This window comes from Staphylococcus sp. EG-SA-14, from assembly GCF_017151935.1.
In the GTDB taxonomy this organism is placed as follows: Bacteria; Bacillota; Bacilli; order Staphylococcales; family Staphylococcaceae; genus Staphylococcus; species Staphylococcus aureus.
Window position 1 is genome coordinate 1 of record NZ_JACVZM010000003.1, and the last position, 115343, is coordinate 115343.

General features: G+C 32.6%; 114 protein-coding genes, 1 other RNA gene, 1 riboswitch and 4 other annotated features (1 of these 120 running past the window's edge). Of the genes, 109 read left to right on the forward strand and 6 right to left on the reverse strand.

The window, feature by feature from the left end:
* The 33 genes from IDG63_RS03450 to IDG63_RS03610 all read left to right on the forward strand — a co-directional run.
* Positions 1-1058: transposase (locus tag IDG63_RS03450; RefSeq protein ID WP_142354856.1), on the forward strand; the 1058-nt coding region annotated here is incomplete at its 5' end.
* A gap of 238 nt (positions 1059-1296) precedes the next feature.
* The gene (locus IDG63_RS03455) at positions 1297-2418 is read left to right on the forward strand and encodes a citrate synthase (protein ID WP_000829165.1); all 1122 of its coding nucleotides are present in this window, start codon (positions 1297-1299) and stop codon (positions 2416-2418) included.
* A gap of 48 nt (positions 2419-2466) precedes the next feature.
* Positions 2467-3735: an NADP-dependent isocitrate dehydrogenase gene (icd, locus tag IDG63_RS03460; protein WP_000123164.1), complete on the forward strand. Its 1269-nt coding sequence runs from the start codon at positions 2467-2469 to the stop codon at positions 3733-3735.
* Between the two features lie 389 nt (positions 3736-4124).
* A complete protein-coding gene (locus IDG63_RS03465; protein ID WP_000080029.1) occupies positions 4125-4829 on the forward strand; it encodes a response regulator transcription factor in 705 nt (234 codons plus the stop codon).
* Positions 4829-6490 (forward strand): two-component system histidine kinase PnpS, encoded by a 1662-nt coding sequence (gene pnpS, locus IDG63_RS03470; RefSeq protein WP_015445861.1) that lies wholly within the window; start codon positions 4829-4831, stop codon positions 6488-6490. The genes IDG63_RS03465 and pnpS overlap by 1 nt, the downstream gene beginning before the upstream one ends.
* Before the next feature lie 498 nt (positions 6491-6988).
* Complete coding sequence (locus IDG63_RS03475) at positions 6989-8476, forward strand: hypothetical protein (protein WP_000849439.1); 1488 nt, start codon at positions 6989-6991, stop codon at positions 8474-8476.
* A gap of 293 nt (positions 8477-8769) precedes the next feature.
* A complete protein-coding gene (gene polA, locus IDG63_RS03480; RefSeq protein ID WP_086095892.1) occupies positions 8770-11400 on the forward strand; it encodes a DNA polymerase I in 2631 nt (876 codons plus the stop codon).
* A 15-nt stretch (positions 11401-11415) separates the two neighbouring features.
* Entirely contained in the window at positions 11416-12288 is an 873-nt protein-coding gene (gene mutM / locus IDG63_RS03485) for a bifunctional DNA-formamidopyrimidine glycosylase/DNA-(apurinic or apyrimidinic site) lyase (protein ID WP_001114452.1), read from the forward strand.
* A gap of 15 nt (positions 12289-12303) precedes the next feature.
* Entirely contained in the window at positions 12304-12927 is a 624-nt protein-coding gene (coaE, locus tag IDG63_RS03490; RefSeq protein ID WP_001127167.1) for a dephospho-CoA kinase, read from the forward strand.
* Positions 12928-13096: 169 nt separating this feature from the next.
* The gene (gap, locus tag IDG63_RS03495; RefSeq protein WP_000106141.1) at positions 13097-14122 is read left to right on the forward strand and encodes a type I glyceraldehyde-3-phosphate dehydrogenase; all 1026 of its coding nucleotides are present in this window, start codon (positions 13097-13099) and stop codon (positions 14120-14122) included.
* Positions 14123-14332: 210 nt separating this feature from the next.
* Positions 14333-14803 carry a transcriptional regulator NrdR gene (gene nrdR, locus IDG63_RS03500; protein ID WP_000650082.1) on the forward strand — a complete coding sequence of 157 codons (471 nt, stop codon included), beginning with the start codon at positions 14333-14335 and terminating at the stop codon, positions 14801-14803.
* The gene (locus IDG63_RS03505) at positions 14804-16204 is read left to right on the forward strand and encodes a replicative helicase loading/DNA remodeling protein DnaB (RefSeq protein ID WP_000533493.1); all 1401 of its coding nucleotides are present in this window, start codon (positions 14804-14806) and stop codon (positions 16202-16204) included. It abuts the gene before it with no gap.
* Entirely contained in the window at positions 16204-17124 is a 921-nt protein-coding gene (gene dnaI / locus IDG63_RS03510; protein WP_000808621.1) for a primosomal protein DnaI, read from the forward strand. The genes IDG63_RS03505 and dnaI overlap by 1 nt, the downstream gene beginning before the upstream one ends.
* A gap of 92 nt (positions 17125-17216) precedes the next feature.
* Positions 17217-17339: a hypothetical protein gene (locus tag IDG63_RS03515; RefSeq protein ID WP_001790562.1), complete on the forward strand. Its 123-nt coding sequence runs from the start codon at positions 17217-17219 to the stop codon at positions 17337-17339.
* Between the two features lie 198 nt (positions 17340-17537).
* A complete protein-coding gene (gene thrS / locus IDG63_RS03520; protein ID WP_000435132.1) occupies positions 17538-19475 on the forward strand; it encodes a threonine--tRNA ligase in 1938 nt (645 codons plus the stop codon).
* 105 nt (positions 19476-19580) lie between these two features.
* A riboswitch (Lysine riboswitch) is annotated at positions 19581-19756 on the forward strand.
* Between the two features lie 144 nt (positions 19757-19900).
* Positions 19901-21394, forward strand: coding sequence for an amino acid permease (locus tag IDG63_RS03525; RefSeq protein WP_000049154.1), 1494 nt, complete (start codon positions 19901-19903; stop codon positions 21392-21394).
* 74 nt (positions 21395-21468) lie between these two features.
* Positions 21469-21594 (forward strand) — a sequence feature (ribosomal protein L20 leader region).
* Between the two features lie 28 nt (positions 21595-21622).
* The gene (gene infC, locus IDG63_RS03530; protein WP_001791162.1) at positions 21623-22150 is read left to right on the forward strand and encodes a translation initiation factor IF-3; all 528 of its coding nucleotides are present in this window, start codon (positions 21623-21625) and stop codon (positions 22148-22150) included.
* A gap of 28 nt (positions 22151-22178) precedes the next feature.
* Complete coding sequence (gene rpmI / locus IDG63_RS03535; protein WP_001125540.1) at positions 22179-22379, forward strand: 50S ribosomal protein L35; 201 nt, start codon at positions 22179-22181, stop codon at positions 22377-22379.
* A 46-nt stretch (positions 22380-22425) separates the two neighbouring features.
* Positions 22426-22782, forward strand: coding sequence for a 50S ribosomal protein L20 (rplT, locus tag IDG63_RS03540; protein ID WP_001138360.1), 357 nt, complete (start codon positions 22426-22428; stop codon positions 22780-22782).
* A 141-nt stretch (positions 22783-22923) separates the two neighbouring features.
* Complete coding sequence (locus IDG63_RS03545) at positions 22924-23532, forward strand: NUDIX domain-containing protein (protein ID WP_086095878.1); 609 nt, start codon at positions 22924-22926, stop codon at positions 23530-23532.
* Positions 23533-23550: 18 nt separating this feature from the next.
* Positions 23551-24480: a hypothetical protein gene (locus IDG63_RS03550; RefSeq protein WP_001280022.1), complete on the forward strand. Its 930-nt coding sequence runs from the start codon at positions 23551-23553 to the stop codon at positions 24478-24480.
* Positions 24481-24484: 4 nt separating this feature from the next.
* Entirely contained in the window at positions 24485-24595 is a 111-nt protein-coding gene (locus tag IDG63_RS03555; protein WP_001790560.1) for a hypothetical protein, read from the forward strand.
* A 47-nt stretch (positions 24596-24642) separates the two neighbouring features.
* Entirely contained in the window at positions 24643-25944 is a 1302-nt protein-coding gene (gene tig / locus IDG63_RS03560) for a trigger factor (protein ID WP_000127573.1), read from the forward strand.
* A gap of 150 nt (positions 25945-26094) precedes the next feature.
* Positions 26095-27357, forward strand: a complete 1263-nt coding sequence (gene clpX, locus IDG63_RS03565; protein ID WP_000472293.1) for an ATP-dependent Clp protease ATP-binding subunit ClpX — start codon at positions 26095-26097, stop codon at positions 27355-27357.
* A 153-nt stretch (positions 27358-27510) separates the two neighbouring features.
* A complete protein-coding gene (yihA, locus tag IDG63_RS03570) occupies positions 27511-28101 on the forward strand; it encodes a ribosome biogenesis GTP-binding protein YihA/YsxC (RefSeq protein ID WP_000867697.1) in 591 nt (196 codons plus the stop codon).
* A gap of 216 nt (positions 28102-28317) precedes the next feature.
* A complete protein-coding gene (gene hemA / locus IDG63_RS03575) occupies positions 28318-29664 on the forward strand; it encodes a glutamyl-tRNA reductase (protein ID WP_000545451.1) in 1347 nt (448 codons plus the stop codon).
* Positions 29665-29685: 21 nt separating this feature from the next.
* A complete protein-coding gene (ccsA, locus tag IDG63_RS03580; RefSeq protein ID WP_206176364.1) occupies positions 29686-30501 on the forward strand; it encodes a cytochrome c biogenesis protein in 816 nt (271 codons plus the stop codon).
* 41 nt (positions 30502-30542) lie between these two features.
* The gene (hemC, locus tag IDG63_RS03585) at positions 30543-31469 is read left to right on the forward strand and encodes a hydroxymethylbilane synthase (protein WP_001230226.1); all 927 of its coding nucleotides are present in this window, start codon (positions 30543-30545) and stop codon (positions 31467-31469) included.
* 21 nt (positions 31470-31490) lie between these two features.
* A complete protein-coding gene (locus IDG63_RS03590; RefSeq protein WP_000805950.1) occupies positions 31491-32159 on the forward strand; it encodes a uroporphyrinogen-III synthase in 669 nt (222 codons plus the stop codon).
* Positions 32160-32161: 2 nt separating this feature from the next.
* On the forward strand, positions 32162-33136 hold the full coding sequence (gene hemB, locus IDG63_RS03595; protein ID WP_000667126.1) for a porphobilinogen synthase: 975 nt from the start codon (positions 32162-32164) through the stop codon (positions 33134-33136).
* A 47-nt stretch (positions 33137-33183) separates the two neighbouring features.
* A complete protein-coding gene (hemL, locus tag IDG63_RS03600) occupies positions 33184-34470 on the forward strand; it encodes a glutamate-1-semialdehyde 2,1-aminomutase (RefSeq protein WP_001270865.1) in 1287 nt (428 codons plus the stop codon).
* Between the two features lie 60 nt (positions 34471-34530).
* Positions 34531-34632, forward strand: coding sequence for a hypothetical protein (locus IDG63_RS03605; protein WP_001788970.1), 102 nt, complete (start codon positions 34531-34533; stop codon positions 34630-34632).
* A gap of 33 nt (positions 34633-34665) precedes the next feature.
* Positions 34666-35739, forward strand: coding sequence for an AbrB family transcriptional regulator (locus IDG63_RS03610; RefSeq protein ID WP_000178002.1), 1074 nt, complete (start codon positions 34666-34668; stop codon positions 35737-35739).
* 222 nt (positions 35740-35961) lie between these two features.
* On the opposite strand, the gene IDG63_RS03615 is transcribed toward IDG63_RS03610, so the two are convergent.
* A complete protein-coding gene (locus tag IDG63_RS03615) occupies positions 35962-36522 on the reverse strand; it encodes a DNA-3-methyladenine glycosylase I (RefSeq protein ID WP_001001228.1) in 561 nt (186 codons plus the stop codon).
* 57 nt (positions 36523-36579) lie between these two features.
* Positions 36580-36881 (forward strand) — a binding site (T-box leader).
* 43 nt (positions 36882-36924) lie between these two features.
* Here IDG63_RS03615 and IDG63_RS03620 point away from each other — a divergent pair.
* The 5 genes from IDG63_RS03620 to IDG63_RS03640 all read left to right on the forward strand — a co-directional run bounded on the left by IDG63_RS03620 (position 36925) and on the right by IDG63_RS03640 (position 42851).
* On the forward strand, positions 36925-39555 hold the full coding sequence (locus tag IDG63_RS03620; protein ID WP_086095877.1) for a valine--tRNA ligase: 2631 nt from the start codon (positions 36925-36927) through the stop codon (positions 39553-39555).
* Positions 39556-39567: 12 nt separating this feature from the next.
* Entirely contained in the window at positions 39568-40839 is a 1272-nt protein-coding gene (locus tag IDG63_RS03625; protein ID WP_001108346.1) for a bifunctional folylpolyglutamate synthase/dihydrofolate synthase, read from the forward strand.
* A gap of 269 nt (positions 40840-41108) precedes the next feature.
* Positions 41109-41816 carry a prepilin peptidase gene (locus tag IDG63_RS03630; RefSeq protein WP_000261115.1) on the forward strand — a complete coding sequence of 236 codons (708 nt, stop codon included), beginning with the start codon at positions 41109-41111 and terminating at the stop codon, positions 41814-41816.
* Positions 41813-42499, forward strand: a complete 687-nt coding sequence (gene radC, locus IDG63_RS03635; RefSeq protein ID WP_000692870.1) for a RadC family protein — start codon at positions 41813-41815, stop codon at positions 42497-42499. The genes IDG63_RS03630 and radC overlap by 4 nt, the downstream gene beginning before the upstream one ends.
* Positions 42500-42566: 67 nt before the next feature.
* The gene (locus IDG63_RS03640; RefSeq protein ID WP_000171854.1) at positions 42567-42851 is read left to right on the forward strand and encodes a hypothetical protein; all 285 of its coding nucleotides are present in this window, start codon (positions 42567-42569) and stop codon (positions 42849-42851) included.
* A gap of 116 nt (positions 42852-42967) precedes the next feature.
* Here IDG63_RS03640 and IDG63_RS03645 read toward each other — a convergent pair whose 3' ends face one another.
* Entirely contained in the window at positions 42968-43165 is a 198-nt protein-coding gene (locus IDG63_RS03645) for a hypothetical protein (RefSeq protein WP_000025835.1), read from the reverse strand.
* A 159-nt stretch (positions 43166-43324) separates the two neighbouring features.
* On the opposite strand from IDG63_RS03645, the gene IDG63_RS03650 reads away from it, so the two are divergent.
* From IDG63_RS03650 to IDG63_RS03770, 25 genes are all read left to right on the forward strand, one after another.
* Positions 43325-43798 carry a DUF4930 family protein gene (locus tag IDG63_RS03650; RefSeq protein ID WP_001236734.1) on the forward strand — a complete coding sequence of 158 codons (474 nt, stop codon included), beginning with the start codon at positions 43325-43327 and terminating at the stop codon, positions 43796-43798.
* A 73-nt stretch (positions 43799-43871) separates the two neighbouring features.
* Entirely contained in the window at positions 43872-43991 is a 120-nt protein-coding gene (locus IDG63_RS03655; RefSeq protein ID WP_000840602.1) for a hypothetical protein, read from the forward strand.
* A gap of 199 nt (positions 43992-44190) precedes the next feature.
* Positions 44191-45033, forward strand: a complete 843-nt coding sequence (gene mreC / locus IDG63_RS03660) for a rod shape-determining protein MreC (RefSeq protein WP_000911030.1) — start codon at positions 44191-44193, stop codon at positions 45031-45033.
* The gene (gene mreD / locus IDG63_RS03665; protein ID WP_001259923.1) at positions 45033-45563 is read left to right on the forward strand and encodes a rod shape-determining protein MreD; all 531 of its coding nucleotides are present in this window, start codon (positions 45033-45035) and stop codon (positions 45561-45563) included. The genes mreC and mreD overlap by 1 nt, the downstream gene beginning before the upstream one ends.
* A gap of 26 nt (positions 45564-45589) precedes the next feature.
* Positions 45590-45786, forward strand: a sequence feature (ribosomal protein L21 leader region).
* Between the two features lie 12 nt (positions 45787-45798).
* Positions 45799-46107 (forward strand): 50S ribosomal protein L21, encoded by a 309-nt coding sequence (gene rplU, locus IDG63_RS03670; protein WP_000457384.1) that lies wholly within the window; start codon positions 45799-45801, stop codon positions 46105-46107.
* Positions 46108-46112: 5 nt separating this feature from the next.
* Complete coding sequence (locus IDG63_RS03675) at positions 46113-46433, forward strand: ribosomal-processing cysteine protease Prp (protein ID WP_000633692.1); 321 nt, start codon at positions 46113-46115, stop codon at positions 46431-46433.
* An 11-nt stretch (positions 46434-46444) separates the two neighbouring features.
* Positions 46445-46729: a 50S ribosomal protein L27 gene (gene rpmA / locus IDG63_RS03680; protein WP_000916187.1), complete on the forward strand. Its 285-nt coding sequence runs from the start codon at positions 46445-46447 to the stop codon at positions 46727-46729.
* Between the two features lie 880 nt (positions 46730-47609).
* A complete protein-coding gene (gene obgE, locus IDG63_RS03685; protein WP_000496100.1) occupies positions 47610-48902 on the forward strand; it encodes a GTPase ObgE in 1293 nt (430 codons plus the stop codon).
* A 12-nt stretch (positions 48903-48914) separates the two neighbouring features.
* The gene (locus IDG63_RS03690; RefSeq protein ID WP_000368902.1) at positions 48915-49370 is read left to right on the forward strand and encodes an ACT domain-containing protein; all 456 of its coding nucleotides are present in this window, start codon (positions 48915-48917) and stop codon (positions 49368-49370) included.
* 13 nt (positions 49371-49383) lie between these two features.
* On the forward strand, positions 49384-49986 hold the full coding sequence (gene ruvA, locus IDG63_RS03695) for a Holliday junction branch migration protein RuvA (protein WP_000271547.1): 603 nt from the start codon (positions 49384-49386) through the stop codon (positions 49984-49986).
* A 31-nt stretch (positions 49987-50017) separates the two neighbouring features.
* Positions 50018-51022, forward strand: a complete 1005-nt coding sequence (gene ruvB / locus IDG63_RS03700) for a Holliday junction branch migration DNA helicase RuvB (RefSeq protein ID WP_001005769.1) — start codon at positions 50018-50020, stop codon at positions 51020-51022.
* A 1-nt stretch (position 51023) separates the two neighbouring features.
* On the forward strand, positions 51024-52049 hold the full coding sequence (queA, locus tag IDG63_RS03705) for a tRNA preQ1(34) S-adenosylmethionine ribosyltransferase-isomerase QueA (protein ID WP_001019172.1): 1026 nt from the start codon (positions 51024-51026) through the stop codon (positions 52047-52049).
* Between the two features lie 22 nt (positions 52050-52071).
* On the forward strand, positions 52072-53211 hold the full coding sequence (gene tgt / locus IDG63_RS03710) for a tRNA guanosine(34) transglycosylase Tgt (RefSeq protein WP_001112045.1): 1140 nt from the start codon (positions 52072-52074) through the stop codon (positions 53209-53211).
* Positions 53212-53229: 18 nt separating this feature from the next.
* Positions 53230-53490 carry a preprotein translocase subunit YajC gene (gene yajC, locus IDG63_RS03715; RefSeq protein ID WP_001160682.1) on the forward strand — a complete coding sequence of 87 codons (261 nt, stop codon included), beginning with the start codon at positions 53230-53232 and terminating at the stop codon, positions 53488-53490.
* 274 nt (positions 53491-53764) lie between these two features.
* Positions 53765-56044 (forward strand): protein translocase subunit SecDF, encoded by a 2280-nt coding sequence (gene secDF / locus IDG63_RS03720; RefSeq protein ID WP_000749789.1) that lies wholly within the window; start codon positions 53765-53767, stop codon positions 56042-56044.
* A gap of 202 nt (positions 56045-56246) precedes the next feature.
* Complete coding sequence (gene recJ, locus IDG63_RS03725) at positions 56247-58520, forward strand: single-stranded-DNA-specific exonuclease RecJ (RefSeq protein WP_000594993.1); 2274 nt, start codon at positions 56247-56249, stop codon at positions 58518-58520.
* Between the two features lie 21 nt (positions 58521-58541).
* The gene (locus IDG63_RS03730) at positions 58542-59060 is read left to right on the forward strand and encodes an adenine phosphoribosyltransferase (RefSeq protein ID WP_000364542.1); all 519 of its coding nucleotides are present in this window, start codon (positions 58542-58544) and stop codon (positions 59058-59060) included.
* A gap of 427 nt (positions 59061-59487) precedes the next feature.
* Entirely contained in the window at positions 59488-61677 is a 2190-nt protein-coding gene (locus tag IDG63_RS03735; RefSeq protein WP_001058583.1) for a RelA/SpoT family protein, read from the forward strand.
* 11 nt (positions 61678-61688) lie between these two features.
* Positions 61689-62141, forward strand: coding sequence for a D-aminoacyl-tRNA deacylase (gene dtd / locus IDG63_RS03740; protein WP_000869983.1), 453 nt, complete (start codon positions 61689-61691; stop codon positions 62139-62141).
* Positions 62138-63013, forward strand: coding sequence for an N-acetylmuramoyl-L-alanine amidase family protein (locus IDG63_RS03745; RefSeq protein WP_000717800.1), 876 nt, complete (start codon positions 62138-62140; stop codon positions 63011-63013). The genes dtd and IDG63_RS03745 overlap by 4 nt, the downstream gene beginning before the upstream one ends.
* Positions 63014-63473: 460 nt before the next feature.
* Positions 63474-64736, forward strand: coding sequence for a histidine--tRNA ligase (gene hisS / locus IDG63_RS03750; protein ID WP_000590826.1), 1263 nt, complete (start codon positions 63474-63476; stop codon positions 64734-64736).
* A gap of 15 nt (positions 64737-64751) precedes the next feature.
* Positions 64752-66518 (forward strand): aspartate--tRNA ligase, encoded by a 1767-nt coding sequence (gene aspS, locus IDG63_RS03755; protein ID WP_000044799.1) that lies wholly within the window; start codon positions 64752-64754, stop codon positions 66516-66518.
* Positions 66519-66595: 77 nt separating this feature from the next.
* A non-coding RNA gene (ssrS, locus tag IDG63_RS03760) (6S RNA) lies at positions 66596-66786 on the forward strand.
* Between the two features lie 64 nt (positions 66787-66850).
* On the forward strand, positions 66851-66979 hold the full coding sequence (locus tag IDG63_RS03765) for a hypothetical protein (RefSeq protein ID WP_001808243.1): 129 nt from the start codon (positions 66851-66853) through the stop codon (positions 66977-66979).
* Positions 66979-67752 carry a tRNA threonylcarbamoyladenosine dehydratase gene (locus tag IDG63_RS03770; protein WP_000682646.1) on the forward strand — a complete coding sequence of 258 codons (774 nt, stop codon included), beginning with the start codon at positions 66979-66981 and terminating at the stop codon, positions 67750-67752. The genes IDG63_RS03765 and IDG63_RS03770 overlap by 1 nt, the downstream gene beginning before the upstream one ends.
* Positions 67753-67912: 160 nt before the next feature.
* Here the strand turns inward: IDG63_RS03770 and IDG63_RS03775 are convergent, their stop codons facing one another.
* On the reverse strand, positions 67913-69187 hold the full coding sequence (locus tag IDG63_RS03775; protein ID WP_000102740.1) for a replication-associated recombination protein A: 1275 nt from the start codon (positions 69185-69187) through the stop codon (positions 67913-67915).
* Between the two features lie 84 nt (positions 69188-69271).
* On the opposite strand from IDG63_RS03775, the gene cymR reads away from it, so the two are divergent.
* The 3 genes from cymR to IDG63_RS03790 all read left to right on the forward strand — a co-directional run bounded on the left by cymR (position 69272) and on the right by IDG63_RS03790 (position 70162).
* On the forward strand, positions 69272-69694 hold the full coding sequence (gene cymR / locus IDG63_RS03780; RefSeq protein WP_000704122.1) for a cysteine metabolism transcriptional regulator CymR: 423 nt from the start codon (positions 69272-69274) through the stop codon (positions 69692-69694).
* A gap of 99 nt (positions 69695-69793) precedes the next feature.
* On the forward strand, positions 69794-69976 hold the full coding sequence (locus IDG63_RS03785; RefSeq protein WP_000752909.1) for a CsbD family protein: 183 nt from the start codon (positions 69794-69796) through the stop codon (positions 69974-69976).
* Between the two features lie 39 nt (positions 69977-70015).
* Positions 70016-70162 (forward strand): SAS049 family protein, encoded by a 147-nt coding sequence (locus IDG63_RS03790; protein WP_000009238.1) that lies wholly within the window; start codon positions 70016-70018, stop codon positions 70160-70162.
* 236 nt (positions 70163-70398) lie between these two features.
* Here IDG63_RS03790 and IDG63_RS03795 read toward each other — a convergent pair whose 3' ends face one another.
* Positions 70399-71412, reverse strand: a complete 1014-nt coding sequence (locus IDG63_RS03795) for an LLM class flavin-dependent oxidoreductase (RefSeq protein ID WP_000985872.1) — start codon at positions 71410-71412, stop codon at positions 70399-70401.
* A 311-nt stretch (positions 71413-71723) separates the two neighbouring features.
* Between IDG63_RS03795 and IDG63_RS03800 the strand changes: the two genes are divergently transcribed.
* From IDG63_RS03800 to IDG63_RS03900, 21 genes are all read left to right on the forward strand, one after another.
* Positions 71724-72866: a cysteine desulfurase family protein gene (locus IDG63_RS03800; protein WP_000409174.1), complete on the forward strand. Its 1143-nt coding sequence runs from the start codon at positions 71724-71726 to the stop codon at positions 72864-72866.
* On the forward strand, positions 72867-73985 hold the full coding sequence (gene mnmA / locus IDG63_RS03805) for a tRNA 2-thiouridine(34) synthase MnmA (protein ID WP_000066097.1): 1119 nt from the start codon (positions 72867-72869) through the stop codon (positions 73983-73985). It begins immediately after the preceding gene.
* Between the two features lie 78 nt (positions 73986-74063).
* Positions 74064-74264 carry a hypothetical protein gene (locus IDG63_RS03810; protein ID WP_000972434.1) on the forward strand — a complete coding sequence of 67 codons (201 nt, stop codon included), beginning with the start codon at positions 74064-74066 and terminating at the stop codon, positions 74262-74264.
* A gap of 300 nt (positions 74265-74564) precedes the next feature.
* Positions 74565-75233: a tetratricopeptide repeat protein gene (locus IDG63_RS03815; RefSeq protein WP_000567029.1), complete on the forward strand. Its 669-nt coding sequence runs from the start codon at positions 74565-74567 to the stop codon at positions 75231-75233.
* A 1-nt stretch (position 75234) separates the two neighbouring features.
* The gene (gene recD2, locus IDG63_RS03820) at positions 75235-77712 is read left to right on the forward strand and encodes an SF1B family DNA helicase RecD2 (protein WP_100127010.1); all 2478 of its coding nucleotides are present in this window, start codon (positions 75235-75237) and stop codon (positions 77710-77712) included.
* A 33-nt stretch (positions 77713-77745) separates the two neighbouring features.
* Positions 77746-77923 (forward strand) — a binding site (T-box leader).
* 131 nt (positions 77924-78054) lie between these two features.
* Positions 78055-80685 carry an alanine--tRNA ligase gene (alaS, locus tag IDG63_RS03825; RefSeq protein ID WP_000734070.1) on the forward strand — a complete coding sequence of 877 codons (2631 nt, stop codon included), beginning with the start codon at positions 78055-78057 and terminating at the stop codon, positions 80683-80685.
* Positions 80686-80747: 62 nt separating this feature from the next.
* Positions 80748-81008, forward strand: a complete 261-nt coding sequence (locus IDG63_RS03830; protein WP_000426912.1) for an IreB family regulatory phosphoprotein — start codon at positions 80748-80750, stop codon at positions 81006-81008.
* 3 nt (positions 81009-81011) lie between these two features.
* Positions 81012-81440 carry a Holliday junction resolvase RuvX gene (gene ruvX / locus IDG63_RS03835; protein ID WP_000939059.1) on the forward strand — a complete coding sequence of 143 codons (429 nt, stop codon included), beginning with the start codon at positions 81012-81014 and terminating at the stop codon, positions 81438-81440.
* Between the two features lie 14 nt (positions 81441-81454).
* Complete coding sequence (locus IDG63_RS03840) at positions 81455-81763, forward strand: DUF1292 domain-containing protein (RefSeq protein ID WP_000134779.1); 309 nt, start codon at positions 81455-81457, stop codon at positions 81761-81763.
* A gap of 284 nt (positions 81764-82047) precedes the next feature.
* Positions 82048-82686 carry an O-methyltransferase gene (locus IDG63_RS03845; protein WP_000342266.1) on the forward strand — a complete coding sequence of 213 codons (639 nt, stop codon included), beginning with the start codon at positions 82048-82050 and terminating at the stop codon, positions 82684-82686.
* Positions 82687-82688: 2 nt separating this feature from the next.
* Entirely contained in the window at positions 82689-83612 is a 924-nt protein-coding gene (locus tag IDG63_RS03850; RefSeq protein ID WP_000137775.1) for a peptidase U32 family protein, read from the forward strand.
* 11 nt (positions 83613-83623) lie between these two features.
* Positions 83624-84892 carry a peptidase U32 family protein gene (locus tag IDG63_RS03855; protein ID WP_000848304.1) on the forward strand — a complete coding sequence of 423 codons (1269 nt, stop codon included), beginning with the start codon at positions 83624-83626 and terminating at the stop codon, positions 84890-84892.
* On the forward strand, positions 84892-85515 hold the full coding sequence (gene udk / locus IDG63_RS03860) for a uridine kinase (RefSeq protein WP_000648617.1): 624 nt from the start codon (positions 84892-84894) through the stop codon (positions 85513-85515). The genes IDG63_RS03855 and udk overlap by 1 nt, the downstream gene beginning before the upstream one ends.
* 27 nt (positions 85516-85542) lie before the next feature.
* Complete coding sequence (greA, locus tag IDG63_RS03865; RefSeq protein WP_000431312.1) at positions 85543-86019, forward strand: transcription elongation factor GreA; 477 nt, start codon at positions 85543-85545, stop codon at positions 86017-86019.
* Positions 86020-86344: 325 nt separating this feature from the next.
* Positions 86345-87079 (forward strand): 5-oxoprolinase subunit PxpB, encoded by a 735-nt coding sequence (gene pxpB, locus IDG63_RS03870; protein ID WP_000383179.1) that lies wholly within the window; start codon positions 86345-86347, stop codon positions 87077-87079.
* The gene (locus IDG63_RS03875; RefSeq protein ID WP_000023322.1) at positions 87069-88079 is read left to right on the forward strand and encodes a 5-oxoprolinase subunit C family protein; all 1011 of its coding nucleotides are present in this window, start codon (positions 87069-87071) and stop codon (positions 88077-88079) included. Before pxpB ends, IDG63_RS03875 begins: the two co-directional genes overlap by 11 nt.
* A 1-nt stretch (position 88080) precedes the next feature.
* Complete coding sequence (locus IDG63_RS03880; protein WP_001019346.1) at positions 88081-88530, forward strand: acetyl-CoA carboxylase biotin carboxyl carrier protein; 450 nt, start codon at positions 88081-88083, stop codon at positions 88528-88530.
* Between the two features lie 13 nt (positions 88531-88543).
* Entirely contained in the window at positions 88544-89905 is a 1362-nt protein-coding gene (locus tag IDG63_RS03885; RefSeq protein WP_000942744.1) for an acetyl-CoA carboxylase biotin carboxylase subunit, read from the forward strand.
* On the forward strand, positions 89905-90657 hold the full coding sequence (pxpA, locus tag IDG63_RS03890) for a 5-oxoprolinase subunit PxpA (RefSeq protein ID WP_001261796.1): 753 nt from the start codon (positions 89905-89907) through the stop codon (positions 90655-90657). Before IDG63_RS03885 ends, pxpA begins: the two co-directional genes overlap by 1 nt.
* A gap of 12 nt (positions 90658-90669) precedes the next feature.
* Positions 90670-91899, forward strand: a complete 1230-nt coding sequence (locus tag IDG63_RS03895; protein WP_000533245.1) for an NRAMP family divalent metal transporter — start codon at positions 90670-90672, stop codon at positions 91897-91899.
* Between the two features lie 565 nt (positions 91900-92464).
* A complete protein-coding gene (locus tag IDG63_RS03900) occupies positions 92465-93229 on the forward strand; it encodes an exotoxin (RefSeq protein WP_029642895.1) in 765 nt (254 codons plus the stop codon).
* Positions 93230-93430: 201 nt separating this feature from the next.
* Here the strand turns inward: IDG63_RS03900 and IDG63_RS03905 are convergent, their stop codons facing one another.
* Positions 93431-93700, reverse strand: coding sequence for a hypothetical protein (locus tag IDG63_RS03905; protein ID WP_000829750.1), 270 nt, complete (start codon positions 93698-93700; stop codon positions 93431-93433).
* A 313-nt stretch (positions 93701-94013) separates the two neighbouring features.
* Here IDG63_RS03905 and mtnN point away from each other — a divergent pair, with 313 nt between their 5' ends.
* The 13 genes from mtnN to holA all read left to right on the forward strand — a co-directional run bounded on the left by mtnN (position 94014) and on the right by holA (position 104197).
* Positions 94014-94700 (forward strand): 5'-methylthioadenosine/S-adenosylhomocysteine nucleosidase, encoded by a 687-nt coding sequence (gene mtnN, locus IDG63_RS03910; RefSeq protein WP_000579275.1) that lies wholly within the window; start codon positions 94014-94016, stop codon positions 94698-94700.
* A 19-nt stretch (positions 94701-94719) separates the two neighbouring features.
* On the forward strand, positions 94720-95247 hold the full coding sequence (locus tag IDG63_RS03915) for a YqeG family HAD IIIA-type phosphatase (protein ID WP_000524902.1): 528 nt from the start codon (positions 94720-94722) through the stop codon (positions 95245-95247).
* Entirely contained in the window at positions 95248-96348 is a 1101-nt protein-coding gene (gene yqeH, locus IDG63_RS03920; RefSeq protein ID WP_001280136.1) for a ribosome biogenesis GTPase YqeH, read from the forward strand. It begins immediately after the preceding gene.
* A gap of 13 nt (positions 96349-96361) precedes the next feature.
* On the forward strand, positions 96362-97168 hold the full coding sequence (aroE, locus tag IDG63_RS03925; protein WP_000666744.1) for a shikimate dehydrogenase: 807 nt from the start codon (positions 96362-96364) through the stop codon (positions 97166-97168).
* A gap of 3 nt (positions 97169-97171) precedes the next feature.
* Positions 97172-97462 carry a ribosome assembly RNA-binding protein YhbY gene (yhbY, locus tag IDG63_RS03930; RefSeq protein WP_000955231.1) on the forward strand — a complete coding sequence of 97 codons (291 nt, stop codon included), beginning with the start codon at positions 97172-97174 and terminating at the stop codon, positions 97460-97462.
* 2 nt (positions 97463-97464) lie between these two features.
* Complete coding sequence (nadD, locus tag IDG63_RS03935; protein ID WP_000725162.1) at positions 97465-98034, forward strand: nicotinate (nicotinamide) nucleotide adenylyltransferase; 570 nt, start codon at positions 97465-97467, stop codon at positions 98032-98034.
* Positions 98024-98608, forward strand: coding sequence for a bis(5'-nucleosyl)-tetraphosphatase (symmetrical) YqeK (yqeK, locus tag IDG63_RS03940; protein WP_001019326.1), 585 nt, complete (start codon positions 98024-98026; stop codon positions 98606-98608). Before nadD ends, yqeK begins: the two co-directional genes overlap by 11 nt.
* Positions 98609-98962 carry a ribosome silencing factor gene (gene rsfS, locus IDG63_RS03945; protein WP_001088020.1) on the forward strand — a complete coding sequence of 118 codons (354 nt, stop codon included), beginning with the start codon at positions 98609-98611 and terminating at the stop codon, positions 98960-98962.
* 2 nt (positions 98963-98964) lie between these two features.
* A complete protein-coding gene (locus IDG63_RS03950) occupies positions 98965-99681 on the forward strand; it encodes a class I SAM-dependent DNA methyltransferase (RefSeq protein ID WP_000084829.1) in 717 nt (238 codons plus the stop codon).
* Between the two features lie 39 nt (positions 99682-99720).
* Positions 99721-100407 (forward strand): ComEA family DNA-binding protein, encoded by a 687-nt coding sequence (locus tag IDG63_RS03955; RefSeq protein WP_001788928.1) that lies wholly within the window; start codon positions 99721-99723, stop codon positions 100405-100407.
* Positions 100408-100498: 91 nt separating this feature from the next.
* Complete coding sequence (locus IDG63_RS03960) at positions 100499-100960, forward strand: ComE operon protein 2 (RefSeq protein ID WP_000439693.1); 462 nt, start codon at positions 100499-100501, stop codon at positions 100958-100960.
* A 4-nt stretch (positions 100961-100964) separates the two neighbouring features.
* Positions 100965-103166 carry a DNA internalization-related competence protein ComEC/Rec2 gene (locus tag IDG63_RS03965; protein ID WP_001641560.1) on the forward strand — a complete coding sequence of 734 codons (2202 nt, stop codon included), beginning with the start codon at positions 100965-100967 and terminating at the stop codon, positions 103164-103166.
* 56 nt (positions 103167-103222) lie between these two features.
* Positions 103223-104197 (forward strand): DNA polymerase III subunit delta, encoded by a 975-nt coding sequence (gene holA, locus IDG63_RS03970; RefSeq protein ID WP_001282562.1) that lies wholly within the window; start codon positions 103223-103225, stop codon positions 104195-104197.
* 44 nt (positions 104198-104241) lie between these two features.
* On the opposite strand, the gene rpsT is transcribed toward holA, so the two are convergent.
* The gene (gene rpsT, locus IDG63_RS03975; protein ID WP_001274017.1) at positions 104242-104493 is read right to left on the reverse strand and encodes a 30S ribosomal protein S20; all 252 of its coding nucleotides are present in this window, start codon (positions 104491-104493) and stop codon (positions 104242-104244) included.
* A gap of 345 nt (positions 104494-104838) precedes the next feature.
* Here rpsT and lepA point away from each other — a divergent pair, with 345 nt between their 5' ends.
* The 9 genes from lepA to mtaB form a co-directional block, all read left to right on the forward strand.
* Positions 104839-106662: a translation elongation factor 4 gene (gene lepA / locus IDG63_RS03980; protein ID WP_000368338.1), complete on the forward strand. Its 1824-nt coding sequence runs from the start codon at positions 104839-104841 to the stop codon at positions 106660-106662.
* A gap of 505 nt (positions 106663-107167) precedes the next feature.
* Complete coding sequence (gene hemW / locus IDG63_RS03985; RefSeq protein ID WP_031835025.1) at positions 107168-108292, forward strand: radical SAM family heme chaperone HemW; 1125 nt, start codon at positions 107168-107170, stop codon at positions 108290-108292.
* Positions 108293-108392: 100 nt separating this feature from the next.
* Entirely contained in the window at positions 108393-109370 is a 978-nt protein-coding gene (gene hrcA / locus IDG63_RS03990; RefSeq protein WP_000627145.1) for a heat-inducible transcriptional repressor HrcA, read from the forward strand.
* Positions 109371-109401: 31 nt separating this feature from the next.
* Positions 109402-110028: a nucleotide exchange factor GrpE gene (grpE, locus tag IDG63_RS03995; protein WP_000182211.1), complete on the forward strand. Its 627-nt coding sequence runs from the start codon at positions 109402-109404 to the stop codon at positions 110026-110028.
* A gap of 68 nt (positions 110029-110096) precedes the next feature.
* A complete protein-coding gene (dnaK, locus tag IDG63_RS04000) occupies positions 110097-111929 on the forward strand; it encodes a molecular chaperone DnaK (RefSeq protein WP_000034716.1) in 1833 nt (610 codons plus the stop codon).
* A gap of 135 nt (positions 111930-112064) precedes the next feature.
* Complete coding sequence (gene dnaJ, locus IDG63_RS04005) at positions 112065-113204, forward strand: molecular chaperone DnaJ (protein ID WP_001119021.1); 1140 nt, start codon at positions 112065-112067, stop codon at positions 113202-113204.
* Between the two features lie 3 nt (positions 113205-113207).
* Complete coding sequence (prmA, locus tag IDG63_RS04010; RefSeq protein ID WP_001104611.1) at positions 113208-114146, forward strand: 50S ribosomal protein L11 methyltransferase; 939 nt, start codon at positions 113208-113210, stop codon at positions 114144-114146.
* A 1-nt stretch (position 114147) separates the two neighbouring features.
* Entirely contained in the window at positions 114148-114900 is a 753-nt protein-coding gene (locus tag IDG63_RS04015; RefSeq protein WP_001190127.1) for a 16S rRNA (uracil(1498)-N(3))-methyltransferase, read from the forward strand.
* 6 nt (positions 114901-114906) lie between these two features.
* Positions 114907-115343: the 5' portion of a tRNA (N(6)-L-threonylcarbamoyladenosine(37)-C(2))-methylthiotransferase MtaB gene (mtaB, locus tag IDG63_RS04020; protein ID WP_000108667.1), read on the forward strand. 910 nt of this gene lie beyond the right edge of the window; the window shows 437 of its 1347 coding nt (coding positions 1-437); the start codon lies at positions 114907-114909; the stop codon falls past the right edge of the window.

Below are 115343 nucleotides of genomic sequence, written 5' to 3' on the forward strand. Positions count from 1 at the left end.
TAGATTTAATTGGTAGTCATTTAGATAAAGAAATCGAAGATTTAAATCATTCTATTGAGAACGAAGATTGTGCTCAAATTAGAAAACAGACCCGTAAAAAAAGAACTGAGATTAAGAAGTTCAAAAATAAATTTGATGATTATTCTGAAAGAAAAAGTAAATATGAAGAGCAAAAATCGATTCTTAAAGATAGAAATAGCTTTTCTAAAACTGATCATGATGCAACTTTTATGAGAATGAAAGAAGACCATATGAAAAATGGCCAACTTAAGCCAGGATACAATTTACAAATAGCGACAAATTCTCAATTTGTTTTATCCTATGACCTATTTCAAAACCCAACAGATACTAGAACATTAATTCCATTTTTAACAATGATTCAAAATACCTTCGGTTATTTACCAGAGTATATTGTAGCTGATGCAGGTTATGGTAGTGAGCAAAACTATATGGCTATTATAGATGACTTTAATAAAACGCCACTTATTACGTATGGCATGTTTATTAAAGATAAAACGAGAAAGTTTAAAAGTGACATTTTTAACACTCAAAATTGGAAATATTACGAACTTAATGATGAATTTATATGTCCTAATAACAAAAGAATAGGTTTTAAAAGATATGCATACCGTAATGATAGATATGGTTTTAAACGTGACTTCAAGCTATATGAATGCGATGACTGTTCAGCATGTTCTTTGAGGCAACAATGCATGAAACCAAATTCGAAATCCAATAAGAAAATCATGAAGAATTATAATTGGGAATACTTTAAAGCCCAAATTAATCAAAAGCTTTCTGAACCAGAAACGAAAAAAATCTATAGTCAAAGAAAAATTGATGTAGAGCCTGTTTTTGGATTTATGAAGGCTATTTTGGGTTTCACTCGAATGTCAGTTCGAGGAATAAATAAAGTTAAACGAGAGCTAGGTTTTGTATTAATGGCACTTAATATAAGGAAAATAGCAGCTCAACGAGCTGTACATTATAAAATACATATCAAAAAAGCTGATTTCTATCAAATAATTAATAGAAATCAGCTTTTTTACATTGCCTAAGAACTTAATGTCCCAAGCCCAATTGAAAATTTAATTCTATTGTAAAATTCATGGATTATTCACATCTTGAAAAAGCTTTAATGGTGCTATTTGTGGCTATTCTGTGACATTTACATAGATTTACAAAAAAATTGTTGCACATATAATGCCAGTTTTTATATTTCACAAACGAAATGCGTTTAGCTATAATATTAGTTGAAAGCCATTTCATAAAGAAACAGTAAAGGGGAAATTTATCATGGCAGAATTACAAAGAGGTTTAGAAGGGGTTATCGCAGCGGAGACTAAAATAAGTTCAATTATTGAAAGTCAATTGACTTATGCCGGCTATGATATTGATGATCTAGCTGAAAATGCGCAATTTGAAGAAGTTATTTTCCTATTATGGAACTATAGATTGCCAAACGAAGAAGAGCTTGCTCATCTAAAAGGGAAATTAAATCAATACATGACATTAAATCCTCGTGTGTATACACATTTTGAGGAGTATGTTACAGATCACGTGCATCCAATGACAGCATTACGTACGTCATTATCATATATTGCACATTTCGATCCTGATGCTGAAAATGAATCAGATGAAAATCGTTATGAAAGAGCAATGCGTATACAGGCTAAAGTAGCATCATTAGTTACAGCGTTTGCTCGAGTAAGACAAGATAAAGACCCACTTAAGCCTAATCCTGACTTAAGTTATGCGGCAAACTTCCTATATATGTTACGTGGGGAATTACCAACAGATATAGAAGTGGAAGCTTTCAATAAAGCACTTATTTTACACGCTGATCATGAGTTGAACGCATCTGCATTTACAGCACGTTGTGCGGTATCATCATTGTCAGATATGTACTCAGGTATTGTAGCAGCCGTAGGTTCTCTGAAAGGGCCATTACATGGTGGTGCAAACGAACAAGTTATGACGATGTTATCTGAGATTGGGTCAATTGAAAATGTTGATGCTTACTTAGATGAAAAATTTGCTAATAAAGATAAAGTAATGGGCTTCGGTCATCGTGTATATAAAGATGGTGATCCTAGAGCGAAATATTTAAGAGAAATGAGCCGTCAAATTACGAAAGATGCTGGTCGTGAAGAATTATTTGAAATGTCAGTGAAAATGGAAAAACGTATGGCAGAAGAAAAAGGATTAATTCCTAATGTTGATTTTTATAGTGCGAGTGTTTATCACTGTATGGAAATACCTCATGATTTATTCACGCCAATCTTTGCTGTAAGTCGTTCTGCAGGATGGATTGCTCATATTTTAGAACAATATAAAGATAATAGAATTATGCGTCCTAGAGCGAAATATATTGGCGAAACGAATCGTAAGTATATCCCGCTTGAAGAAAGAAAATAATCAATACAAATTAAAAATGAAGATGTAAAATTTGGAGGTAAAATAACTATGACTGCAGAAAAAATTACTCAAGGAACTGAAGGATTAAACGTACCTAATGAACCAATTATCCCATTTATTATCGGTGATGGAATTGGACCGGATATTTGGAAGGCAGCAAGCCGAGTTATAGATGCTGCTGTTGAGAAAGCCTATAATGGCGAAAAACGCATTGAATGGAAAGAAGTGCTAGCTGGCCAAAAAGCATTTGATACAACTGGTGAATGGTTACCTCAAGAAACACTTGATACAATTAAAGAATATTTAATTGCTGTTAAAGGACCTTTAACAACACCAATTGGTGGTGGTATTAGATCATTAAATGTGGCTTTACGCCAAGAATTAGATTTATTTACTTGCTTAAGACCGGTACGTTGGTTTAAAGGAGTACCATCACCTGTTAAACGTCCACAAGATGTTGATATGGTTATTTTCCGTGAAAATACTGAAGACATTTATGCTGGTATTGAATTTAAAGAAGGTACAACAGAAGTTAAAAAGGTAATTGACTTCTTACAAAACGAAATGGGTGCGACAAATATTCGATTCCCAGAAACTTCAGGTATTGGTATTAAACCAGTTTCTAAAGAAGGAACTGAGCGATTAGTTAGAGCAGCTATACAATATGCTATCGATAATAACCGTAAATCAGTTACTTTAGTTCATAAAGGTAATATTATGAAATTTACAGAAGGCTCATTTAAGCAGTGGGGTTACGATTTAGCATTATCTGAATTTGGTGATCAAGTATTCACTTGGCAACAATATGACGAAATTGTTGAAAAAGAAGGCAGAGATGCTGCTAATGCTGCTCAAGAAAAAGCTGAAAAAGAAGGCAAGATTATCATTAAAGATTCTATTGCTGACATTTTCTTACAACAAATTTTAACTCGTCCAGCTGAGCATGATGTTGTAGCAACTATGAACTTGAATGGTGACTATATTTCAGATGCTTTAGCTGCACAAGTTGGTGGTATTGGTATTGCGCCAGGTGCAAACATTAATTATGAAACAGGTCATGCTATTTTTGAAGCAACACATGGTACAGCTCCAAAATATGCAGGTTTAAATAAAGTGAATCCATCTTCAGTAATTTTAAGTTCTGTATTAATGTTAGAACATTTAGGATGGCAAGAAGCGGCAGATAAGATTACAGATTCAATTGAAGATACAATTGCTTCAAAAGTTGTTACTTATGACTTTGCCCGTTTAATGGATGGTGCTGAAGAAGTTTCTACATCAGCATTTGCAGATGAATTGATTAAAAATTTAAAATAAGCAAAATAAAAATAGGTGAGTCTAGCAACTTTAATTGCTAGGTTCGCCTTTTTAAATGAATTGAAGTTGGCAACAGGATAGAAATAATAAAGAGTAACTAATGATTGATTATATAGTGTTTCTTACACATTAGACAAAGCGATTGTGTACATAAGATTAGGAATAAATGAGTAAAACTCATGCATAGGTAGTGGCATAGAAATGATATTTTCAAAAAGTTTATTTCGTTGTCCCAGAGTAAGTCATGCAAATGATAGAAGGAAATATAAGAAGTATTTTATTTATATGTAAAGTAATGTAAAAAATGTGTAAAGATAATGTGTAGGATGTTATTTTTATAAATAGTTCGGTTATAATGTAAATATAATTATAAGTTAGGGAGGCATACCATGTCGCAAAAAGTGTTGGTAGTAGATGACGAACATTCAATCGTAACATTACTTAAATATAACTTAGAAACAGCTGGTTATGAAGTTGTTGTCGCATTTGATGGTGATGAGGCTTTAGAAAAGGTAGAAAGTGAACAGCCAGATTTAATTATTTTAGATGTTATGCTACCTAAAAAAGATGGCATTGACGTATGTAAGACTGTAAGAACAAATAAAAATTTAGTCCCTATATTAATGTTAACGGCGAAAAATGATGAATTTGATCGGGTATTAGGTTTAGAATTAGGTGCCGATGACTATATGACTAAGCCTTTTTCACCTAGAGAAGTTGTTGCCCGTGTGAAAGCCATTTTAAGACGTTCTCAATTTGTAAAAGAAGTAGAAGAGGTTGATGATGATATTACCATCGGATCGATACGTATTAGACCCGATTATTTTGAAGTATATAAGCATAATGAGTTATTGGAGCTAACACCGAAAGAATTTGAACTCTTGCTTTATTTGATAGAAAGACAAGGCAGAGTCATTACGAGAGAACATATGTTAAATACGGTATGGAATTATGAATTTGCAGGAGACTCAAGAATTGTCGATGTACATATCAGTCATTTAAGAGATAAATTAGAAGATAATCCTAAGAAGCCACAACTTATTAAAACTGTGCGTGGCTTAGGCTATAAATTGGAAAGACCTAAAGAACAATGATGAAGTTTCACCACCGCTTAATGTTATTGATAAGCAGTATATTAATTATCAGTTTTGTTACATTAGGCATTATTATTCACGCTTCCATCACATATGTTTTATCAGAAAAACACGAACAAGCTCTAGCAACAGATGCAAGATCATATATTTATTTAGTCCAAGATAATGAGATTGATAAAGTTAAAGAAATTGTAAAACAGCAAAATATAGATTTATTGATAACTAAGCATGATAAAAAGGTGTTTAGTAGTGGCAAACTGAAAGCTATCCCAAATAGTGATAGCTATATTCAAAAAAGGGACGTTTTTATTTTTAATAAGAAGGTTAACGGTTATCATGTATGGATTAAAGGTTACAATAACGATATTACAGAAATGCATTGGACGTTGTGGAAATATCTTATTTTGACATGTTTAGTTGTACTCATTTGTCTGTATTTTGCAAGCCGTAGTTTTAAGCGTACATTAATCCGTCCCATTCAAGAAGTTACTTATGCAACACAATTGTTGGCAAATGGTTATTATCACATACGTGTACCTGAAAGTAATGTTGTAGAAACTAAAGCGCTTTTTGTGTCTACCAATGATTTAGCACGACGCCTTCAAAAGCTTAATAATGAGCAAAAAATTCAATCCAACCGTTTAAAAACAACGATTGAAAATATTCCAAGTGCTATTTTAATGATAGATCGAAATGGAAAAATCGTTGTTGCAAATAAAGCGTATTATGAACAGTTCAACATCTCGCATAATATTGAACAAGTAGGCTATCACGGTTATGTTAATACTGAAATTGAGCAATTAATTTTAGAAAGTTTTAAAGTTGAAAAACCTATTTATGAACAATTGGAAGTTGCAATAAACCAAGTCCATGCCAAGTACTTTGATATTTCATGCGTTCCGATTTTAACTAGGTCTCAAAAAAGTTTGCAAGGGATTTTAGTTGTGATGCATGACATAACAAATCTGAAACAACTTGAAAATCTAAGACGTGAGTTTGTAGCAAATGTTTCACATGAATTAAAAACACCTATTACTTCAATTAAGGGGTTTGCTGAAACGCTTATTGATGGTGCAAAAAATGATGCGGAATCATTAGACATGTTTTTAAACATAATTTTAAAAGAATCAAATCGAATAGAATCTTTAGTAACAGATCTGTTAGATTTATCGCATATTGAGCAACATACAGAGTTAGATACAGACTATATGAATTTATCAGATTTAACGCGGCGTATTATTGATAATATGATGACTCAAGCCAATCAAAAAAATATTTCCATTCATACTGATATTGAAAAAGATGTCATTGTTAAAGCACAAGAAAGTAAAATTGCTCAAGTTATCACGAATTTGTTAACGAATGCAATTAACTATTCTTATGAAGATGGAGATATTAACGTTCGTGTGTATCGAGATGACTTTCGTGTCATTTTCGAAGTACAAGATTTTGGTATAGGTATTAAATTAGAAGACCAACAACGTATTTTTGAAAGATTTTATAGAGTAGATAAAGCACGAAGTAGAGATTCTGGTGGGACAGGTCTTGGATTATCAATTACAAAGCATATAGTAGAGGCCCACCAAGGCAATATTGAAGTGAATAGTCAAGTTGGCAAAGGCTCAACGTTCAAAGTTATTCTAAAAGATTATAAAGAATAAAAATTAAAGTGGTAACAGCGCGTGTATTTTTCACGAAGTTGTTGCTGCTTTTTTATTTCGTTCAAATCTCTATTGGTATTAAATTAGAGTTAATGAAGTGGAATAAATTCGGTTGTCAATTTTGTCATTTGTATATGTCGATTTGTAAGTTATAAGTAATAGATTGTTGTGAATCAAGCAATTTTATAATATATTTATTATAATAAAGAAATTTTAGTAACGCGCTTAAAATAGATGCTTAATTAAAAAGTAATAAGTTTTATTTGAACGGAAATAAATCTTAATTTAAACACTTGAATAGACAAGTGTAATCATTCGTCATAGAAAAAGACGAGGGGCGATTTAGATAAATTGTTGAAAGTAATATTAAATACCTTATTTATCTAATTTGATTGAGGAAACATGCATAGGTGAAAATTAGAAATACATTAAAAATATTGAATTAATTTTTCGACCTACAAGTTGAGGAAAATTTAACTAGATTTGAGGATTAGCAAAGTGAAAACAATTCAATTACACAAGACAACTTTGATATTAATTGCGATATTATTGTTTTATACTTTTATGGGTATCTTACTACCACTCATGCACGATGATTTACAATGGTTTAGCAATTATAATACTGATATTTTAAAAGTAGGATTTGCATCACTTAATGGTCGCTATATCGGAAATATCTTTGAAATTATAGCTGTACATGTAAGCTGGTTACGTTGGCTTTCATATGGTCTCATTAGTATGGGCATCATTTGGATGATTATGCACATTACACGTTGTAAAGCGTGGACAAGCTATTATTTGTTAGCATTTTCTTTAATGTTAATTTTACCAAGTGCTATTTATGCAGATACATATGGCTGGTTTGCAGGATTTTATAATTATGCGACATCAACACTAATTTCACTCTTTATTATTTATTATTGTATTAATGCAATTATATATAAAGAAAAGCAGCCGGTAAGTGTTACTGTACTATTCTATGTTTTATGCTTCTTCGGTCAATTATTTATGGAGAATGTGACATTATTCCACTGTATCATTTTAATTTTAGCTTTTCTATATGAATTTACTGCAAATCGAACACTTAATTATAAATTATTGTTTTCATTTATGATTGCTACTATAGGTACAATCATTATGTTTTCCAATCCAAATTATCGCAAAATTTTATTTGAAGGATCAGAATATCAACAAGTTTCAAATAATCAAGGTATCTTTTCAAAATTTGCAGAAATGATATCAACGTCACTTCCATATGGTGTCATTTTCAGTCAGATTATAATTTTAAGTATGATTGCAGCGCTTATTATTTATCTACTGCTTAGAAGTGATCGGTATGTACATTTAACAATATTAAAGCGTCGTATCATTATGATAGGATTTATCACTTTACCGCTTTATTATTTACTATTTTACAATCAGTTTTTATTAAATAAAAATACAGATATTGGATTGGTTGGTTTTGTGAACGTAATTGTATGTGGTTACTTTGCGTTTTCGATATTTGTAGGTATTTATTTGTCTATTAATGATCGTAAAACACAAATCACTTTATATTCCTTACTTATTGCAATATGTGTTTCGGCGTCGACACTAGTCATTGTTACTCCAATAGAACCAGGTAATTTTTTGATTGTTTATACGATACATGTAATCATTTTAATTATTTTATTAAAAGAATTTCGGAAATATAAGTCAATCAATGTTAATTTTATTAAAGGTGCATCACTAGTTTTAGCTGTGATATATCTTAGTGCATTTATTTATGTTCATTATGAACATGAAAAAAGAGTTCAGTTATTAAAACAACAAATTAAAGATCATCCACGACAAGAGGTTTATACAGTGGAATCATTGCCGTTTGAACATTATATGCATCATCCGTCACCAATCAATAAAAATTACCAAGAGTGGTTTAATAATTATGAAGAATTACCGAAAATGACCAAAGTTAAATATATTCCATTTGGTTCAGACGATTCATAACTTATTCTTACCTATAAAAATTTAAAATAGCAGCATAAAAATATTAAAAAGTAGACATAATCATGAAATGATAATGTGCATCTCAAAAGTTGGACTTTTAACCTGACTTTATGGAGTGCTCATCAAGAACAATCATGATTATGTCTTTTTTATTTTTTAGCTAAGTCTATATAGGCACTTGTTTTATTTGAAATTAGGTCGTGTATAAATACTCTATGAGATAGTTTCTTTAATTACGACATCACAGTCGAATATGCTAAAATATATATAAATTAGTTCTGGAGGTTAAAATTGTGAATAAATTAGTATTAATCGATGGTAATAGCTTAAGTTTTAGAGCTTTTTATGCATTACCTTTGTTATCAAACAAAGCAGGCATTCATACCAATGCAGTATATGGTTTTGCAATGTTACTAGAGAAGATTTTAAAAGAAGAAAAGCCAAATCATTTTTTAGTAGCGTTTGATGCAGGTAAAACGACTTTCAGACATGAAAAATATAGTGAATATAAAGGTGGACGCCAGAAAACGCCGCCTGAACTAAGTGAGCAATTTCCTTATATTCGCCAATTATTAGATGCTTATCATATTAAACGTTATGAATTAGATAACTATGAGGCAGATGATATTATCGGAACTTTAAGTAAAGAAGCAGATAAAGCGGGATTTCAGACAATTATTATTACGGGAGACCGAGATTTAACACAACTTGCAACGGATAATGTAACCATTTATTACACTAAAAAAGGTGTTACTGATGTTGATCATTATACACCTGACTTTATTGCGGAAAAATACAACGGGTTAACACCTAATCAAATTATTGATATGAAAGGATTAATGGGAGATACTTCTGATAATATACCAGGTGTTGCAGGTGTTGGAGAGAAAACAGCAATAAAATTGCTAAACCAATTTGACACAGTAGAAGGTGTCTATGAACATTTAGATGAAATTTCAGGTAAAAAGTTAAAAGAAAAACTTCAAAATAGCAAAGAAGATGCATTAATGAGTAAAGAATTAGCAACGATTAATGTAGATAGTCCGATTGAAGTAAAACTTGAAGATACGTTAATGACTCATCAAGATGAACAACAAGAAAAAATCGAATTGTTTAAGAAGTTAGAATTCAAACAATTGTTGGCTGACATTGATCAATCAGCAAGCGTTGAAGATGCAATAGAAAAGACATTTGAAATTGAAACGTCTTTTGATAATATTGATTTTACTTCATTGAAAGAAGCGGCCATCCATTTCGAATTAGACGGTGGTAACTATTTGCGAAATAATATTTTAAAATTCTCTTTATTTACAGGTGAGAAACATATTGTAATTAATGCGGATGACATAAATAATTATGTCGAACTAGTTTCATGGTTAGAAAATCCGAATTCGAAAAAAGTCGTATATGATGCTAAAAAAACATATGTAGCATCACATAGATTGGGGATTGATATTCAAAATATTTCTTTCGATATTATGTTGGCCAGTTATATAATTGATCCATCTCGTACGATTAGTGATGTTCAATCAGTTGTTTCATTGTACGGTCAAAGTTTTGTGAAAGACGATGTGAGTATATATGGAAAAGGTAAGAAATTTAAGGTACCTGAAGATGATGTTTTAAATCCATATGTTGCTTCTATTACTGATGCAATTTACTTTGCGAAACCAAATATGGATAAACAATTAGAAGAATACAATCAGGTAGAACTCTTGGCTGATTTAGAGCTACCGCTAGCTAAGATTTTAAGTGAAATGGAAGAAATTGGTATATTTACAGGTGTTCATGATTTAGAAGAAATGGAAAAAGAAATTCAAGAAAAATTAGACGTCTTGATTCGAAATATCCATGATGCAGCTGGTGAAGATTTTAATATAAATTCTCCTAAGCAATTAGGTGTTGTATTGTTTGAGACATTACAATTACCTGTTATTAAAAAGACGAAAACAGGATATTCTACTGCTGTAGATGTCTTAGAGCAATTGCAAGGTGAACATCCTATCATTGATTATATTTTAGAATATCGTCAATTATCTAAGTTACAGTCTACTTATGTTGAAGGATTGCAAAAGGTAATTAGTGATGATCAACGTATCCATACACGTTTTAATCAAACTTTAGCGCAAACTGGACGTTTATCAAGTGTAGATCCTAATTTACAAAATATTCCGGTTAGACTTGAAGAAGGGCGTAAAATAAGAAAAGCCTTTAAACCAACTTCAAAAGATAGCGTTATATTATCAGCAGATTATTCTCAAATTGAATTGCGTGTATTAGCACACATTACACAAGATGAGAGTATGAAAGAAGCATTTATCAACGGCGATGATATTCATACAGCAACTGCTATGAAAATATTTGGTGTAGAAGCTGATCAAGTCGATAGTTTAATGCGTCGTCAAGCAAAAGCAGTTAACTTTGGAATTGTTTATGGGATAAGTGATTATGGTTTAAGTCAAAGTTTAGGTATTACTCGTAAAAAAGCAAAAGCATTCATTGATGATTATTTAGCTAGTTTCCCAGGTGTAAAACAATATATGTCTGATATTGTAAAAGATGCCAAAGCTTTAGGTTACGTGGAAACATTGCTACATCGTCGACGCTATATTCCTGATATTACGAGTCGTAACTTTAATTTACGCGGCTTTGCTGAACGTACTGCTATGAATACGCCAATACAGGGCAGTGCTGCAGATATCATTAAACTGGCAATGGTTAAATTTGCTCAAAAAATGAAAGAGACAACATATCAAGCTAAACTATTATTACAAGTACACGATGAATTAATTTTTGAAGTACCTAAGTCAGAAGTAGATTCATTTAGTGAATTTGTAGAAGAGATAATGGAAAATGCATTGCAATTAGATGTTCCATTAAAAGTAGACTCAAGTTATGGTGCAACTTGGTATGATGCAAAATAAAGTGAGGTTAATGGTATGCCCGAATTACCAGAAGTAGAACATGTAAAAAGAGGAATTGAACCCTACGTTATAAATCAAAAAATTGAACACGTTATATTTTCGGATAAAGTAATCGAAGGTAAAGCTCAAGGCAAGGAAACAATTATAAAAGGAATTGAATTAGATACTTTTAAAACTTTATCGGAAGGCTATACCATTACAAATGTAGAACGAAGAAGTAAATATATCGTTTTTCAGCTAGATAATAAACGAGAACAACGTACATTAATTAGTCATTTAGGTATGGCGGGCGGTTTTTTCATTGTAGATGAACTTGAAGATATTATGATACCTAATTATCGTAAGCATTGGCATGTTATTTTTGAGTTGTCAAATGACAAAAAGTTAATTTATTCAGATATACGTCGTTTTGGAGAAATTAGAAATGTTGCGTCTGTAGCATCTTATCCTTCATTTTTAGAAATAGCGCCTGAACCTTTTTCAAATGAAGCATTGACGTATTATTTAAATCGAATTCATCAACAGTCTAATAAGAATAAACCAATCAAACAAGTGATTTTGGATCATAAAGTAATCGCAGGTTGTGGAAATATTTACGCATGTGAAGCGTTGTTTCGTGCAGGTGTTTTACCAGATAAAAAAGTAAAAGACTTAACACACCAACAACAAGAAATGGTTTTTTATTATGTTAGAGAAGTACTAGAAGAAGGTATTAAATATGGCGGTACAAGTATTTCAGATTATCGTCATGCTGATGGAAAAACTGGTGAGATGCAATTGCATCTTAATGTATATAAGCAGCCGGTATGCAAAGTGTGTGGAAGTCAAATTGAAACAAAAATCATCGCGACAAGAAATAGTCATTATTGTCCAGTATGTCAAAAATAAAGAAAGAGTGAAATTATGCCGAAAGTTATTGGTCTAACAGGTGGAATCGCCTCAGGAAAATCAACAGTATCAGAACTCTTATCCGTATTCGGTTTTAAAGTAGTAGATGCTGATAAAGCAGCCAGGGAAGCTGTTAAAAAGGGGAGTAAAGGTTTAGCTCAAGTACGAGAAGTCTTTGGTGATGAAGCAATTGATGAAAATGGTGAGATGAATCGTCGTTATATGGGTGATCTAGTGTTTAATCATCCAGAAAAACGCTTAGAATTAAATGCTATCATACATCCTATCGTGCGAGATATTATGGAAGAAGAAAAGCAAGAATATTTAAAACAAGGATATAATGTAATCATGGATATTCCATTATTATTTGAAAATGAATTGGAAAATACAGTAGACGAAGTGTGGGTTGTATACACTTCTGAAAGTATACAAATGGATCGTTTAATGCAACGTAATAATTTGTCATTAGAAGATGCGAAAGCACGTGTCTATAGCCAAATTTCTATTGATAAAAAAAGCCGAATGGCCGATCATGTTATCGATAATTTAGGGGATAAACTTGAATTAAAACAAAACCTTGAGAGATTGTTAGAAGAAGAAGGTTATATTGAAAAGCCGAATTACGGAGAAGAAGATTAATATTACACTATAAATAAGTCATTACTTTACGTACGCGTTGATGTATGTAAGTAATGACTATTTTTTATAAAAAAGATAAATAAATCAACGGAAAACGCTTTCAAATTTCATATAATATGCTATACTAATTCCATAAAGTATAACACATAAAGATCAAGGGGTGCTTTTAATGTCAACGAATATTGCAATTAATGGTATGGGTAGAATTGGAAGAATGGTATTACGTATTGCATTACAAAATAAAAATTTAAATGTAGTAGCGATAAATGCTAGTTATCCACCCGAAACAATTGCACATTTAATCAATTACGATACGACACATGGAAAATATAATCTAAAAGTTGAACCGATTGAAAATGGATTGCAAGTTGGAGATCATAAAATTAAATTGGTTGCTGATCGCAATCCTGAAAACTTGCCATGGAAAGAATTAGATATCGATATTGCTATAGATGCAACTGGTAAATTTAATCATGGTGATAAAGCCATCGCACATATTAAAGCAGGTGCCAAAAAAGTTTTGTTAACTGGTCCTTCAAAAGGTGGACATGTTCAAATGGTAGTTAAAGGCGTAAATGATAACCAATTAGATATAGAAGCATTTGACATTTTTAGTAATGCTTCATGTACTACTAATTGCATTGGTCCAGTTGCAAAAGTTTTAAATAATCAGTTTGGAATAGTTAATGGTTTAATGACTACTGTTCACGCTATTACAAATGACCAAAAAAATATTGATAATCCACATAAAGATTTAAGACGTGCACGTTCATGTAATGAAAGCATTATTCCTACTTCTACTGGTGCGGCGAAAGCTTTAAAAGAAGTATTACCAGAATTAGAAGGTAAATTACACGGCATGGCATTACGTGTACCAACAAAGAATGTATCGCTCGTTGATTTAGTTGTTGATTTAGAAAAAGAAGTAACTGCAGAAGAAGTAAACCAAGCTTTTGAAAATGCAGGTTTAGAAGGTATCATAGAAGTCGAACATCAACCACTAGTGTCTGTTGATTTTAATACTAATCCAAATTCAGCTATTATTGATGCAAAATCAACAATGGTCATGTCAGGGAATAAAGTAAAAGTTATTGCTTGGTATGATAATGAATGGGGTTATTCAAATAGAGTTGTAGATGTTGCTGAGCAAATTGGAGCACTTTTGACATCAAAAGAAACTGTAAGTGCAAGTTAATACAATTAATTTATAGCCTAACTCTGACTTCGGAGTTAGGTTTTTTATTTTTTAATACAATAATATTGTCATGCAAATTACTTAATAAGTAACGATATAATGTTTTTTATTGTTTCATTATTTGGTTAAATGAATTAAATTGAGGGATTCTTTTTTCATCTCTAGATTTATAGTATAATTAGGCATAATCAAAATAAAGAGGGTGATGTAATGAAATGCCCGAAATGTAATTCTACACAATCTAAAGTTGTAGATTCAAGGCATGCCGATGAATTAAATGCCATTCGAAGACGAAGAGAATGTGAAAATTGTGGAACACGTTTCACTACATTTGAACATATCGAAGTTAGTCAGCTTATAGTTGTGAAAAAAGATGGCACAAGAGAGCAGTTTTCAAGAGAAAAGATACTTAATGGACTTGTGCGTTCTTGTGAGAAACGACCAGTTAGATATCAACAACTTGAAGACATAACGAACAAGGTTGAATGGCAATTACGAGATGAAGGTCATACGGAAGTGTCTTCACGAGATATAGGTGAACACGTTATGAACTTGTTAATGCATGTTGATCAAGTTTCATATGTTAGATTTGCATCAGTCTATAAAGAATTTAAAGATGTTGATCAATTGTTAGCATCGATGCAAGGGATTTTAAGCGAAAACAAACGGAGTGATGCTTAAATGGGACGACAAGCCTTCGAATTCGGCTTAAGACCAAAGGATCAATTCAAAGTTATGCAACACTTTGATTTAAATACGAATCATTTAGAGGTATTGAATCGGCTGTATACACCGCTAATTGGAACACAAGCAGTGGGTTTATACCATTTTATGACTCAATTCGTTAAAGAAAGTCATAATGAAACATTGATTCTTTCTCATTATATTTTTATGAATGAACTTAAAATTAATTTACTAGAGTTTAGACAACAAATGGACTTACTTGAAGCGATTGGATTGTTAAAGGCGTTTGTCAAACATGATGAACAAGAAACACAATTTGTTTACCAATTAATTCAACCGCCTTCAGCACATTTATTTTTTAATGATCCAATGTTGTCAATCTTTTTATATAGTGAAGTCGAGCATCGTCGATTTCATGAGTTGAAGAAATACTTTGAGTATCAACAAATTGATTTGAGTGAATTTAAACAGGTAACAAGACAATTTACTGATGTTTTTAAAGTGCCGTCTACAAAAATAGATATCGATACAAGTGATATTCCGATTAATGAACCGTACCAAGGTATCGATTTATCAAATGAATCTTTTGACTTTGAAATGTTGAGACAAATGTTAGGTAAACATTTTATTAGTCAAGACATTGTTACCAAAGATGCAAAGCGTTTAATAACACAACTCGCGACTTTATATGGTTTAACAGCAGATGGCATGAAGCATGTTATTTTAAATTCAATTACAAGTGGACAACAGTTATCCTTTGAAGAAATGCGTAAACAAGCACGCTCGTATTACTTAATGGAACACGAAAATCAAATGCCTAAATTACAGGTGAAATCTCCTGCTACATCATCTTCGACGGGCAAATCTTCAGAAGTGAATCCAAAGCCACAAAGTGATGAATGGTTTGAGTTACTTGAACAAACGAGTCCAATTGATATGTTAGCTTCTTGGTCTGAATCAGAACCAACTATATCGCAAAAGACAATGGTTGAAGAATTAATTGAACGTGAAAAAATGTCTTTTGGCGTCATTAATATTTTGTTGCAATTTGTCATGTTAAAAGAAGATATGAAACTTCCTAAAGCGTATATTTTAGAAATAGCATCAAATTGGAAGAAAAAAGGTATTAAGACAGCTAAAGAAGCATATAATTACGCTAAAAAAGTTAATCAACCTAAAAATGAGGGTTCTAGCGGAAATTACCAAAAGCGTGGTTCATACTTTGGGCAGCGTAATCGTATTTCAAAAGAAAAAACACCTAAATGGTTAGAAAATAGAGATAAACCTAGTGAAGAAGATTCGGCTAAAGATAATAGCGTAGATGATCAACAATTAGAGCAAGATCGACAAGCATTTCTAGATAAATTATCTAAAAAATGGGAGGAGGACAGTCAATAATGAAGCAATTTAAAAGTATAATTAACACGTCGCAGGACTTTGAAAAAAGAATAGAAAAGATAAAAAAAGAAGTAATCAATGACCCAGATGTTAAGCAATTTTTGGAAGCGCATCGAGCTGAATTAACGAATGCTATGATTGATGAAGACTTAAATGTGTTACAAGAGTATAAAGATCAACAAAAACATTATGACGGTCATAAATTTGCTGATTGTCCAAATTTCGTAAAGGGGCATGTGCCTGAGTTATATGTTGATAATAACCGAATTAAAATACGCTATTTACAATGCCCATGTAAAATCAAGTACGACGAAGAACGCTTTGAAGCTGAGCTAATTACATCTCATCATATGCAACGAGATACTTTAAATGCCAAATTGAAAGATATTTATATGAATCATCGAGACCGTCTTGATGTAGCTATGGCAGCAGATGATATTTGTACAGCAATAACTAATGGGGAACAAGTGAAAGGCCTTTACCTTTATGGTCCATTTGGGACAGGTAAATCTTTTATTCTAGGTGCAATTGCGAATCAGCTCAAATCTAAGAAGGTACGTTCGACAATTATTTATTTACCGGAATTTATTAGAACATTAAAAGGTGGCTTTAAAGATGGTTCTTTTGAAAAGAAATTACATCGCGTAAGAGAAGCAAACATTTTAATGCTTGATGATATTGGGGCTGAAGAAGTGACTCCATGGGTGAGAGATGAGGTAATTGGACCTTTGCTACATTATCGAATGGTTCATGAATTACCAACATTCTTTAGTTCTAATTTTGACTATAGTGAATTGGAACATCATTTAGCGATGACTCGTGATGGTGAAGAGAAGACTAAAGCAGCACGTATTATTGAACGTGTCAAATCTTTGTCAACACCATACTTTTTATCAGGAGAAAATTTCAGAAACAATTGAATTTTAAAATGATTGGTGTATAATGAATACAAATCTAAATCGTTTAAATGATTGAAGACAAGATGATCTAATCAATATTACACAGAAAGCCATTGTTTGATGAGAATATGGTTAATAAATTAGATGATTACTACTTCATTTATGGTATTTGTAATGAATACCCGGATCAAGACCGTTATCTTAAGCAGAGATATTTAATACATAAATTGTATTAGATAACTAGGGTGGTACCACGACGATCTCGTCCCTTGTATAGGGGCGGGATTTTTTGTTTTTTTTCAGACATAAATGTTTGTTGGTGTCATAAATTCCCTGTTTATTGTTAATAGGTTTAATGTTAAAACGATGATTGTTGTTCAATTTTTTAACGAGGTCAGATAAAAGTATTTATAAAGCAAATAGGAGGGTTTAACATGGAACAAATTAATATTCAATTTCCAGATGGTAATAAAAAGGCGTTTGATAAAGGTACTACTACTGAAGATATAGCACAATCAATTAGTCCTGGATTACGTAAAAAAGCTGTTGCCGGCAAATTTAACGGGCAACTTGTAGATTTAACTAAACCGCTTGAAACTGATGGATCAATTGAAATTGTGACACCAGGTAGTGAAGAAGCGTTAGAGGTATTACGTCATTCTACTGCACATTTAATGGCACACGCGATTAAAAGGTTATATGGTAATGTTAAATTTGGTGTAGGTCCTGTAATAGAAGGTGGATTCTACTATGACTTCGACATTGACCAAAACATCTCATCTGATGACTTTGAACAAATTGAAAAAACAATGAAACAAATCGTTAACGAAAATATGAAAATCGAACGAAAAGTGGTTTCACGAGATGAAGCGAAAGAGTTATTCAGCAATGATGAATACAAATTAGAATTAATCGACGCGATTCCTGAAGATGAAAATGTAACATTATATAGTCAAGGTGATTTTACTGATTTATGTCGTGGAGTTCACGTTCCATCAACAGCTAAAATTAAAGAGTTTAAACTATTATCTACAGCAGGTGCATACTGGCGTGGAGATAGTAACAACAAAATGTTACAACGTATATACGGTACTGCTTTCTTTGATAAAAAAGAATTAAAAGCACATTTACAAATGTTAGAAGAGCGTAAAGAACGTGATCATCGTAAAATTGGTAAAGAGTTAGAATTATTCACAAATAGCCAATTAGTTGGTGCTGGTTTGCCATTATGGTTACCTAACGGTGCAACAATTAGACGTGAAATTGAACGTTACATTGTTGATAAAGAGGTGAGCATGGGGTATGACCACGTTTATACACCAGTACTTGCTAATGTTGATTTATACAAAACATCTGGTCACTGGGATCACTATCAAGAAGATATGTTCCCACCAATGCAGTTAGATGAAACTGAATCTATGGTATTACGTCCAATGAACTGTCCACATCATATGATGATTTATGCGAATAAACCACATTCATATCGTGAATTACCTATCCGTATCGCTGAGCTAGGAACGATGCATAGATATGAAGCAAGTGGTGCTGTATCAGGATTACAACGTGTTCGTGGTATGACTTTAAATGATTCACATATCTTTGTTCGACCTGATCAAATTAAAGAAGAATTCAAACGCGTTGTAAACATGATTATTGATGTGTATAAAGACTTTGGTTTCGAGGATTATAGCTTTAGATTAAGTTATAGAGACCCTGAAGATAAAGAAAAGTACTTTGATGATGATGATATGTGGAATAAAGCTGAAAATATGCTTAAAGAGGCAGCGGATGAGCTTGGCTTATCGTACGAAGAAGCGATTGGTGAAGCGGCATTCTATGGTCCGAAACTAGATGTTCAAGTTAAAACAGCGATGGGTAAAGAAGAGACATTATCAACAGCACAACTTGATTTCTTATTACCAGAACGTTTTGATTTAACTTATATTGGTCAAGATGGTGAACATCATCGTCCAGTTGTTATTCATCGTGGTGTTGTATCAACAATGGAACGATTTGTAGCATTTTTAACTGAAGAAACTAAAGGTGCATTCCCAACTTGGTTAGCGCCAAAACAAGTTCAAATCATTCCAGTTAACGTTGATTTACATTATGATTATGCGCGCCAATTACAAGATGAATTGAAATCTCAAGGCGTTCGTGTAAGTATTGATGACCGTAATGAAAAAATGGGTTATAAAATTAGAGAAGCTCAAATGCAAAAAATACCTTATCAAATCGTAGTTGGGGATAAGGAAGTTGAAAATAATCAAGTGAATGTGCGTCAATATGGATCGCAAGACCAAGAAACAGTTGAAAAAGATGAATTTATCTGGAATCTAGTTGATGAAATTCGTTTAAAAAAACATAGATAGACAGTTGTCGCAATAAAATGCTTTGAAATTTTTATTGCGTATCAAGTTTCACAGGGTTGATTATGCGTGATGAATCCTGTATATTACAAGTTAGTTAAAATATTAAATTGAGTTAGAGGTTGCATGTTTAATTAGTAACTTGTCAGAAGTATTTATGGTACATAAGTTGAACAAGTGAAAGGTAAAGATGCCGAAATAGATATAAACCATAAATTATATCTATTGGGACAGTTTTCGAATAGGAACTGTACTGTCACAGAATGTGATGTGCTACCTTATATAGATAATTGCCAAAGTGGTTGCATATCTTAAAGGTATGTAGCCACTTTTTTACTTTTAATATCACTATGTTCTGTAAAAAAGGGTATGAAAGTGAATAAAGGTTATTTATTTCTTGGCCTCTAAAACATGGAAAGGGAGCTTATATGTCAAAAGTTCAAAATGAAAGTAACAATGTTGTCAAAAGGGGACTTAAAGATCGTCATATTTCTATGATTGCGATTGGGGGTTGTATTGGTACAGGTTTATTTGTAACTTCTGGTGGAGCAATTCATGATGCAGGTGCTTTGGGTGCATTAATAGGATACGCAATTATCGGAATAATGGTATTTTTCTTAATGACGTCACTTGGCGAAATGGCTACGTATTTGCCAGTATCAGGTTCATTTAGTACATATGCTACAAGATTTGTTGATCCATCTTTAGGGTTTGCGCTTGGTTGGAACTATTGGTTTAACTGGGTAGTAACTGTAGCAGCAGATATTACGATTGCAGCACAAGTCATTCAATATTGGACACCATTGCAAGGCATACCCGCTTGGGCATGGAGTGCGTTGTTCTTAGTTATAATTTTTAGTCTGAATTCGTTATCAGTTCGCGTCTATGGTGAAAGTGAATACTGGTTGGCATTGATAAAAGTGGTTACAGTTATTGTTTTCATTGCAATTGGTTTATTAACGATTGTCGGAATCATGGGTGGTCATGTTGTAGGATTCGAAATATTTAATAAAGGTGAAGGTCCTATTCTTGGTGGCAACTTAGGAGGAAGTTTATTATCAATTCTAGGTGTATTCTTAATCGCTGGTTTCTCATTCCAAGGTACTGAGTTAATTGGTATTACGGCTGGTGAATCAGAAAATCCTGAACGTGCTGTGCCGAAAGCAATTAAACAAGTATTCTGGAGAATTTTATTATTTTACATTTTAGCCATTTTTGTTATCGGTATGTTAATTCCTTATGATAGTAGTGCATTAATGGGTGGTAGTGATAATGTAGCAACGTCTCCATTCACATTAGTGTTTAAAAATGCTGGATTTGCGTTTGCAGCATCATTTATGAATGCAGTTATTTTAACGTCTGTGTTATCAGCAGGTAACTCAGGTATGTATGCTTCAACTCGAATGCTATATTCAATGAGTAAAGATAAATTAGCGTTTGAAGCATTTGGTAAAACAAATAAAAACGGTGTGCCATATATGTCGTTACTCGTTACAGCAATCATTGTAGTGATAATTTTCGTATTACAAAGCCTTACAAAAGGTGCATACGAATATATCGTTGCAGCAAGTGGTTTAACTGGTTTTATTGCTTGGGTAGGTATAGCAGTAAGTCATTATCGATTTAGAAGAGCATTTGATAAACAAAATTATGACAAATCTAAATTAAAATATACTGCTAAATTATTCCCATTCGGACCATTATTTGCTGGCTTTTTATGTATTGTAGTAATTATTGGTCAAGATGTTGACTTTATTAAAACAGGAGATTTTAATTTTAGTCGCTTCTTAATTACGTATATGGGAATCCCAGTATTTTTAGCATTCTTTATTTATCATAAGCTTCGATATAAAACGAAAAAAATTCCATTAGAACAAGTAGATTTACGTCAAGACGTGTCAATGGATGAAATAAAAGGTTAAAATAAAAATAATTACAGTTATAGTGTTGACTTAAATGTGAATTGTTGATATGATTAACAACGTTGAATACGAAACGAACCAAGTAGAAGCACCCGCTTCTCACCTGTAGCGACGCATAAAGCAGTTGGCAGGTTAATCACATTACACATAACTGTGTATAAGGAAGAGCGGGTATTTTATACCTGCTCTTCCTTTTTGCTTGGTGCAAATTTCGTAAAAATTTTGGAGGTGTCAACCATAGCAAAAGATCAAACTCAAATCAATGACAAAATTCGTGCAAAAGAATTACGTTTAATCGGTCAAGATGGTGAACAAATTGGTGTTAAATCAAAGCGTGAAGCTTTAGAAATGGCTGAACGTGTAGATTTAGACTTAGTGGTCGTTGCACCGAATGCGAAACCACCAGTTGCAAGAATTATGGATTACGGTAAATTCAAATTCGAACAACAGAAAAAAGAAAAAGAAATGAAAAAGAAACAAAAAATTATCAATGTTAAAGAAATTCGTTTAAGTCCAACAATTGAGGAACATGATTTCCAAACTAAGTTGAAAAACGGACGTAAATTCTTAACTAAAGGCGATAAATGTAAAGTATCTATTCGTTTCAGAGGGCGTGCCATTACGCATAAGGAAATTGGTCAACGTGTGCTAGAAAAATATGCAGATGAATGCAAAGATATAGCAACAGTTGAACAAAAACCTAAAATGGACGGGCGTCAAATGTTTATCATGTTAGCGCCAACAGCTGAAAAATAATTAAAGCTATTACAGGAGGACTTATATTATGCCAAAAATGAAAACTCACCGCGGAGCAGCTAAACGTGTTAAAAGAACTGCTTCAGGTCAATTAAAACGTTCAAGAGCTTTCACATCTCACTTATTCGCAAACAAGAGCACTAAACAAAAACGTCAATTACGTAAAGCTAGATTAGTGTCTAAGAGCGATATGAAACGTGTAAAACAATTATTAGCATACAAAAAATAAGAACAAATACAGAAATCGGTAGGAATTACCTAAGGAGGAATTTTTTATGCCACGAGTTAAAGGTGGAACAGTAACAAGAGCGCGTCGTAAAAAAACGATTAAATTAGCTAAAGGTTACTTCGGTTCAAAACATACATTATACAAAGTAGCTAAGCAACAAGTAATGAAATCAGGTCAATATGCTTTCCGTGACCGTCGTCAACGTAAACGTGACTTCCGTAAATTATGGATTACACGTATCAACGCAGCAGCTCGTCAACATGAAATGAGCTACTCACGTTTAATGAACGGTTTGAAAAAAGCTGGTATCGACATTAACCGTAAAATGTTATCAGAAATCGCAATTTCTGACGAAAAAGCATTTGCTCAATTAGTAACTAAAGCTAAAGATGCTTTAAAATAATAACACTTATAAAAAAGAGATGGCATTGTCATCTCTTTTTTATTTTTTAAAAAGCAAAATGCCACATTTAATCGCTAAAATATGACATATTTGCTAAAATGCATTTAAGAGAACAAACATTAAAGTGAGGAGTTTTATACGATGTCTAAATTTGATGAACAAATCATTGTAGTACCTAGAGAAATTATTTTTAATAATGAAAAGAATACTTTCAATGGGTTTTTAAATAAGAATAAACCAGAAGGTCAAAATATTTTTGATGCGCTAAGTCAATATGAAGTTAAGCGACGCGGCGATATGGAAGAGGATCCATCATATAAACAACTCATTTCTTATTGTTTACTTGAAAATGAGCATGGCGAGATATTAGTGTATGAACGATTATCTGGCGGTGGAGAAGCTCGATTGCATGGACAATCTTCAATAGGTGTAGGCGGTCATATGAATGATGTTCCAGGAGCAGAATCTATTAACGAAGTATTGAGAGTTAATGCACAGAGAGAATTAGGAGAAGAAGTAGGTTTAAGTGAGCAAGATTCACAAAATATGGAATATATCGGTTTTATTAATGACGATAATAATGAAGTGGGCAAGGTACATATTGGTGTTGTATTTAAAATCACTGTAAGTACGAATGATGTAGAAGCTAAAGAAACAGATACTTTACGAATAAAATGGGTTGAAAAAGGCATCATAGAGTCATATGATGATTTCGAAACGTGGAGCGCATTAATCCTTCAAGATTTATAATCAAACGAGGTGACATATATGTCAGATATTATTCAGTTTCCTAACTCTTCGAAAAAGTTATATAAAGATATAAAACGTGCTGAACAAGACCAAAACTATGACCTGATGTATGAATATATTGTGCAATATGAACGTCAATTTGAACTCACTGAAGAAATAGCAATGATGAAATGCCGTATGTTATATGAGACGGGGTCATTTCTTGAATTAAGAGAAGAAACAATTGTCTTATTGAAAACTGGCATACAACAATATGATGCATTGATGATTTATTACGTGAAAAGTTTGATTGGTTTGGGACAATATTTTGAAGCGGTAGAAGTAATTCATCAAATTATTGATGAAGTCAAAGATCACAAAACAAGAATGGCATTACATCCTCTTAAAGAATTTGCTAAGTCAAAATTAATTGAAGATGAAAAACGATTGACTCAGTCATTAACTGATTTTGATACGTTATCAATGAGGGAACAGACGCACTTGATTTTGAAGTTAATAGACAATGGTCATTTTCAATTTCAAGAAACGGTATTATATATATTAAAATCTAATACGTACAGTTATAACCTCATTAGTTTAATGATTGAGTATTTAAGGTTTGCAAATTGTACACAAGAACTGACAATTGAAAAGTATGGTATGGATGTAACTTTTGTACCAGCTAATTTAAATGGGCTAGAACATACAACACTGAAAGAAAAAGTTATACCTAACGTTATGGAAACATTAAATGATGGTGCATTACATATCGCTGAAGAAGCACACCATATTATGAATAATCACTCTATCATGATTTATCCAATTGATATTGAAACTTTGTTTGAAACGAATAAATGGATTAATGCATACGAATGTTATTTCAAAAATATGTTAGGACTTAAATGTGAATTACAAAGTATCGATGCATTTAATTTTATTCAGCAATTAGATTTGAATAATAATAGTTAAATTGTTGCAAAATAATACTCAGCATTTTAATATAGTTTTGACGAAAAAAGTTGATTTACAAATATATAAACGTTGTGATTTCAATGTTTGTATAGGGAATAGACCTATGATATAATAGGGAAGTTGAAAAAATAAATTAGTTAATCATGGAGGTATATATACATGACAGCAACTTGGGAAAAAAAGGAAGGTAACGAAGGTTTATTAACTGTTACTGTTCCTGCAGAAAAAGTAAACAAAGCGTTAGATCAAGCATTCAAAAAAGTGGTTAAACAAATTAACGTACCTGGATTCCGTAAAGGTAAAGTGCCACGTCCAATTTTTGAACAACGCTTTGGTGTAGAAGCATTATATCAAGATGCTATCGACATTTTATTACCAGATGCTTATGGTGAAGCAATTGACGAAACTGATATTAAACCAGTTGCACAACCAGAAGTAAGTGTTACTCAAATTGAAAAAGGTAAAGATTTCATTTTTGAAGCAACAGTTACAGTTGAGCCAGAAGTTAAATTAGGAGACTATAAAGGTCTTGAAATTGAAAAACAAGAAACTGAATTATCTGATGATGAGTTACAAGAAGCGATTGACCACAGCTTAGGACATTTAGCTGAAATGGTAGTTAAAGAAGATGGTGTTGTTGAAAATGGCGACACAGTTAACATTGACTTTAGTGGTTCAGTTGACGGAGAAGAATTCGAAGGTGGACAAGCTGAAGGTTACGATTTAGAAATCGGTTCAGGTTCATTCATACCTGGTTTCGAAGAGCAATTAGAAGGTATGAAAGTTGACGAAGAAAAAGATGTTGTCGTAACATTCCCAGAAGAATACCATGCTGAAGAATTAGCTGGTAAAGAAGCAACTTTCAAAACAAAAGTTAACGAAATTAAATTTAAAGAAGTCCCAGAATTAACAGATGAAATTGCTAATGAATTAGATGCAGAAGCAAATACAGTAGACGAGTACAAAGAAAACTTACGTAAACGTTTAGCTGAACAAAAAGCTACAGATGCTGAAAATGTTGAAAAAGAAGAAGCGATTACAAAAGCTACTGATAATACAACAATCGATATTCCTGAAGCAATGGTTAATACTGAATTAGATCGTATGGTGTCTGAATTTGCACAAAGAATTCAACAACAAGGTTTAGATTTACAAACGTACTTCCAAATCTCAGGTCAAGATGAAACTCAATTAAGAGAGCAAATGAAAGATGATGCAGAACAACGTGTTAAAACTAACTTAACTTTAACTGCGATCGCTGAAGCTGAAAAAATCGAAGCTACTGATGAAGATATCGATAAAGAATTAGAAAAAATGAGTAAACAATTTAATATCTCAGTTGAAGATATCAAAAATACTTTAGGTAATACTGATATCATTAAAAATGATGTTCGTATCCAAAAAGTTATCGATTTATTAAGAGATAACGCAAAGTTCGTTGAAGGAACTAAAGAAGATTAATCTTCATTAAATATTAAATTACAAAAATGAGTAGCAGATGCATAGCTTATGTATCTGCTACTATTCTTTAAGCAAAAAGTTTGTATGTTAATATGTTGCATTGTAATATCCAATCTAGTATAGTCTTTAACGAATAGGGGTGTAAAAAGAATGTTTAAATTCAATGAAGATGAAGAAAATTTGAAATGCTCTTTCTGCGGAAAAGACCAAGATCAAGTAAAAAAACTTGTAGCAGGAAGTGGTGTATATATTTGTAATGAGTGTATTGAATTATGCTCAGAAATCGTCGAAGAAGAATTAGCTCAAAACACTTCTGAAGCGATTACAGAATTACCTACTCCTAAAGAAATTATGGATCATTTAAACGAATATGTTATTGGTCAAGAAAAAGCTAAAAAATCTTTAGCTGTAGCTGTTTATAACCACTATAAGCGTATTCAACAATTAGGACCAAAAGAAGATGATGTTGAATTACAAAAAAGTAACATTGCATTAATTGGGCCAACAGGTAGTGGTAAAACATTATTAGCTCAAACCTTAGCCAAGACGTTGAATGTACCATTTGCAATTGCAGATGCGACAAGTTTAACTGAAGCTGGTTATGTAGGAGATGATGTTGAAAATATCTTGTTGAGATTAATTCAAGCAGCTGACTTTGACATTGATAAAGCCGAAAAAGGTATTATTTATGTAGATGAAATTGATAAAATTGCACGTAAATCTGAAAACACATCTATAACACGTGACGTTTCAGGTGAAGGTGTTCAACAAGCATTGCTTAAAATCTTAGAAGGTACGACTGCAAGTGTTCCGCCACAAGGTGGACGCAAACATCCAAACCAAGAAATGATTCAAATTGATACAACAAATATCTTATTTATTCTTGGTGGTGCCTTTGATGGTATTGAAGAAGTGATTAAGCGCCGTCTTGGTGAAAAAGTTATTGGTTTCTCAAGCAATGAAGCTGATAAATATGACGAACAAGCATTATTAGCACAAATTCGCCCAGAAGATTTGCAAGCCTATGGTTTGATTCCTGAATTTATCGGACGTGTGCCAATTGTAGCTAATTTAGAAACATTAGATGTAACTGCGTTGAAAAACATCTTAACGCAACCTAAAAATGCACTTGTGAAACAATATACTAAAATGCTGGAATTAGATGATGTGGATTTAGAGTTCACTGAAGAAGCTTTATCAGCAATTAGTGAAAAAGCAATTGAAAGAAAAACAGGTGCGCGTGGTTTACGTTCAATCATAGAAGAATCGTTAATCGATATTATGTTTGATGTGCCTTCTAACGAAAATGTAACGAAGGTAGTTATTACAGCACAAACAATTAATGAAGAAACTGAACCAGAACTATACGACGCAGAAGGCAATTTAATTAATAATAGTAAAACATCAGCTTAATCATTGATGTGTTATAAAAGTGAAAAGCTCCAATCAAAGTTGACGCTCAAATAGTTTAACTTTGATCGGAGCTTTTTTATAATGTATACCGAAAGGTTCAAATATTATATAATGGTAGAGTTGAAAGAGAATATAAAAAAGTGAGGATATAAAATGAAAGTTAATCCTAATAATATAGAATTAATCATTAGTGCAGTAAAAGAAGAACAATATCCAGAAACAGAATTGTCTGAAGTTGCACTGAGCGGTCGATCTAATGTAGGTAAGTCTACATTTATCAATAGTATGATTGGCAGAAAAAATATGGCACGTACATCACAGCAACCCGGCAAAACGCAAACGTTAAATTTTTATAATATAGATGAACAACTTATTTTTGTGGATGTTCCAGGGTATGGATATGCTAAAGTAAGTAAAACACAACGTGAAAAATTTGGGAAAATGATTGAGGAATATATAACTAAGAGAGAGAATTTGCAATTAGTTATTCAATTAGTTGATTTAAGACATGATCCAACACAAGATGATATCTTAATGTACAATTATTTGAAACATTTTGATATTCCTACTTTAGTTATATGCACTAAAGAAGACAAAATTCCAAAAGGTAAAGTTCAAAAGCATATTAAAAATATTAAGACACAATTAGATATGGACCCAGACGATACAATTGTAAGTTATTCATCAATTCAAAATAATAAACAACAACAAATATGGAATTTAATTGAACCGTATATTTCATAGTTTTTGTACGACAAAACTTATACAAAAATTTTAAAAATAATGTAAGCACGAAACTTTTAATTAGTACACAATTGATAACATTTTTCAACGTTCATCATTTTGTCAAAAACTCAAAAGTAAATTAGAAAGATTATAATTTATTTAAGCATCGTACTTAATTGGATTTTAAATTATGTTATAATATTTGTATTGTTAGTATATATGGGGGCGTTTCAAATGCATTTTATTGCAATTAGTATAAATCATCGCACAGCTGATGTTGCACTAAGAGAGCAAGTTGCTTTTAGAGATGATGCCTTACGAATTGCCCATGAAGATTTATATGAAACTAAATCTATTTTAGAAAATGTCATATTATCAACATGTAATCGAACTGAAGTATATGCTGTTGTTGATCAAATTCACACAGGTCGTTACTATATTCAACGATTTCTAGCTCGTGCATTTGGATTTGAAGTAGATGATATTAAAGCAATGTCAGAAGTAAAAGTGGGGGACGAAGCAGTAGAACATTTATTGCGTGTCACTTCTGGTTTAGATTCAATCGTACTTGGAGAAACTCAAATTTTAGGTCAAATAAGAGATGCATTTTTCTTAGCGCAAAGCACAGGTACGACAGGAACAATTTTTAATCATCTATTTAAACAGGCAATTACTTTTGCAAAAAGAGCACATAATGAAACAGATATAGCTGATAATGCTGTAAGTGTGTCTTATGCTGCGGTCGAGTTGGCGAAAAAAGTATTTGGCAAATTGAAAAGTAAGCAAGCTATCATTATTGGTGCAGGGGAAATGAGTGAATTATCACTATTAAATCTTCTTGGTTCTGGAATTACTGATATTACAGTAGTAAATAGAACAATTGAAAATGCTATGAAATTAGCAGCAAAGCATCAAGTGAAATATGATGAACTATCATCATTACCAAATTTACTTGAAAGTGCAGATATTGTGATTAGTTCAACGAGTGCACAATCTTATATCATTACAAATGAAATGATAGAAAGAATTGCAGAAAATAGAAAGCAAGATTCACTAGTATTGATTGATATTGCAGTTCCTCGAGATATTGAACCTGGTATTAGTGCCATCACAAACATCTTTAATTATGATGTTGATGACTTAAAAGGTTTAGTTGATGCAAACTTACGTGAGCGACAATTAGCGGCTGCAACAATTTCGGAACAAATTCCTGCAGAAATACATGCACACAATGAGTGGATTAGTATGTTGGGTGTTGTTCCAGTGATTAGAGCTTTACGTGAAAAAGCTATGGCAATTCAAGCAGAAACGATGGACAGTATTGATCGTAAATTGCCAGGGTTAAGCGAAAGAGAACGTAAAATTATATCTAAACATACAAAAAGTATCATCAATCAAATGTTGAAAGATCCTATTAAACAGGCCAAAGAATTAAGTAGTGATAAGAAAAGTAATGAAAAATTAGAGCTATTTCAAAATATATTTGATATCGAAGCTGAATGTCCTCATGAGCAAGCGAAGCAACAAAAAGAAAGCAAGGTCAAGGAAATTTCAGCGCGACGTATCTTTAGTTTTGAATAAGCATATTAATATGGTGATAATATGCAAGAAAACCTGTTTATTCGATTCAATGAAATTATATTATTAATATACTTAATCAGTATCATTTGCTATTTTTATGATTTTGTACAAAAAAGTCATAAGATTAGAAGTTTAGGCATATATTTATTGGGGATTGTTTGGGTTTTACAAACAATCTCTTTATCTATTTTTATTATACAAACTAGACATATTCCATTAGGGTCTATTTCAGATGTATTCTATACTTTAAGTTGGCTGATTATTTCAATCTCTTTAATTCTTAACCTTATCAAAGTATTGAATTTCTCTGTGTTTTTCTTGAATTTAATAGGGTTAACACTTTTAGGGATGAATACATTTCAACCGACACATTATACTAATAAGGTTCAGAAAATTGCTGTTGTAGACGAGTTACTGTTAGTCCATATCGGTCTAGCTGTGTTAAGTTATGTCTTCTTTGCCTTAGCTTTTGTCAATGCATTACTGTATATCATGCAATACCGTAATTTGAAGGAAAAACGTTTTGATCAAAAATACTTTAGAATTGGTAGCGTTGCTACACTTGAATCAATTGTGTTTTACTCAACGTTAAGTGGGTGGATAATTCTCATATTTAGTATTATTTTAGGTACACAGTGGGGTGTAATTTCAGTTGGTGAACGTATATTCATTGACCCGAAGGTAATACTCTCTTCAATTATTTCAGTATTATATGGAAGTTATATTTTACTTAGAATCAACAAATGGTTGAATTCAAGATATTTAATATACTATAACATTATTTTATTTTGCTTAAATATGATTAATTTATTTTTTGCAACACATTTTGTGAATTGAGAAAATAATCTAGAGCAATCCGTTCCTAGGAGGAATTGAACATGCGTAAATTAGTCGTTGGCTCCAGAAGAAGTAAATTAGCTTTAACACAAAGCCAGCAATTTATTGATAAATTAAAAGCTGTCGAGCCAAATCTAGAAATTGAAATTAAAGAAATTGTCACGAAAGGCGATCGTATAGTAGATAAACAATTGTCTAAAGTCGGAGGCAAAGGCTTATTTGTTAAAGAAATACAACATGAACTTTTTGAAAAAAATATCGATATGGCAATACACTCGCTTAAAGACGTACCAAGTGTAATTCCGGAAGGTTTAACATTAGGTTGTATCCCTGATAGAGAATTACCTTTTGATGCGTATATTTCTAAAACACATACACCACTATCCCAATTGCCAGAAGGCAGTATTATTGGTACTAGTTCATTACGTCGTGGTGCACAAATATTATCTAAGTATCCTAATTTAGAGATTAAATGGATTAGAGGTAATATAGATACACGATTAGAAAAGTTACAAACTGAAGATTATGATGCGATTATTTTAGCTGCAGCTGGTTTAAGAAGAATGGGCTGGTCAGATGATATTGTAACATCTTATCTTGATAGAGATACATTGTTACCTGCAATCGGACAAGGTGCTTTAGGGATAGAATGTCGTAGTGACGATGAAGAACTATTAACATTATTAAGCAAAGTACATAATGATGAGGTTGCAAAATGTGTGACTGCTGAACGAACGTTTTTAGCAGAAATGGATGGTAGTTGTCAGGTGCCAATCGCAGGATATGCTACAATCTCAGATCAAAAAGAAATCGAATTTACAGGTTTAATTATGACCCCAGATGGTAAAGAACGATTTGAATATACAATGAACGGAACAGATCCGGTTGAGTTAGGCAAAACAGTGAGTAACAAATTAAAAGAGCAAGGTGCTTATGAAATTATAAAACGCTTAAATGAACAACATTAAATAATGGAGTGACGTTTAAATATGAAGCCAGTTGTAGTTATGACACAAACAAATGACATGCAAAGTGATTTAGTATCAATTATTCACAAACCCTTTATTGATATAAAGCCACTAAATTTTGATATTCATTTGTTAAATCAACGCTATGACTGGCTTATTTTTTCATCTAAAAATGCTGTGAAATTCTTTTATAAATATCTAAAAGGAATTAATGTTGATAACATTGCTGTGATAGGAAGTAAGACAGCGCAATATTGTGAATCACTTGGCATTCGAGTTGATTTTATGCCAAACGACTTTTCTCAAGAAGGATTTTTAAAATCATTTAATCAAACTAACCAAAAAATACTTTTGCCTTCGAGTGAATTGGCGAGACCATTGTTATTAGCAGCGTTATCTAAAGATAATGAAGTTGTTAAAATAGATTTATATACTTCAGTGCCTAACAAACAAAATATACAAGATGTTAAAGAAATGATAGAACATCAACAAATCGATGCATTAACATTTTCAAGTTCGTCGGCAGTACGTTATTATTTTAATGAAGGATTTGTACCAAAATTCAAGTCGTATTTTGCTATTGGAGAACAAACAGCACGGACCATTAAATCATATCAACAACCAGTAACAATTGCAGAAATTCAAACACTCGAATCACTAATTGAAAAGATTTTAGAAAGTAGGGGCTAAAAATGAAATTTGATAGACATAGAAGATTGAGATCATCAGCGACAATGAGAGATATGGTTAGAGAGAATCATGTAAGAAAAGAAGATTTAATATATCCAATTTTTGTAGTTGAAAAAGACGATGTGAAAAAAGAAATTAAGTCATTGCCAGGTGTATACCAAATCAGTTTGAATTTACTTGAAAGTGAATTAAAAGAAGCTTATGACTTAGGCATACGTGCCATTATGTTTTTCGGTGTTCCAAACTCAAAAGATGATATAGGTACTGGTGCATACATTCACGATGGTGTTATTCAACAGGCAACACGTATTGCTAAAAAAATGTATGATGACTTATTAATTGTTGCAGACACTTGTTTATGTGAATATACTGATCATGGTCATTGTGGCGTGATTGATGACCATACACATGACGTTGACAATGATAAATCATTGCCACTGCTTGTCAAAACAGCAATTTCTCAAGTGGAAGCTGGTGCTGATATTATTGCGCCAAGTAATATGATGGATGGTTTTGTTGCTGAAATTCGTCGTGGATTAGATGAAGCCGGCTATTACAATATTCCTATAATGAGTTATGGTGTCAAATATGCATCAAGTTTCTTTGGACCTTTTAGAGATGCAGCAGATTCAGCACCATCATTTGGGGATAGAAAAACGTATCAGATGGACCCTGCTAACCGTTTGGAAGCACTTCGTGAATTAGAAAGTGATCTTAAAGAAGGGTGCGACATGATGATTGTTAAACCTGCTCTAAGTTATTTAGACATAGTTCGAGATGTTAAAAATCATACGAATGTTCCAGTTGTTGCATATAATGTGAGTGGAGAATATAGTATGACTAAAGCAGCGGCACAAAATGGTTGGATAGATGAAGAACGTGTCGTTATGGAACAAATGGTTTCAATGAAACGTGCAGGTGCTGATATGATTATTACGTATTTTGCAAAGGACATTTGTCGCTATTTAGATAAATAAGGTTTTATATGTATGATTTTCCATAAACTATAGGAGGAATTTACTTTATGAGATATACGAAATCAGAAGAAGCAATGAAGGTTGCTGAAACTTTAATGCCTGGTGGTGTAAATAGTCCAGTACGCGCATTTAAATCAGTAGATACACCAGCAATTTTTATGGATCACGGTAAAGGTTCAAAAATTTATGATATCGATGGTAACGAGTATATCGACTATGTACTAAGTTGGGGACCACTTATTTTAGGACATAGAGACCCTCAAGTTATTAGTCATTTACATGAAGCAATTGATAAAGGTACAAGTTTTGGTGCATCAACATTACTTGAAAATAAATTGGCGCAGCTCGTTATTGACCGAGTACCTTCAATAGAAAAAGTGCGTATGGTGTCATCTGGTACAGAAGCTACATTGGATACTTTAAGATTAGCACGTGGTTATACTGGCAGAAATAAAATTGTGAAATTTGAAGGTTGCTATCATGGTCATAGTGATTCGTTATTAATCAAAGCTGGTTCTGGGGTGGCAACATTAGGATTGCCGGATTCTCCTGGTGTGCCTGAAGGTATTGCTAAAAATACAATTACAGTTCCATACAATGATTTAGATGCACTTAAAATCGCTTTCGAAAAATTTGGAGACGATATTGCTGGTGTAATCGTAGAACCTGTTGCTGGTAATATGGGTGTCGTACCGCCGATTGAAGGTTTTTTACAGGGATTAAGAGATATTACGACTGAATACGGCGCATTGCTAATTTTCGATGAAGTAATGACTGGTTTCAGAGTCGGTTATCATTGTGCACAAGGTTACTTTGGTGTGACACCAGATTTAACTTGCTTAGGAAAAGTTATCGGTGGAGGACTACCTGTAGGTGCTTTTGGTGGTAAAAAAGAAATCATGGATCATATAGCACCATTAGGAAATATTTATCAAGCGGGTACGTTATCAGGAAATCCTCTTGCAATGACAAGTGGTTATGAAACGTTAAGCCAATTAACGCCAGAGACATATGAGTATTTTAATATGTTAGGCGATATACTTGAAGACGGTTTAAAGCGTGTATTTGCTAAACACAATGTACCAATAACTGTAAATAGAGCAGGTTCAATGATTGGTTATTTCTTAAATGAAGGACCTGTAACCAATTTTGAACAAGCGAATAAAAGTGATTTGAAATTATTTGCAGAAATGTATCGTGAAATGGCAAAAGAAGGTGTGTTTTTACCACCATCTCAATTTGAAGGTACATTCTTATCTACGGCACACACGAAAGAAGATATTGAAAAAACGATTCAAGCATTTGATACGGCTTTAAGTCGTATTGTAAAATAAATATACGGACAAATTGAGAGCCTGAACTTTGTTCAGGCTCTTTTTAAATGTATATCAGGCATGGGCGGCGACTTGATAGTGAAAGTCCATATATGCTTTGTAGTCAAAACTGCTAGCGGATATTGTTATCTTAACAAACGTGAAGCTCAAGCAGCAATTTAGTCATTTTATTTTTTATTGAAAGAAGTGGAAAACATGACAATGATATATAGAAATAATTTCATTGTGTTCGTTTTATCATTTTTTATTAGTATTCTACTGTATTCATCACACGTATTACTCCCATTTATGTTTGGTCCTATTATCGCATCAATCATTTGTGTGAAAGTTTTCAAACTTGATATTAAATGGCCATTCTTACTGAGTGAATTAGGTATTGTACTATTAGGTGTGCAAATCGGATCAACGTTTACGAAAAATGTCGTTATGGATATTAAAGACAATTGGCTTTCGATTATTGTTGTATCTATTTCGATATTATTAATTGCAATAGTAATGGCATTTATTTTTAAAAAAATTGCACGTATTAATACGGAAACAGCTATTTTAAGTGTTATACCAGGAGCACTAACACAAATGCTGGTCATGGCTGAACAAGACAAACGTGCTAATTTGTTAGTTGTTAGCTTAACGCAAACATCACGAATTATATTTGTTGTTGTTTTAGTACCGTTCATTTCATATTTTTTTCATGATGGTAACATGCATGCGAATGGAAAGTTAACAAAAGTCTTGCCTTTATCACAAGTATTAAACATAGGGCAAATAGTTATTTTAGCGATAGCTATCTTTATAGTTTATCTAATTATGTCTAAAATAAAGTTTCCAACATTTCAATTATTAGCACCACTCATTGTATTAATTGTTTGGAATTTTTCTACAGGTTTAACATTTACACTAGATCATTGGTTGTTGAACATGGCACAACTAATATATATGATTAGAATTGGAGTTCAAATTGCGCATTTATTGTCAGATTTAAAAGGTAGACTAGCAATCGCAATTACAATTCAAAATATTATGTTGATAATTGGTGCGCTAATCATGGTTTATATCATACATTTCTTTGATAATAATCCTATTAATGAATTGTTTCTTGGTGCAGCACCAGGAGGGGTTAATCAGATAGTTTTAGTTGCATTAGCTACTGGTGCCGATGTTGCTATGATTACGAGTTATCATATTTTCCGAATCTTTTTCATCCTATTTATTATTGCACCAGGAATTAATTACTTTTTAAAATATCGTTCGAATAAGCGTGAAGATTAGAAACTATCATCCATCTAAGTTGAATTATGCTTAGGATAGAATTCATTATTAAGGTTTAAGCAAAGGTTGTACATCTATTTTTAGATTAAGATATCTAATATTAGCAGAGCATTAACTTGGAACTTTAACTTATGATTTGAATAAATTTTCACATTAAAAAACGAGACAGTCTATTAGTTAAAAATAGATGATGTCTCGTTTACTTTATGATGCTATAGCAAATTAATTATGTTTAGGCTTTGATGGACAATCTTGTAAATGTGCATCATATAAACCGGCTGCTTCTAAAAACGAAAATACTGTTACTGGACCTAAAAATTTAAACCCGTATTGTTTTAAATCTTTAGATAGTTGTGTTGCAGTATCATCAACTGTGATACGATCAGAAGCATGTTCATACTGCAAATCTTTAGGCTTACCATTTACATATGACCATAAAAATTTACTAAAACTACCATATGCTTGTTCAATTTTTAAATACCCTTGAGCTTGATTAACAATTGCTTCTAATTTTTTACGATGATGAACGATATTTGGAAAAGTCATTAAGCGGTCGATATCTTGAGCGGTCATTTGTGCTACCTTTTCTGGTTCGAAATCATAAAATGCTTCTTCATAGGCTTCTTTCTTTTTTAAAATAGTTAACCAAGATAGCCCAGCATGTTGTGATTCTAATGCTAAAAGTTTAAACAATGCCTTGCTATCATAGAGCGGTTGTCCCCATACATGATCATGATAGTCTAAGTAGACTGGATCTTTAGTTCCAAATGCGCATTCATTCATTTTATTCCCACCTATACATTGACTTATTTTGTCAATCATTATACTATAAGTTAAGAGTTTAATATAGGATTTGGGAAGAGTAAGTTCAAATTATTTTAAAGAGAGCATATGATTTGGTGTGAGTATGTAAATGATTTTTACTGAAGGTAGCCCACAGAGTATCTTAGCTGAACGTGATTAATAGTAGGCTAAGACGTGTTTGAGCGTTAATCATAATCTAGAGTGCTTGAAGAGATGAAGCATTTCAAATTTCACGATGATAGTATTGGTATGATTATTCCAATTATGTTAAAAGAGTGAATTTGATATTAATCATCCTTCTTGAATATAGGTGGTACCACGGAATATCCGTCCTATTTGTATATAGGATGGATATTTTTATTTTTTTAGGAGGTATAGCAAATGGAAATGAAACCAAAATATGATCCTCGTGAAGTTGAAGCGGGACGTTATGAAGAATGGGTAAAGAATGGTTATTTTAAATCGTCAGAAGATAAATCAAAAGAAACATATACTATTGTTATCCCGCCACCAAATGTGACTGGCAAATTACATTTAGGACATGCATGGGATACAACTTTACAAGATATCATTACACGTATGAAACGTATGCAAGGATACGATACGTTATACTTACCAGGTATGGATCATGCTGGTATTGCGACACAGGCAAAGGTAGAAGCTAAATTAAATGAACAAGGAATAACTAGATATGATATTGGTCGTGAAAAGTTTTTAGAACAGGCATGGGATTGGAAAGAAGAGTATGCGTCATTTATTCGTGCGCAATGGGCTAAATTAGGTCTAGGTTTAGATTATAGTAGAGAACGTTTTACTTTAGATGAAGGTTTAAGTAAAGCAGTTAAAAAAGTTTTTGTTGATTTATACAATAAAGGAATTATTTATCGTGGCGAACGTATTATAAATTGGGATCCTAAAGCACGTACAGCTTTATCTGATATTGAAGTAATACATGAAGATGTTCAAGGTGCGTTTTATCATTTTAAATATCCTTACGCTGATGGTGAAGGTTTTATTGAAATTGCAACAACAAGACCAGAAACGATGTTAGGTGATACAGCGATTGTTGTTAACCCTAATGACGAACGATACAAAGATGTAATCGGTAAAACTGTTATATTACCAATCGTAGGACGCGAACTGCCTATTTTAGCAGATGAGTATGTTGATATAGACTTCGGTTCTGGTGCTATGAAAGTGACACCAGCACATGACCCTAATGATTTTGAAATTGGTCAAAGACATCAATTAGAAAATATTATCGTTATGGATGAAAATGGTAATATGAACGACAAAGCGGGTAAATACGAAGGTATGGACCGTTTTGATTGTCGTAAACAGCTAGTTAAAGATTTAAAAGAACAAGATTTAGTTATCAAGATTGAAGATCATGTTCATTCTGTAGGTCATTCAGAACGATCTGGCGCTGTTGTTGAACCATATTTATCAACACAATGGTTTGTGCGCATGGAAGACTTAGCGAAACGTTCATTAGATAACCAAAAAACAGATGATCGTATTGATTTTTATCCGCAACGTTTCGAACATACATTTAACCAATGGATGGAAAATATTAGAGATTGGACGATTTCAAGACAATTATGGTGGGGTCATCAAATTCCGGCTTGGTATCATAAAGAAACAGGCGAAATATATGTTGGAGAAGAAGCGCCAACTGATATTGAAAATTGGCAACAAGATGAAGATGTATTAGATACGTGGTTCTCAAGTGCTTTATGGCCTTTCTCTACGTTAGGTTGGCCTGATTTAGAAAGTGAAGACTTTAAACGATACTACCCAACAAATGCCTTAGTTACAGGTTACGATATTATCTTTTTCTGGGTAGCACGCATGATATTCCAAGGCTTAGAATTTACAGATCGTCGTCCATTTAATGATGTATTATTACACGGTTTAGTTCGTGCTGAAGACGGGCGTAAGATGAGTAAATCATTAGGTAATGGTGTGGATCCAATGGATGTTATTGACGAATACGGTGCTGATAGCTTGCGTTACTTCTTAGCAACAGGTTCATCTCCAGGACATGATTTAAGATACTCAACTGAAAAAGTTGAGTCAGTGTGGAACTTTATCAATAAAATCTGGAATGGGGCACGTTTCAGTTTAATGAATATCGGTGAAGACTTTAAAGTTGAAGATATCGATTTAAGTGGTAACTTATCATTAGCAGATAAATGGATTCTAACACGTTTAAATGAAACGATTGCAACAGTTACTGATCTAAGTGACAAATATGAATTCGGCGAAGTTGGACGTGCATTATATAATTTCATTTGGGATGATTTCTGTGATTGGTACATTGAAATGAGTAAAATTCCAATGAATAGTAATGATGAAGAACAAAAACAAGTTACACGTTCAGTATTGAGTTATACTTTAGACAATATTATGAGAATGCTACATCCATTCATGCCATTTGTAACAGAGAAAATATGGCAAAGTTTACCACATGAAGGTGACACAATTGTTAAAGCTTCATGGCCAGAAGTGCGTGAATCATTGATTTTTGAAGAAAGTAAACAAACAATGCAACAACTTGTTGAAATCATTAAATCTGTAAGACAATCACGTGTAGAAGTAAATACGCCATTGTCTAAAGAAATACCTATTTTAATTCAAGCTAAAGATAAAGAAATTGAAACAACTTTATCACAAAACAAAGATTATTTAATCAAATTCTGTAATCCTAGTACCTTAAATATTAGAACTGACGTGGAAATTCCTGAGAAAGCAATGACATCAGTTGTAATTGCAGGTAAAGTGGTATTACCATTAGAAGGGCTAATTGATATGGATAAGGAAATCAGCCGTTTGGAAAAAGAATTAGCTAAACTTCAAAGCGAATTAGATAGAGTAGATAAAAAGCTCTCTAATGAAAACTTTGTAAGTAAAGCACCTGAAAAGGTTATAAATGAAGAAAAACGTAAAAAACAAGATTATCAAGAAAAATATGATGGTGTGAAGGCAAGAATTGAACAATTAAAAGCATAGGAGTTAGTAACAATGAATTACCTAGAGAGCTTGTATTGGATACACGAAAGAACTAAATTTGGCATCAAACCAGGTGTTAAACGTATGGAATGGATGCTAGCACAATTTAATAATCCTCAAAATAACATTAAGGGTATTCATGTAGGTGGCACAAATGGTAAAGGCTCTACAGTTGCTTACCTTAGAACAGCTTTAGTTGAAAATGGTTATGAAGTAGGTACATTTACGTCGCCGTTTATTGAAACATTTAATGAACGAATTAGTCTAAATGGTGTGCCAATATCAAATGACGCTATTGTAGAATTAGTATCACGTATTAAACCAGTAAGTGAAATGATGGAACGTGAAACAGATTTAGGTGTTGCAACTGAATTCGAAATAATCACAGCGATGATGTTTTTATATTTTGGTGAAATACATCCTGTTGATTTTGTCATTGTTGAGGCTGGATTGGGTATAAAGAACGATTCGACAAATGTCTTTACACCGGTTTTATCAATCTTAACTAGTATCGGTCTAGACCATACAGATATTTTAGGTGGTACTTATCTAGATATTGCTAGGGATAAAGGCGCGATTATAAAGCCTAACGTTCCAGTGATATATGCTGTTAAAAATGAAGATGCATTAAAATATGTTCGTGAACGCGCAATTGAACAACATGCAAAGCCAATTGAATTAGATAGAGAAATTGTTGTTGTATCGCAAAATGATGAATTTACTTACCGTTATAAAGATTATGAATTAGAAACAATCATTTTAAGCATGTTAGGTGAACATCAGAAACAAAATGCTGCATTAGCCATAACAGCTCTTATTGAATTAAATGAACAAGGATTAATTGAATTAGATTTCAATAAGATGATAGACGGTATTGAATCAGTTCGTTGGACTGGACGTATTGAGCAGGTGCATGACAAACCTTTAATCATTTTGGATGGCGCACATAATTCAGAGAGTATAGATGCTCTAATTGATACAATTAAACAGTACCATGATAAAGAAAAAGTAGATATTTTGTTCTCAGCAATAAACGGAAAACCGATTAACGAGATGGTCAAACATTTAAGTTTAATTGCGCATACGTTTTATGCAACTGAATTTGATTTTCCGAAAGCGTTACGCAAAGAAGAAATTGTAGGTAGTATTGAAAATGATGAAATACAATTAGTAGATGACTACGTTGAATTTATAAAAAATTATCAAGGTGATACATTAGTAATTACCGGTAGTCTGTATTTCATAAGTGAAGTTAAATCAAAATTAGACTTTGAAGCATTATAAAACTAAAACTAAAATAGCCATGAAGAATCTATTTAATCAATAGGTAGAGCTTCATGGTTATTTTTTATGCTCTAAATCGTATGTGTTTATAAGGTTCAATTTCTTGCCATTATTAATTTTGCCGAGCAGTAATGGGTTGTTAAAGTATCCATCAATTATGCTTAGCAATATTGAAAAATTTAAATGAAAAAGCGGTTCAATTCTTGAAAAATAGTGTATATTTACATTTTGGTAATAACTAACTATAATTTACATAAGGAGGTTGTCATTTGGTAGTATTGTTATCTTATAGTTGCAGTTGTATTTTTAGTTTTCTATATCAATTTATATCTATAGAAGAAACGTCATTTGATTATTTACATAGAAGATCGAAATGTGATTATTGTAATTCGTCACTCAAATGGTATGAATTAATGCCGATTATTAGTTTTTTATTATTAAAAGGGCGATGTCGAAACTGTCGAAAGCGTATTTCCCTAACACATTTCTTAGGGGAAACCTTTGCTTTAATACCTATCGTCTTTATTAAGTATGATTTCACATACGTAAATGCTACGCTATTTATAACTACATATGTTTTTCTGCTTATTTTTACTATGACCGATATCACTTCTTTAATGTTAGATTGTCGCTTAATTATAATTTATTGTATCGTTTCTCTCTCGTTAAGTATGATTTATCCAGTAGCTTTTATCATTATTAGTATGACCACGCATATATTCTACTTTTTATTTCGGGCATATATTGGTTATGGTGACGTTTTACTAATATCTGCACTTTCTTTGTTTTTCCCTCTCCAATTCACTATATATGTCATTTTATTTACATTTGTCATTGCTGGTTTAGTTGCTTTAATTACCATGATATTTAAGCCGATTAAACTATTACCCCTTGTTCCATTTATATTTATTTCCTTTTTTATCAATTCACTTTTTTATAATGATATCCATCAATTTTTAGGAGGCGTATATTTTTGAAAATTAAAGAAATGGTAACTTCAGAAATGCCAAGAGAACGTTTGTTAAGCCATGGTGCAAAAAGTCTTTCGAATACAGAATTATTAGCTATATTAATTAACACCGGAAGAAAAGGATTCTCGAGCATAGACATTAGTAATGAACTGCTTAAATCTGCTTCGAATCTGAATGAATTGAAAAAATCTTCAATTAACGATTTGATAAAAGTTAAAGGGATTGGATTACAAAAAGCAATTACTTTAAAAGCAGCATTTGAGTTAGGGGAAAGGATGGGGAGAAGAGCTGAAAATAATCGTATAAAAATAACGCAACCAAGTGATGTTGCTGATTATATGATTCCAACAATGAAAGATTTAACACAAGAACATTTTGTCATTTTATTGTTAAATTCAAAAAATGTAGTGATTAAAGAAACCTGTGTTTTTAAAGGTACATTAAATAGTTCGATTGTACATCCACGTGAAATTTTTAGTATTGCGGTGAGAGAAAATGCCAATGCAATCATCGCAGTTCATAATCATCCATCCGGTGATGTAACGCCCTCACAAGAAGATATCATAACAACAATGAGGTTGAAGGAGTGTGGTTTGATTTTAGGGATAGATTTATTGGATCATATTATAATCGGTGATAATAGATTTACCAGTCTTGTAGAAGCGGGTTACTTTGATGAAAATGATTGAAGTTGATAGAATTAATGACGTATCTTGTGTATAATACCTACGAAGTACTTTCATTGGAGGAAAAATAGTGACTCTATTTATTATTATCGGGGTTCTCGTGCCAATGGTTTATACCATGCAGTTAAATATTAAAAATGAACCTGTAACAAAGCGCAATCTATTAATAACATTAGCTTTATCTACGTTAGGTATTTTAGTAACCGCGTTTGCAGGTGTGATCGTTACGAAACAAGCTTTTTCTTTATTAAGTGTAGCAATCGGCTCAATTTTTACTGGAATCGTTTGGGGTCTTTTACTAAGTGGTAGCTACGCGCTGATACGATTTTTATCTAACGCATTTGGGCGTAAGTAATAGTAATCTGTTCATCAAGTAGTATCCGTGCTTGAAACCAAATTAAAACTCCTAATGTGGAACTAGTTAAAAAATTCTAAACTAGTACATTAGGAGTTTTGTTATGCAGAATAAATTTAATTGTTAAATTGAAAGTGCGGTAAAAACCCACTATTTATTTGAAAAAAATCGAGCAACCAAATTAAACCTTGATATCCTAAGTAAATACATAATAAAACAAGTCCGACATAAATTAAAAATCGCAAAATAGAAAGTCCAACTCTAAAAAGGAGGATGACTAATAGTGCTATTAAAATAATTGTTAGTATACTCAATGCTACAAACCTCCTCATACGCTTTTAAATCATAACAAAATTATAAGCTATTTTAAATGAACGTGCATCAGTCCTAAGATATATCATGATTAAGGCTGAAGACTGAGGAAAATATACATAATAAAATATATAATTAGATGAAGACATTGGAGGCGAACTATGAGATTGATATTTAGTATGATTAAAAACATTATAGCAGTAATAGCAATTGTGATAATTGTTTATATCGCCTTGAAATACGCACCTTTTTTAAAAGAACAAGATTGGAATCCTGTAAATCACGATAATGATCAAATGAATCAAGTTACGCAACCCACTAATGATGCCCAACATGTTTATGTAAGTGGTGAGAAATATTCATTAAAAGAAAATGATTTAATAAAGAATGTACCATTAAGCCAAATTAAAAATGTATTTAAAATGATAGATAAACAAGAGTTTATGGCTGTGTCTGGAATGAATCGCATGGCTTATAATGATCAATATATTATAGGTCAAAGAGGAGATGAATTTATTCTTTATAAATTTGGAGATGAGTCAATGCGTGTTTACAATACTGAATTTGAAATGCAACAAGACTTAAATGAATTAGGGCAAAATTTACAACTAAAACCTGAAAATGCTTATCAATAGGAAATTATTGCATAAGAAATATATTTTAGTTATCCTGTCACTAGAATAAATTTAAAAGGTTGGTGTAGTTCAAATGGCAGAACAATCAAAACAGAAACAAGCTAATGAACAACAAAAGGCCCAGAACTTATTCGCACGTTGGAGACAACTTCAGAATTCGAACAGTGAATCCTCGAACGATACAAACAAATAATTTTAAAATTTAAATCGATTATTTAAACTACTAGTGACTGGAATGTTTGCTAGTAGTTTTTTTGTTTTTAAAATGCCACAAATTTTTTACGGAGTTGTTCATTTTCAAAGTAATTCGTAGTTAGTGCTTTATTTCATAATGGGAGTAATATAAAATAGAAAAGGATATACAATATTTTGACATAATAGAGGTGTTCTGGGTGCTTAAGTTTTTTAAAAATAACAAATTAATTGTTGTTTTATGTGCAATTATCGTTTTTATTGCATTAATTGGGCTGTCCATACGTTCACAATTTCAATCACCTCCTGAACAATATATAGGTGATTCTGTGTCTTTTGGACAACGAGTTGTGAGTTATCCAGTTAATTTTGTTGCTGGTACGATTGGGGACTTTTTTAAAAAAGGAGATTCTAAAGAATCTAAAAATAAGATTAGCCAGTTAGAATCTAAGAACCAACAATTAGAAGCGGAAAATGAAAAATTAAAAAAAGAGCTTGATTTAAAAGATATTTCAAAATTTGATCCTATTTCTACTACGGTTTTGGCAAGAAATCCGGATCAGTGGATGAATACAATTGTAATTGATAAGGGATCTAAATCAGGTATAACTTCAAATATGGCTGTGATGACATCACAAGGTTTTGTTGGAAGAGTTACTAAAGTTAATAAATTTTCTTCACAAGTTGATTTAATCTCAACTAATACACGTGCGGGTAAATTATCTGTAAATATACAACACGGTTCTAAAAATATATTTGGTTTAATTGATCGTTATGATGAAAAGAACTCAGAACTTGTAATTAGTGACATTAATAATAGAGATAATATCTCAAAAGGTGATAAAGTCGTTACAAGTGGATTAGCTGATCAACTACCAAGTAATTTATATATAGGAGAAGTGACTAAGGTTCAAAATGATCAATACGGCTTAGCTAAAGAAGTTAGGGTTAAGACTGGTGCAGACTTAACAGATTTGAGTCATGTTTATGTTGCAAAAAGAGATCCTAAAACAATTCCTGATGATGAAAGCAGGGATAAATAATGCGTACACTGTATTATTTTTTGATAGGTATTTTACTATTTTATATAGATACTGCAATTGGGCTTCTTATTCCAATGCACATAGGTAAGTTTGAACTTGTATTTGTACCACACCTTACATTTATGTATATTTTAATGATGGTAGTGTATCGTGGCTTTGGCGTATCATTATTGCTCAGCATATTTTTAGGCGTAATGACTGATGTATACTTTGGTAGTATTTATGGAGTGTACTTATTTGGCTATATATTGTTTTTAGCACTTATAGATCGATTCTTTAAAATTTTTTACAAAGATCATTCGATGTTATTCATTATTATATTAGCCAGCACCATATTATTAGAAGTCTATGTGGCATTAATATACGGTATGTTAGGATTCATTCAATTTGATATTATTCATTTTGTAGTCTTTAGATTATTGCCAACATTAATTATGAATTTTGTACTGTTGATTATGCTTTATCCGTTGATTATAAAGTTCCTTAAAAAAACAAACAATGACATTGACATGAAACATCGTCAATGGTAAGATGCAATAGTTGAGTAGTTATAAGTAGCTACATACAACCGCTCAAATATAGGTTCAAGAACATTTTTAATGAAGAAAGCGATTGTCAATCAAGGCGTTGAAGGAAGAAACGAGAAGAGTTTATGTTTATAAATGACTCGAGTTGCGACCGAAACAACGTAGAGTGCAAACGCTTGACTCAATAACGAAATGTCACCTATGTATGGCGTGACTTATTATACAGGAGGTGCAAAGTATGTTTGCTATTATTGAAACAGGTGGAAAACAAATCAAAGTAGAAGAAGATCAAGAAATCTTCGTTGAAAAATTAGACGTAAACGAAGGAGATACTTTTACATTTGATAAAGTATTATTTGTAGGTGGAGATTCAGTTAAAGTTGGAGCGCCAACAGTTGAAGGTGCAACAGTTACTGCTACTGTTAATAAACAAGGTCGCGGTAAAAAAATCACTGTATTCACATACAAACGTCGTAAAAATTCAAAACGTAAAAAAGGCCATCGTCAACCATACACTAAATTAACAATCGATAAAATCAACGCGTAATTATTATGATTACTGTTGATATTACAGTTAATGATGAAGGCAAAGTAACAGACGTTATTATGGATGGCCATGCTGACCATGGTGAATATGGTCATGATATCGTTTGTGCTGGAGCTTCAGCTGTATTGTTTGGTAGTGTTAATGCGATTATAGGATTGACATCTGAGAGACCAGATATCAATTATGACGACAATGGTGGTCATTTTCATATAAGAAGCGTTGATACAAACAACGATGAAGCGCAACTAATTCTTCAAACAATGCTTGTGTCTTTACAAACTATTGAAGAAGAATATAATGAGAATATTAGATTAAATTATAAGTGAGGTGCATTCCGATGTTAAAATTAAACTTACAATTCTTCGCATCTAAAAAAGGGGTAAGTTCTACAAAAAACGGACGTGACTCTGAATCAAAACGCTTAGGTGCTAAACGTGCTGACGGTCAATTCGTAACAGGTGGTTCAATTTTATATCGCCAACGTGGTACTAAAATTTACCCTGGTGAAAATGTAGGTCGTGGTGGCGATGATACATTATTCGCTAAAATCGACGGCGTTGTTAAATTCGAACGTAAAGGTCGCGACAAAAAACAAGTTTCTGTATATGCAGTAGCTGAATAATTTTGTCTAGTTAACACCAGAAGTGAATCTTCTGGTGTTTTTTACTTTTTATAAAATGTTTTTCATTATTATTTTCATTATGTTATTAAAAAATGGGAATTTTAGACGTTATACTAAATGTGCAACTGTATAAGAGCCCCTAATCGCTAAACTATAAGGGGGACAAAGGAATACAGTTGCAGCGTTTAAAGAATAAACTGTACCACAATTGGTGCTGAGAAATATAAGTATTTTAAAGCAAAGATTTATAAAAGCAACTGCATAAGAGCCCCTAATCGCTAAACTATAAGGGGACAAAAGAATAAAGTTGCAGTATAAAAAGCAAAAAAAGTATCATATTTGGTACTCGGAAATATCAGCAATTTGAGTAAAGTAAATTTAAAAGCAACTGCATAAGAGCCCCTAATTATTTACAATATATAAGGGGCTAAAAGGATTACAGTTGCAGTATAAAAAGCAAAAAAGTATCATGTTTGGTACTTGGAAATATCAGCAATTTGAGTAAAGTAAACTTAAAAGCAACTGCATAAGAGCCCCTAATCGCTAAACTATAAGGGGACAAAAGAATACAGTTGCAGTATAAAAAGCAAAAAAGTATCATATTTGGTACTCGGAAATATAAGTATTTTAAAGCAAAGATTTATAAAAGCAACTGCATAAGAGCCCCTAATCGCTAAACTATAAGGGGACAAAAGAATACAGTTGCAGTATAAAAAGCAAAAAAAGTATCATATTTGGTATTCGGAAATATCAGCAATTTGAGTAAAGTAAATTTAAAAGCAACTGCATAAGAGCCCCTAATTATTTACAATATATAAGGGGCTCTAATATGCTATAATTATTGGGAAAATGAAAATTATATGTAAAAGAGGTGAGATATATGTTTGTCGATCAAGTCAAAATATCTCTTAAAGCCGGTGATGGTGGTAATGGTATTACCGCATACAGAAGAGAAAAATATGTACCATTTGGTGGACCAGCTGGCGGTGACGGTGGTAAAGGTGCTTCAGTCGTATTTGAAGTGGATGAAGGTTTAAGAACGTTATTAGATTTTAGATATCAACGTCATTTTAAAGCAAGCAAAGGTGAAAATGGCCAAAGTAGTAATATGCATGGTAAAAATGCGGAAGATTTAGTATTAAAAGTTCCACCTGGTACAATTATTAAAAATGTTGAAACAGACGAAGTGTTAGCAGATCTTGTTGAAGATGGTCAAAGAGCTGTAGTAGCGAAGGGCGGTCGAGGTGGCCGAGGTAATTCACGTTTTGCAACACCTAGAAACCCTGCACCTGACTTCAGTGAAAAAGGTGAACCAGGTGAGGAATTAGATGTATCTTTAGAATTGAAATTATTAGCTGATGTAGGATTAGTAGGTTTCCCTAGTGTGGGTAAATCGACTTTATTATCTATCGTTTCAAAAGCTAAGCCTAAAATTGGGGCATATCATTTTACAACGATTAAACCAAATCTAGGTGTTGTTTCAACGCCTGATCAACGTAGTTTTGTTATGGCAGATTTACCAGGTTTAATTGAAGGTGCGTCTGATGGCGTTGGATTAGGACATCAATTTTTAAGACATGTAGAGAGAACAAAAGTTATTGTTCACATGATTGATATGAGCGGTTCTGAAGGTAGAGAACCTATTGAAGATTATAAAGTCATTAATCAAGAATTAGCCGCGTACGAGCAACGTTTAGAAGATAGACCTCAAATCGTAGTAGCTAACAAGATGGATTTACCTGAATCACAAGATAATTTAAACTTGTTTAAAGAAGAAATTGGCGAAGATGTGCCAGTTATTCCAGTTTCAACAATAACGCGTGATAATATTGATCAATTATTATATGCAATAGCAGATAAATTAGAAGAATATAAAGATGTTGACTTCACAGTTGAAGAAGAGGAGTCAGTTGGCATTAACCGAGTATTATATAAACATACACCGTCACAAGATAAATTTACAATTTCAAGAGATGATGATGGTGCTTATGTGGTAAGTGGTAATGCTATTGAAAGAATGTTTAAAATGACTGACTTTAACAGTGATCCAGCAGTACGTCGATTTGCTCGTCAAATGCGTTCGATGGGTATTGATGATGCACTTAGAGAACGTGGTTGTAAAAATGGTGATATCGTTAGAATTCTTGGCGGAGAATTTGAATTCGTTGAATAGGAGCGTAACATGATGGACAATAAAGATTATAAAAAGTTTTATTTAATTAGAGAAGATGTCTTGCCTGAATCCGTGGTTAAAACATTGAAGATTAAAGATGCCTTAAAAAGTGATCCGACATTGTCCATTTATGATGCCGTTAAACAGTTTGATCTATCTAGAAGTGCTTTTTATAAATATAGAGAAACGATATTTCCAGTAGACGATAAAATGCTTGACCATCGAGAATTTACATTAATTTTATATGTAACTGATATTGTGGGTATGTTGGCACGTGTACTAGATGTTATATCAAAGTTAGAACTATCTGTATTAACGATTCATCAAAGTATTCCAATGGAAGAAAAAGCAACAATAACATTATCACTGAATGCTAAATCTAAAGAAACTTCAGTAGAAGATGTTATTGGTGCTTTGAGAAATTTAGATTATGTATCAAAAGTAGAATTAATTAGTATGAGTATGTAAGGATGTGCCTATAATGTACGCGTATGTCAAAGGTAAGTTAACACATTTATATCCTACACACGTAGTTGTTGAAACTGCTGGTGTTGGTTATGAAATTCAAACACCAAATTCTTATCGTTTTCAAAAGCATCTAGATCATGAAGTTTTAATTCATACATCTTTAATTGTTCGTGAAGATGCACAATTATTGTATGGATTTAGTAGTGAAGAAGAGAAAGATATGTTCTTGAGTTTAATTAAAGTTACTGGTATTGGTCCGAAATCAGCTTTAGCTATTTTAGCGACAAGTACGCCTAATGAAGTAAAACGTGCCATTGAAAATGAAAATGATACGTATTTAACTAAATTCCCAGGAATTGGTAAGAAAACGGCAAGACAGATTGTCTTAGATTTAAAAGGTAAAGTGAAAATCACTGAAGAAGATAGCGATTCATTATTACAAGTAGACGCTACTTCGACGGTGCAAGATCAATTCGTGCAAGAAGCAATGTTAGCGTTAGAAGCATTAGGTTATTCTAAACGAGAGCTTGCAAAAGTTGAGAAAACGTTAAATAAAAATAAATATGACTCAGTTGATGAAGCTGTTAAGGCAGGTCTTCAATTAGTTGTATCTTAATTTTAAATAGATTAATAGGGGAAGTGTTGTCATGAATGAGCGTATGGTTGATCAATCAATGCATAGTGAAGAAACTGATTTCGAATTGTCGCTTAGACCTACGAGATTACGACAATATATTGGTCAAAATTCAATAAAAAGTAATTTAGAAGTATTTATTAAAGCGGCTAAACTTCGTCATGAACCATTAGATCATGTATTGCTTTTTGGCCCCCCTGGATTAGGTAAGACAACATTATCTAATATCATTGCCAATGAAATGGAAGTTAATATACGTACAGTATCAGGGCCTTCATTAGAAAGACCTGGTGATTTGGCTGCAATTTTATCAGGACTTCAACCTGGAGATGTTTTGTTTATTGATGAAATACACAGACTGAGTAGTGTTGTTGAAGAAGTGTTATACCCTGCAATGGAAGATTTCTTTTTAGATATTATCATTGGTAAAGGCGATGAGGCTAGAAGTATCCGTATCGACTTACCTCCATTCACTTTGGTAGGTGCAACAACGCGAGCTGGCAGCTTAACAGGTCCACTAAGGGATCGATTTGGTGTGCACTTAAGATTAGAATATTATAATGAATCAGATTTAAAAGAAATCATTATTAGAACAGCTGAGGTTTTAGGCACAGGTATTGATGAAGAAAGTGCCATTGAACTTGCTAAACGTTCTAGAGGGACTCCAAGAGTAGCAAATCGACTATTGAAGCGGGTAAGAGACTTCCAGCAAGTGAATGAAGATGAACAAATATACATTGAAACAACGAAGCACGCATTAGGTTTACTTCAAGTTGGTCAACACGGACTAGATTACATTGATCATAAAATGATGAACTGTATTATTAAGCAGTATAATGGTGGACCTGTTGGTTTAGATACGATTGCCGTAACAATTGGTGAAGAACGTATTACAATTGAGGACGTTTATGAGCCATTTCTTATTCAGAAAGGCTTTTTAGAACGTACGCCACGTGGCAGAAAAGCAACACCATTAGCTTATGAACATTTTGCAAAGTCGAATGAGGAGAGAGGATAACGTGAATATTGAAGAATTTGACTATGACTTACCAGAATCATTAATTGCTCAAACGCCTTTAAAAGATCGTGATCATAGTCGTTTATTAGTCATGGATAGAGAAACTGGTGAAATGAAACATTTACATTTCAAAGATATCATTGAGTATTTTAGACCTGGTGATACATTAGTGCTTAACGATACGCGAGTAATGCCAGCTAGACTTTTTGGTTTAAAAGAAGAAACTGGTGCAAAAGTTGAAATGTTAATGTTAACTCAAATTGAAGGTAATGATTGGGAAGTCTTACTGAAACCAGCTAAGCGTATTAAAGTTGGTAATAAATTGAATTTTGGTAATGGCAAAATTATAGCTGAATGCATAAAAGAAATGGATCAAGGTGGACGCATCATGCGTTTACATTATGAAGGTATTTTACAAGAAAGATTAGATGAATTAGGGGAAATGCCACTGCCACCATACATCAAAGAACGTTTAGATGATCCAGATCGTTATCAAACAGTTTACGCTAAAGAAAGTGGTTCAGCGGCAGCACCAACAGCAGGATTACATTTTACTGATGAGTTATTAATTGAAATTAAAAATAAAGGTGTTAATATCGCATTTGTTACATTACATGTTGGGTTAGGTACGTTTAGACCGGTGAGCGTAGACGATGTGAATGACCACGAAATGCATAGTGAATATTATCAAATGACACAAGAAACAGCTGATTTATTAAATGATACTAAGTCTAAAGGACATCGCATTATATCAGTTGGTACAACTTCAACACGTACACTTGAAACAATTCGACGCGATCATGATAAATTTGTTGAAACGAGTGGCTGGACTAATATATTTATTTATCCAGGATTTGATTTTAAAGCAATTGATGGCCAGATTACTAATTTTCATTTACCAAAATCAACATTAGTTATGCTAGTATCAGCGTTTAGTAGTCGTGAAAATGTTCTGAATGCTTATAAAACGGCAGTAAATTTAGAATATAGATTCTTTAGTTTTGGCGATGCAATGTTAATTATATAAAAAGAATGTGAGGATTTTGAATATGCCTGCAGTAACATACGAACACATTAAAACTTGTAAACAATCAGGTGCGCGTTTAGGTATCGTGCACACACCACACGGTTCATTTGAAACACCTATGTTTATGCCAGTTGGTACTAAAGCAACCGTTAAAACAATGAGTCCAGAAGAGTTAAGACAAATTGAAGCAAAAATCATTTTGGGCAACACATATCATTTGTGGTTACAACCCGGAAATGATATTATCAAACACGCTGGGGGATTACATAAATTCATGAATTGGGATGGTCCGATTCTTACAGATTCAGGCGGTTTCCAAGTGTTTAGTTTAAGTAATTTACGTAAAATTACAGAAGAAGGCGTGGAATTTAGACATCATACTAATGGGTCTAAATTATTTTTGAGTCCTGAGAAATCAATGCAAATTCAAAATGATTTAGGATCTGATATTATGATGGCATTTGATGAATGTCCACCGATGCCTGCTGAATATGATTATGTAAAAAAATCTATTGAACGTACAACACGTTGGGCGAAAAGATGTCTAGATGCACACCAAAGACCTGAAGATCAAGCATTGTTCGGCATTATACAAGGTGGCGAATATGAAGATTTAAGAGAACAAAGTGCAAAGGATTTAGTAGAATTAGATTTTCCTGGTTATGCAATCGGCGGTTTGTCAGTTGGTGAACCTAAACCGGTTATGTATAAAATGGTTGAACATACAGAGCAGTTTATGCCTAAAGATAAACCAAGATATTTAATGGGTGTAGGATCTCCAGATGCGTTAATCGAATGTAGTATTCGCGGCATGGATATGTTTGATTGTGTCTTACCGACACGTATTGCCAGAAATGGTACTTGTATGACATCGCAAGGTCGTTTAGTTATTAAAAATGCAAAATTTGCAGATGATTTAAGACCGTTAGATGAGAATTGTGACTGTTATACATGTCAAAACTATTCAAGAGCGTATATACGTCATTTAATCAAGGCAGAGGAAACTTTTGGTATTCGTCTTACTACTATTCATAATTTACATTTTCTGCTAAAATTAATGGAAGATATAAGACAAGCCATTCGAGAAGATCGTCTTTTAGATTTCAAAGAAGAATTCTTCGAGCAATATGGATTAAATGTTGAGAACCCAAAAAACTTTTAAGCAAGAGGAGCGTATAAAATGCAATTTTCATTACTAATATATATAGTCGTAATTTTTGCGGTTATGTATTTCTTGATGATCAGACCACAACAAAAACGTGCGAAACAGCATCGTGAGTTGATTAATAACATTCAATCTGGTCAAAGAATTACAACTATTGGTGGTATTAAAGGTACTGTTAAAGCAGTAGATGAAACAACTGTTGTTATTACAGTTAATGGTCATGGTACTGAATTAACTTTCGAAAAACCTGCTATTAAACAAGTTGACCCTTCATAATGAGAAGTGGTATTAAAAAGGATGAAACGAATAGCGTTTCATCCTTTTTAAGTTATAAGTAGTATGTAGAATAGCTTATTTTTATTCCAAAAAAAGAAATTGTGATACATAATAATTGTTAAATTTAAATTAAATATATCTATGACTATTTTTACTCCCTGCTCTAGTATGTTAATATGTATAAGGCTAATAAATTTTGTAAGAAAGATTTAACTTGCGTTATAAAATAGTATTCAAGTATTCTAAATACATACGTAAATAATGAGGTGTTCATGTGAAGAAAAGTAGTAGAATAATTGCGTTCTTGCTTTTAGTCGTATTGTTGTTTGCCGGAATGGCTGCAACTTATAAAAGTGTTATAAAGAATGTCAATTTAGGACTTGATTTGCAAGGTGGATTTGAGGTGCTTTATCAAGTCGATCCTTTAAATAAAGGCGACAAAATAGATAAAAAAGCCTTACAATCAACAGCGCAAACATTAGAAAATCGTGTTAACGTTTTAGGTGTTTCGGAACCTAAAATTCAAGTTGAAGAACCTAATAGAATTAGAGTACAACTTGCTGGTGTAACAGACCAGAATGAAGCACGTAAAATTTTATCTTCTCAAGCTAATTTAACAATTCGCGATGCAGAAGATAAAGTAAAATTAAGCGGTTCTGATATTAAACAGGGATCTGCCAAACAAGAATTTAAACAGGAAACAAACCAGCCTACAGTTACTTTTAAAGTAAAAGACAAAAACAAATTTAAAAAAGTAACGGAAGAAATCTCTAAGAAACGTGATAATGTCATGGTTGTTTGGTTAGATTTCAAAAAAGGTGACAGCTATAAAAAAGAAGCACAAAAGAAAAAACCTAAATTTATTTCTGCAGCAAGTGTTGATCAACCAATCAATTCTGATAGCGTAGAAATCTCGGGTGGATTTAAAGGACAAGAAGGCGTTAAAAAAGCAAAACAAATCGCCGAATTGTTAAATGCAGGTTCTTTACCAGTTGACTTGAAAGAAATTTATTCAAACTCAGTAGGTGCCCAATTTGGTCAAGATGCATTAGATAAAACTGTGTTTGCATCGTTTATTGGTGTAGCATTAATTTATTTATTCATGCTTGGATTCTACCGATTACCTGGTTTAGTAGCGATTATTGCATTGACAACTTATATCTATCTAACGTTAGTAGCATTTAATTTCATTTCCGGGGTTCTAACTTTACCAGGATTAGCGGCGTTGGTATTAGGTGTAGGTATGGCTGTAGATGCCAATATTATCATGTATGAGCGTATTAAGGATGAACTTCGAATAGGTAGAACGATAAAGCAAGCCTTTTCTAAAGCAAACAAAAGTTCATTCCTAACAATTTTTGATTCTAACTTAACAACAGTTATCGCCGCAGCAGTATTATTCTTCTTCGGTGAAAGTTCAGTTAAAGGTTTCGCGACAATGTTATTATTAGGTATTCTAATGATCTTTGTTACAGCCGTGTTCTTATCAAGATTCTTATTATCATTACTTGTTTCATCAAATATATTCAAAAATCAATTTTGGTTATTTGGTGTTAAAAAGAATAAACGACATGATATTAATGAAGGTGTAGATGTTCATGACCTTAAAACTTCATTCGAGAAATGGAATTTTGTTAAATTAGCTAAGCCATTAATTGGAGTAAGTATTTTAATTGTAGTTGTCGGTTTAGTTATTCTTTATATCTTCAAGTTAAACTTAGGAATTGATTTCTCAAGTGGTACACGCGTAGATTTCCAATCTAAACAAGCAATTACTCAACAAAAGGTAGAGCAAGTTGTAAAAGATAGTGGACTTAAAGCGGATCAAATTCAGATCAATGGTAAAGACAATAAAGTAGCAACTGTTCAATTTAAAGACGATTTAACGCGTGCTCAAGATAATAAATTGAGTGATAATATTAAATCGAAATTCGGTGACACACCTCAAATTAACACTGTATCACCAATTATTGGACAGGAATTAGCAAAAAATGCAATGCTTGCATTAATCTATGCATCGATAGGTATCATCATCTATGTATCATTACGATTTGAATGGCGCATGGGTCTTTCATCTGTATTGGCATTATTACATGATGTATTCATTATAGTAGCGATTTTCAGTTTATTTAGAATTGAAGTAGATTTAACATTTATCGCCGCTGTATTAACAATTGTCGGTTATTCAATTAATGATACAATCGTAACGTTTGACCGTGTACGTGAAAACTTACAAAAGGTTAAAGTGATTACGACAACAGAACAAATTGATGATATCGTTAATAGATCAATTAGACAGACAATGACACGTTCAATTAATACAGTATTAACAGTTATTGTAGTAGTAGTTGCTATACTATTCTTCGGTGCTCCTACGATATTCAACTTTACTTTAGCATTATTTATCGGATTGATTTCTGGTGTATTCTCTTCAATCTTCATTGCCGTTCCGCTATGGGGAATAATGAAAAAACGTCAGTTGAAAAAATCGCCGAAACACAAATTAGTTGTATATAAAGAAAAGAAATCGAACGATGAAAAGATTTTAGTTTAAAATGAATTAAGCGGTATGTGAAACAATAAAGAGTTCACATACCGCTTTTTACTTTATTTAAATTTAACAAAATATATATAAATAAGTTCCCGCATTCATTTTTAAAAAATGGTATAATTAAAGTCTTGATTATTTAGATAAGTGCTTTTTATTTAAAGTAATTTTAGATATAATGTCTTTTGGAAATGAGGCGTAAATATATATGATTAAACCGAAGTATAAGTGGAAATTAACTAAACCAGCTGAATACATAAGTGATGAATTAACATCAAAATTAAAGTTAACGCCAATCGTAAAAAAAATATTAGAAAGTAAATCGATTATTGATGAACAAGCAATAGAATCCATCATTTCAGATACAGATATCAATCATGATGCACTGCAATTGAGCGATATGACTAAGACTATTGAAAGAATTAAAAGAGCGATAGCGAATGATGAGAAAATCCTAGTTTATGGTGATTACGATGCCGACGGTGTTACCGCAACTACAATTTTAGTGATAACATTACAACTTTTAGGTGCACAAGTAGGATGGCATATTCCTAACCGCTTTACCGAAGGATATGGACCAAACGAACTAGCATTTAGAAATGCTCATGATGAAGGCATAACATTAATCATAACTGTTGATAATGGCATACAAGGTCATAATGAAATTAAAATGGTTCAAGATTTAGGAGTTGATGTCATTGTAACTGATCATCATGAAATTGGTAGTACATTACCAGAAGCATATGCAATCGTACATCCAATGCATCCATCGTTTAATTATCCGTTCCAACAATTGTGTGGTGCAGGTGTTGCATACAAATTAGCACAAGCATTGATTGAAAATGTACCTGATTATTTTAAAGCATTAGTTGCGATAGGTACCATTGCGGATTTAGTATCCTTAACTGATGAAAATCGATCATTAGTGAAACAAGGATTAAAAGTCTTAAATGATCAATGTCCGACCTCTGTTAAAGCATTGCTAAAAGAAGCGGGATACAATGACAATATTGATGAAGAAACAATTGGTTTTATTATTGGACCTAGACTTAATGCTGTAGGTCGTTTAGATGACGCATCATTAGCTTGCGAATTGTTGATGACTGACGTCGAAGAAGAAGCTGCATTTTTAGCAGAACAAGTTGAACATTTTAACCGTGAAAGAAAAGATATTGTAGCAACTATCACAGAAGAAGCAATGGCTATGGCAGAAACGAAAGTTAAAAAGGGAGATTTATTTTTACTTTTAGCAAAAGAAAATTGGCATGAAGGTGTCTTAGGTATTGTTGCTTCGAAAATTGTCGAAACATTTGCTTTGCCAACATTAATTTTAAATATTGATAGGGAGCAAAATCATGCAAAAGGCTCCGCCAGATCAATTGATCAAGTGTCGATGTTTGAAATACTATCAGCACATCAAGAGTTAATCGCTAAATTTGGCGGCCATCATATGGCTGCAGGTATGACGATGGATATTGAAAATATAGAATCGTTAGCTGAAGGTTTAAATAAATGGATGAAAGAATTATCTAAAACAACTTCGTTAGATCCCGTAAAGCAAGTAGATGTATTATTAACAGAAAATGATATAACGATTAAAAATATTCGTGATATGAATCGTTTAAGACCCTTCGGAACAGATTTTTCTAGACCTATTTTTGAAATGGATGATTTATCAGTTTCTTCAGTTAAGGCGATAGGTCAACAAAAAAATCATCTAAAATTGACACTTGGTGAAAGTAATATCGCCGCGCTATTTTGGCAAAATGGACACTTAGAACCTGAGTTACAAGATGAACAGCCAATTAATATATTAGGATCTGTTCAAATCAACGAATGGAATGGTAATCAATCACCGCAAATAATTATTCAAGATATTGCGATGAATGAACAGCAAATATTAGATTATAGAAGTAAGCGAAAAAGTTTACCTTTTACAGAAAATGATGAAAATATTGTCGTGCTTATTCATCCTAAAAGTGATAAAGTAAATGCGAATGAATATTATTATGGTGAAGAAATTAAACAACAAACTGATAAAGTAGTATTAAGAGATTTACCAACGTCAATGGAAGACTTGTCTAATTCCTTGCAACAACTGCAATTTTCTCAACTTTATATAGTTTTGCAACATAATCATTCGATTTACTTCGATGGTATACCTAATATGGATATTTTTAAAAAGTGTTATAAAGCATTAATAACTAAACAAGAAACAAATATCCAGAAAGAGGGTATGTTATTGTGTCAACATTTAAGTGTGAAACCAGATACACTTAAATTCATGTTGAAAGTTTTCTTAGACTTAAAATTTGTAACACAAGAAGATGGTTTAATTCGAATCAATCAACAACCTGATAAAAGATCGATTGATTCCAGCAAAGTATATCAATTAAGACAACAACGTATGGATGTTGAAAAGCAATTATTATATCAAGATTTTTCAGAAATAAAAAATTGGATAAAGTCACAATTGTCGTGAGCAATTTAGGAGGAAATATTAATGGATTTAAAGCAATACGTATCAGAAGTTCAAGATTGGCCGAAACCAGGTGTTAGTTTCAAGGATATTACTACAATTATGGATAATGGTGAAGCATATGGCTATGCAACAGATAAAATTGTAGAATACGCAAAAGACAGAGATGTTGATATCGTTGTAGGACCTGAAGCGCGTGGCTTTATCATTGGCTGTCCTGTAGCTTATTCAATGGGGATTGGCTTTGCACCTGTTAGAAAAGAAGGGAAATTACCTCGTGAAGTCATTCGTTATGAGTATGACCTAGAATATGGTACAAATGTTTTAACAATGCACAAAGATGCAATTAAACCAGGTCAACGTGTGTTAATTACAGATGATTTATTAGCTACTGGTGGTACGATTGAAGCAGCAATAAAATTAGTTGAAAAATTAGGCGGTATCGTAGTAGGTATTGCATTTATAATTGAATTGAAATATTTAAATGGTATTGAAAAAATTAAAGATTACGATGTTATGAGTTTAATCTCATACGACGAATAATAAATAATATAATTTTATCAAATGAAATCCTTCATCAAATGTATAAGAACCCATGACTTAATTAAAAAAGTTGTTTAAGTTTTCTTAACATGAGATGTTAGGATTTTTTATTTACTGAAAATGTTAGATGATTGAGCATTATACCTTAATAACATCGTTTATTTATTTCATAAATTGTAGTATCATAGAACTAATATTTAAAAAATGAAACAGTAGATTTAGGTCGAATTTTTGTAAAAGTTTTAAAAGTAGGAATAGTATACAAATTAAACTCGCTCAAGTAAAATTAATATTACGATTAATGACGACAGGATAAATATTTATCGTCGACGGACGTATGATTGGTGTGGGACAAATACTATTCAACAAGAGTACCTAAATCATTGTTTAAGGCGAAGTAATAAATATGAATGGGGTGTATCATATAATGAACAACGAATATCCATATAGTGCAGACGAAGTTCTTCACAAAGCAAAATCATATTTGTCAGCAGATGAATATGAGTATGTTTTAAAAAGCTATCATATTGCTTATGAAGCACATAAAGGTCAGTTCCGAAAAAACGGATTACCATACATTATGCATCCTATACAAGTTGCAGGTATTTTAACAGAAATGCGATTAGACGGACCGACGATTGTCGCAGGTTTTTTGCATGATGTAATTGAAGATACACCGTATACATTTGAAGATGTAAAAGAAATGTTCAATGAAGAAGTTGCTCGAATTGTTGATGGTGTGACGAAGCTTAAAAAAGTAAAATACCGCTCAAAAGAAGAACAACAAGCTGAAAATCATCGCAAGTTATTTATTGCGATTGCCAAAGATGTACGCGTAATTTTGGTGAAATTAGCAGACAGATTACATAATATGCGTACCTTGAAAGCCATGCCGCGCGAAAAACAAATTAGAATTTCTCGAGAAACATTAGAAATTTATGCACCATTAGCACATCGTCTTGGTATTAATACAATCAAATGGGAACTAGAAGATACGGCTCTTCGTTATATTGATAATGTGCAATATTTTAGAATAGTCAATTTAATGAAGAAGAAACGTAGTGAACGTGAAGCGTATATCGAAACGGCTATTGATAGAATACGTACTGAAATGGACCGAATGAATATCGAAGGCGATATAAATGGTAGACCTAAACATATTTACAGTATTTATCGGAAAATGATGAAGCAGAAAAAACAATTTGATCAAATTTTTGATTTGTTGGCGATACGTGTTATTGTCAATTCTATTAATGATTGTTATGCGATACTTGGGTTGGTGCATACGTTATGGAAACCGATGCCAGGACGTTTTAAAGATTATATTGCAATGCCTAAACAAAATTTGTATCAGTCATTGCATACTACAGTAGTAGGCCCAAATGGAGACCCGCTCGAAATCCAAATACGAACGTTTGATATGCACGAAATTGCTGAGCATGGTGTTGCAGCACACTGGGCTTACAAAGAAGGTAAAAAAGTAAGTGAAAAAGATCAAACTTATCAAAATAAGTTAAATTGGTTAAAAGAATTAGCTGAAGCGGATCATACATCGTCTGACGCGCAAGAATTTATGGAAACCTTAAAATATGACTTACAGAGTGACAAAGTATACGCATTTACCCCAGCGAGTGATGTTATTGAGTTGCCATATGGTGCTGTGCCGATTGATTTTGCTTATGCGATTCACAGTGAAGTAGGTAATAAGATGATTGGTGCCAAGGTGAATGGCAAAATTGTACCAATTGACTATATTTTACAAACAGGCGATATTGTTGAAATACGTACTAGTAAACATTCATATGGACCAAGTCGTGATTGGTTGAAAATTGTTAAATCGTCTAGTGCCAAAGGTAAAATTAAAAGTTTCTTCAAAAAACAAGATCGTTCATCTAATATTGAAAAAGGCCGAATGATGGTTGAAGCTGAAATAAAAGAGCAAGGATTTAGAGTCGAAGATATTTTGACAGAGAAAAATATTCAGGTTGTTAATGAAAAATATAACTTTGCAAATGAAGATGATTTATTCGCAGCTGTAGGATTTGGCGGCGTGACATCCTTACAGATTGTTAATAAATTAACTGAAAGACAACGTATTTTAGATAAACAACGTGCTTTAAATGAAGCACAAGAAGTTACGAAATCATTGCCTATTAAAGACAACATCATTACTGATAGTGGTGTCTATGTAGAAGGTTTAGAAAATGTACTTATCAAGTTGTCAAAATGTTGTAATCCTATACCAGGTGATGATATTGTAGGTTATATCACCAAAGGTCACGGTATTAAAGTACATCGCACTGATTGCCCAAATATTAAGAACGAAACTGAACGACTAATTAATGTTGAATGGGTAAAATCAAAAGACGCAACTCAAAAATATCAGGTTGATTTAGAGGTAACTGCGTATGACCGAAATGGCTTGTTGAATGAAGTACTACAAGCTGTTAGCTCGACAGCCGGCAATTTAATTAAAGTTTCAGGACGTTCAGATATTGATAAAAATGCAATAATAAATATTAGTGTCATGGTGAAAAACGTGAATGATGTTTATCGTGTGGTAGAAAAGATCAAACAACTTGGTGATGTTTATACAGTAACAAGAGTTTGGAACTAGAGGTGCAAAATATGAAAGTAGTTGTACAAAGAGTTAAAGAAGCATCGGTGACGAATGATACATTAAATAATCAAATCAAAAAAGGATATTGTTTATTAGTCGGTATCGGTCAGAACTCTACAGAGCAAGATGCAGATGTAATTGCAAAGAAAATTGCTAATGCAAGATTATTTGAAGATGACAATAATAAATTAAACTTTAATATCCAACAAATGAATGGTGAAATACTATCAGTTTCACAATTTACTCTCTATGCAGATGTAAAAAAAGGTAACCGTCCAGGTTTCTCAAATTCTAAAAATCCTGATCAAGCGGTAAAAATTTATGAGTATTTTAATGATGCGCTACGAGCGTATGGTCTTACTGTGAAAACAGGTGAATTTGGAACACACATGAATGTTAGCATAAATAATGATGGTCCAGTCACTATTATTTATGAAAGTCAGGACGGCAAAATTCAATGAAAAAAATAGAGGCATGGTTATCTAAAAAGGGTCTTAAAAATAAACGTACTCTAATAGTAGTGATTGCCTTTGTCTTATTTATCATCTTTTTATTTTTATTGCTGAATAGCAATAGTGAAGATAGTGGGAACATCACGATAACTGAAAATGCTGAATTACGTACAGGTCCAAACGCTGCGTATCCAGTCATATATAAAGTTGAGAAAGGTGACCATTTTAAAAAGATTGGTAAAGTAGGTAAATGGATTGAAGTTGAAGATACATCCAGTAATGAAAAAGGTTGGATAGCTGGATGGCACACAAATTTAGATATTGTCGCGGATAATACGAAGGAGAAAAATCCTTTGCAAGGTAAAACAATAGTGCTTGATCCTGGTCATGGAGGTAGTGACCAGGGTGCTTCAAGCAATACTAAATATAAAAGTTTAGAAAAAGATTATACGTTGAAAACAGCAAAAGAATTGCAGCGTACTTTAGAAAAAGAAGGCGCAACTGTTAAGATGACAAGAACAGACGATACATATGTTTCACTAGAAAATCGTGATATCAAAGGCGATGCCTATTTGAGTATACATAATGATGCGTTAGAATCATCTAATGCAAATGGAATGACAGTTTATTGGTATCATGATAATCAAAGAGCTTTAGCAGATACGTTAGACGCTACGATTCAGAAGAAAGGTCTACTTTCTAATCGCGGTTCAAGACAAGAAAATTATCAAGTGTTAAGACAAACAAAAGTTCCTGCTGTTTTATTAGAATTAGGTTATATTAGTAACCCAACTGATGAAACGATGATTAAAGATCAATTACATAGACAAATTTTAGAACAAGCAATTGTTGATGGCCTTAAAATTTATTTTTCTGCGTAGGGCTTGCAAAAATATGTGAAAGTAGTTATCATTGATATTGAATTTTATAACTAAAACCGTTAGTATTCTTGAAATGGTAAATGAAATAGGTAGCAATCTAACTAAGATTGTGTAGGAATATAATCCATAGACTGAAAGATTATGCTGAGTAGTTTATATACATTGAACACAAGAAGAGGTGCTTTATGAAAAGTAAAGCCGTTAAACGTACGTTAAACGTTTTGAGTGGGTTTATTAAATGCACGCTTATAAAAAGTAATGATGATTACAATTAGGCATGTTTTTTAAACCAATGAGGGTGGCAACACGGATATTCGTCCCTTGTGCAGTTTCAGGCTGTGCAAGGGCTTTTTCTTTTGCTTTTAAGATTATGATTTATCGTGCAAAGTTAAGTGGTCGTATATAGTTTTAGTTTTAAAAAGGTAATTAAATAAAATAGTTTGCCGAGGGAGATGTCAAAATGATTAAAATACCTAGAGGGACGCAGGATATTTTACCTGAAGATTCAAAGAAATGGCGTTACATTGAAAATCAATTAGATGAATTAATGACATTTTATAATTATAAAGAAATAAGAACACCAATTTTTGAAAGTACAGATCTTTTTGCAAGAGGTGTTGGTGATTCAACCGATGTCGTACAAAAAGAAATGTATACATTTAAAGATAAAGGCGATAGAAGTATTACATTAAGACCTGAGGGAACAGCTGCAGTTGTGCGTTCATATATTGAACATAAAATGCAAGGTAATCCAAACCAACCAATTAAACTTTATTACAATGGACCGATGTTTAGATATGAACGTAAGCAAAAAGGACGCTATCGTCAATTTAATCAATTTGGTGTAGAAGCTATTGGTGCTGAAAATCCTAGCGTAGATGCAGAAGTATTAGCTATGGTTATGCATATTTATCAATCATTTGGATTAAAACATTTAAAGCTTGTTATTAATAGTGTAGGGGATATGGCGTCTCGAAAAGAATATAACGAAGCGTTAGTGAAACACTTTGAACCAGTAATTCATGAATTTTGTTCAGATTGTCAATCACGTTTGCATACAAATCCGATGCGAATTTTGGATTGTAAAGTAGACCGTGATAAAGAAGCGATTAAGACTGCACCTAGAATCACTGATTTCTTAAATGAGGAATCTAAGGCATATTATGAACAAGTAAAAGCTTATTTAGATGATTTAGGTATTCCATATATTGAAGATCCTAACTTAGTTCGTGGATTGGATTATTATACACATACAGCATTTGAATTAATGATGGATAACCCTAACTATGATGGTGCCATTACAACGCTTTGTGGTGGTGGCCGTTATAATGGTTTATTAGAATTGCTAGATGGTCCAAGTGAAACAGGTATTGGTTTTGCGCTAAGTATAGAACGATTATTGCTTGCACTTGAAGAAGAAGGTATCGAATTAGATATTGAAGAAAACTTAGATTTATTCATTGTTACAATGGGTGATCAAGCAGATCGATATGCTGTGAAGCTATTAAATCATTTGAGACATAATGGTATTAAAGCAGATAAAGACTATTTACAGCGTAAAATTAAAGGACAAATGAAACAAGCAGACCGTTTAGGTGCCAAGTTTACAATCGTTATTGGTGATCAAGAATTAGAAAATAATAAAATCGATGTTAAAAATATGACAACTGGTGAATCTGAAACAATTGAATTAGACGCATTAGTCGAATATTTTAAGAAGTAGAGAGGGCGTTAAAATATGAGTAAGAGAACAACTTATTGTGGATTAGTTACTGAGGCATTTTTAGGACAAGAAATTACATTAAAAGGATGGGTTAACAATCGTCGTGACCTTGGTGGATTGATTTTCGTTGATTTAAGAGATAGAGAAGGAATTGTACAAGTCGTGTTTAATCCTGCATTTTCAGAAGAGGCATTGAAAATTGCTGAAACAGTACGTTCTGAATATGTTGTAGAAGTTCAAGGTACAGTTACGAAGCGTGACCCTGAAACAGTTAATCCTAAAATTAAAACTGGCCAAGTTGAAGTACAAGTTACAAATATTAAAGTGATTAATAAATCTGAGACACCACCATTTTCTATAAATGAAGAAAATGTTAACGTTGATGAAAATATTCGATTAAAATACCGTTATTTAGATTTACGTCGTCAAGAGTTAGCGCAAACATTTAAAATGAGACATCAAATTACACGTTCTATTCGTCAATATTTGGATGATGAAGGGTTCTTTGACATCGAAACACCAGTACTAACGAAGTCAACACCTGAGGGTGCACGTGACTATTTAGTACCATCTCGTGTTCATGATGGTGAATTTTATGCATTACCACAATCACCACAATTATTTAAGCAATTATTGATGATTAGTGGATTTGACAAATACTACCAAATCGTAAAATGCTTCCGTGACGAAGATTTACGTGCAGATCGTCAACCTGAATTTACACAAGTCGATATTGAAATGAGTTTTGTAGACCAAGAAGATGTGATGCAAATGGGTGAAGAAATGCTTAAAAAAGTTGTTAAAGAAGTTAAAGGCGTTGAAATTAATGGCGCTTTCCCACGCATGACATATAAAGAAGCGATGCGTCGCTATGGTTCTGATAAACCAGATACGCGTTTTGAAATGGAATTAATTGACGTTTCTCAATTAGGACGTGATATGGACTTTAAAGTATTTAAAGATACTGTTGAAAATGATGGTGAAATTAAAGCAATTGTCGCTAAAGGTGCAGCTGAACAATATACTCGTAAAGATATGGATGCTTTAACAGAATTTGTAAACATCTATGGTGCTAAAGGATTAGCGTGGGTTAAAGTTGTGGAAGACGGTTTGACAGGTCCAATTGGACGTTTCTTTGAAACAGAAAATGTTGAAACATTACTTACATTAACTGGTGCTGAAGCTGGTGACTTAGTAATGTTTGTTGCAGACAAACCAAATGTCGTTGCACAAAGTTTAGGTGCATTACGTGTCAAATTAGCTAAAGAATTAGGTTTAATCGATGAAACAAAATTAAACTTCTTATGGGTGACAGATTGGCCATTATTAGAATATGATGAAGATGCGAAACGTTACGTTGCAGCACATCATCCATTTACATCTCCAAAAGAAGCTGATATTGCTAAGCTTGGCACTGCGCCAGAAGAAGCTGAGGCAAATGCTTATGACATAGTATTAAATGGTTATGAATTAGGTGGCGGTTCAATCAGAATTCATGATGGTGAGTTACAAGAAAAAATGTTCGAAGTTCTTGGATTTACTAAAGAACAAGCACAAGAACAGTTCGGCTTCTTACTAGATGCATTTAAATATGGTGCACCACCACATGGCGGTATTGCATTAGGATTAGATCGATTAGTCATGTTATTGACTAATAGAACAAACTTGAGAGATACAATCGCATTCCCTAAAACAGCATCTGCTACATGTTTATTAACGAATGCGCCTGGTGAAGTTTCTGATAAACAATTAGAAGAACTTTCTTTGCGAATTCGTCACTAAATTTTAAAAAATCAATAAACTTTGGTTTGTTATAATTTCATTAATTTTAATTATGTGGTAATATAACATCATAAGATAGTCATCTGAGTTGTTCGTAAGTTTGCTTTTTAATTTGGGCCTAACACTCTTTGATCAAGGGAGCCCAATGGGTTTTCTTGCAGCGTACACGCCTTATATGAAGGACGTACAAAACAAGAAACAGGGCACCCACCTGTATATAACAGGCCGAATGATCAAGCTATTATAACTACGGCAATACGGACTCTATCGATACGCAAGACTTTGTCTTGCGTATTTTTATGCGTTTCTTTAAGTTTTTAATAAAGAATTAGTTGGGTTTAATAGCGTTTAATAAATGTTTCCTCGTTGAATTTTGGGAAAATAATCAAAGCGATAATGCTAAATATAAAATTTTAAGTTACTATGTACTTATGTATAAATCAGTGAAAGAGGTAAAATAATGAAACATCAATTTTCAAGAAATGAACTAGCGATTGGACAACAAGGTTTAGATTTATTGAAGCAACAAACTGTTGTCATACTTGGCGTTGGAGGTGTTGGTTCATTTGCTGCTGAAGCATTAGCAAGAACGAATATTGGTCATATTATATTAATAGATAAAGATGATGTTGATATTACAAATGTAAACAGACAATTACACGCTTTAACTACAACGGTAGGACAAAGTAAAGTTTCTTTGATGGAAGAACGTATTAAATTAATTAATCCAGATTGTAAAGTCACGCCCTTACATATGTTTTATACAGAAGAGACATATGAAGAAATTTTCGATAACTACGATATAGATTATTTTGTAGATGCAAGTGATACAATAATGTACAAAGTACACTTAATGAAAGAGTGTCTTGACCGAGGGATTAAAGTGATTTCCAGTATGGGTGCTGCAAATAAAACAGATCCAACACGTTTTACAATTTCAGATATCTCTAAAACACATACCGATCCAATGGCCAAAATTATTCGTCAAAAATTGAAAAAACTAGGAATTCGTAAAGGGATTCCAGTTGTATTTTCAGATGAAAGTCCAATTGTCATAAGAGAAGATGTAAAAGATATAGTTGGAGATAAAAATGCTATCAATCGAAAAGGACAAATGCCACCTTCTTCAAATGCCTTTGTGCCAAGTGTTGTTGGATTAATTTGTGCTAGTTATGTGGTGAATGACGTATTAAAAGATATTCCAGTTCGTCGCATTAAAGACAAAGGGCAATAATTCATTTTGAAAGTCATAATTTTCAACGTAAGGCAAGTGTAACCACACCATAAAACTAAAACTGACTAGTTCGCAAGCATAGTAGAATATGCCTCGTATACTAGTCAGTTTTGATTTGATTATAGCTAAAATATCAAAGGTAATCGATTTAATCTTATTTTTACGGCCTTTGTTTAAGTAAGTTGTTATATATTTCTTTGAGTTGTTGTTCACTTTTAGATGTCGTTTTTGGTTCATAATAAATTTTGTTTTTAAGTTTATCAGGTAAATATTGCTGTGAAACATAGCCATTAACATATTGGTGTGGATATTTGTAACCAATAGATCGGCCTAGATCTTTAGCACCTTGATAATGTCCATCTTTTAAATGGTTTGGAATTTGGCCCACATGACCGTTTCTAATATCGGACAATGCACTATCAATGGCACTCATTGCTGAATTTGACTTAGGTGATAAGCATAGTTCGATTACTGCTTGGCTTAGTGGAATTCTAGCTTCTGGTAAACCTAGACGTTCTGCTGATTCAATAGCAGCAAGTGTTCTCTGACCAGCATTAGGTGAGGCTAAGCCTATATCCTCATAGCTAATTACAAGTAATCGTCGAACTATTGTAGGTAAATCTCCAGCTTCAATTAATCGTGCTAAATAATGTAAAGCGGCATTGACGTCGCTACCACGGATAGATTTTTGGAAAGCGCTCATAACATCGTAATGCATGTCACCATCCTTATCACTTACAAATGCACCTTTTTGTAAACAGTCTTTAGCATCTTGCAATGTAACATGTCGATAACCGTCTTTGTCATTATCTGCGCTTAATACAGCTAATTCCAATGCATTTAACGCACTACGAACATCACCTTGACTTTGTGTAGAAAAGTAGGTCATGGCATCTTCATCAATTTTGGGTTGATATGTTTTCAAACCATTCTCTTCATCTTCTATTGCACGAGTTAAAGCTTGGCGCACATCTTCATCATTTAAAGGATATAACTCAAAAATTTGCGCTCTTGAACGAATCGCTGGATTGATAGCATGATAAGGATTTGAAGTTGTAGCACCGATCAAGACGATTTTGCCATTTTCTAAATGAGGTAATAAAAAGTCTTGTTTAGCTTTATCTAGTCGATGTATTTCATCTAATAACAAGATAACTTGACCAGACATTTTAGCTTCTTCAACAACAAGTTGCATATCTTTTTTAGTGTTAGTTACAGCATTCAATTGTCTGAATTTATATTGCGTACTGCCCGAAATTGCTTTGGCAATACTTGTTTTGCCTATACCAGGTGGACCATAAAAAATCATTGAAGTTAATTTTTTTGTATCAACCATTCTTCTGATAATGCCTCTTGGTCCAACTAAATGTTGTTGGGAAATGATTTCATCTATATTTTTTGGGCGCATTCTCGATGCTAATGGTTCTGTACTCACATTTGTCACACCTTTCTTATACTATCTTAACTCAAAAAATGCTAAAATGGGAATATCAATATTCGAATTAAGTGAGGTTATACAATGAAAATTTCTACTAAAGGGAGATATGGACTTACATTGATGATTTCTCTTGCTAAAAAAGAGGGGCAAGGATGTATATCATTAAAGTCAATTGCTGAAGAAAATAATTTGAGTGATTTATATTTAGAACAGCTTGTAGGTCCTTTAAGAAATGCGGGGTTAATTCGAAGTGTACGCGGTGCTAAAGGTGGATACCAATTAAGAGTACCAGCGGAAGAAATCTCAGCAGGGGATATTATAAGACTGTTAGAAGGTCCAATTACATTTGTTGAAAGTATTGAATCAGAACCACCTGCGCAAAAACAACTATGGATTCGCATGAGAGATGCAGTGAGAGATGTTTTAGATAATACAACATTGAAATATTTAGCGGAATATGTAGATACAAGTGAAGATTTAGACGGATACATGTTTTATATTTAATCGTATAAATACTATACTATAACATAAAAACTTCATATTATAATGTTTAGCGAACCTCCTTAGTGGTATATAAATATATACATCCAAGGAGGTTTCACTATGGCAGACGAAAGTAAGTTCGATCAATTTAAAGGAAATGTTAAAGAAACAGTAGGTAACGTTACTGATAACAAAGAATTAGAAAAAGAAGGTCAGCAAGATAAAGCGACTGGTAAAGCAAAAGAAGTTGTTGAAAATGCTAAAAACAAAATAACTGATGCAATTGATAAACTTAAAAAATAAGTTCAATTAAACTAATCAAATATAAGAGGAGCGATTAATATGAGTTTTATGGATAAAGCTAAAGACGCAGTAGAAAAATTTAAAAATAGCGATAATGAACAAGTTAAAAATGTAAAAGATAAGATAAATGAATATACAGGATCGAATAACGAAGAGAAAAAAGAAAATGAAGATAAAGAGAAATAAATTTCTTTAAATTTTGGATATGCTTTTCAATATTTTGAAAGCGCCCCATCAAATAAACACTTACACAGTGTAAAGTTGAAGGGGCGCTTTCATATTTGCATTAGAATTTTAAGTGAATTTGAATCATTACTAAAATAAATGATTGAACAATAAAGACATCTTTCATTCAAAATGCTGTTACTGTATATTTTTATTAATATTATGGATACATACTTTCACTTAGTTTATTTATCACATTATAAAGTGTTTTTTTCATTTATCTGATTTATAACATTCTTGAACCGACGATAAGAGTCTAATTGCATATCTTTATCATAAATATAACTTATTGCCATAATTTCGTTGACTTCACCATAAGTTTCCATAAAATCTTGAATTTTTTGTTGAACAGTATTTTCTGAACCTATTAATGATATTTTCTGTCTTTCCATAGCCATCGCGTATTCTCTCGGCGTTAATATATTTTGTAGTTCATGTGTTGGCGGTTGAACGGGCTGCATTCTGCCACGAGTGATACTAACCATTACTTGTGCCATAGATGAAGCTAAATATTGTGCTTCGTCATCATTTTCAGCAACGATTGTATTTAAACATACAATAACATAAGGTTCGTCTAATACATCAGAAGGTTCAAATAACGTTTTGTAAATTTCGATAGCTTCTTTCATTTGTTGAGGTGCAAAATGTCCAGCGAACACATATGGAAGCCCTTTGCGAGCAGCTAAATGTGCAGAATCTGTTGAAGAACCAAGAATGTATAAAGGCACATTTTTACCTACTGCTGGATAAGCACGAACATATGCTTGTTGGTGAGCAGGGCCGAAATATTGTTGTAATAATGAAACCTCTTCTGGAAATTTATAAACACCATCATGTTGATCTCGTCTTAATGCACTTGCGGTCATCATATCTGTTCCAGGTGCACGTCCTAATCCTAAATCGACACGATTTGGAAATAATGTTGCCATCGTGCCAAATTGTTCCGCAACGATTAATGGAGCATGATTAGGTAACATGATGCCTCCAGAACCTACACGTATGTGTTTCGTATGTTCTAACGTATGTTGAATTAATAAAGCAGTTGCTGAACTTACTAGGTTGGGAGCGTTATGGTGTTCAGCAATCCAATATCTTTCATATGATAATTCGTCTAAATGTTGTGCGAGATTAACCATATCATTAATTGCTGTTTGTTCATCGTCACCTTCTCGAATAGGGACAAGGTTTAATGCTGAATATTTAATCGCCATTTTTATATCGTCCTTCCTTTTTTATGATATAAGAAGTATACCAATCGAATAACCAGATAAATATTAAATTGCTCATAACCAAAATAATAGTACGTTACATTTTACAAATAAAAAAATATCTGCAAATACTAAAATTTATAAAAAAGACAAGAATAAAGCGATAAACTTAAAAAAGCCTATCGAAAAGCATGTGTAGAAAATGGTAAAATATAATTAAAAACATTATAAATAAAGTTAAACAGAAAAGTAGAAAAATAGTATGTAAGGTGCTATTATTGGAACATTGATAAAATTGTGAGGAGTGTCCAAACATGGAAATTTATGCAGATTATGCTGCGACCACACCAGTAAAACCTGAAGTAGTAGATGCGATGATGACGATTTACAATTCGCATTATGGTAATCCATCATCAATACATGCTAAGGGAAGAGATGCGCGTAAATATTTAGATGAGTCAAGACGTCAAATTGCACAATTACTTGGTGCAGATACACATGAAATTATATTTACGAGTGGCGCAACAGAATCGAATAATACGGCAATTAAAGGCATAGTAAAAGCAAATGAACAATTGGGTAATCACATTATCACATCGAAGATTGAACATCATTCTGTGTTAAATGTTTTTGAACAATTAGAGCGAGAAGGTTTTGATGTAACATATCTAGATGTTGATGATACAGGTGCTATTGATTTAGACCAACTTGAAGAAACAATTACAGATAAGACGATTTTAGTATCTATTATGTTTGTAAATAATGAAGTTGGCACAGTGCAACAAATTTATGATATTCAAGATATTATTGCTGAGACAAATGCATATTTCCATGTTGATGCGGTTCAAGCAATTGGACATCTTGATGTTAAGTTTGACGAATTTGAGATCGACGCAATGAGTATTACTGCTCATAAGTTTGGCGGACCAAAAGGTGTCGGTGCATTACTAGTTAAAGACCATGTTACACTAGATTATCCTCAACTTGGCGGTGAACAAGAATTGAAACGCCGTGCAGGCACTGAAAATCTTGCGCAAATTGTTGGGATGGCTAAAGCATTACAATTAGCAGAAAAGAATCGAGACGATAACAATATTCATTTAATGAATTTAAAAGAACAATTTTTAGTTAAATTACAAGAAAGAGCGATTCCATTTGAATTAAATGGTTCAATGACGGATGCTACAGGCCATATTGTAAATCTATATTTTCCGTTTGTTGAAGTTGAAACGATGTTAACATTGTTGGATATGGCACAAATCTATGTGTCGTCTGGATCTGCATGTACAGCAGGCTCTACACAACCGTCGCATGTTTTAGATGCAATGTTCGAAGATGAGGAGCGATCAAATCATTCGATTCGATTTAGTTTTAACGAATTGACTACTGAAAATGAAATTAATGCAATTGTAGCTGAAATTCATAAAATATATTTTAAATTTAAGGAGGAGTCATAATTGTCAAATAAAGATATACGTGTTGTCGTTGGTATGTCAGGCGGTGTAGATAGTTCTGTAACAGCCCACGTCTTAAAAGAACAAGGTTATGATGTCATTGGCATATTTATGAAAAACTGGGATGACACTGACGAAAATGGCGTATGTACTGCAACTGAAGATTACAACGATGTTATTGAAGTGTGTAATCAAATTGGCATTCCATATTACGCTGTTAATTTTGAAAAAGAATATTGGGATAAAGTCTTTACGTATTTCTTAGATGAATACAAAAAAGGTCGTACTCCAAATCCAGACGTTATGTGTAATAAAGAAATTAAGTTTAAAGCCTTTTTAGATCATGCGATGAATTTAGGTGCAGATTATGTAGCAACAGGACATTACGCACGCATACATCGTCATGAAGATGGTCATGTTGAAATGTTACGTGGTGTAGATAATAATAAAGATCAAACATACTTCTTGAATCAATTATCTCAACAACAACTTTCAAAAGTGATGTTCCCAATTGGCGACATCGAAAAGAGTGAAGTGCGTCGAATTGCTGAAGAACAAGGACTTGTTACTGCTAAGAAAAAAGATTCTACAGGCATTTGTTTTATCGGCGAAAAAAACTTTAAAACATTTTTATCACAATATTTACCTGCACAACCGGGTGATATGATAACACTTGATGGTAAGAAAATGGGTAAACATAGTGGTTTGATGTATTACACAATAGGACAAAGACATGGATTAGGTATAGGTGGAGATGGCGATCCTTGGTTTGTTGTCGGTAAAAACCTAAAAGATAATGTTTTATATGTAGAACAAGGATTCCATCACGATGCATTATACAGTGATTACTTAATTGCTTCAGACTATTCATTTGTAAATCCAGAAGATAATGACTTAGATCAAGGTTTTGAATGTACAGCTAAATTTAGATATCGCCAAAAAGATACGAAAGTTTTTGTGAAACGTGAAAACGACCATGCACTACGTGTTACTTTTGCTGAGCCAGTAAGAGCAATCACACCTGGACAAGCAGTTGTTTTTTATCAAGGTGATGTGTGTCTTGGTGGAGCAACAATTGACGATGTGTTCAAAAATGAAGGTCAATTAAATTATGTTGTATAAACAATGGCAACAATAAATTACTTATTTGAAGTTTCAACGTCGAAAATGACGAAAGACAGTTTTTGATGAGAATAATTCATGATGATAGAGTCTGGGACATCACAATGTCCTAGGCTCTACAATGTTATATTGGCGGGACCACAACATAGAGAAATTGGAACCCCAATTTCAACAGGCAATGGAAGTTGGGGACGGGGCCCCAACACAGAAGCTGACCAAAAGTCAGCTTTCAATAATGTGCAAGTTGGGGATGGGGCCCCAACACAGAGAATTTCGTAAAGAAATTCTACAGGCAATGCGAGTTGGGGTAAACGAATTTAATTTTGTTAAAATATCATTTCTGTCCCACTCCCTATGCATGAATCTAATTATGTATTCCTATTTTTAAGTACATAATAGTGGTGGCTAATGTGGAAGAACCATTACATAATAAACCGTTAATGGTTCTTAATCATTTCTATTCCATTCCCGCTTTTTCATGAATGAAGATGATATTAGATTATATTTTATTCGTTGTTAAGTGATTCGAGACATACAATTTATCAAGATGTTATAATTGATGAGAAATGAGGTTCGTAAATGATAGATCAACAAACAATTTATCAATACATACAAAATGGAAAAATAGAAGAAGCGTTACAAGCATTGTTCGGAAATATCGAAGAAAATCCTACAATTATTGAAAATTATATTAATGCTGGTATCGTACTTGCTGATGCGAATGAGATTGAAAAGGCAGAGCGTTTTTTCCAAAAAGCTTTAACAATAGATCCGAAGAATGGCGTCGTATTTTTTAATCTAGCAAATGTATATTATAATCAGCAACGTTATCAAGAAGCTATTAAATTATATCAACAAGCATTACAAACAGAGATTGAACAAGTTGATTGTAATTATATGATCGGTATGGCGTTTAATCAGTTAGAATCATTTAAGCTGGCATTGCCGTATTTAATGACTGCTGCGGAACTAGATAAAGACAAAGATGCAGAAGTTCAATTTCAATATGGTCTTGTATTATGTCAATTAGAAATGTTTAATGAAGCCATAACTCAACTTAAACATGTATTAACGATTGATAAAAATCATGTTGATGCAAGATACAATTTGGGCTTAGCGTTATTTATGAAAAATGAAGATATTGATGAAGTCATAACTCATTTTAAAGAAGCTGTGACTATCGACCCTAAACATTTATTAAGTCAGCATGCGCTGAAAACATTCACTAAAATGAAAGAGGAGGAGTAACATGTCAGACCCTACACTATTTGATTATTCAATGATCAAAGGTACTGTTGAAGCGATATTGTTTCAAAACAGTGATAATTTTTATACAGTGCTTAAAGTAGATACTATTGAAACAAATGAAGACTTTGATACAATGCCAACTGTTGTAGGGTTTCTTCCGAATATTGTTGAAGGCGATGTCTACACATTTAAAGGGCAAGTTGTTGATCATCCACGTTATGGTAAACAATTAAAAGCAGAGACTTTTGAAAAAGAAATGCCACAAACGAAAGAAGCAATTATAAGTTATTTATCAAGTGATTTGTTTAAAGGTGTAGGTAAAAAGACAGCTCAAAATATTGTTAATACATTAGGTGACAATGCGATAAACGATATATTAGATGACCATTCAGTGCTAGAAAAAGTTTCGGGATTATCTAAAAAGAAACAGAAACAAATTGCAGAACAAATTTCAGCAAATCAAGAATCTGAAAAAATAATGATTCGTTTACATGATTTAGGGTTTGGTCCTAAACTTTCAATGGCAATTTATCAGTTTTATCTCGGCGATACACTGACTATTTTAGATCGAAATCCATATCAATTGATTTATGATATTAAAGGTATTGGTTTTAATAAAGCAGATAAACTTGCTAGAAATATTGGTATCGCTTATAACGATAATGAACGATTAAAAGCTGCGTTGCTCTATACGTTAGAAGAAGAATGTATTAAACAGGGACATACATATTTGCCTATCAATGTTGTTATAGATTTAACGGTTGATGTATTAAATTATCAAGATGAAGAGGTCATCGAACCTGAAAAATTAGACGAAATGTTGCAATACTTAAATGAGGAAAAACGACTAATTATTGACAATGAACAAGTTGCAATTCCAAGTTTGTATTATTCTGAAATCAAAAGTGTTCAAAACTTATTCAGAATAAAGACGCATACAAATAAACTTACAGAAATTGAACAGTCAGATTTACAAATGCATATTGGTGAAATAGAAGATGCGAATCAAGTGAACTATGCAGCTTCACAAAAAGAAGCTTTGCAAACGGCTATCAATTCTAAGGTGATGCTATTAACCGGTGGACCGGGAACAGGAAAAACGACAGTAATTAAAGGTATTGTTGAATTATATGCTGAGATTCATGGCTTATCATTAGATTATGATGATTATGTCAATGATGATTATCCAGTTGTATTAGCAGCGCCAACAGGAAGAGCGTCCAAGAGACTACAAGAGTCAACTGGATTAGAAGCTATGACTATTCATCGTTTAATAGGTTGGAATCAAGACACAAAGCCAGAGGATATATTAGAAAATGAAATAAACGCACGACTCATAATCATTGATGAGATGTCTATGGTAGATACTTGGTTGTTCCACCAATTTTTAAGTGCAGTTCCTTTAGATGCACAATTGATATTTGTAGGTGATGAGGACCAATTGCCTTCTGTAGGTCCTGGTCAAGTATTTAAAGATTTAATTGAATCGAAAGCTATACCACGAGTTAATCTGACTGAAGTATATCGTCAACAAGATGGTTCAAGCATTATAGAATTAGCACATCGAATGAAGTTGGGTCAGAAAATTGATATTACACAGCGTTTTCATGATAGAAGTTTTATTAACTGTCAGGCAAACCAAATACCAACAGTTGTTGAGAAGGTAGTTACTAGTGCTGTTAATAAAGGGTATACTATGGCTGATATTCAAGTGCTTGCACCAATGTATAAAGGAAATGCCGGTATTAAACGTTTAAATCAAGTTTTACAAGATATTTTAAACCCTAAAAAGAAAGACACACGAGAAATTGAGTTTGGTGATGTAGTCTTTAGAAAAGGTGACAAAGTATTACAACTTGTTAATAGGCCAAATGATAACATATTCAATGGTGACATAGGAGTTATTGTTGGTATTTTTTGGGCGAAAGAAAATGCCCTTAATAAAGATGTACTTGTTGTGGATTTTGAAGGTAATGAAATTACATTTACGAAACAAGATATGATGGAATTAACGCATGCTTATTGTACATCAATCCATAAATCACAAGGTTCAGAATTTCCTATTGTTATCATGCCTATTGTTAAACAGTATTTTAGAATGTTACAAAGACCGATATTATATACTGGTTTAACTAGAGCGAAAACGAGTTTAGTTTTACTTGGTGATCCAGAAGCATTTGATATTGGATTAAAAACAAATGGTCAAGCGCGTTTAACACAATTATGTACATTGTTGAAAAATTATTTTAATTCAGAAGATGAAGAAATGCTGGAAAACACAGCAACTAATGATACAGGAGCTTCACAAACGACAATAGATGATCAAGTACAAGCGCCAATGTCATCGAATGATAGTGGAGAAGTTACGTCTGATTCAACAAAAACAGATATAAATGTATTAACGGAAGCTACAATGTTTAAAATTGACCCAATGATTAATATGGGAGAAATCACGCCGTATGACTTTATAGAACGTTGACAACAAGCGTAAATGTAACTAAAATAGAATTAAATTCGTATAAAGATGAGTAGTTAATGATTTGTTTATCAGAGATGTACTGGTTGGTGAAAAGTACAACAAACATTAGTGAACGCTACTTTATGCACAACTGTATAGTCGATTTAAAGTGATAAATGTGTTGAATTGCATTTATAACTAGGGTGGTACCGCGATAACGTTCGTCCCTTTTGAGGATGGGCGTTTTTTATTTTTTAATAATAAAAAATGATATTGATTTATACTAGTTTTGCAAATCGACTATCTGTGTCATCAATTTTTATGGAATGGTAATTTAAAAACAGTAAATAGGATGTGTAAATGATGAAAAAGTTAAAAGCGAGTGAAATTAGACAAAAATATCTAGATTTCTTTGTTGAAAAAGGACATATGGTTGAACCTTCTGCACCATTAGTGCCAATTGATGATGATACATTATTATGGATTAATTCAGGTGTAGCAACATTAAAGAAATATTTTGATGGACGTGAAACACCTAAAAAGCCAAGAATTGTAAACTCTCAAAAAGCTATTCGTACAAATGATATTGAAAATGTTGGTTTCACAGCGCGTCACCATACATTCTTTGAAATGTTAGGTAACTTCTCAATTGGTGATTATTTTAAACAAGAAGCGATTGAATTTGCTTGGGAATTTTTAACGAGTGATAAATGGATGGGTATGGAGCCAGATAAATTGTACGTTACGATTCATCCGGAAGATATGGAAGCATACAACATTTGGCATAAAGATATTGGGCTTGAAGAAAGTCGTATTATTCGCATTGAAGGTAACTTCTGGGATATTGGTGAAGGGCCTTCAGGACCGAACACTGAGATTTTCTATGATCGCGGAGAAGCATATGGACAAGACGATCCGGCAGAAGAAATGTATCCAGGTGGAGAAAATGAACGCTATCTTGAAGTATGGAACTTAGTATTTAGTGAATTCAATCATAATAAAGATCATAGTTACACACCATTACCTAATAAAAACATTGATACCGGCATGGGGCTTGAGCGTATGGCCTCAGTTTCTCAAAATGTACGTACTAACTATGAAACAGATTTATTTATGCCTATAATGAATGAAATCGAAAAAGTATCAGGTAAACAATATTTAGTAAACAACGAACAAGATGTGGCATTTAAAGTAATTGCTGACCACATTCGTACGATTGCATTTGCAATTTCTGATGGTGCATTACCTGCCAATGAAGGTAGAGGATATGTATTACGTCGATTGTTACGTCGTGCCGTTCGTTTTAGTCAAACGTTAGGAATCAATGAGCCATTTATGTACAAACTTGTTGATATTGTTGCAGACATTATGGAACCATATTATCCAAATGTTAAGGAAAAAGCAGATTTCATTAAGCGTGTTATAAAGTCTGAAGAAGAACGATTCCATGAAACATTAGAAGATGGTTTAGCGATTTTAAATGAATTAATTAAAAAAGCTAAAGCGACAACAAATGAAATTAATGGGAAAGATGCATTTAAATTGTATGATACGTATGGGTTCCCAATTGAATTAACTGAAGAAATAGCAGTGCAAGCAGGATTGAAAGTTGATATGACAACATTCGAGTCAGAAATGCAACAACAACGTGATCGTGCACGTCAAGCACGTCAAAATTCTCAATCAATGCAAGTTCAAAGTGAAGTATTGAAAAATATTACATCTGCAAGTACTTTTGTTGGTTATGATACTGCGACAGCTCAAACAACACTAACACACTTGATATACAATGGTGAAGAAGTTTCACAAGTTGAAGCGGGTGAAACAGTATACTTCATGTTAACGGAAACACCATTTTATGCAGTCAGTGGTGGACAAGTTGCGGATACAGGTATTGTTTATAATGACAATTTTGAAATTGCTGTTAGTGAAGTAACCAAAGCACCAAATGGTCAAAACTTGCATAAAGGAGTAGTACAATTTGGCCAAGTAAATGTTGGCGCTACAGTGTCTGCTGAAGTGAACCAAAATGATCGACGTGACATTCAAAAGAACCATAGTGCAACACATTTATTACATGCAGCGTTGAAATCAGTACTGGGTGATCATGTTAACCAAGCTGGTTCACTAGTAGAAGCAGATCGTTTACGTTTTGATTTCTCTCATTTTGGTCCAATGACTAATGATGAAATTGATCAAGTTGAACGCTTAGTAAATGAAGAAATTTGGAAAGGTATTGACGTTAACATTCAAGAAATGGATATTGCTTCAGCTAAAGAAATGGGCGCAATGGCATTATTCGGTGAAAAATATGGTGATGTTGTGCGTGTAGTAAATATGGCACCATTTTCAATTGAATTATGTGGTGGTATTCATGTCCGCAATACTTCTGAAATTGGCTTATTCAAAATAGTAAGTGAGTCAGGTACAGGAGCTGGTGTGCGTCGTATTGAAGCATTAACAGGTAAAGCAGCTTTCTTATATTTAGAAGATATTCAAGAGAAATTTAATACGATGAAATCACAGCTGAAAGTGAAATCTGATGATCAAGTAGTCGATAAGTTAACACAAATACAAGATGAAGAAAAAGCATTATTAAAACAATTAGAGCAACGTGACAAAGAAATCACATCACTTAAAATGGGTAATATTGAAGATCAAGTTGAAGAAATCAATGGCTATAAAGTATTGGTTACTGAAGTGGATGTACCAAATGCGAAAGCAATTCGCTCGACAATGGACGATTTTAAATCTAAACTACAAGATACAATTATCATTCTTGCAAGTAATGTTGATGATAAAGTATCGATGGTTGCAACTGTCCCTAAATCTTTAACAAATAACGTTAAAGCCGGTGATCTTATCAAACAAATGGCACCAATCGTTGGTGGTAAAGGTGGCGGTCGTCCAGATATGGCTCAAGGTGGCGGTACACAACCTGAAAATATCTCAAAATCATTAAGCTTTATTAAAGATTACATTAAAAATCTATAATTTAAAGCCATAATATTGTATGATGATAGTGAGTTATATTTGTAATTAAAGGAGTGTCGCAAATGGAAAACTTTGATAAAACAATGAAATTCGACTATGAAGAACTTCCAACGCAAGATGTAAGAGATGTTTTAAATAATGTTTATCGAACATTAGATGAACGAGGATATAATGCCGTAAACCAAATTGTAGGTTATTTATTATCAGGTGACCCTGCGTATATTCCACGCCAGAATGAAGCAAGAAATCAAATTCGTCATATTGATAGAGATGTTATTATGGAAGAACTTGTTTCTTACTATTTAAAAGAGCAAAATAAATAATTTATGTTACAACATAAAATTTTAGGACTCGATGTCGGTAGTAGAACGGTAGGAATTGCAATTAGTGATATAATGGGTTGGACGGCACAAGGATTAGACACACTCCGAATCAATGAAGAAAATAATGAATTAGGTATTGACCAATTAGTAGACATTATTAAAAAACATAATGTGGGTACAGTCGTAATAGGACTACCTAAAAACATGAATAATTCAATAGGATTTCGAGGCGAAGCTTCGTTAACATATAAAGAAAAATTATTAGAAGCTTATCCTTCTATTGAGATTGTGATGTGGGATGAAAGATTAAGCACAATGGCTGCTGAACGATCATTATTAGAAGCAGATGTTTCAAGACAAAAAAGAAAACAAGTGATTGATAAAATGGCAGCGGTATTTATTTTACAAGGCTATTTAGATTCACTACATTAAAAGGAGATTTTACTATGACTGAACATAATCATGATTCACAACTAGAAATTAATAACGAAGAAGAATTATTAACTTTATTCGATGAAGAGGGAAATGAAGTTTTATACCGAAAAGTTTTAGAATTTTATCATCCTGAATTCAAAAAAGAGTATGTTATCTTAGCTGAAGAAGGTGCTCAATCAGATGAAGACGATATGATTGAGCTTGTACCAATGATCAATGAACCAGATGAGTCAGGTGACGGTGGTAAGTTAGTACCAATCGAAACTGATGAAGAATGGGACATGATTGAAGAAGTTGTAAATACTGAAATGGAAGAATAATTAAAAAGATTTTACTCTTGCTAACCTTAAGATGGGTAGGCAAGAGTATTTTTTTAAGTCAAGCAATGTATAAATAATTAACGCTTATAATTTTATTGAAAATATGGTAAAATATCTAAAGTTAAATTTTATATGAATGATTCGCTTCTATAAATAAAATAGCTTTGCGTCTAACACGAAATCAGTCATTTAATTGGTTGGCAAAATTATAATCAATTGTGAAGGCTGATTTATTTTATTGTCATAATCATATTGACTTATTTTACATAAAGGAAGTTTAAAACATGGATGACCTAAATAAAAAATATTTAATAGATTTACATCAACATCAAAATAGTTCAATCGAAGTTTTGCGTGAATTTGCCGAAGTAAATGAAGTGCCAATTGTAGATCGTTTAACATTAGATTTAATTAAGCAATTAATTCGTATGAATAATGTTAAAAATATTTTAGAAATTGGCACAGCAATCGGCTATAGTTCTATGCAATTCGCTTCTATATCTGATGACATTCATGTCACAACGATAGAGCGTAATGAAACGATGATTCAATATGCTAAACAAAATTTAGCTACTTATCATTTTGAAAACCAGGTTCGAATTATTGAAGGTAATGCTTTAGAGCAATTTGAAAATGTAAATGACAAAGTTTATGATATGATATTTATTGATGCAGCAAAAGCGCAATCAAAGAAATTTTTTGAAATATATACACCACTTTTAAAGCACCAAGGTCTCGTAATTACAGATAATGTTTTATATCACGGTTTTGTATCGGATATTGGGATTGTTAGATCGAGAAATGTAAGACAAATGGTTAAAAAGGTTCAAGATTATAATGAGTGGTTAATAAAGCAACCAGGATATACAACGAATTTTTTAAATATAGACGATGGATTAGCGATTTCAATTAAAGGAGAATGACTATGACAGAATTACTTGTCACACCCAAGTCATTAAGCCATATGGAAACACTTATTGATTTAGGTGCAGATGCTTTTGTAATTGGCGAGCAAAAGTTTGGTTTAAGACTTCCAGGGGAATTCAATAGACAACAAATGACAGAGGCTGTCGCATTAGCTCACAAAAACGATAAAAAAGTATATGCGGCAGTGAATGGATTATTTCATAATTATCATTTAGATGCTGTAGAAGATTATATTAATTTTTTACATGAAATACGAGTTGACAGAATTATTTTCGGGGATCCAGCAGTAGTAATGTATGTGAAGGCGCAAGAAAATCCAATACCACTTCATTGGAATGCAGAGACGTTAGTAACTAATCATTTTCAATGTAATTACTGGGGTAAAAGAGGCGCATCAAGAGCTGTCTTAGCACGTGAGCTGAATTTGGATGAAATTATTAATATAAAAGAAAATTCAAATGTGGAAATTGAGGTTCAAGTTCAAGGAATGACTTGTATGTTCCAATCAAAGCGTATGCTACTAGGCAATTATTATACGTTCCAAGATCGCCAAATGAAAATTGAACGTCGCAATGATGAACAATCTTTATTACTTTATGATGAAGAAAGACAAAATAATTACCCAGTTTACGAAGATTACAATGGTACGCACATTATGTCACCAAACGACATTTGTTTAATTGAAGAATTAGCACCATTTTTTGAGGCGGGTATAGATTCATTTAAAATCGATGGTATTCTACAAACGGAAGAATATATTAATGTGGTAACGGAACAGTATCGTCAAGCGATAGATTTGTACAATGAAGATCCTGAAATCTATGAAGATGAGAAATTTATGTTGATGGACCCAATTGAAGAAATTCAACCTGATCATCGACCATTTGACGAAGGTTTCTTATATAAACAAACAGTATATTAAGGAGGTTAATCATGAAGACAATAGAAGAGATTAAATCAACTCCTAAAACAGTTATGAAGAAACCAGAATTATTAGCACCTGCTGGAAACTTAGAAAAGTTAAAAATAGCAGTACATTATGGCGCTGATGCCGTATTTTTAGGTGGTCAAGAATATGGATTACGTTCAAATGCTGATAATTTCACGATGGAAGAAATAGCTGAAGGTGTTGAATTTGCGAACCGTTACGGTGCCAAAATTTATGTTACGACAAATATTATTGCACATGATGAGAATATTGAAGGTCTAGAATCATATTTGCGTAATTTGGAAAAGACTGGTGCGACAGGTATCATTGTTGCAGATCCTTTAATTATCGAAACATGTAAAGAAGTTGCGCCAAAACTTGAAATTCATTTATCTACTCAACAATCACTTTCTAATTACAAAGCTGTAGAATATTGGAAAGAAGAAGGATTGGATCGTGTTGTATTAGCACGTGAGACCGGCGCGATGGAAATGCGTGAAATGAAGGAAAAAGTAGATATTGAAATCGAAGCATTTATTCATGGTGCTATGTGTATCGCCTATTCAGGTAGATGTACATTAAGTAATCATATGACTGCAAGGGATTCCAACAGAGGCGGTTGCTGTCAAAGTTGCCGTTGGGATTATGAATTATTAGAAGTTGATGATAATGGTGAACTTGATGTTTTTTATAATCAAGGTGAAGTTACACCGTTTGCGATGAGTCCTAAAGATTTAAAATTAATCGAATCAATTCCTCAAATGATGGATATTGGTGTGGACTCATTAAAAATTGAAGGACGTATGAAGTCAATTCATTATATTGCAACAGTTGTCTCAGTATATCGTAAAGTCATTGATGCGTATGCGGCAGATCCTGACAACTTTAAGATTAATCCGGAATGGTTAATAGAGTTAGATAAATGTGCAAATAGAGACACTGCACCAGCATTCTTTGAGGGAACACCTGGTTATGAAGAACAGATGTTTGGTCAACAACAATCTAAAAAATCACCATTTGATTTTTGTGGTTTGGTATTAGATTATAATGAAGATACAAAAATTGCGACTATTCAACAACGAAATAACTTTAAACCAGGTCAAGAAATAGAATTCTTTGGTCCAGAAATTGAAACATTTACACAAGTAGTAGAAGCAATTTATGATGAAGAAGGTAACAGCTTAGACGCGGCGCGCCATCCATTACAAATCGTTCAAATTAAAGTGGATCGCCCGATATATCCAAACAACATGATGAGAAAGGAAATTGGCTAATGAAAGCTACTACAATCATTGGCATAGCTGGTGGATCTGGCTCAGGAAAAACAACTGTAACTAACGAAATTATGAAAAACTTAGAAGGTCATAGTGTCGCTTTACTTGCTCAAGATTACTATTATAAAGATCAAAAACACTTGACTTTCGACGAGCGCCTAGAAACCAATTATGACCATCCATTTGCATTCGATAATGATTTATTAATTGAAAATCTTAAAGACTTGAAAAATGGTAAAGCAGTAGAAGTACCGACATATGATTATGCTAGTCATACAAGAAGTGACATTACCATTGATTTTAAACCTAAAGATGTTATTATCGTAGAAGGTATTTTCGCTTTAGAAAATAAGGTATTACGTGATATGATGGATGTTAAAATATATGTTGATACAGATGCAGACTTGAGAATATTACGCCGTTTAACACGAGATACTAAAGAGCGTGGGCGTTCAATGGACTCTGTTATCAATCAATATTTAAGTGTTGTTAGACCTATGCATGACCAATTTATTGAACCGACTAAGAAATATGCTGATATAATTATTCCTGAAGGTGGGAGCAATAAAGTTGCAATAGATATTATGACAACAAAAATTCAGTCTTTAGTTAGCAAGCAATAGTATAATTCAGTAAAGGAAGATGACAATATGGAAAATCAAAAGCAATATCCAATGACTCAAGAAGGTTTTGAAAAATTAGAGCGTGAACTTGAAGAATTAAAAACAGTTAAGCGTCCTGAAGTTGTAGAGAAAATTAAAGTTGCACGTTCATTTGGTGACTTATCAGAGAACTCTGAGTATGATGCAGCAAAAGATGAACAAGGATTCATCGAACAAGATATTCAAAGAATTGAGCATATGTTAAGAAATGCATTAATCATTGAAGATACTGGAGATAACAACGTTGTTAAAATTGGTAAAACAGTAACGTTTGTAGAATTACCAGGTGATGAAGAGGAAAGTTATCAAATCGTTGGTTCAGCTGAATCAGATGCATTTAATGGTAAGATTTCAAATGAATCACCAATGGCTAAAGCGTTAATTGGTAAAGGTTTAGATGATGAAGTTCGTGTTCCACTACCTAATGGTGGCGAAATGAACGTAAAAATTGTTAATATCCAATAAATGATCAAATAGATTGTTTAATTGCGCGATTGAAGTGTGTTAATGATACTTCGGTCGTGCTTTTTTATATTCAAAATCAAAAAATCGGACAGATGAAAAGTAAAAATTTTCCATCAGACCGAATGATAGCAGAACCTAAATTAGTGTAAGAGTTACAATATTAACTACTCCATTTTAAAAAAGCAAAATATTTCCGAGAAAACAAATTGATTATCATTTGTTATTGTATGCGATTTGAATTACTTATTAAACAACTTGTGCTTCTCAATGATACAATGAAAAGGTATTCAATACTGGTTTATTGCAATACAAAGGGGGATTTAAAGTGGATGTAAGATTTATTAACGAGCAGACAATTATGATTTATTTTGAAAATAAAATATCCGAAGAGACATATCGTAATGTCACAGCAATGGTACGGTGGATACGAGAAAAAGAAATATTAGAAATTCAAGATATTGTCCCTTCGTATCGAGCAGTTCTAATATATTTTGATGAACAAGCTATAACATCTTCTAAATTAATTGAAAATTTAGAACTTAACAAATTTAATGAAAAAAATGTTCATGCTGTGAATCAAACCAATCGTATTATTAAAATACCTGTTCAATATGGTGGTACATATGGACCAGATATTGAAGAAGTAGCAAAGCATAATCGAATAACTGTTGAGCAAGTTATTGAAAAACATACAAGTAAACCTTATTTAATATATATGCTAGGATTTATGCCAGGATTTCCATACTTAGGCGGACTTGATGAACAACTACATACACCTAGACGTAATCAGCCAAGGTTAAAAATTCATGCAGGTTCTGTAGGTATTGCGAATAATCAAACAGGACTATATCCATCAGATTCTCCTGGCGGATGGCAAATTATTGGACGCACACCGTTAAAAGTATTTAGCAGCGAGCGTGAACCAATGTCAATGTACGAAGCAGGAGAATGGATACAATTTTATGCAATAGATGAACAAGAATTTATACAAATCGAAAGGGATATATCAGATGGCAACTTTAATGTTGATGACTGGGTGGTGATTGAAAATGTCAATTAAGATTTTACAACCAGGTCTCTTTTCAACGGTACAAGATCTAGGAAGAAAAGGTTATGAACATATTGGATTTTCAGGCGCAGGTGCCATGGATCAATTTAGTTTTAAGTTTGCGCAGTCATTAATTAACAATGATGGTCCAGCGATTGAATATACTTTGATCGGTCCTACCATTCAATTTAATACGCAAAATACATTTGTTATAACCGGTGGTAGTGTTAATGCCTTGCTAAATAATAAAACTATATCAATGAATTCTGTCATATTAGCTGAGAAAGGTGACATTTTAAAAATAGGTGCTATAACCAAAGGTGCACGCGGTTATCTTACTTTTGGTCATTCTATCAACGTACCTCCTATTGCTGAAAGTTATGCAACACATACCCGAAGCAGTATAGGAGGATTCAAAGGTAGAAAGTTATTAGCTAATGATGTAATAACAGTGAAAATAAATAATGACTTTAAAGAAAACATTGGAAAGACTATTCATTTACAGGACGATTTATTGCCAGAAAATAATATTATACACATTCTTCAAGGACCTCAATTCGAGGCATTTTCTGAAGAGGCTAGAGCGAAAATTGTAAATCATCCATATTTAATTACTGAACAATCAGACCGTATGGGCTATCGTTTGGAAGGTGACAGCGTTGCACCAATTAATCAAGCAGATATCATTTCTGAACCGGTTGCTCTTGGTAGTGTTCAAGTACCAAATGATGGTCAACCTATTATTCTGCTTAATGATAAACAAACGATAGGTGGTTATACCAAAATTGCAACTGTATGCAAATTTGATCTGCCAAAGTTAGCACAGATGAAACCACAAAATACAATTCAATTTAAATGGATATCATTCCAAGAAGCTGTAGATAAGAATCGGGAACAAATGTCTCTGTTTAATGAAATTCTTAAGAGTCATCAAAAGACTCCAATTTTTGATACATCTAGCTTGCGACATACTTCGAAAAAATTAGCAACAATTTTAAAAGGGGATTTGTAAAATGAATATTGAAAAAATCGAACAAATAATCAAATTAGTGAAGGAAAATGATGTTAAGAAATTTAAATATAAAAATTTTGAAGATGAAATAGAAATTGACTTCACTGACTCGAATCATTTGGCTGCACACAGTAATCAATCAAATCGAAGTATGAACAATAATGATTTGACAGCTTCAAAAGCGAATGATAACTCCGATGTTTCGACAAATGATTATCATGACATTAAATCACCAATGGTAGGTACATTCTTTTTACAAGATAGTAAAGAATTAACTGAACCAATTGTGAATGTCGGTGACAAAGTTAACAAGGGAGATATCATAGGATATGTTGAAGCGATGAAAGTGTTAAACGAGGTAACAACAGATGTTGCTGGAGAAATTACTGAAATAGTAGCTGATCATGGCACAAATGTTGAATACGACCAAGTTTTGGTACGTATTAAGTAAAGGGGGTAAGTAAATGCTTCGTTGTTTAATTGCGAACAGAGGTGAAATTGCTGTAAGGATTATAAGAGCTTGCAGAGAATATGGGATTGAAACTGTAGCAGTTTATGCAAAAGGGGACGAGCAAAGCTTGCATGTACATTTAGCAGATCAAGCTATATGTATTGGGGAAGCTAATGCTTTAGATAGTTATTTAAATATTGACCGCATCATATCTGCTGCACAAATCACTGGTGCTAATGCAATTCACCCAGGATATGGCTTTTTATCAGAATCAACAAAATTTGCTCAAACCGTTGAGGAACAAGGCATAGCGTTTATAGGGCCTACTAAAAAAACGATGGAAATGATGGGGGATAAAATAACAGCAAGACAAACAGTTCATCATGCAGGTGTTCCTGTGATTCCAGGATCAAATGGTGCTGTGAATCATGTGTCTGAAATTGAGAATCTTGCCAAAGACATCGGTTATCCAGTTGTTATCAAAGCTGCCAGTGGCGGTGGTGGTAAAGGTATACGTATTGTAAAGAAAGCTGAAGATTTAGAAAAGGCATTTAAAGAAGCTAAAAGTGAAGGAAAAAAATACTTTGATGATGATCGTGTTTATGTTGAGGCTTTTATACCAGTTGCAAAACATGTTGAAGTTCAAGTTATGGGAGATGGGCAGGATAATTATGTACATTTAGGGGAACGTGATTGTTCTGTACAACGTAAAAATCAAAAATTAATCGAAGAATCTCCTTGTGCAGCATTAACTGAAGAAAGACGACAACAAATATGTAACGATGCTGTTAAAGTTGCACGTGCAGCAAATTATAGAAGTGCAGGTACGATTGAATTTTTAGTAACTGATACCGCACATTACTTTATTGAAATGAATGCTCGAATACAAGTTGAACATACTGTTACAGAGATGCGAGCAGAACGTGATTTGGTTGCAGCACAATTGTATTTATTGGAACATAATCATTTACCTTTTTCACAAAGCGATATTCAATTTAATGGTCATGTGATAGAAGCGAGAATAAATGCCGAAAATCCTGAAAAGAAATTTCAACCAACACCAGGTAAAGTGACAGCGTTACATTTACCTCAAGGCTTTAATGTGCGAGTCGATTCTTTACTATATCACGGTTATCAAGTTTCACCATATTATGATTCTTTAGTAGCTAAAGTAATTGTAAAATCTCATGATAGAGCTTCAGCAATTGATAAGTTGAAAGTCACCTTAGATGAAATGGTGATAGATGGATTTTCTACAACTGCCGATTTTTTATATGCAGTTTTAAATTATCCACTATATCGTGATGGAGATGCAAAAGATGTTGATATTAAATTTTTAGAAAAACATCAAATTGTTAAAGGGGTGGAATTATAATGCGAGTTGATTTGAATTGTGATTTAGGCGAAGCATTTGGAAATTATTCCTTTGGTGGTGATCATCAAATTATTCCGTTAATTACAAGTGCGAATGTTGCTTGTGGTTTTCACGCTGGTGATGAAAATGTAATGAATGAAACGGTAAAACTTGCCAAAGCACATAATGTTGCAGTAGGTGCACATCCTGGTTTACCTGATTTGAAAGGCTTTGGCAGACGAAATATAGATATCTCTAACGACGAGATTTATAATTTGATGATTTATCAATTAGGTGCATTACAAGGGTTTTGTCGCATTCATCAAGTTAAAATTAATCATGTTAAACCGCATGGTGCATTGTATCAGATGGGTGCAAAAGACAGAGAAATAGCAAACGTTATAGCACAAGCTGTTTATGACTTTGATCCATCACTAGTGTTAGTAGGATTAGCAAATTCATATCTAATTTCAGAAGCAATGAATGTCGGATTAATTACAGCTTCTGAAGTGTTTGCTGATAGACGATACGAAGATGATGGGCAGCTCGTTAGTAGAAAAGAAAGTGATGCTGTGATTACTGATACTGACGAAGCACTTAAGCAGGTTTTAAAGATGGTGAAGGAAAATAAAGTTATTTCAAAAAACAATAAGGAAGTAACGTTACAAGCAGATACAATTTGTGTGCATGGTGATGGAGAACATGCATTATTATTTGTTTCGAAAATTAGAGAAATTTTAATGAAAGAAGGCATTGATATTCAATCCTTATAGGGGGCTAAAAAAATGGGGAGAAATTTAAAGCTTAAAAAAGAAAGTGACTTTGAATTCACAAAAAATCATAAAAGGTTATTATTAGGTTCTGTATTTTTGATGGCAACTTCTGCAATTGGGCCAGCATTTTTAACGCAAACAGCAGTATTTACATCACAATTTTTTGCAAGTTTCGCATTTGCCATATTACTGTCTATCATCATTGACATTGGTGCACAAATTAATATATGGCGCATATTAGTTGTAACTGGTTTAAGAGGTCAAGAAATATCAAATAAAGTTGTTCCTGGGCTTGGTACTGTTATCTCAATATTGATTGCATTTGGTGGTCTAGCTTTTAATATTGGTAATATTGCTGGTGCCGGTTTAGGTTTAAATGCAATTTTTGTATTAGATGTAAAATGGGGCGCAGCTATTACTGCAATCTTTGCAATATTAATCTTTGTAAGTAAAAGTGGCCAAAAAATTATGGACGTTGTTTCAATGATTCTTGGTATTGTGATGATTTTAGTTGTGGCATATGTGATGTTTGTTTCTAATCCACCTTATGGTGATGCTTTTGTGCATACATTTGCGCCAGAACATCCAATGAAATTAGTCTTGCCAATCATTACGTTAGTTGGTGGAACTGTAGGTGGTTATATTACCTTTGCAGGTGCACATCGTATATTAGACTCTGGCATTAAAGGTAAGCAATATTTACCATTTGTAAATCAATCAGCAATTGCTGGTATTTTAACTACAGGTATTATGAGAACGTTACTATTCCTAGCGGTATTAGGAGTTGTTGTAACAGGTGTGACATTAAGTTCTGAAAATCCACCAGCGTCAGTTTTTGAACACGCAATTGGACCAATTGGAAAGAATATTTTTGGTATTGTGTTATTTGCTGCAGCTATGTCATCAGTAATTGGCTCAGCATACACAAGCGCAACATTTTTAAAAACACTTCATAAATCATTTAACGAAAGAAGTAATTTAATTGTGATTGTGTTTATCGTTATTTCAACAATGATTTTCTTATTTATTGGAAAACCAATCAGCCTTTTAATTATAGCAGGCGCGATAAATGGATGGATTTTACCTATTACGTTAGGTGCAATTTTGATTGCAAGTAAAAAGAAATCAATTGTTGGTGATTATAAACACCCAAATTGGATGTTCATCTTTGGTATCGTTGCAGTACTTGTTACAATATTGACAGGTATATTCTCATTCAAAGAAGTACTTCAGTTATTTTAAAAGACATTTCGACTAATAGCATCACTGTAAATGTTGTTAGTATTAGGCAAGATGTATTTTGATTTCCGGTGATTCATTTATAAAGCATAATTAGATATATTTTAAGGGAGAGTGGTGCATGACAAATGTACTGCTCTTTTTGTTGTGTATCAGTATTGTGATGTTTTAATGCGAATATTATATGAATCATTATGAAATTTAATAAAAATAAAAGAAATGATTATCATTTTTTCTGATATACTGTTAAACGGTTTGGAATTTTTATGTTTACACTGTATTGGTTGATATAACTCAACTAATAATTACGAACAGGGTATTTCAAATTGAAAAGTATTATGAACGTGATACATAATCAAAATTGTAGGCTCAAGGGAGTGGGACAGAAATGATATTTTCGCAAAATTTATTTCGTCGTCCCACCCCGGCAAGGTTGACTAGAATTGAAAAAAGCTTGTTACAAGCGCATTTTCGTTCAGTCAACTACTGCCAATATAACTTCGTAGAGCATAGAACATTGATTTATTTCCCAGCCTGTTTATCATTTATGTCTCGCTCTCAAATGTAAATTAATAATTGTTTTGGGGAGTTTGAAGTTAAATATTTAACAGGATTTATTTTAATATTATTGTTAGAAGAAATTTTGACAAATTCAGCAAGTGCAATCGAATATTCAGACTTACATCATAAAAGTAAGTTTGATTCAAAGCGTCTAAGTAATGCTAAGATGTCATTCATCAATCCAACTCAGCTTGAAAATAAAAACACAAACGATAGACTGTTGAAGCATGATTTGTTATTTCATGACATGTTCGTAAATGATGATTGGAAAAAAGATTTTAAAGTTGAATTCGAAAATGAGGCACTTTCAAAGAAATTTATAAATAAGGATATCGATATATTTGCTGGAAATTATGGATATGGATGTCATGGGGGAGCAACCAATAAAACGCAATGTAGTTATGGTGGTGTTACTTTAAGTGACAATAATAAGTACGATGATTATAAGAATATACCTTGTAATTTATGGATTGACGGACATCAAGCAGAAATAGAATTAACAGCAGTAAAAACGAAAAAGAAAATTGTTACCATTCAAGAATTAGATGTTCAATTAAGAAATTATTTGAATGAGAAGTATAAGTTGTACGAACAAGGTGGCGACATTGTTAAAGGGTATGTTAAATATCATAATGATGATGAACAAAATATAGAATATAATTTTTATAATTTAAATGGTGAGTATGGTTATGAGATATTAAAAATGTATGCTGATAATAAAACTATCAATAGTGACAAATTGCATTTAGATATCTATTTATTCAAATCATAATTTAATTAAGTTAATCATTAATAATCTTTGACAGTGAAATATAAAGTACCTGTCATTATACTGTTACAAATAAAAACAGCAGTAAGGATGATAACACTTAGAAAAGTCTTACTGCTGTTTTCTATTAGAATTATCTTTAATACACACAGGAATTCGATACGAAACAAATATGATTAACTGTGTAATTACAAAATAAAACTACTATAGTAAAAAGAAGATAAAGACGATGATAATAAATGCATCGAATATAATTTTCTTGATGTTTTTATCAACAACATCAGGTAAGGACATAAGTATAAATCCTAGAATTAGAGTGTAGCGACATATGTTCATAATTGTTGCTGTAAACTCGATATTAAATGAAAACTTTAAAAATATACTTATAAATAAAATGACAAACGACGCAATTGCAATAAAACTGCCGTATGTAGCTATCTTTGTTACGAGACTATTTTGATTATTTTCAGCCATTGTAAAATCCTCTTATTTCATCATTATTATTTTAAACATATCATTTTCCTGTTATTTAATAAAGTTTCTTGACACGATTGGTTGATGTAATTGATATGATTAGTTTTTGAAAAATAGACAAATTAGAAGCATCGAATTCACTGTTATGAGTTCAAAAATAATTATTTATGATACCAAGTTATTGAAAGAGCTTTTTATAAAAATAAAGCAAAAGTTTTATACAGTAATGAAAATCATGATACTTGTCGTTGTAGTGATTAAAATGTGATAAAATAACAAATGCTAGGATTTTTTAAAAGAGGTGAATCAAAGGATGATTGGTATAATTGGTGCCATGGAAGAAGAAGTAACAATATTAAAAAATAAATTAACACAATTAAGCGAAATTTCAGTTGCACATGTTAAATTTTATACTGGCATTTTAAAAGATAGAGAAGTAGTGATTACCCAAAGCGGCATTGGAAAAGTTAATGCTGCAATTTCTACGACATTATTAATTAATAAGTTTAAACCGGACGTCATTATTAATACAGGTTCTGCTGGAGCTTTAGATGAAAGTTTAAATGTAGGTGACGTTCTTATAAGTGATGATGTAAAATATCATGATGCGGATGCAACAGCATTTGGTTATGAATATGGACAAATACCACAGATGCCGGTAGCATTTCAATCAAGTAAACCTTTAATAGAAAAAGTATCTCAAGTTGTACAACAACAACAATTAACAGCTAAAGTAGGCTTAATTGTAAGTGGTGATAGCTTTATCGGTAGTGTTGAACAACGTCAAAAAATTAAAAAAGCATTTCCAAATGCGATGGCGGTTGAAATGGAAGCAACTGCAATTGCACAAACATGTTATCAATTTAATGTACCATTTGTTGTAGTTCGTGCAGTTTCAGACTTAGCAAATGGAGAAGCGGAAATGAGCTTCGAAGCATTTTTAGAAAAAGCAGCTGTATCATCAAGTCAAACTGTTGAAGCATTAGTGTCTCAATTATAAAAAGGTAAAGGTGAGTTAAATGGGTTTAGTTCGCAAGTTTTTTATGCCGAATTCATATGTTCAATCAATATTTCAAATTGATTTAGACAAGTTAGTGGACAAAGGCGTTAAAGGTATTATTACAGATTTAGATAATACGCTAGTAGGTTGGGATGTTAAAGAACCTACAGAACGTGTTAAAGCATGGTTTAAGGAAGCTAATGAAAAAGGAATCACTATTACAATCGTGTCTAATAATAATGAGTCTCGTGTTGCTAGTTTTAGTCAGCATTTAGACATCGATTTTATTTTTAAAGCGAGAAAGCCAATGGGGAAAGCGTTTGATAAAGCAATAACTAAGATGAATATCAGACCAGATCAAACTGTTGTTATAGGTGACCAAATGCTTACTGATGTATTTGGTGGTAATCGTCGAGGTCTATATACAATTATGGTTGTTCCAGTTAAACGAACTGATGGCTTTATTACTAAGTTTAATAGATTAATTGAAAGACGATTATTACGTCATTTCAGTAAAAAAGGTTATATCACATGGGAGGAAAATTGATTGTCTGACATTTTAAAATGTATCGGTTGTGGTGCACCACTTCAATCTGAAGATAAAAATAAACCTGGTTTTGTACCAGAGCATAATATGTTTCGTGATGACGTGATTTGCAGACGTTGTTTCCGCTTGAAAAATTATAACGAAGTTCAAGATGTAGGATTAGAAAGTGAAGACTTTTTAAAATTATTATCAGGACTTGCGGATAAAAAGGGTATTGTCGTCAATGTCGTGGATGTATTTGACTTTGAAGGATCATTTATTAATGCAGTTAAACGTATTGTCGGAAACAAAAAAATCATTTTAGCAGCAAATAAATTGGATTTATTGCCGAAACAAATTAATAAACGTCGAGTTAAAGAATGGTTAAAACGAACAGCAAGAAAATATGGTTTGGAAGCTGACGATGTCGTATTAATTTCAGCTGAAAAAGGCTGGGGCATAGACGACTTATTATCATCAATTGCGAATATTCGAGATAATGAAGATGTGTATATTGTAGGGACAACGAATGTTGGGAAATCTACATTGATTAATAAACTGATTGAAGCTAGTGTTGGTGAAAAAGATGTAGTAACAACTTCAAGATTCCCTGGAACAACTTTAGATATGATAGATATTCCTTTAGATGAATCATCATTTATGTATGATACACCAGGTATTATTCAAGATCATCAAATGACGCATTTAGTTAGTGAAAAAGAATTGAAAATTATTATGCCTAAGAAAGAAATAAAACAACGCGTATATCAATTAAATGAGGCGCAAACATTATTCTTCGGCGGTCTAGCGCGCATAGATTATGTATCAGGTGGTAAACGTCCGTTAGTTTGTTTCTTTTCTAATGACTTGAATATACATCGTACTAAAACGGAGAAGGCTAATGATTTATGGCGTAATCAACTTGGCGATTTATTAACGCCACCTGGAAATCCACAAAATTTTGATCTTAATGAGATAAAGGCTGTTAGACTTGAAACAGGCAAAGAGAAACGCGATGTTATGATCTCTGGTCTAGGCTTTATAACTATAGGACCAGGAGCTAAAGTAATCGTTCGTGTTCCTAAAAATGTTGATGTTGTATTAAGAAATTCTATTTTATAAGGTGATTTAAAAAATGAAATTTGCAGTTATCGGAAATCCTATTTCACATTCCTTGTCGCCCGTTATGCATAGAGCAAATTTTAATTCTTTAGGATTAGCTGATACTTATGAAGCTTTAAATATTCCAATTGAAGATTTTCATTTAATTAAAGAAATTATTTCAAAAAAAGAATTAGATGGCTTTAATATCACAATTCCTCATAAAGAACGTATCATATCGTATTTAGATCATGTTGATGAACAAGCGATTAATGCAGGTGCAGTTAACACTGTTTTGATAAAAGATGGCAAGTGGATAGGGTATAATACAGATGGTATTGGTTATGTTAAAGGATTGCACAGCGTTTATCCAGATTTAGAAAATGCATACATTTTAATTTTGGGCGCAGGTGGTGCAAGTAAAGGCATTGCTTATGAATTAGCAAAATTTGTAAAGCCCAAATTAACTGTTGCGAATAGAACGATGGCTCGTTTTGAATCTTGGAATTTAAATATAAACCAAATTTCATTAGCAGATGCTGAAAAGTATTTAGCTGAATTCGATATCGTTATTAATACAACACCAGCGGGTATGGCTGGAAATAACGAAAGTATTATTAATTTAAAACATCTTTCTCCCAATACTTTAATGAGTGATATTGTTTATATACCGTATAAAACACCTATTTTAGAGGAAGCAGAGCGCAAGGGAAACCATATTTATAATGGCTTAGATATGTTTGTTTACCAAGGTGCGGAAAGCTTTAAAATTTGGACTAATAAAGATGCTGATATGAATTCTATGAAAACAGCAGTTTTACAACAATTAAAAGGAGAATAACATATGCTTACTGGCAAACAAAAAAGATACTTAAGAAGTTTAGCACACAATATTGATCCGATTTTTCAAATTGGAAAAGGCGGTATCAACGAAAATATGATTAAACAAATAGATGATACGTTAGAAAACAGAGAATTGATTAAAGTACATGTACTACAAAATAACTTTGATGATAAAAAAGAATTAGCTGAAACATTAAGCGAAGCTACGCATAGTGAATTAGTGCAAGTGATTGGATCTATGATAGTGATTTATAGAGAATCTAAAGATAATAAAGAAATTGAATTGCCATAATAATGAAAAAGATAGTACTTTACGGCGGTCAGTTTAACCCTATCCATACTGCACATATGATAGTAGCTAGCGAAGTATTTCATGAATTACAGCCAGATGAATTTTATTTCTTACCTAGTTTTATGTCTCCATTGAAAAAGCACCATGATTTTATAGACGTTCAGCACAGATTAACAATGATACAGATGATTATCGACGAGCTTGGTTTTGGAGATATTTGCGACGATGAAATTAAACGTGGTGGTCAGAGTTATACCTATGACACGATCAAGGCATTCAAGGAGCAACACAAAGACAGTGAGTTGTACTTTGTTATTGGGACGGATCAGTATAACCAACTAGAGAAATGGTATCAAATTGAATACTTAAAAGAAATGGTTACTTTTGTAGTTGTAAATCGAGACAAAAATAGTCAAAATGTTGAAAATGCTATGATAGCAATTCAGATACCTAGGGTAGATATAAGTTCGACAATGATTCGACAAAGAGTTAGTGAAGGGAAATCTATCCAAGTTCTTGTTCCTAAATCCGTTGAAAACTATATTAAGGGGGAAGGATTATATGAACATTGAAAAAGCAAAACGGCTTGCAAAAGAGAAACTGCCAGAGAAACGTTATAATCATTCTTTAAGAGTTTCAGAAACAGCTATTAAATTGGCAGAAATTTATGATGGAGACACTAGTAAAGTAGAATTAGCAGGTGTATTACATGATTTCTGTAAATATGATGATTTAGGTAAAATGTATCAAATTGTTCGACAATACGAATTAGGTAATGATCTACTGAGTTATGGTAGTGAAATATTGCATGGCCCTGTGTGTGCAGCAATCATGGAACATGAATATGGTATCAATGATGAGGAAGTATTAATGGCTATCAAATACCATACTACTGGACGTCAACAAATGACAAAAACTGAAAAACTGATTTTTATTGCAGATTACATCGAACCTGGAAGAACAATCCCAGGAGTTGATGATATTCGAGATATGGCATACAATCAAGGTAGTTTAGATAAGACAATTTATGAAATTTCTAAACGCACAGTACTATTTTTAATACAGAAAGATATTACGGTATATAATAAGACGATTGACTGTTTAAATTATTATAACTATAGTGACGAAAGAATAAAGGATGATTAAATGAATTCACAAGAATTATTAGCAATTGCTGTGGATGCAATTGACAATAAAAAAGGCGAAGATACGATTTCTTTAGAAATGAAAGGTATCAGCGATATGACAGATTATTTTGTTGTAACGCACGGAAATAATGAACGACAAGTTCAAGCGATTGCTAGAGCGGTGAAAGAAGTAGCCAATGAACAAAATATAGAAGTAAAACGTATGGAAGGATACAATGAAGCGCGTTGGATATTAATTGACTTAGCTGATGTTGTGGTACATGTTTTCCATAAAGACGAAAGAAATTATTATAATATTGAAAAGTTATATCAAGATGCACCATTAGAATCATATGGTCAGGTTGCGTATTAATTATGTCGCAATATGCAGAAATGAGCCTAGTGTACGATCAATTGACTCAAGATCAACCATATGAAAAATGGTTTGAAATTGTAAAAAATCACTGCAAAGATGAATCAAATATTTTAGATATTGGATGCGGTACTGGTAGTTTAACAGTTCAATTAGAAGCTTTAGGTAATGTTACTGGTATGGATTTAAGTGTTGATATGTTGACTGTTGCAGCTCAAAAATCAGCAAATGTAAATTGGCTTGAAGGAGATATGACATCTTTTGATTTGCAACAACAATTTGATATCATCACTATTTTTTGTGACTCTCTAAATTATTTGCAAGATGAAACAGCAGTGATTGAAACATTCATCAATGTTTATCATCATCTGACTGATTCAGGTGTATTTATTTTTGATGTACATACTGTTTATAAAATGATGACTTTGTTTAATAATCAAAGTTATATTGATGATAAAGGGGACATTTTTTTAGCATGGGATGCTGTGCAAGGAGATTTACCTTTAAGTGTTTATCATGATATGACATTTTTCATTCGACATGAAGATGAAACATATTCAAGATTTGATGAGTCTCATTTTCAGAGAACATTTGATGAAAAGACATATTTGTCTTGGTTAGCTCAAGTTGGTTTTAAACATGTTGAAACATTTACTGATTTTAATATAGATGAACATAATGAAGATGCAGAAAGATTGTTTTTCATTGCGAAAAAATAAAAGTAAAACCACTCGCTCAGACGTGTATAAAGTTGAGGAGTGGTTTTATTGTATCAATTTTTATTACGCTATAAAGATTTTTTAACTCAGTGGAAGTTATATATTATAAGTGCTGTTGTTTTAATTATGGTATTAATTGGTTTTATATTCTGGAGACAAGATGATTATACTTCAAGAAATTTTGAAAATAAAGATACTGCTCTGAAACAAAGCACTAGTGAAAATAATAGTTTGTCCAAATTAGAAGATGTCCAGGTCAAAGATGGAGATAATTCCAAAAATAAAGGTCCTGTATATGTCGATGTAAAAGGTGCTGTTAAACATCCTAATGTTTATAAAATGACATCTAAGGATAGAGTAGTTGATTTACTTGATAAAGCACAATTATTGGATGATGCAGATGTAAGTCGAATTAATTTGTCTGAAAAATTAACAGATCAAAAAATGATTTTCATACCTCATAAAGGACAAAAGAATGTTGAACCACAAATTGAAGTAAACAGTGTGCACGTAAAAAATGGGAACACAAATAATACTAAAGTAAATTTAAATACGGCATCTGTATCAGAATTGATGTCTGTTCCTGGAGTAGGGCAAGCTAAAGCTAATGCAATTGTTGAATATCGCAACCAACAAGGTGCATTTCAAGAAATTGACGATTTGAAAAAAGTAAAAGGTTTTGGAAGTAAAACTTTTGATAAACTGAAATCTTATTTCACGACATAATGGATTATTTTAATTGCAAATTTTATTTTTTGTGATTAATCTTATATTATTAGAAAATGTTACTAAATTTTAAGTATGGAAGGTGAACATCTTGGAAAGAATCAAATGGGAAGAATATTTTATGGCACAAAGTCATTTGCTAGCATTACGTTCAACTTGTCAAAGATTATCTGTAGGTGCAACGATTGTTAAGGATAATCGTATTATTGCTGGTGGGTATAATGGCTCTGTAGCTGGCGAGGTGCATTGTATAGATGAAGGATGTTTAATTGAAGATGGACATTGTATCAGAACGATACATGCAGAAATGAATGCTTTATTACAATGTGCAAAACAAGGTGTATCTACTGAAGGTGCAACAATCTATGTTACTCATTTTCCATGCCTAAATTGTACAAAGTCAATTATTCAAGCAGGTATAAAGCGTATCTACTATGCAGAAGATTATCATAACCATGAATATGCAACTAAATTACTCAAACAATCTGGTATTGAATTTAAAAAAATTCCATTTTCACCAGAATATGTTGCTAAATATCTGACTAAAGGTTAATGTTTTGCTGTATGTCGCGTTATCAATGATTGTAGGAGTGCTTTGGAATTCTAGCAAAGTGCTCTCTACATTTCTTTTCATTTTACTTTTGTATATTACTTATCGTAAAAATAAAATCGTTTATGCCCCTATTTCTCTCTTTTTAATCATTTTCTCCTCATGGTATTTACATTATTCACAACAAGCAATATTTAATTATATCAATTATATTGAACGTAATTCTCAGTTTAATGAGCGTGCTCAAGTAATCCAAATTCAACGTCAAGGTAGTGACACATATAAAGGTAGGTTGAGTTTAAAAAATGAAATATATCCTTTCTTTTTAACAAATAAAAAGAATTTTGATTTAAAGAAAATTGAAAGTCGTAATTGTATTGTTAAAGGACAATTCAAAGTTAATGACAATAAGTTTGTAACTCTTAAATTACAAAGTATAGTTGTACAAAGCTGCCTAGAATCGAACCGGTCTAATTTAATTGAGAAACATAAACAGTTTATAATGAATCGAATTTATGATTCGGGTATTAAGTTTCCGGATCGTATTATGGCATTGATTACTGGTGACGTAAAAGAAATTAATGAGCAATTTAAGGAACGTGTTAAAGAGATAGGTATATATCATTTGCTGGCAGTTAGTGGCTCGCATATAGCTGCAATTGTATTCTTAATTTACAAACCTTTAAAACGATTAAATTTACCTTTATTTGTCATTAAAGGAATTACAATCATTGTATTAGCTTTATTTGCTCAATACACAAATTATGCACCTAGTGCTGTAAGAGCTATAATAATGACAACTCTTGTACTGCTTATTACTAAGCAAATTAAAATAAAGGGTATTCAGCTATTAGCATTTGCATTTATAATTATGTTTATTTTAAATCCACTAGTTGTTTATGATATTGGATTTCAATTTTCATTCATCATTTCATTTTTTATTATGCTACTTTTTCCTTTTTTACAGCAATTGTCAAAGTTACAATCATTATTCATAATTACGTTTATTGCACAATTAGCTTCATTTATCGTTGCCATTCCAAACTTTCATCAACTTCAATGGGTGGGATTTTTATCTAATTTGATTTTTGTACCGTACTATTCGATTATATTGTTTCCGCTATCTATTTTATTCTTTATTACAAGTCATTTTATTGTGGGATTAACGCCGCTAAATTACTTGGTTGACCTAAGTTTTAATTTTCATGACTGGTTACTAGACCTATTCACAAGAATCAAGCAATCACATTTTTCTGTTCCCAAGTTTAATGATTGGATATTTATAATATTTATAATTTCTGTTTATTACATATTTTGGTTATTGGCTAAACGTAAATATATATTGGTTACGGTTTGGACTATAATTATTCTGACATTATTAATAACGTTTCCAACAAATTCACATCACAAAATTACAATGTTAAATGTGGGGCAGGGAGACAGTATTTTATATGAAGGTGGTAAGAACCAAAATGTCTTGATTGATACAGGTGGGAAAGTGATTGATGATACTAAACAACCTAGTTATTCAATTTCTAAATATCATATTTTACCAACGCTAAATGAAAGAGGGATAAATGAATTAGAGTATCTAATTTTAACACATCCACACAATGACCATATTGGTGAAGTGGAATATATTATTAGTCATATTAAAATTAAACATATAGTGATATACAATAAGGGATATAGTAGTAATACATTGATGTTATTATCGAAATTAAGCCATAAGTATAACATTAAACTTATGGATGTAAGACAAGTTAGTAGTTTTAAACTTGGAGATAGTAGTTTTCTATTTTTTGATAGTTTTATTCCAAATAGCCGAGATAAAAATGAATATTCTATTATTACTATGATTACATATCAAAATAAAAAAGTTTTATTAATGGGCGATGCTAGTAAAAATAATGAATCTTTACTACTAAAAAAATATAACTTGCCGGAGATTGATATTTTAAAAGTAGGACATCATGGGAGCAAGACAAGTAGTTCTAAAGAATTTATAGAGATGATTAAGCCTAAAATAAGTTTGATTTCTTCTGGGAAGAACAATATGTATCATCTTCCTAATATAGAAGTTGTTAAACGATTGCAAAGGATTCGCAGTCGCATTTACAATAGTCAACAAAACGGTCAAGTTACAATTGACTTAGATGATAATTTAAAAGTTGATTCAAACTCTTATGGAAATGCAAGTGGTTTATAGATACAGAAACATGATATAATCTATTGATGTGTCAAACGAATGAAAGGGTGTAATGAATGAGCGACAATATTGTAGCTATTTATGGAGATGTGCCTGAATTGGTTGAAAAACAAAGTGCAGAAATCATATCACAATTTTTGAAAAGTGATAGAGATGACTTTAACTTTGTGAAATATAATTTATACGAAACAGAGATTGCACCAATTGTTGAAGAAACATTAACATTGCCTTTCTTTTCAGATAAAAAAGCAATTTTGGTTAAAAATGCATATATATTTACAGGTGAAAAAGCGCCAAAAGATATGGCTCATAATGTAGATCAATTAATAGAATTTATTGAAAAATATGATGGCGAAAATTTGATTGTCTTTGAGATATATCAAAATAAACTTGATGAAAGAAAAAAGTTAACTAAAACTCTAAAAAAGCATGCAAGGCTTAAAAAAATAGAGCAAATGTCTGAAGAAGAAATAAAAAAATGGATTCAAAGTAAATTAAATGAGAATTTCAAAGATATCAAAAGAGATGCATTAGATTTATTTATTGAGTTGACAGGTATTAACTTTAATATTGTCTCACAAGAGATAGAAAAGTTGATTTTATTTTTAGGCGATAGACCAACAATTAATAAGCAGGATGTTAACCAAATTATTAATAGAAGTTTAGAGCAAAATGTATTTTTACTGACTGAATACATTCAGAAAAGAAAGAAAGAACAAGCAATTCATTTAGTAAAAGATTTAATAACTATGAAAGAAGAACCAATTAAATTACTTGCACTAATTACAAGTAATTACCGATTATTTTATCAATGTAAGATTCTGAGTCAAAAAGGATATAGTGGACAGCAAATTGCTAAAACAATAGGAGTACATCCATACAGAGTAAAATTAGCGTTAGGACAAGTAAGACATTATCAACTTGATGAATTATTGAATATTATAGATGCTTGTGCGGAAACTGATTATAAACTTAAATCATCATATATGGATAAACAGTTAATACTGGAATTATTCATTCTATCTTTATAAAAAATAAAAGTTCAAGCATGCGCTTGAACTTTTATTTAAAAAGATTATTTATTTGCAGTCATTAATTGTGATTTAATACGGTCAGCTTTGTTTGAATGTATTAAATTACTTTGAGCAGCTTTGTCTACTAACTTAACTGCTAAGCTTACTAATTCATTTTTATTATCAGCGTTATTTGAAACAGCTGTTTTAGCGTTTTTAACTGCTGTACGCATTGCACTCTTTTGTGAAATGTTGCGTGCTTCAGCTTTTTCAGTTGTTTTTACACGTTTAATTGCAGATTTGATATTTGCCATTTCTGTCACCTCCTAAAAGTGAGTTCATCTTATCAAAATTTTATTTGATTACAACAAGAAATATTTTAACAAAAGTCTAACCGTTGTGCAATCATTTATTTGATGGGGTTAGCTTAAAATTTTGCAGATTTAATAAATTGTGTTGGAAACACAATCAATACGTTTTATAATTATAAGTACGTAATTAACATATTAACATATCGCAAGTATGTATTTAAATAAAGATTGTTATAATTTCAAAGTTCATCCAAGATTATGGCGTTTGCATTTACCTATTAAAAACGTTATTATATCAAAGATGCGAAAGATAATACGGGTTTATTTTATGAAAGTGAGAAGGATAAAATGGATAATGAGCAACGCTTAAAAAGAAGAGAGAATATAAGGAATTTCTCGATTATAGCACATATTGACCACGGAAAATCTACATTGGCTGATAGAATTTTAGAAAATACCAAATCAGTTGAAACAAGAGATATGCAAGATCAGTTACTAGATTCAATGGATTTAGAAAGAGAACGTGGTATTACAATCAAATTAAACGCAGTACGTTTAAAGTACGAAGCTAAAGATGGAAATACTTATACATTCCATTTAATCGATACGCCTGGACACGTCGATTTTACATATGAAGTGTCACGTTCTTTGGCAGCTTGTGAGGGTGCGATTTTAGTAGTAGATGCGGCTCAAGGTATCGAAGCACAAACATTAGCAAATGTTTATTTGGCATTAGATAATGAGTTAGAGTTATTGCCTGTTATTAACAAAATTGATTTACCTGCTGCAGAACCTGAACGCGTGAAACAAGAAATTGAAGATATGATAGGTTTAGACCAAGACGATGTTGTTTTAGCAAGTGCTAAATCTAACATTGGAATTGAAGAGATACTAGAGAAAATAGTTGAAGTTGTGCCAGCTCCAGATGGTGACCCAGAAGCACCACTAAAAGCATTAATATTTGATTCTGAGTATGATCCATATAGAGGGGTAATTTCATCGATAAGAATTGTAGACGGTGTTGTTAAAGCTGGAGATAAAATTCGAATGATGGCCACTGGTAAAGAGTTCGAAGTAACAGAAGTTGGAATTAATACACCTAAGCAGCTTCCAGTTGATGAATTAACAGTTGGTGATGTTGGTTATATTATTGCAAGTATTAAAAATGTTGATGATTCTAGGGTTGGTGACACCATCACATTAGCTAGTAGACCTGCATCAGAACCATTGCAAGGTTATAAGAAAATGAATCCAATGGTATATTGCGGACTGTTCCCAATAGATAACAAAAATTATAATGATTTAAGAGAAGCATTAGAAAAATTACAATTGAATGATGCATCATTAGAATTCGAGCCTGAATCATCACAAGCATTAGGTTTTGGTTATAGAACTGGTTTCTTAGGTATGTTACACATGGAAATAATTCAAGAAAGAATTGAAAGAGAATTTGGCATTGAATTAATTGCAACAGCACCATCTGTAATTTATCAATGTATTTTAAGGGACGGTTCAGAAGTGACGGTTGATAACCCAGCACAAATGCCAGATCGTGATAAAATTGATAAAATATTTGAGCCATATGTTCGTGCAACTATGATGGTTCCAAATGACTATGTAGGTGCAGTAATGGAATTATGTCAACGTAAACGTGGACAATTTATAAATATGGACTATTTAGATGATATTCGTGTAAATATTGTTTATGAATTACCTTTAGCTGAAGTTGTATTTGATTTCTTCGATCAACTTAAATCTAATACCAAAGGATATGCATCATTTGATTATGAGTTCATCGAAAATAAAGAAAGTAATTTAGTGAAGATGGATATTTTATTAAACGGTGATAAAGTGGATGCTCTAAGCTTCATAGTTCATAGAGATTTTGCATATGAACGTGGTAAAGCATTAGTTGAAAAACTTAAAACGTTAATTCCAAGACAGCAATTTGAAGTACCTGTACAGGCTGCAATAGGACAAAAAATTGTAGCGCGTACAAATATTAAATCAATGGGTAAAAACGTTTTAGCTAAATGTTATGGCGGTGACATAAGCCGTAAACGTAAATTACTTGAAAAACAAAAAGCAGGTAAAGCTAAGATGAAAGCAGTTGGTAATGTTGAAATTCCACAAGATGCTTTCTTGGCTGTATTGAAAATGGATGACGAATAATTTTTTGAAAATCAATCTACAATTTACAATGAATAAAGTTTAATAACTAAAAAGAGGGAGCCTAGGATAAATTAACGTCCTGGGCTTTACAATGTTATATTGGCAGTCATCGACAGAGTTAAAATGAGCTTATAACAATGGGGCCCCAACACAGAGAATTTCGAAAAGAAATTCTACAGACAATGCAAGTTGGGGTGGGACGACGAAATAAATTTTGCGAAAATATCATTTCTGTCCCACTCCCTTATGCATGAGTTTTACTCATGTAATTTTATTTTTAAGGACATATTACATCTGGCTAATGTGTAAGAGCCACTACATAATAAATCATTAGTGGTTCTTTATTATTTCTATCTCACTCCCTCTAAACAAGAATAAATATCAAAATGAATCGATATATTAGACAACCATTGATTAAACGTTAAAGTTAAAAGTAAGAATAACAGCAGATAGTCCAACAGGATGTAGCCGATTGGATAAACAGTCTGAGAAGCGGGGCATTAAAATGACGGTACAAAGTGCATATATACATATTCCATTTTGTGTAAGAATATGTACATATTGTGATTTCAATAAATATTTTATACAGAATCAACCTGTAGATGAGTACTTAGATGCACTAATAACAGAAATGTCTACAGCAAAATATAGGAACTTAAAGACCATGTATGTAGGTGGCGGCACACCAACGGCCCTTTCTATTAATCAGTTGGAAAGATTACTTAAAGCAATAAGTGATACGTTTACAATCACAGGCGAGTATACATTTGAAGCAAATCCTGATGAGTTAACTAAAGAGAAAGTCCAACTATTAGAGAAATATGGAGTAAATAGAATTTCAATGGGCGTTCAAACATTCAAATCGGAGTTATTGTCTGTTTTAGGTAGAACGCACAATACTGAAGATATTTACACTTCGGTGTTAAATGCTAAAAACGCAGGTATTAAATCAATCAGTTTAGATTTAATGTATCATTTACCGAAACAGACGATTGAAGATTTTGAACAAAGTTTAGATCTAGCTTTAGATATGGATATTCAACATATTTCGAGTTACGGCTTAATACTTGAACCTAAAACCCAATTTTATAATATGTATAGAAAAGGCTTGCTCAAACTTCCTAATGAGGATTTAGGTGCTGACATGTATCAGTTGCTGATGTCTAAGATAGAACAATCTCCTTTCCATCAATACGAAATATCTAATTTTGCATTAGATAGCCATGAATCAGAACATAATAAAGTTTACTGGTTTAATGAGGAATATTATGGATTTGGAGCAGGTGCAAGTGGTTATGTAGATGGTGTGCGTTATACGAATATCAATCCAGTGAATCATTATATCAAAGCTATAAATAAAGAAAGTAAAGCAATTTTAGTATCAAATAAACCTTCTTTGACTGAGAGAATGGAAGAAGAAATGTTTCTTGGGTTGCGTTTAAATGAAGGTGTGAGTAGTAGTAGGTTCAAAAAGAAGTTTGACCAATCTATTGAAAGTGTCTTTGGTCAAACAATAAATAATTTAAAAGAGAAGGAATTAATTGTAGAAAAGAACGATGCGATTGCACTTACAAATCGAGGGAAAGTCATAGGTAATGAGGTTTTTGAAGCTTTCCTAATAAATGATTAAAAAAAATTGAAATTTCGAGTCTTTAACATTGACTTACTTTGACCAATTTGATAAATTATAATTAGCACTTGAGATAAGTGAGTGCTAATGAGGTGAAAACATGATTACAGATAGGCAATTGAGTATATTAAACGCAATTGTTGAGGATTATGTTGATTTTGGACAACCCGTTGGTTCTAAAACACTAATTGAGCGACATAACTTGAATGTTAGTCCTGCTACAATTAGAAATGAGATGAAACAGCTTGAAGATTTAAACTATATCGAAAAGACACATAGTTCTTCAGGGCGTTCGCCATCACAATTAGGTTTTAGGTATTATGTCAATCGTTTACTTGAACAAACATCTCATCAAAAAACAAATAAATTAAGACGATTAAATCAATTGTTAGTTGAGAATCAATATGATGTATCATCAGCATTGACATATTTTGCAGATGAATTATCAAATATATCTCAATATACAACTTTAGTTGTTCATCCTAATCATAAACAAGATATTATCAATAATGTACATTTGATTCGTGCTAATCCTAATTTAGTTATAATGGTTATCGTATTTTCATCAGGTCATGTTGAGCATGTACATCTTGCTTCAGACATACCGTTTAGTAATGATAAACTAAATACAATATCAAATTTTGTTACTAACAAACTAACTGAGTTTAATCAGAATTTACAAGATGATATTGTCTCTTTTGTTCAATCAGAGCAGGAAGAAATATTTATCAATAAATTGATAAATACGATGAATAATCATATTTCTAATCAAAGTAATAGCATTTATATGGGTGGAAAGGTTAAACTTATTGATGCATTGAATGAAAGTAATGTATCTTCAATTCAGCCCATTCTACAATATATAGAATCAAATAGAATTGCAGAATTATTACAAAATATATCTTCACCAAATATTAATGTAAAAATTGGTAATGAAATTGATGACAGCTTAAGTGATATTTCAATTGTAACTAGTCAATATCATTTTGATGAAACGTTAAAAGGTCAAATCGCTGTGATTGGACCTACAGCTATGCATTATCAAAATGTCATTCAATTATTAAATAGAATTTGGTAATGATGGATTAGAAAGTATTGGAGGACAGAAAATGACAAATAAAGACGAATCAGTTGAAAAAAACACTGAATCAACAGTTGAAGAAACAAACATCAAACAAAATATTGATGATTCAGTTGAACAAGCTGAAGAAAGTAAAGGTCATTTACAAGATGAAGCAATAGAAGAAACGTCTGACGAGAATGTTATTGAAGAAATAGATCCAAAAGATCAAAAAATTAATGAACTTCAACAATTAGCAGATGAAAACGAAGAGAAATATTTAAGGCTCTACGCTGAGTTTGAAAATTATAAGCGTAGAATTCAAAAAGAAAATGAAATAAATAAAACATATCAAGCACAACGTGTGTTAACAGATATTTTACCAGCAATAGACAATATAGAACGTGCACTTCAAATTGAAGGTGATGATGAGACTTTTAAATCTCTTCAAAAAGGTGTACAAATGGTGCATGAAAGTTTGATTAACGCACTAAAAGATAATGGTCTTGAAGTTATTAAAACTGAAGGTGAAGCATTTGATCCAAATATTCACCAAGCTGTAGTTCAAGATGATAACCCTGATTTTGAATCTGGCGAAATCACTCAAGAACTACAAAAAGGATACAAGCTTAAAGATAGAGTATTGAGACCATCAATGGTCAAAGTAAACCAATAACTTAAATTTGGCGAAAAGACATTGTTTAAAATTAAATTAATTTAATGATTAAATGGAGGAATTTTATTATGAGTAAAATTATTGGTATAGACTTAGGTACAACAAATTCATGTGTAACAGTATTAGAAGGCGATGAGCCAAAAGTAATTCAAAACCCTGAAGGTTCACGTACAACACCATCTGTTGTAGCTTTCAAAAATGGAGAAACTCAAGTTGGTGAAGTAGCTAAACGTCAAGCTATTACAAACCCAAACACTGTTCAATCTATTAAACGTCATATGGGTACTGATTATAAAGTAGATATTGAAGGTAAATCATACACACCACAAGAAATCTCAGCTATGATTTTACAAAACTTAAAAAATACAGCTGAAAGCTATTTAGGTGAGAAAGTTGACAAAGCTGTAATTACAGTACCTGCATACTTTAACGATGCTGAACGTCAAGCAACTAAAGATGCTGGTAAAATTGCTGGTTTAGAAGTTGAGCGTATCATTAATGAACCAACAGCTGCAGCATTAGCATATGGTTTAGACAAAACTGATAAAGATGAAAAAGTTCTTGTTTTTGACTTAGGTGGCGGTACATTTGACGTATCTATCCTAGAATTAGGTGACGGTGTATTCGAAGTACTATCAACAGCCGGTGACAACAAACTTGGCGGTGATGATTTTGACCAAGTAATTATTGACTACCTAGTTGCAGAATTCAAAAAAGAAAATGGCGTAGACTTATCTCAAGATAAAATGGCATTACAACGTTTGAAAGATGCTGCTGAAAAAGCTAAAAAAGACTTATCAGGTGTATCACAAACTCAAATCTCATTACCATTTATCTCAGCTGGTGAAAACGGTCCATTACACTTAGAAGTAAACTTAACTCGTTCTAAATTTGAAGAATTATCAGATTCATTAATTAGAAGAACAATGGAACCTACACGCCAAGCAATGAAAGACGCTGGCTTAACAAACTCAGATATCGATGAAGTTATCTTAGTTGGTGGATCAACTCGTATTCCAGCAGTACAAGAAGCTGTCAAAAAAGAAATCGGTAAAGAACCTAACAAAGGTGTAAACCCGGACGAAGTAGTGGCAATGGGAGCTGCAATCCAAGGTGGCGTTATCACAGGTGACGTTAAAGACGTAGTATTATTAGACGTAACACCACTATCTTTAGGTATTGAAATTTTAGGTGGACGTATGAATACGTTAATTGAACGTAACACTACGATTCCTACATCTAAATCTCAAATCTATTCAACAGCAGTAGATAATCAACCATCAGTAGATGTACACGTATTACAAGGTGAACGTCCAATGGCTGCGGATAATAAAACACTTGGTAGATTCCAATTGACTGATATTCCACCAGCTGAACGTGGTAAACCTCAAATTGAAGTAACGTTTGATATCGATAAAAACGGTATTGTAAATGTAACTGCAAAAGACTTAGGTACAAATAAAGAACAAAGAATTACAATTCAATCAAGTTCTTCATTATCAGACGAAGAAATCGACCGTATGGTAAAAGATGCTGAAGTTAACGCTGAAGCAGATAAAAAACGTCGTGAAGAAGTAGACTTAAGAAACGAAGCTGACAGTCTAGTATTCCAAGTTGAAAAAACTTTAACTGATTTAGGCGAAAATATTGGTGAAGAAGATAAAAAATCTGCTGAAGAGAAAAAAGACGCTCTTAAAACTGCTTTAGAAGGTCAAGATATAGAAGATATTAAATCTAAAAAAGAAGAACTTGAAAAAGTGATTCAAGAATTATCAGCAAAAGTATATGAGCAAGCGGCTCAACAGCAACAACAAGCACAAGGTGCTAATGCTGGTCAAAACAACGATAGTACTGTAGAAGATGCTGAATTTAAAGAAGTAAAAGACGACGACAAAAAATAATTAAACAATACAATTATAATGTTGTCATGATCTGAAAAGTCAAAGTCAATAGAACATTGGCTTTGGCTTTTTATTTGGATAGTATGACATATTACGTTAAACTATATAAGTTAATTAAGAAAAGGAGAGATAGCTGTGGCCAAAAGAGACTATTATGAAGTTTTAGGCATTAGTAAAGATGCTTCAAAAGATGAAATCAAAAAAGCGTATCGAAAGCTTTCGAAAAAATATCATCCAGATATTAACAAAGAAGAAGGTGCAGATGAAAAGTTTAAAGAAATTTCTGAAGCCTATGAAGTTTTAAGTGATGATAATAAACGCGCAAGCTATGATCAATTTGGACATGACGGGCCACAAGGTTTTGGTGGACAAGGATTCAATGGCTCTGACTTTGGTGGTTTTAGCGGCTTCGGTGGCGGCGGTTTTGAAGATATCTTTAGCTCTTTCTTCGGTGGCGGCAGACAAAGAGATCCAAATGCACCGCAAAAAGGTGATGATCTTCAGTATACAATGACATTGACATTTGAAGAAGCGGTATTTGGTACAACAAAAGAAATTTCAATCCGTAAAGATGTAACATGCGAAACATGTCATGGTGATGGTGCAAAGCCTGGAACAAGTAAAAAGACTTGTAGTTACTGTAATGGCGCTGGTCATGTAGCTGTAGAACAAAATACAATTTTAGGTAGAGTTCGTACTGAACAAGTTTGTCCTAAATGTAATGGAAGTGGTCAAGAATTTGAAGAAGCTTGTCCAACATGTCACGGAAAAGGTACTGAAAATAAAACAGTTAAATTAGAAGTGAAAGTACCTGAAGGTGTCGACAATGAACAACAAATTAGATTAGCTGGTGAAGGCTCTCCAGGCGTGAATGGAGGACCAGCTGGTGATTTATACGTAGTATTTAGAGTTAAACCATCTGAAACATTTAAACGTGATGGTGATGATATTTATTACAAATTAAATGTTAGCTTCCCACAAGCAGCTTTAGGCGATGAAATAAAAATACCAACATTAAATAATGAAGTTATGTTAACAATCCCTGCTGGTACACAAACAGGTAAGCAATTCCGCTTAAAAGAAAAGGGTATAAAAAATGTTCATGGCTATGGATACGGAGATTTATATGTTGATATTAAAGTAGTAACGCCTACTAAATTAACAGATAGACAAAAAGAACTAATGAAAGAATTTGCCCAATTAAATGGTGAAGAAATTAATGAACAACCTTCGAATTTTAAAGATAGAGCAAAAAGATTCTTTAAGGGAGAATAAAGTATGAACTGGACAGAGCTTTCAATTATTATTAATCATGAAGCAGTAGAATTGGCTACCAATATACTTGAAAATCATGGTTCAAACGGTGTCGTGATAGAAGATTCAGATGATTTAATTAACCAACCAGAAGATAAATACGGTGAAATTTACGCTTTGAAAAAAGAGGATTATCCAGATAAGGGAGTAAGATTGAAAGCCTATTTTAATGAAATGACTTATGATGATAAGTTGCGACAGCAAATTAAAGATGAGTTATTAAATTTAGATGAACTTGATCAACATAACGTTCAATTCAGTGAGCAAATTATTGCAGAGACGGATTGGGAAAATGAATGGAAAAACTATTTCCATCCATTCCGAGCGTCGAAGAAGTTCACAATAGTTCCTAGTTGGGAAACATATGCTAAAGAAGCGGATGAAGAGCTTTGCATTGAGCTCGACCCAGGTATGGCTTTTGGAACAGGTGATCATCCGACTACAAGTATGTGTTTGAAGGCAATAGAAACATATGTATTGCCACAGCATTCAGTAATTGATGTTGGTACTGGCTCAGGTATATTAAGTATTGCAAGTCATCTAATCGGTGTAAAACGTATTAAAGCGTTGGATATTGATGAAATGGCAGTGAGTGTAGCTAAAGAAAACTTCAGAAGAAATCATTGTGAAACGTTAATTGAAGCTGTTCCAGGTAACTTATTGAAAGACGAAACAGAAAAATTTGATATTGTAATAGCAAATATTTTAGCGCATATTATTGATGAAATGATTGAAGATGCTTATAATACTCTAAATGAAGGCGGTTATTTTATTACTTCTGGTATTATAAAAGAGAAGTATGAAGGTATACAGTCACATATGGAGCGTGTAGGTTTTAAAATTATTTCAGAACAACATGACAACGGTTGGGTTTGTCTTGTTGGCCAGAAAGTGAGTGAATAATGTGCAACGTTATTTCATAGACCAAAACGCTGATGTAAGTCAGCGTTTTTTTATTACAAAAAAAGAAGATATTCATCATATAACAAATGTAATGAGATATGATGTTGGTAGTAAAATTATTTTAACTTTTAATGATCAAACAGTTTATTTATGTGAAATTGCTGACATAACAAGTGATAAAATTGAAGTTGATTTAAAAGAAAAACAAAATATTAATACAGAATTGCCAGTTGATGTTACGATTTGCAGTGGACTAATCAAAGCTGACAAATATGAGTGGTTGCTACAAAAAGCTACTGAATTGGGTGCTTCATCATTTATAGCTGTGAGCATGGAACGTTCAATTGTTAAATTAAACGAGGCAAAAGTTGCCAAAAAGATAGAGCGTTGGCAAAAAATAATTAAAGAAGCTGCTGAACAAAGCTATCGTTTAGTGATTCCATCTATTCAATTCGAGTCGAATTTAAAATTAATTTGTGATACTATTGATAATTATGACTATATTCTTATTGCATATGAAGAGGAAGCAAAAGATGGTGAGTTAAGCAATTTCAAGCAAACTTTACAACAATTCAAGGCTCAGGATAAAGTGTTGATGATTTTTGGTCCTGAGGGTGGTTTGTCAGAAAATGAAATTTCATTATTTAGTAATACTAGTACAGTTGTTGGTCTTGGGCCGAGAATTTTACGGGCAGAAACTGCGCCATTGTATGCGTTAAGTGCAATAAGTTATGAAAAAGAATTAATGGGGTGAATATTTATGTCAACAGTTGCGTTTCACACATTAGGTTGTAAAGTAAACCATTATGAAACTGAAGCAATCTGGCAATTATTTAAAGAAGCAAACTATGAGCGCGTTGACTTTGAAGCGAATGCTGATGTATTTGTTATTAATACTTGTACAGTAACGAATACGGGTGATAAAAAAAGTCGTCAAATAATTAGACGTGCAATAAGACAAAATCCTGATGCTGTAATCTGTGTAACAGGTTGTTATGCGCAAACTTCATCAGCTGAAATTATGGAAATTCCTGGTGTCGATGTAGTAGTTGGTACACAAGATAGACATAAACTATTAGGTTACATTGATGAATTCCGTAAAGAACGCCAACCAATTAATGGTGTTGGAAATATCATGAAAAATCGTAAATATGAAGAATTAGATGTCCCATATTTTACAGATAGAACACGTGCGTC

Bases quoted from the DNA above. Each gene is read 5' to 3' on its own strand.
- IDG63_RS03455 (WP_000829165.1), top strand. From the start codon at position 1,297: ATGGCAGAATTACAAAGAGGTTTAGAAGGGGTTATCGCAGCGGAGACT.
- icd (WP_000123164.1), top strand. From the start codon at position 2,467: ATGACTGCAGAAAAAATTACTCAAGGAACTGAAGGATTAAACGTACCT.
- IDG63_RS03465 (WP_000080029.1), top strand. From the start codon at position 4,125: ATGTCGCAAAAAGTGTTGGTAGTAGATGACGAACATTCAATCGTAACA.
- pnpS (WP_015445861.1), top strand. From the start codon at position 4,829: ATGAAGTTTCACCACCGCTTAATGTTATTGATAAGCAGTATATTAATT.
- mutM (WP_001114452.1), top strand. From the start codon at position 11,416: ATGCCCGAATTACCAGAAGTAGAACATGTAAAAAGAGGAATTGAACCC.
- coaE (WP_001127167.1), top strand. From the start codon at position 12,304: ATGCCGAAAGTTATTGGTCTAACAGGTGGAATCGCCTCAGGAAAATCA.
- gap (WP_000106141.1), top strand. From the start codon at position 13,097: ATGTCAACGAATATTGCAATTAATGGTATGGGTAGAATTGGAAGAATG.
- nrdR (WP_000650082.1), top strand. From the start codon at position 14,333: ATGAAATGCCCGAAATGTAATTCTACACAATCTAAAGTTGTAGATTCA.
- IDG63_RS03505 (WP_000533493.1), top strand. From the start codon at position 14,804: ATGGGACGACAAGCCTTCGAATTCGGCTTAAGACCAAAGGATCAATTC.
- dnaI (WP_000808621.1), top strand. From the start codon at position 16,204: ATGAAGCAATTTAAAAGTATAATTAACACGTCGCAGGACTTTGAAAAA.
- thrS (WP_000435132.1), top strand. From the start codon at position 17,538: ATGGAACAAATTAATATTCAATTTCCAGATGGTAATAAAAAGGCGTTT.
- IDG63_RS03525 (WP_000049154.1), top strand. From the start codon at position 19,901: ATGTCAAAAGTTCAAAATGAAAGTAACAATGTTGTCAAAAGGGGACTT.
- rpmI (WP_001125540.1), top strand. From the start codon at position 22,179: ATGCCAAAAATGAAAACTCACCGCGGAGCAGCTAAACGTGTTAAAAGA.
- rplT (WP_001138360.1), top strand. From the start codon at position 22,426: ATGCCACGAGTTAAAGGTGGAACAGTAACAAGAGCGCGTCGTAAAAAA.
- IDG63_RS03545 (WP_086095878.1), top strand. From the start codon at position 22,924: ATGTCTAAATTTGATGAACAAATCATTGTAGTACCTAGAGAAATTATT.
- IDG63_RS03550 (WP_001280022.1), top strand. From the start codon at position 23,551: ATGTCAGATATTATTCAGTTTCCTAACTCTTCGAAAAAGTTATATAAA.
- tig (WP_000127573.1), top strand. From the start codon at position 24,643: ATGACAGCAACTTGGGAAAAAAAGGAAGGTAACGAAGGTTTATTAACT.
- clpX (WP_000472293.1), top strand. From the start codon at position 26,095: ATGTTTAAATTCAATGAAGATGAAGAAAATTTGAAATGCTCTTTCTGC.
- yihA (WP_000867697.1), top strand. From the start codon at position 27,511: ATGAAAGTTAATCCTAATAATATAGAATTAATCATTAGTGCAGTAAAA.
- hemA (WP_000545451.1), top strand. From the start codon at position 28,318: ATGCATTTTATTGCAATTAGTATAAATCATCGCACAGCTGATGTTGCA.
- ccsA (WP_206176364.1), top strand. From the start codon at position 29,686: ATGCAAGAAAACCTGTTTATTCGATTCAATGAAATTATATTATTAATA.
- hemC (WP_001230226.1), top strand. From the start codon at position 30,543: ATGCGTAAATTAGTCGTTGGCTCCAGAAGAAGTAAATTAGCTTTAACA.
- IDG63_RS03590 (WP_000805950.1), top strand. From the start codon at position 31,491: ATGAAGCCAGTTGTAGTTATGACACAAACAAATGACATGCAAAGTGAT.
- hemB (WP_000667126.1), top strand. From the start codon at position 32,162: ATGAAATTTGATAGACATAGAAGATTGAGATCATCAGCGACAATGAGA.
- hemL (WP_001270865.1), top strand. From the start codon at position 33,184: ATGAGATATACGAAATCAGAAGAAGCAATGAAGGTTGCTGAAACTTTA.
- IDG63_RS03605 (WP_001788970.1), top strand. From the start codon at position 34,531: ATGGGCGGCGACTTGATAGTGAAAGTCCATATATGCTTTGTAGTCAAA.
- IDG63_RS03610 (WP_000178002.1), top strand. From the start codon at position 34,666: ATGACAATGATATATAGAAATAATTTCATTGTGTTCGTTTTATCATTT.
- IDG63_RS03615 (WP_001001228.1), bottom strand. From the start codon at position 36,522: ATGAATGAATGCGCATTTGGAACTAAAGATCCAGTCTACTTAGACTAT.
- IDG63_RS03620 (WP_086095877.1), top strand. From the start codon at position 36,925: ATGGAAATGAAACCAAAATATGATCCTCGTGAAGTTGAAGCGGGACGT.
- IDG63_RS03625 (WP_001108346.1), top strand. From the start codon at position 39,568: ATGAATTACCTAGAGAGCTTGTATTGGATACACGAAAGAACTAAATTT.
- IDG63_RS03650 (WP_001236734.1), top strand. From the start codon at position 43,325: ATGAGATTGATATTTAGTATGATTAAAAACATTATAGCAGTAATAGCA.
- IDG63_RS03655 (WP_000840602.1), top strand. From the start codon at position 43,872: ATGGCAGAACAATCAAAACAGAAACAAGCTAATGAACAACAAAAGGCC.
- mreD (WP_001259923.1), top strand. From the start codon at position 45,033: ATGCGTACACTGTATTATTTTTTGATAGGTATTTTACTATTTTATATA.
- rplU (WP_000457384.1), top strand. From the start codon at position 45,799: ATGTTTGCTATTATTGAAACAGGTGGAAAACAAATCAAAGTAGAAGAA.
- IDG63_RS03675 (WP_000633692.1), top strand. From the start codon at position 46,113: ATGATTACTGTTGATATTACAGTTAATGATGAAGGCAAAGTAACAGAC.
- rpmA (WP_000916187.1), top strand. From the start codon at position 46,445: ATGTTAAAATTAAACTTACAATTCTTCGCATCTAAAAAAGGGGTAAGT.
- obgE (WP_000496100.1), top strand. From the start codon at position 47,610: ATGTTTGTCGATCAAGTCAAAATATCTCTTAAAGCCGGTGATGGTGGT.
- IDG63_RS03690 (WP_000368902.1), top strand. From the start codon at position 48,915: ATGGACAATAAAGATTATAAAAAGTTTTATTTAATTAGAGAAGATGTC.
- ruvA (WP_000271547.1), top strand. From the start codon at position 49,384: ATGTACGCGTATGTCAAAGGTAAGTTAACACATTTATATCCTACACAC.
- ruvB (WP_001005769.1), top strand. From the start codon at position 50,018: ATGAATGAGCGTATGGTTGATCAATCAATGCATAGTGAAGAAACTGAT.
- tgt (WP_001112045.1), top strand. From the start codon at position 52,072: ATGCCTGCAGTAACATACGAACACATTAAAACTTGTAAACAATCAGGT.
- yajC (WP_001160682.1), top strand. From the start codon at position 53,230: ATGCAATTTTCATTACTAATATATATAGTCGTAATTTTTGCGGTTATG.
- recJ (WP_000594993.1), top strand. From the start codon at position 56,247: ATGATTAAACCGAAGTATAAGTGGAAATTAACTAAACCAGCTGAATAC.
- IDG63_RS03730 (WP_000364542.1), top strand. From the start codon at position 58,542: ATGGATTTAAAGCAATACGTATCAGAAGTTCAAGATTGGCCGAAACCA.
- IDG63_RS03735 (WP_001058583.1), top strand. From the start codon at position 59,488: ATGAACAACGAATATCCATATAGTGCAGACGAAGTTCTTCACAAAGCA.
- dtd (WP_000869983.1), top strand. From the start codon at position 61,689: ATGAAAGTAGTTGTACAAAGAGTTAAAGAAGCATCGGTGACGAATGAT.
- IDG63_RS03745 (WP_000717800.1), top strand. From the start codon at position 62,138: ATGAAAAAAATAGAGGCATGGTTATCTAAAAAGGGTCTTAAAAATAAA.
- hisS (WP_000590826.1), top strand. From the start codon at position 63,474: ATGATTAAAATACCTAGAGGGACGCAGGATATTTTACCTGAAGATTCA.
- aspS (WP_000044799.1), top strand. From the start codon at position 64,752: ATGAGTAAGAGAACAACTTATTGTGGATTAGTTACTGAGGCATTTTTA.
- IDG63_RS03770 (WP_000682646.1), top strand. From the start codon at position 66,979: ATGAAACATCAATTTTCAAGAAATGAACTAGCGATTGGACAACAAGGT.
- cymR (WP_000704122.1), top strand. From the start codon at position 69,272: ATGAAAATTTCTACTAAAGGGAGATATGGACTTACATTGATGATTTCT.
- IDG63_RS03785 (WP_000752909.1), top strand. From the start codon at position 69,794: ATGGCAGACGAAAGTAAGTTCGATCAATTTAAAGGAAATGTTAAAGAA.
- IDG63_RS03790 (WP_000009238.1), top strand. From the start codon at position 70,016: ATGAGTTTTATGGATAAAGCTAAAGACGCAGTAGAAAAATTTAAAAAT.
- IDG63_RS03795 (WP_000985872.1), bottom strand. From the start codon at position 71,412: ATGGCGATTAAATATTCAGCATTAAACCTTGTCCCTATTCGAGAAGGT.
- IDG63_RS03800 (WP_000409174.1), top strand. From the start codon at position 71,724: ATGGAAATTTATGCAGATTATGCTGCGACCACACCAGTAAAACCTGAA.
- IDG63_RS03810 (WP_000972434.1), top strand. From the start codon at position 74,064: ATGATGATAGAGTCTGGGACATCACAATGTCCTAGGCTCTACAATGTT.
- IDG63_RS03815 (WP_000567029.1), top strand. From the start codon at position 74,565: ATGATAGATCAACAAACAATTTATCAATACATACAAAATGGAAAAATA.
- recD2 (WP_100127010.1), top strand. From the start codon at position 75,235: ATGTCAGACCCTACACTATTTGATTATTCAATGATCAAAGGTACTGTT.
- alaS (WP_000734070.1), top strand. From the start codon at position 78,055: ATGAAAAAGTTAAAAGCGAGTGAAATTAGACAAAAATATCTAGATTTC.
- IDG63_RS03830 (WP_000426912.1), top strand. From the start codon at position 80,748: ATGGAAAACTTTGATAAAACAATGAAATTCGACTATGAAGAACTTCCA.
- ruvX (WP_000939059.1), top strand. From the start codon at position 81,012: ATGTTACAACATAAAATTTTAGGACTCGATGTCGGTAGTAGAACGGTA.
- IDG63_RS03840 (WP_000134779.1), top strand. From the start codon at position 81,455: ATGACTGAACATAATCATGATTCACAACTAGAAATTAATAACGAAGAA.
- IDG63_RS03845 (WP_000342266.1), top strand. From the start codon at position 82,048: ATGGATGACCTAAATAAAAAATATTTAATAGATTTACATCAACATCAA.
- IDG63_RS03850 (WP_000137775.1), top strand. From the start codon at position 82,689: ATGACAGAATTACTTGTCACACCCAAGTCATTAAGCCATATGGAAACA.
- IDG63_RS03855 (WP_000848304.1), top strand. From the start codon at position 83,624: ATGAAGACAATAGAAGAGATTAAATCAACTCCTAAAACAGTTATGAAG.
- udk (WP_000648617.1), top strand. From the start codon at position 84,892: ATGAAAGCTACTACAATCATTGGCATAGCTGGTGGATCTGGCTCAGGA.
- greA (WP_000431312.1), top strand. From the start codon at position 85,543: ATGGAAAATCAAAAGCAATATCCAATGACTCAAGAAGGTTTTGAAAAA.
- IDG63_RS03875 (WP_000023322.1), top strand. From the start codon at position 87,069: ATGTCAATTAAGATTTTACAACCAGGTCTCTTTTCAACGGTACAAGAT.
- IDG63_RS03880 (WP_001019346.1), top strand. From the start codon at position 88,081: ATGAATATTGAAAAAATCGAACAAATAATCAAATTAGTGAAGGAAAAT.
- IDG63_RS03885 (WP_000942744.1), top strand. From the start codon at position 88,544: ATGCTTCGTTGTTTAATTGCGAACAGAGGTGAAATTGCTGTAAGGATT.
- pxpA (WP_001261796.1), top strand. From the start codon at position 89,905: ATGCGAGTTGATTTGAATTGTGATTTAGGCGAAGCATTTGGAAATTAT.
- IDG63_RS03895 (WP_000533245.1), top strand. From the start codon at position 90,670: ATGGGGAGAAATTTAAAGCTTAAAAAAGAAAGTGACTTTGAATTCACA.
- IDG63_RS03905 (WP_000829750.1), bottom strand. From the start codon at position 93,700: ATGGCTGAAAATAATCAAAATAGTCTCGTAACAAAGATAGCTACATAC.
- mtnN (WP_000579275.1), top strand. From the start codon at position 94,014: ATGATTGGTATAATTGGTGCCATGGAAGAAGAAGTAACAATATTAAAA.
- IDG63_RS03915 (WP_000524902.1), top strand. From the start codon at position 94,720: ATGGGTTTAGTTCGCAAGTTTTTTATGCCGAATTCATATGTTCAATCA.
- aroE (WP_000666744.1), top strand. From the start codon at position 96,362: ATGAAATTTGCAGTTATCGGAAATCCTATTTCACATTCCTTGTCGCCC.
- yhbY (WP_000955231.1), top strand. From the start codon at position 97,172: ATGCTTACTGGCAAACAAAAAAGATACTTAAGAAGTTTAGCACACAAT.
- nadD (WP_000725162.1), top strand. From the start codon at position 97,465: ATGAAAAAGATAGTACTTTACGGCGGTCAGTTTAACCCTATCCATACT.
- yqeK (WP_001019326.1), top strand. From the start codon at position 98,024: ATGAACATTGAAAAAGCAAAACGGCTTGCAAAAGAGAAACTGCCAGAG.
- rsfS (WP_001088020.1), top strand. From the start codon at position 98,609: ATGAATTCACAAGAATTATTAGCAATTGCTGTGGATGCAATTGACAAT.
- IDG63_RS03950 (WP_000084829.1), top strand. From the start codon at position 98,965: ATGTCGCAATATGCAGAAATGAGCCTAGTGTACGATCAATTGACTCAA.
- holA (WP_001282562.1), top strand. From the start codon at position 103,223: ATGAGCGACAATATTGTAGCTATTTATGGAGATGTGCCTGAATTGGTT.
- rpsT (WP_001274017.1), bottom strand. From the start codon at position 104,493: ATGGCAAATATCAAATCTGCAATTAAACGTGTAAAAACAACTGAAAAA.
- lepA (WP_000368338.1), top strand. From the start codon at position 104,839: ATGGATAATGAGCAACGCTTAAAAAGAAGAGAGAATATAAGGAATTTC.
- hemW (WP_031835025.1), top strand. From the start codon at position 107,168: ATGACGGTACAAAGTGCATATATACATATTCCATTTTGTGTAAGAATA.
- hrcA (WP_000627145.1), top strand. From the start codon at position 108,393: ATGATTACAGATAGGCAATTGAGTATATTAAACGCAATTGTTGAGGAT.
- grpE (WP_000182211.1), top strand. From the start codon at position 109,402: ATGACAAATAAAGACGAATCAGTTGAAAAAAACACTGAATCAACAGTT.
- dnaK (WP_000034716.1), top strand. From the start codon at position 110,097: ATGAGTAAAATTATTGGTATAGACTTAGGTACAACAAATTCATGTGTA.
- prmA (WP_001104611.1), top strand. From the start codon at position 113,208: ATGAACTGGACAGAGCTTTCAATTATTATTAATCATGAAGCAGTAGAA.